103 protein-coding genes (2 of these 103 only partly in view) are annotated in these 115343 nt (G+C 47.7%); 44 read left to right on the top strand and 59 right to left on the bottom strand.

Features of this window, described 5'->3' with window-relative positions:
• Positions 1–475, bottom strand: partial view of a hypothetical protein gene (locus GJR95_RS07355; protein WP_162385258.1) — the 5' portion only. 365 nt of this gene lie to the left of the window's left edge; 475 of the gene's 840 nt are visible here — the first part of the coding sequence; the start codon lies at positions 473–475; its stop codon lies off the left edge, out of view.
• Positions 476–728: 253 nt separating this feature from the next.
• Between GJR95_RS07355 and GJR95_RS07350 the strand changes: the two genes are divergently transcribed.
• From GJR95_RS07350 to GJR95_RS07335, 4 genes are all read left to right on the top strand, one after another.
• Positions 729–1583: a sugar phosphate isomerase/epimerase family protein gene (locus tag GJR95_RS07350; RefSeq protein ID WP_162385257.1), complete on the top strand. Its 855-nt coding sequence runs from the start codon at positions 729–731 to the stop codon at positions 1581–1583.
• Positions 1584–1697: 114 nt separating this feature from the next.
• Positions 1698–2318, top strand: coding sequence for a phosphoribosylanthranilate isomerase (trpF, locus tag GJR95_RS07345; RefSeq protein WP_162385256.1), 621 nt, complete (start codon positions 1698–1700; stop codon positions 2316–2318).
• Positions 2319–2529: 211 nt separating this feature from the next.
• Positions 2530–2994 carry a PspC domain-containing protein gene (locus GJR95_RS07340; RefSeq protein WP_162385255.1) on the top strand — a complete coding sequence of 155 codons (465 nt, stop codon included), beginning with the start codon at positions 2530–2532 and terminating at the stop codon, positions 2992–2994.
• A gap of 73 nt (positions 2995–3067) precedes the next feature.
• Positions 3068–4093 (top strand): LiaI-LiaF-like domain-containing protein, encoded by a 1026-nt coding sequence (locus GJR95_RS07335; RefSeq protein ID WP_162385254.1) that lies wholly within the window; start codon positions 3068–3070, stop codon positions 4091–4093.
• Positions 4094–4144: 51 nt separating this feature from the next.
• Here the strand turns inward: GJR95_RS07335 and GJR95_RS07330 are convergent, their stop codons facing one another.
• The 8 genes from GJR95_RS07330 to GJR95_RS07295 form a co-directional block, all read right to left on the bottom strand.
• A complete protein-coding gene (locus GJR95_RS07330; protein ID WP_162385253.1) occupies positions 4145–4597 on the bottom strand; it encodes a Spy/CpxP family protein refolding chaperone in 453 nt (150 codons plus the stop codon).
• A gap of 9 nt (positions 4598–4606) precedes the next feature.
• The gene (locus GJR95_RS07325) at positions 4607–5071 is read right to left on the bottom strand and encodes a hypothetical protein (protein ID WP_162385252.1); all 465 of its coding nucleotides are present in this window, start codon (positions 5069–5071) and stop codon (positions 4607–4609) included.
• Positions 5072–5140: 69 nt separating this feature from the next.
• A complete protein-coding gene (locus GJR95_RS07320) occupies positions 5141–5713 on the bottom strand; it encodes an RNA polymerase sigma factor (RefSeq protein WP_162385251.1) in 573 nt (190 codons plus the stop codon).
• A gap of 102 nt (positions 5714–5815) precedes the next feature.
• Positions 5816–6769, bottom strand: a complete 954-nt coding sequence (locus GJR95_RS07315) for a transketolase family protein (RefSeq protein WP_162385250.1) — start codon at positions 6767–6769, stop codon at positions 5816–5818.
• Between the two features lie 32 nt (positions 6770–6801).
• On the bottom strand, positions 6802–7659 hold the full coding sequence (locus GJR95_RS07310) for a transketolase (protein WP_162385249.1): 858 nt from the start codon (positions 7657–7659) through the stop codon (positions 6802–6804).
• A 74-nt stretch (positions 7660–7733) separates the two neighbouring features.
• On the bottom strand, positions 7734–8183 hold the full coding sequence (bcp, locus tag GJR95_RS07305) for a thioredoxin-dependent thiol peroxidase (RefSeq protein WP_162385248.1): 450 nt from the start codon (positions 8181–8183) through the stop codon (positions 7734–7736).
• Between the two features lie 93 nt (positions 8184–8276).
• On the bottom strand, positions 8277–10190 hold the full coding sequence (locus GJR95_RS07300; protein WP_232541269.1) for a M23 family metallopeptidase: 1914 nt from the start codon (positions 10188–10190) through the stop codon (positions 8277–8279).
• Between the two features lie 260 nt (positions 10191–10450).
• Positions 10451–11062: a fumarylacetoacetate hydrolase family protein gene (locus GJR95_RS07295; RefSeq protein WP_162385247.1), complete on the bottom strand. Its 612-nt coding sequence runs from the start codon at positions 11060–11062 to the stop codon at positions 10451–10453.
• A gap of 200 nt (positions 11063–11262) precedes the next feature.
• Here GJR95_RS07295 and GJR95_RS07290 point away from each other — a divergent pair, with 200 nt between their 5' ends.
• A complete protein-coding gene (locus GJR95_RS07290) occupies positions 11263–12099 on the top strand; it encodes a M48 family metallopeptidase (protein ID WP_162385246.1) in 837 nt (278 codons plus the stop codon).
• 84 nt (positions 12100–12183) lie between these two features.
• Here GJR95_RS07290 and sucC read toward each other — a convergent pair whose 3' ends face one another.
• Positions 12184–13401: an ADP-forming succinate--CoA ligase subunit beta gene (gene sucC / locus GJR95_RS07285; RefSeq protein WP_162385245.1), complete on the bottom strand. Its 1218-nt coding sequence runs from the start codon at positions 13399–13401 to the stop codon at positions 12184–12186.
• 140 nt (positions 13402–13541) lie between these two features.
• Between sucC and GJR95_RS07280 the strand changes: the two genes are divergently transcribed.
• Complete coding sequence (locus tag GJR95_RS07280; protein WP_162385244.1) at positions 13542–14204, top strand: ABC transporter ATP-binding protein; 663 nt, start codon at positions 13542–13544, stop codon at positions 14202–14204.
• 707 nt (positions 14205–14911) lie between these two features.
• Here the strand turns inward: GJR95_RS07280 and groL are convergent.
• Positions 14912–16552, bottom strand: coding sequence for a chaperonin GroEL (groL, locus tag GJR95_RS07275; RefSeq protein ID WP_162385243.1), 1641 nt, complete (start codon positions 16550–16552; stop codon positions 14912–14914).
• Between the two features lie 91 nt (positions 16553–16643).
• A complete protein-coding gene (locus GJR95_RS07270; RefSeq protein ID WP_012925587.1) occupies positions 16644–16940 on the bottom strand; it encodes a co-chaperone GroES in 297 nt (98 codons plus the stop codon).
• A gap of 248 nt (positions 16941–17188) precedes the next feature.
• Here GJR95_RS07270 and GJR95_RS07265 point away from each other — a divergent pair, with 248 nt between their 5' ends.
• Positions 17189–17896 (top strand): hypothetical protein, encoded by a 708-nt coding sequence (locus GJR95_RS07265; protein WP_162385242.1) that lies wholly within the window; start codon positions 17189–17191, stop codon positions 17894–17896.
• A 99-nt stretch (positions 17897–17995) separates the two neighbouring features.
• Here GJR95_RS07265 and secG read toward each other — a convergent pair whose 3' ends face one another.
• The 6 genes from secG to tamL all read right to left on the bottom strand — a co-directional run bounded on the left by secG (position 17996) and on the right by tamL (position 25695).
• Entirely contained in the window at positions 17996–18388 is a 393-nt protein-coding gene (secG, locus tag GJR95_RS07260; RefSeq protein ID WP_162385241.1) for a preprotein translocase subunit SecG, read from the bottom strand.
• Between the two features lie 70 nt (positions 18389–18458).
• Positions 18459–19292, bottom strand: coding sequence for a hypothetical protein (locus GJR95_RS07255; protein ID WP_162385240.1), 834 nt, complete (start codon positions 19290–19292; stop codon positions 18459–18461).
• A gap of 145 nt (positions 19293–19437) precedes the next feature.
• Complete coding sequence (gene lptE, locus GJR95_RS07250; RefSeq protein ID WP_232541112.1) at positions 19438–19986, bottom strand: LPS assembly lipoprotein LptE; 549 nt, start codon at positions 19984–19986, stop codon at positions 19438–19440.
• Between the two features lie 7 nt (positions 19987–19993).
• Complete coding sequence (locus GJR95_RS07245) at positions 19994–21352, bottom strand: sigma-54 interaction domain-containing protein (RefSeq protein ID WP_162385238.1); 1359 nt, start codon at positions 21350–21352, stop codon at positions 19994–19996.
• Positions 21353–21406: 54 nt separating this feature from the next.
• Entirely contained in the window at positions 21407–22873 is a 1467-nt protein-coding gene (gene miaB, locus GJR95_RS07240; protein ID WP_162385237.1) for a tRNA (N6-isopentenyl adenosine(37)-C2)-methylthiotransferase MiaB, read from the bottom strand.
• Positions 22874–23040: 167 nt separating this feature from the next.
• On the bottom strand, positions 23041–25695 hold the full coding sequence (gene tamL, locus GJR95_RS07235; RefSeq protein WP_162385236.1) for a translocation and assembly module lipoprotein TamL: 2655 nt from the start codon (positions 25693–25695) through the stop codon (positions 23041–23043).
• Here tamL and GJR95_RS07230 point away from each other — a divergent pair.
• On the top strand, positions 25694–26452 hold the full coding sequence (locus GJR95_RS07230; RefSeq protein ID WP_162385235.1) for a TrmH family RNA methyltransferase: 759 nt from the start codon (positions 25694–25696) through the stop codon (positions 26450–26452). The genes tamL and GJR95_RS07230 overlap by 2 nt on opposite strands.
• A gap of 114 nt (positions 26453–26566) precedes the next feature.
• A complete protein-coding gene (locus tag GJR95_RS07225) occupies positions 26567–28408 on the top strand; it encodes a cytochrome-c peroxidase (RefSeq protein WP_232541111.1) in 1842 nt (613 codons plus the stop codon).
• Between the two features lie 10 nt (positions 28409–28418).
• Here the strand turns inward: GJR95_RS07225 and GJR95_RS07220 are convergent, their stop codons facing one another.
• The 3 genes from GJR95_RS07220 to GJR95_RS07210 all read right to left on the bottom strand — a co-directional run bounded on the left by GJR95_RS07220 (position 28419) and on the right by GJR95_RS07210 (position 33954).
• Positions 28419–31388: a purple acid phosphatase family protein gene (locus tag GJR95_RS07220; RefSeq protein WP_162385233.1), complete on the bottom strand. Its 2970-nt coding sequence runs from the start codon at positions 31386–31388 to the stop codon at positions 28419–28421.
• 243 nt (positions 31389–31631) lie between these two features.
• Complete coding sequence (locus tag GJR95_RS07215; RefSeq protein ID WP_162385232.1) at positions 31632–32423, bottom strand: queuosine precursor transporter; 792 nt, start codon at positions 32421–32423, stop codon at positions 31632–31634.
• 121 nt (positions 32424–32544) lie between these two features.
• A complete protein-coding gene (locus GJR95_RS07210; protein WP_162385231.1) occupies positions 32545–33954 on the bottom strand; it encodes a hypothetical protein in 1410 nt (469 codons plus the stop codon).
• A gap of 265 nt (positions 33955–34219) precedes the next feature.
• Between GJR95_RS07210 and rbfA the strand changes: the two genes are divergently transcribed.
• Both rbfA and GJR95_RS07200 read left to right on the top strand, forming a co-directional pair.
• Positions 34220–34603 carry a 30S ribosome-binding factor RbfA gene (gene rbfA / locus GJR95_RS07205; protein WP_162385230.1) on the top strand — a complete coding sequence of 128 codons (384 nt, stop codon included), beginning with the start codon at positions 34220–34222 and terminating at the stop codon, positions 34601–34603.
• Positions 34604–34686: 83 nt separating this feature from the next.
• Entirely contained in the window at positions 34687–35895 is a 1209-nt protein-coding gene (locus GJR95_RS07200) for an ABC transporter permease (RefSeq protein ID WP_162385229.1), read from the top strand.
• A gap of 52 nt (positions 35896–35947) precedes the next feature.
• On the opposite strand, the gene GJR95_RS07195 is transcribed toward GJR95_RS07200, so the two are convergent.
• The 6 genes from GJR95_RS07195 to GJR95_RS07170 form a co-directional block, all read right to left on the bottom strand.
• Positions 35948–37057: a mevalonate kinase family protein gene (locus GJR95_RS07195; protein WP_232541110.1), complete on the bottom strand. Its 1110-nt coding sequence runs from the start codon at positions 37055–37057 to the stop codon at positions 35948–35950.
• Positions 37054–37281, bottom strand: coding sequence for a type II toxin-antitoxin system MqsA family antitoxin (locus GJR95_RS07190; protein WP_232541109.1), 228 nt, complete (start codon positions 37279–37281; stop codon positions 37054–37056). The genes GJR95_RS07195 and GJR95_RS07190 overlap by 4 nt, the downstream gene beginning before the upstream one ends.
• Positions 37278–37547, bottom strand: coding sequence for a DUF4258 domain-containing protein (locus GJR95_RS07185; protein ID WP_162391612.1), 270 nt, complete (start codon positions 37545–37547; stop codon positions 37278–37280). The genes GJR95_RS07190 and GJR95_RS07185 overlap by 4 nt, the downstream gene beginning before the upstream one ends.
• 47 nt (positions 37548–37594) lie before the next feature.
• The gene (locus GJR95_RS07180; RefSeq protein ID WP_162385228.1) at positions 37595–38821 is read right to left on the bottom strand and encodes a sugar MFS transporter; all 1227 of its coding nucleotides are present in this window, start codon (positions 38819–38821) and stop codon (positions 37595–37597) included.
• A gap of 99 nt (positions 38822–38920) precedes the next feature.
• Positions 38921–40300, bottom strand: coding sequence for a Gfo/Idh/MocA family protein (locus GJR95_RS07175; protein ID WP_162385227.1), 1380 nt, complete (start codon positions 40298–40300; stop codon positions 38921–38923).
• A gap of 152 nt (positions 40301–40452) precedes the next feature.
• Entirely contained in the window at positions 40453–41559 is a 1107-nt protein-coding gene (locus tag GJR95_RS07170; RefSeq protein WP_162385226.1) for an MBL fold metallo-hydrolase, read from the bottom strand.
• Positions 41560–41823: 264 nt separating this feature from the next.
• On the opposite strand from GJR95_RS07170, the gene GJR95_RS07165 reads away from it, so the two are divergent.
• The 4 genes from GJR95_RS07165 (at position 41824) to GJR95_RS07150 (ending at position 45799) form a co-directional block, all read left to right on the top strand.
• Positions 41824–42255, top strand: coding sequence for a 6-pyruvoyl trahydropterin synthase family protein (locus GJR95_RS07165; protein WP_162385225.1), 432 nt, complete (start codon positions 41824–41826; stop codon positions 42253–42255).
• A complete protein-coding gene (gene folE, locus GJR95_RS07160; RefSeq protein WP_162385224.1) occupies positions 42218–43000 on the top strand; it encodes a GTP cyclohydrolase I FolE in 783 nt (260 codons plus the stop codon). Before GJR95_RS07165 ends, folE begins: the two co-directional genes overlap by 38 nt.
• A 119-nt stretch (positions 43001–43119) precedes the next feature.
• Positions 43120–44403: an McrC family protein gene (locus GJR95_RS07155; protein ID WP_162385223.1), complete on the top strand. Its 1284-nt coding sequence runs from the start codon at positions 43120–43122 to the stop codon at positions 44401–44403.
• A gap of 52 nt (positions 44404–44455) precedes the next feature.
• Positions 44456–45799, top strand: coding sequence for a GntT/GntP/DsdX family permease (locus tag GJR95_RS07150; protein ID WP_162385222.1), 1344 nt, complete (start codon positions 44456–44458; stop codon positions 45797–45799).
• An 89-nt stretch (positions 45800–45888) separates the two neighbouring features.
• Here GJR95_RS07150 and GJR95_RS07145 read toward each other — a convergent pair whose 3' ends face one another.
• From GJR95_RS07145 to GJR95_RS07100, 10 genes are all read right to left on the bottom strand, one after another.
• Positions 45889–46239 carry a ribosomal maturation YjgA family protein gene (locus GJR95_RS07145; RefSeq protein WP_232541108.1) on the bottom strand — a complete coding sequence of 117 codons (351 nt, stop codon included), beginning with the start codon at positions 46237–46239 and terminating at the stop codon, positions 45889–45891.
• Between the two features lie 320 nt (positions 46240–46559).
• A complete protein-coding gene (locus tag GJR95_RS07140) occupies positions 46560–47135 on the bottom strand; it encodes a dihydrofolate reductase family protein (RefSeq protein WP_162385221.1) in 576 nt (191 codons plus the stop codon).
• A gap of 587 nt (positions 47136–47722) precedes the next feature.
• Positions 47723–48322 carry a DUF1835 domain-containing protein gene (locus tag GJR95_RS07135; protein ID WP_162385220.1) on the bottom strand — a complete coding sequence of 200 codons (600 nt, stop codon included), beginning with the start codon at positions 48320–48322 and terminating at the stop codon, positions 47723–47725.
• A gap of 133 nt (positions 48323–48455) precedes the next feature.
• Positions 48456–48632: a hypothetical protein gene (locus GJR95_RS07130; RefSeq protein ID WP_162385219.1), complete on the bottom strand. Its 177-nt coding sequence runs from the start codon at positions 48630–48632 to the stop codon at positions 48456–48458.
• Between the two features lie 75 nt (positions 48633–48707).
• On the bottom strand, positions 48708–49421 hold the full coding sequence (locus GJR95_RS07125; protein WP_162385218.1) for a glycosyltransferase family 2 protein: 714 nt from the start codon (positions 49419–49421) through the stop codon (positions 48708–48710).
• Complete coding sequence (locus GJR95_RS07120) at positions 49418–51148, bottom strand: LIC_10190 family membrane protein (RefSeq protein WP_162385217.1); 1731 nt, start codon at positions 51146–51148, stop codon at positions 49418–49420. Before GJR95_RS07120 ends, GJR95_RS07125 begins: the two co-directional genes overlap by 4 nt.
• 435 nt (positions 51149–51583) lie before the next feature.
• Positions 51584–53590, bottom strand: a complete 2007-nt coding sequence (locus GJR95_RS07115; RefSeq protein ID WP_232541107.1) for an SUMF1/EgtB/PvdO family nonheme iron enzyme — start codon at positions 53588–53590, stop codon at positions 51584–51586.
• Between the two features lie 162 nt (positions 53591–53752).
• On the bottom strand, positions 53753–55825 hold the full coding sequence (gene ppk1 / locus GJR95_RS07110) for a polyphosphate kinase 1 (RefSeq protein WP_162385216.1): 2073 nt from the start codon (positions 55823–55825) through the stop codon (positions 53753–53755).
• A 50-nt stretch (positions 55826–55875) separates the two neighbouring features.
• Positions 55876–57195 carry an adenylate/guanylate cyclase domain-containing protein gene (locus tag GJR95_RS07105; RefSeq protein ID WP_162385215.1) on the bottom strand — a complete coding sequence of 440 codons (1320 nt, stop codon included), beginning with the start codon at positions 57193–57195 and terminating at the stop codon, positions 55876–55878.
• Between the two features lie 42 nt (positions 57196–57237).
• Positions 57238–58248, bottom strand: coding sequence for a lipid A deacylase LpxR family protein (locus GJR95_RS07100; protein WP_162385214.1), 1011 nt, complete (start codon positions 58246–58248; stop codon positions 57238–57240).
• Between the two features lie 274 nt (positions 58249–58522).
• Between GJR95_RS07100 and GJR95_RS07095 the strand changes: the two genes are divergently transcribed.
• Positions 58523–60121: a Na+/H+ antiporter gene (locus GJR95_RS07095; protein ID WP_162385213.1), complete on the top strand. Its 1599-nt coding sequence runs from the start codon at positions 58523–58525 to the stop codon at positions 60119–60121.
• A 183-nt stretch (positions 60122–60304) separates the two neighbouring features.
• On the opposite strand, the gene GJR95_RS07090 is transcribed toward GJR95_RS07095, so the two are convergent.
• Positions 60305–63256, bottom strand: coding sequence for a glycosyltransferase family 117 protein (locus tag GJR95_RS07090; RefSeq protein WP_162385212.1), 2952 nt, complete (start codon positions 63254–63256; stop codon positions 60305–60307).
• 157 nt (positions 63257–63413) lie between these two features.
• On the opposite strand from GJR95_RS07090, the gene GJR95_RS07085 reads away from it, so the two are divergent.
• A complete protein-coding gene (locus tag GJR95_RS07085; protein ID WP_162385211.1) occupies positions 63414–64064 on the top strand; it encodes a Uma2 family endonuclease in 651 nt (216 codons plus the stop codon).
• On the opposite strand, the gene GJR95_RS07080 is transcribed toward GJR95_RS07085, so the two are convergent.
• From GJR95_RS07080 to GJR95_RS07065, 4 genes are all read right to left on the bottom strand, one after another.
• Complete coding sequence (locus GJR95_RS07080; protein ID WP_162385210.1) at positions 64058–64936, bottom strand: bifunctional 5,10-methylenetetrahydrofolate dehydrogenase/5,10-methenyltetrahydrofolate cyclohydrolase; 879 nt, start codon at positions 64934–64936, stop codon at positions 64058–64060. The two genes, GJR95_RS07085 and GJR95_RS07080, sit on opposite strands and share 7 nt — an antisense overlap.
• A 129-nt stretch (positions 64937–65065) precedes the next feature.
• Positions 65066–66193, bottom strand: a complete 1128-nt coding sequence (locus tag GJR95_RS07075) for an AAA family ATPase (protein WP_162385209.1) — start codon at positions 66191–66193, stop codon at positions 65066–65068.
• Positions 66194–66195: 2 nt separating this feature from the next.
• The gene (locus GJR95_RS07070) at positions 66196–66906 is read right to left on the bottom strand and encodes an RNA ligase family protein (RefSeq protein ID WP_162385208.1); all 711 of its coding nucleotides are present in this window, start codon (positions 66904–66906) and stop codon (positions 66196–66198) included.
• A 163-nt stretch (positions 66907–67069) separates the two neighbouring features.
• Positions 67070–67570 (bottom strand): DUF4385 domain-containing protein, encoded by a 501-nt coding sequence (locus GJR95_RS07065; RefSeq protein WP_162385207.1) that lies wholly within the window; start codon positions 67568–67570, stop codon positions 67070–67072.
• Positions 67571–67668: 98 nt separating this feature from the next.
• Here GJR95_RS07065 and GJR95_RS07060 point away from each other — a divergent pair, with 98 nt between their 5' ends.
• Entirely contained in the window at positions 67669–68298 is a 630-nt protein-coding gene (locus tag GJR95_RS07060) for a Uma2 family endonuclease (RefSeq protein ID WP_162385206.1), read from the top strand.
• 143 nt (positions 68299–68441) lie between these two features.
• On the opposite strand, the gene GJR95_RS07055 is transcribed toward GJR95_RS07060, so the two are convergent.
• On the bottom strand, positions 68442–69077 hold the full coding sequence (locus GJR95_RS07055) for a pyridoxamine 5'-phosphate oxidase family protein (protein WP_162385205.1): 636 nt from the start codon (positions 69075–69077) through the stop codon (positions 68442–68444).
• Between the two features lie 112 nt (positions 69078–69189).
• Between GJR95_RS07055 and GJR95_RS07050 the strand changes: the two genes are divergently transcribed.
• The 4 genes from GJR95_RS07050 (at position 69190) to GJR95_RS07035 (ending at position 73963) form a co-directional block, all read left to right on the top strand.
• Positions 69190–69681 carry an RNA polymerase sigma factor gene (locus GJR95_RS07050; RefSeq protein WP_162385204.1) on the top strand — a complete coding sequence of 164 codons (492 nt, stop codon included), beginning with the start codon at positions 69190–69192 and terminating at the stop codon, positions 69679–69681.
• 12 nt (positions 69682–69693) lie between these two features.
• On the top strand, positions 69694–70305 hold the full coding sequence (locus GJR95_RS07045; RefSeq protein ID WP_162385203.1) for a hypothetical protein: 612 nt from the start codon (positions 69694–69696) through the stop codon (positions 70303–70305).
• Between the two features lie 99 nt (positions 70306–70404).
• Entirely contained in the window at positions 70405–71148 is a 744-nt protein-coding gene (locus tag GJR95_RS07040) for an SOS response-associated peptidase (RefSeq protein ID WP_162385202.1), read from the top strand.
• A 148-nt stretch (positions 71149–71296) separates the two neighbouring features.
• On the top strand, positions 71297–73963 hold the full coding sequence (locus tag GJR95_RS07035) for a TonB-dependent receptor domain-containing protein (protein ID WP_162385201.1): 2667 nt from the start codon (positions 71297–71299) through the stop codon (positions 73961–73963).
• A 67-nt stretch (positions 73964–74030) separates the two neighbouring features.
• Here GJR95_RS07035 and GJR95_RS07030 read toward each other — a convergent pair whose 3' ends face one another.
• Entirely contained in the window at positions 74031–74951 is a 921-nt protein-coding gene (locus GJR95_RS07030) for an ROK family protein (protein ID WP_162385200.1), read from the bottom strand.
• 258 nt (positions 74952–75209) lie between these two features.
• Between GJR95_RS07030 and GJR95_RS07025 the strand changes: the two genes are divergently transcribed.
• From GJR95_RS07025 to GJR95_RS07010, 4 genes are all read left to right on the top strand, one after another.
• The gene (locus tag GJR95_RS07025) at positions 75210–75677 is read left to right on the top strand and encodes a redoxin domain-containing protein (protein WP_162385199.1); all 468 of its coding nucleotides are present in this window, start codon (positions 75210–75212) and stop codon (positions 75675–75677) included.
• Positions 75678–75759: 82 nt separating this feature from the next.
• Positions 75760–76530 (top strand): class I SAM-dependent methyltransferase, encoded by a 771-nt coding sequence (locus GJR95_RS07020; RefSeq protein ID WP_162385198.1) that lies wholly within the window; start codon positions 75760–75762, stop codon positions 76528–76530.
• Positions 76531–76755: 225 nt separating this feature from the next.
• The gene (locus GJR95_RS07015) at positions 76756–77349 is read left to right on the top strand and encodes a TetR/AcrR family transcriptional regulator (protein WP_162385197.1); all 594 of its coding nucleotides are present in this window, start codon (positions 76756–76758) and stop codon (positions 77347–77349) included.
• 27 nt (positions 77350–77376) lie between these two features.
• Positions 77377–78237 carry an SDR family oxidoreductase gene (locus GJR95_RS07010; protein ID WP_162385196.1) on the top strand — a complete coding sequence of 287 codons (861 nt, stop codon included), beginning with the start codon at positions 77377–77379 and terminating at the stop codon, positions 78235–78237.
• A gap of 131 nt (positions 78238–78368) precedes the next feature.
• Here GJR95_RS07010 and GJR95_RS07005 read toward each other — a convergent pair whose 3' ends face one another.
• From GJR95_RS07005 to GJR95_RS06990, 4 genes are all read right to left on the bottom strand, one after another.
• Positions 78369–80801: a TonB-dependent receptor gene (locus GJR95_RS07005; RefSeq protein ID WP_162385195.1), complete on the bottom strand. Its 2433-nt coding sequence runs from the start codon at positions 80799–80801 to the stop codon at positions 78369–78371.
• A gap of 209 nt (positions 80802–81010) precedes the next feature.
• Positions 81011–81880: a YitT family protein gene (locus GJR95_RS07000; RefSeq protein WP_162385194.1), complete on the bottom strand. Its 870-nt coding sequence runs from the start codon at positions 81878–81880 to the stop codon at positions 81011–81013.
• Between the two features lie 107 nt (positions 81881–81987).
• Entirely contained in the window at positions 81988–82896 is a 909-nt protein-coding gene (gene cysK / locus GJR95_RS06995; RefSeq protein ID WP_162385193.1) for a cysteine synthase A, read from the bottom strand.
• Positions 82897–83021: 125 nt separating this feature from the next.
• A complete protein-coding gene (locus GJR95_RS06990) occupies positions 83022–83867 on the bottom strand; it encodes a serine O-acetyltransferase (RefSeq protein WP_162385192.1) in 846 nt (281 codons plus the stop codon).
• Between the two features lie 242 nt (positions 83868–84109).
• On the opposite strand from GJR95_RS06990, the gene GJR95_RS06985 reads away from it, so the two are divergent.
• A complete protein-coding gene (locus GJR95_RS06985) occupies positions 84110–85375 on the top strand; it encodes a PQQ-dependent sugar dehydrogenase (RefSeq protein WP_174260193.1) in 1266 nt (421 codons plus the stop codon).
• Positions 85376–85576: 201 nt separating this feature from the next.
• Positions 85577–86566 carry a helix-hairpin-helix domain-containing protein gene (locus GJR95_RS06980; protein WP_162385190.1) on the top strand — a complete coding sequence of 330 codons (990 nt, stop codon included), beginning with the start codon at positions 85577–85579 and terminating at the stop codon, positions 86564–86566.
• 58 nt (positions 86567–86624) lie between these two features.
• On the opposite strand, the gene GJR95_RS06975 is transcribed toward GJR95_RS06980, so the two are convergent.
• The gene (locus GJR95_RS06975; protein WP_162385189.1) at positions 86625–87425 is read right to left on the bottom strand and encodes an LOG family protein; all 801 of its coding nucleotides are present in this window, start codon (positions 87423–87425) and stop codon (positions 86625–86627) included.
• Positions 87426–87691: 266 nt separating this feature from the next.
• On the opposite strand from GJR95_RS06975, the gene rpiB reads away from it, so the two are divergent.
• Positions 87692–88126: a ribose 5-phosphate isomerase B gene (gene rpiB / locus GJR95_RS06970; protein WP_162385188.1), complete on the top strand. Its 435-nt coding sequence runs from the start codon at positions 87692–87694 to the stop codon at positions 88124–88126.
• 119 nt (positions 88127–88245) lie between these two features.
• Here the strand turns inward: rpiB and GJR95_RS06965 are convergent, their stop codons facing one another.
• From GJR95_RS06965 to GJR95_RS06950, 4 genes are all read right to left on the bottom strand, one after another.
• Positions 88246–89460, bottom strand: coding sequence for a pyridoxal phosphate-dependent aminotransferase (locus GJR95_RS06965; protein ID WP_162385187.1), 1215 nt, complete (start codon positions 89458–89460; stop codon positions 88246–88248).
• A gap of 91 nt (positions 89461–89551) precedes the next feature.
• Positions 89552–90040 carry a lipocalin family protein gene (locus tag GJR95_RS06960; RefSeq protein WP_162385186.1) on the bottom strand — a complete coding sequence of 163 codons (489 nt, stop codon included), beginning with the start codon at positions 90038–90040 and terminating at the stop codon, positions 89552–89554.
• 138 nt (positions 90041–90178) lie between these two features.
• Complete coding sequence (locus tag GJR95_RS06955; RefSeq protein ID WP_232541106.1) at positions 90179–91183, bottom strand: MBL fold metallo-hydrolase; 1005 nt, start codon at positions 91181–91183, stop codon at positions 90179–90181.
• Between the two features lie 39 nt (positions 91184–91222).
• The gene (locus GJR95_RS06950) at positions 91223–91711 is read right to left on the bottom strand and encodes a methylated-DNA--[protein]-cysteine S-methyltransferase (RefSeq protein WP_162385184.1); all 489 of its coding nucleotides are present in this window, start codon (positions 91709–91711) and stop codon (positions 91223–91225) included.
• A 71-nt stretch (positions 91712–91782) separates the two neighbouring features.
• Here GJR95_RS06950 and GJR95_RS06945 point away from each other — a divergent pair, with 71 nt between their 5' ends.
• Complete coding sequence (locus tag GJR95_RS06945; protein WP_174260192.1) at positions 91783–93279, top strand: glycine--tRNA ligase; 1497 nt, start codon at positions 91783–91785, stop codon at positions 93277–93279.
• A gap of 131 nt (positions 93280–93410) precedes the next feature.
• Here GJR95_RS06945 and GJR95_RS06940 read toward each other — a convergent pair whose 3' ends face one another.
• Positions 93411–93809 carry a LytR/AlgR family response regulator transcription factor gene (locus tag GJR95_RS06940; RefSeq protein ID WP_162385183.1) on the bottom strand — a complete coding sequence of 133 codons (399 nt, stop codon included), beginning with the start codon at positions 93807–93809 and terminating at the stop codon, positions 93411–93413.
• A gap of 230 nt (positions 93810–94039) precedes the next feature.
• Positions 94040–98047, bottom strand: coding sequence for a hybrid sensor histidine kinase/response regulator transcription factor (locus tag GJR95_RS06935; protein WP_162385182.1), 4008 nt, complete (start codon positions 98045–98047; stop codon positions 94040–94042).
• Between the two features lie 141 nt (positions 98048–98188).
• On the opposite strand from GJR95_RS06935, the gene GJR95_RS06930 reads away from it, so the two are divergent.
• From GJR95_RS06930 to GJR95_RS06895, 8 genes are all read left to right on the top strand, one after another.
• Positions 98189–98626, top strand: a complete 438-nt coding sequence (locus GJR95_RS06930; RefSeq protein ID WP_162385181.1) for an SRPBCC family protein — start codon at positions 98189–98191, stop codon at positions 98624–98626.
• Between the two features lie 205 nt (positions 98627–98831).
• The gene (locus tag GJR95_RS06925) at positions 98832–100076 is read left to right on the top strand and encodes a dicarboxylate/amino acid:cation symporter (protein ID WP_162385180.1); all 1245 of its coding nucleotides are present in this window, start codon (positions 98832–98834) and stop codon (positions 100074–100076) included.
• A 100-nt stretch (positions 100077–100176) separates the two neighbouring features.
• Positions 100177–100596: an RDD family protein gene (locus GJR95_RS06920; RefSeq protein ID WP_162385179.1), complete on the top strand. Its 420-nt coding sequence runs from the start codon at positions 100177–100179 to the stop codon at positions 100594–100596.
• A gap of 127 nt (positions 100597–100723) precedes the next feature.
• On the top strand, positions 100724–101161 hold the full coding sequence (locus tag GJR95_RS06915; protein ID WP_162385178.1) for a chromate transporter: 438 nt from the start codon (positions 100724–100726) through the stop codon (positions 101159–101161).
• Positions 101162–101331: 170 nt separating this feature from the next.
• Complete coding sequence (locus GJR95_RS06910; protein ID WP_162385177.1) at positions 101332–102243, top strand: ABC transporter ATP-binding protein; 912 nt, start codon at positions 101332–101334, stop codon at positions 102241–102243.
• Between the two features lie 83 nt (positions 102244–102326).
• Positions 102327–103643: an ABC transporter permease gene (locus GJR95_RS06905; RefSeq protein WP_162385176.1), complete on the top strand. Its 1317-nt coding sequence runs from the start codon at positions 102327–102329 to the stop codon at positions 103641–103643.
• Positions 103644–103741: 98 nt separating this feature from the next.
• Complete coding sequence (locus tag GJR95_RS06900) at positions 103742–104377, top strand: ABC transporter ATP-binding protein (RefSeq protein ID WP_162385175.1); 636 nt, start codon at positions 103742–103744, stop codon at positions 104375–104377.
• A 6-nt stretch (positions 104378–104383) separates the two neighbouring features.
• Positions 104384–105454, top strand: coding sequence for a hypothetical protein (locus GJR95_RS06895; protein WP_162385174.1), 1071 nt, complete (start codon positions 104384–104386; stop codon positions 105452–105454).
• Positions 105455–105494: 40 nt separating this feature from the next.
• On the opposite strand, the gene GJR95_RS06890 is transcribed toward GJR95_RS06895, so the two are convergent.
• On the bottom strand, positions 105495–106937 hold the full coding sequence (locus tag GJR95_RS06890) for a purple acid phosphatase family protein (protein WP_162385173.1): 1443 nt from the start codon (positions 106935–106937) through the stop codon (positions 105495–105497).
• Positions 106938–107075: 138 nt separating this feature from the next.
• Positions 107076–107987 carry a class A beta-lactamase gene (gene bla / locus GJR95_RS06885; RefSeq protein ID WP_162385172.1) on the bottom strand — a complete coding sequence of 304 codons (912 nt, stop codon included), beginning with the start codon at positions 107985–107987 and terminating at the stop codon, positions 107076–107078.
• A 324-nt stretch (positions 107988–108311) separates the two neighbouring features.
• Between bla and GJR95_RS06880 the strand changes: the two genes are divergently transcribed.
• On the top strand, positions 108312–109121 hold the full coding sequence (locus tag GJR95_RS06880) for a hypothetical protein (protein WP_162385171.1): 810 nt from the start codon (positions 108312–108314) through the stop codon (positions 109119–109121).
• A 190-nt stretch (positions 109122–109311) separates the two neighbouring features.
• Here GJR95_RS06880 and menB read toward each other — a convergent pair whose 3' ends face one another.
• Positions 109312–110136, bottom strand: coding sequence for a 1,4-dihydroxy-2-naphthoyl-CoA synthase (gene menB, locus GJR95_RS06875; protein ID WP_162385170.1), 825 nt, complete (start codon positions 110134–110136; stop codon positions 109312–109314).
• Positions 110137–110216: 80 nt separating this feature from the next.
• The gene (locus GJR95_RS06870; RefSeq protein ID WP_162385169.1) at positions 110217–110675 is read right to left on the bottom strand and encodes a DUF2452 domain-containing protein; all 459 of its coding nucleotides are present in this window, start codon (positions 110673–110675) and stop codon (positions 110217–110219) included.
• 113 nt (positions 110676–110788) lie between these two features.
• Here GJR95_RS06870 and GJR95_RS06865 point away from each other — a divergent pair, with 113 nt between their 5' ends.
• The 5 genes from GJR95_RS06865 to GJR95_RS06845 all read left to right on the top strand — a co-directional run.
• A complete protein-coding gene (locus GJR95_RS06865; RefSeq protein ID WP_162385168.1) occupies positions 110789–111238 on the top strand; it encodes a QcrA and Rieske domain-containing protein in 450 nt (149 codons plus the stop codon).
• A gap of 66 nt (positions 111239–111304) precedes the next feature.
• Positions 111305–112399: an AMP-binding protein gene (locus GJR95_RS06860; RefSeq protein ID WP_162385167.1), complete on the top strand. Its 1095-nt coding sequence runs from the start codon at positions 111305–111307 to the stop codon at positions 112397–112399.
• A 33-nt stretch (positions 112400–112432) separates the two neighbouring features.
• Positions 112433–113173, top strand: a complete 741-nt coding sequence (locus GJR95_RS06855) for a hypothetical protein (protein ID WP_162385166.1) — start codon at positions 112433–112435, stop codon at positions 113171–113173.
• 292 nt (positions 113174–113465) lie between these two features.
• The gene (locus GJR95_RS06850; RefSeq protein ID WP_162385165.1) at positions 113466–113861 is read left to right on the top strand and encodes a BlaI/MecI/CopY family transcriptional regulator; all 396 of its coding nucleotides are present in this window, start codon (positions 113466–113468) and stop codon (positions 113859–113861) included.
• 11 nt (positions 113862–113872) lie between these two features.
• A protein-coding gene (locus tag GJR95_RS06845) for a M56 family metallopeptidase (RefSeq protein WP_162385164.1) crosses the window boundary here: on the top strand, positions 113873–115343 show its 5' portion. The gene runs 638 nt beyond the window's last position; only the first 1471 of its 2109 coding nucleotides appear in the window; it begins with the start codon at positions 113873–113875; its stop codon lies beyond the right edge, outside the window.

Below are 115343 nucleotides of genomic sequence, written 5' to 3'. Positions count from 1 at the left end.
GAATGCCTTCGGCCGAATACTGTCTCAACGTATCGACATCGATGTAGGAGTAACGTTTTTTAGTCCGGCTCAGCACCCTACGCTGCGAGTCGTCGAGTCGGTATTGGAACCGAATGCCGGTACTGCCTTCCAGTTCCTGAAATTGCCCGTTTTGATAAGTGTATTCACTTTTTAGTGTTCCGCTGGTGTAAGGGCCACCAACGTTGGCCGAATACTGGGTTCGGTCGTAGTTGGTTAGCCTCCCCTGCGAATCGTAGCCAAAGCTCATGCTATCTTTCGACGCAATTGCCTTGACCACCCCATCAATTAGCACGGTATCCAGCATGGGTTCCTGATCCAGAAAGCGGTAATAGAGGATAACAAGATGGTTCACCCGCTGTCCAGATGAAGGAGCTGGCGTGAGTTCTAATGGCGCATCTTTACAGCCAATAATGAGAATACACAATACCGCGAGAGCAAGCGTTATCCTTTTCATAAAGACTGAATTATGATGATGTTGAGTATAAACCAGCGAGTAAGCCTATTTGTGCAAACTGGCCCGCTCTAAAGTAGAGAATTCAGTTGATTTTTCCGCAGCTTAACTGCTGAACCGCAGCTAGTAACTGATCGCCCGAATGCCGAATGCTGACTGGTTTCCAAAGGTATAGTCTTCATCGTTACTGATTTAAGCTAGTTAATGGGTAAAGCAAATTGCTCCTTTCCTTTTGAGTAAAAACATTATCTGCTTTATGAAACATTGGACAAAGTACCTCCTGGGCGGGGCAATCGCAGCGTTAAGTATCGTTTCGGCAATAGCCCAGAAAAACCCCGAAGATAAGGCAGGGTGGAAACTGGGAGCTCAGGCATATTCATTTCGGTTATTCCCCTTTGCAGAAGCCCTGCGGAAAATTGATAGTTGTGGCCTCAAATATGTCGAAGCATTTCCGGGTCAGCCGATTGGTGGAGGCATGGAAGGGAAAATGGACTTTAAAATGGATGCTGCAACCCGGCAGGCCGTTAAGAAATTAATAAAGGATAAAGGGCTGACAGTAGTGGCTTATGGTGTGATCAACCCTAAGACAGATGAAGAATGGAGTGCGTTGTTTGAGTTTGCGAAGGATATGGGTATTCTGAATATCAATTCTGAGCCTACTCCTGAGCAAATGCCTTTAGTACGCAAACTGGCTGAGCAGTATAAAATCAACGTAGCCTTACATAACCATCCCAAACCGTCGCGCTACTGGCATCCTGATACGGTTCTTGCCGCTATCGGTGGGAGCAAATACATCGGCTCCTGCTCCGATATTGGTCACTGGGTTCGTTCAGGACTCGACCCGATTGAGTGTCTGAAAAAACTGAATGGCCATGTAATTGGTATGCATTTTAAAGATGTGAAGAAAGATACACCCGATGGTAAATACCACGATGTGGTCTGGAGTACGGGCGATTGCAAAGTAGAAGCCGTCATTGCTGAATTGAAACGCCAGCACTTTAAGGGCCCGATTTCGGCTGAATATGAATACCACTGGGAAAATAACGGCCCTGAGATAGCGGAAAGCGTTAAAAATTTCCGGGAGATTTATAACCGGGTGAAGGTGCAGTAGAGGCAAGGGGTGGGGAGCCAGAGCGGGGAGACGAGCAAATGCATAACTCCGTTCACTGCCCCTTGCTCCCTGCCGACTCCGTCCTTAACTTCGTAGCCTGTAATTGACTGTATCATGGCTCTCACAACTCTTGTTAAAATCTCCAACGTTACGAATCTTAGTGATGCCCGGTATTGTGCTGGTATGGGTGTTGACATGCTTGGCTTTTCAATGGACGCTGAATCAGCAGATTATGTTGACCCTAAAAAGTTTGAAGAAATAAAATCGTGGGTTGCCGGAGTACAGATTGTAGGCGAAACAACGTCGACTGATCCGGAAGTTATTGAGCATCTACTTGAGACCTATCAGCCTGATCTGCTTCAGGTTGATGAGTCAGCTTTACTACCGTACCTGGGTTCATTAGGAAAACCACTCATTCTACGGGTCGATTTGTCGCAGTTGACCCTCGATCATCTTGATAGCTTCCTGCAGACAGGTGCAACCGGGGCCGAATACGTGCTGCTCGAAAGCAATGGGCCACTTCACCTTGATGACGATCTGAAACGGGCACTCCAACGGCTGGCAGGACGATACCCCGTATTATTGGGCACCGGTGTTTCTGCCGTCAATGTACATGATCTATTGGCACAGCTTCCTGTTCGGGGAATTGCGCTTAGCGGTGGCGACGAAGAACATCCTGGCAATAAAGAATTTGGTGAATTGATGGATATTCTGGAAGCCATCGAGGAAGAGTAAGGGCGGTTTTCCGTCTTCAATGGGCAGAAAGGGGGATCAACTGCCCGTTGAAGACGGAAACCAATAATCTCCTGTCTGTCGCCTGCTACTATGTATTACCTACTATCATTGAAAACATACTTCCATCAAACCGCGCGTCCATTCTTCCTATTCTCTTTTCGCAGGTCCTGCTCCGTTACTAGGTTTACATCGGTTTTAGACACAAAAAGCCATGAACAAACGATTAGAACGTATTTCCGACCAGGCCCAAATAGGGGGAGTATGCGCTGGTATAGCCGATTATTTTGGCATAGATCGTGCCGTAGTCCGGCTCATTTTTGTGATAGGAATTTTTATCCCCCATTTTCCGGCTCTTATCATTTACTGTATCTTGTGGATCGCACTGCCAGAACGTAGGTTCGGTGGATCAACAGCTCAGACAACCGTTTATGCAAACCCCGTTTTTTCTATGAATCCCTACAATCCCAATCAACCCGCATCGCCCGACCGTAGCCTTATCGGCGGGGCAGTTCTGATTCTTCTCGGCGTTCTGTTTCTGCTGGATCGCTATCTCGATATTGACTTTGGCGATCTTTGGCCATTCGTTCTGATTGCGATTGGATTGTGGCTGATTTTCCGGGATCGTATCAAAACGCCATACGATCCTGATAAAAATAACACCAACAACCCTTTATAAAAGATGGCTGATCCCGGATGGATTTTGCAAACGACAACAATCCATCCGGGATCAGCCATAAATAAACTTTGTCATGCAACGAAGAAATGGATTATTCTGGGGCATTTTTCTGCTCACGTTTGGTGTGCTGTTCCTGGCTCGAAGAGTCGGATGGCTTGATGTCAACTGGCATTCATTGGTAAATCTGTGGCCGGTTCTTCTGATTCTGGCCGGTATTAACCTAATTCTGGAGCGTCGTGGCAATCCGGCGGCCTTTATCACAACGGTGATGCTGGCAGTAGCCGTCCCGACCACTTTATTCGGGTTCTTTACGCACGATCGGGATCACGACGGTTTTGGCATCCATTGGAATAATCATGATGATGATGACGACGATGATGATCATCATCGTAATGACAATGATAACGACGATAACGAGGACGACTATCACTCTGAACGGGATAATCGGGATGCGGGGAAAATTCAGACGAATACGTTCACCGAAGCGATGGATGCCGATACCCGTGAAGCTGTACTGAAACTAGCGGGCGGAGCCGGACGCTTTATAATCAGCGATCCAACGACTGAACTCATTAAAGCTGACACCAAGCAAAATATCGGTAGCTATTCGATGTCGGTGGACCGGGATGAAACAACACACATTCCGACCATTGAGTTAAAGCCGACGGACGAGAATCAACATATTGACCTTAAAGATGGTAAATTCGAGAATCGGGTAGACGTCCATCTGAACGATAAGCCGGTCTGGTCAATGGATATTGCACTGGGTGCCGGGCAGGGCGACCTTGATTTAAGTGCGTATACCGTGAAGGATTTAAAACTAGCGGTGGGGGCAGCTGACCTGGATCTTAAATTAGGGGCCAAAGCTGATGTGTCCGATGTGAAACTCGATGTGGGTGCGGCTTCGGTGACAGTGCATGTTCCGAAAGAGGTAGGATGCCGCATTAAAAAAGATGGCGCCCTGAATTTAGAACGCCTTGATGATTTTACCGATGTAGGTGGTGGCGAATTTGAGAGCCCTGGCTACAGTTCTACCAAAAAGAAAATGACGATTCGCTTCGATGGCGGTATCTCCAGCTTTAAGGTAGTTCGGTATTAGTAAACGAAAATGACAGGGGCGATCTGATCAGATCGCCCCTGTCATTTTCGTTTAATTCTGATTGTTCAACCGATTAAGCAGCATCTTATTAAAAGTCTGCTCTGTTTTATATAACTCGGTCAATTGGGCCGGACTGATTACCTTCAGAAACCGACTCATATATTCTTCATCAAGATCGGCGAGTTTTTGCTTGGTTGAGTTTATCTCGCGCAGGCCATTTACCAACTGATTATCGTTGAGGCTCGTACGGGAAGGCTCGTTACTCAACTGCCGAATCCGGCGGTTCAACTCCTGCTTTTTACCGTTGTATTCGTTATAAACCGCCCAGAACTGTGGTGCCTGATCTGTTGTCAGATTGAGCCGATTGGTAATCATGCCAATCTTTGCGGCCTCAATTTTCTGGCGTCCGTTAGGGTCGTTTTGCGCCATTGTGATGTGTGTTGTCATCACTAAAGCTACTATCCAACCAATCCATGCGTGTCTCATCGTGGTAAAATTAACCATTCTATAAAGTCAGGAGCCGAAGCCCAGTGATTCTGATACGTTTTGCTCGTCAATGTGCTGCTGAATATCGGCGGGTTTCACATTTAAATATTGAATGGCCGTTGTATCGCTGCCCAATGACGTATGAACTTGCTGACCGTCGGCTAACTCATACGGATCGATTCCCTGATCATCAAGATAAGCTGCAATCACGTCGTTACTTACACCCGTTAGTGCTTCTCTGCCAATAGACTCCTGCCGTTGGGGTAAGGTTTTCCAGATCAGCACGGCAATCAGACTGGCACCGGCCAGCGAAGTTACCGTACGTTGCCACGACCAGCTAATGCTAAACGCTGGTTTAGGTTTACGGGTCACGCGAGCCTGCACTCGTGATGGCAGCTGGTCGAAATAGCCATCCGGAGCACGAAACGGTTGTTGTCGAAGCGGGTGCTCGGGAGGAAGTTCGTCAATCCTGAAGTTGCTCATTTCGTTCATTGTCGTTCAGTGTACAAGTTACACAATTCGTTCTTTATATGCGATTTGACAAGTTACACTGATCGGGGTTTAATCAGACGTATCAGATTTATCCAGATAATCTTCGATTTTTTTTACGGCAAGGTGATAGGATGCTTTTAAGGCTCCAACTGACGTACCGGTAATCTCGGCAATTTCTTCGTACTTCATGTCATCGAAGTATTTCATGTTGAACACCAGCCGTTGTTTATCCGGTAATTTTAGCAGGGCCTTCTGCAACTTCAGTTGAATTTCTTCGCCACTTAACTCGTTGCCCGACGTGACGAAATCCGAATTGCTTTCCAGTTTTTCCATCAATTCGCCCTCGACGTCGCCAATAGGCAGGAAAAAACGTCGTCGCTTCTTGTTCAGAAAATTGAGGCATTCGTTGGTAGCAATGCGGTAAATCCAGGTATATAACTGACTGTCACCCCGAAACTGTTCCAGGCTATTCCAGACTTTAATAAATGTTTCCTGAACCAAATCATCAGCGTCGTCGTGGTCAATGACCATCTTACGGATATGCCAATAAATTTTCTGCTGATACTGACGTACCAGCAGATTAAAGGCATAATTCCGGCTCGACGGGTCGCGGTATTTGGCGAGGAGTTCTGCGTCAGTCATTCTTTTTAGGAGTTGGGAGTGAGAAGCGAGGAATGAGAATAGCCGACACGCTATTGTTTTTCGCGGAGCATTCTCACTCCTTGCTCCTCATTCCTAACTACTCTATTTTCTTCCCATTACTTTCTTCACCTGCTCAACAATTTTGTCGGCAGTGAGGCCATATTTTTGCATCAACTGGTCGGGTGTACCACTTTCACCGAAGGTATCGTGAACGCCAACGTACTCGAGCGGAGCCGGAAAATTTTGGGCCAGAACGTGCGCAACGCTATCGCCCAGGCCTCCGCTGATCATGTGCTCTTCTGCCGATACGGCACAACCCGTTTTCTTCACCGAAGCCAGAATCGCTTCTTCGTCTAACGGTTTAATTGTGTGAATATTGATAATATCGGCTTCAATTCCTTCTGCTGCCAGTATTTCGCCTGCTTTGATGGATTCCCAAACCAGGTGGCCGGTGCAGAAAATTGATACATCAGAGCCTTCATTGACGGTCCATGCCTTACCGATTTCGAATTTTTGATCGGCAGGCGTAAAGACCGGAATAACGGGCCGTCCGAAGCGCAGGTAAACCGGCCCAACATGGTCGGCGATGGCGATGGTAGCGGCTTTGGTCTGGTTATAATCGCAGGGGTTGATGACGGTCATGTTGGGTAACATCTTCATCATACCCAGATCTTCCAGAATCTGGTGGGTAGCACCGTCTTCGCCCAGCGTAACACCCGCGTGTGATGCGCAGATTTTAACGTTTTTGTTGGAATACGCAACCGACTGACGAATCTGATCGTAGACCCGACCCGTAGCGAAGTTAGCGAATGTGGTTGCGAAAGGAATATGACCGCCAATCGTCAGGCCAGCCGATACGCCAATCATATTGGCTTCGGCAATACCGCACTGAACAAACCGTTCGGGGTTGTCTTTAATGAATGCTTCGAGTTTCAGCGAGCCAGCCAGATCGGCGGTTAGCGCTACTACGTTGGGATGGGTTTTGCCAAGTTCAGCTATACCCGCGCCAAAGCCCGAGCGAGTGTCTTTTTTTTCGGTGTACTCGTATTTTTTCATGATTTTTTCAGGACAGCAATGGGCTTGTGTTTTTAATAATCCGAATAGCCTACAGAAAGGGGCAATTGATTCAGTGCCTGGGTAAGTTGCTCAGCATTTGGCGCCACACCGTGCCACTTGTAGCTGCCAACCATATAATCTACACCGAAGCCCATTTCTGTATGCATCAGAATCAGCGTTGGCACATCTGGGTCTTCCTGGGCTTTTTTCAGAGTCTTGATAACATCAGCCATGTCGTTACCCTGCATTTCGTCAACATGCCAGCCAAATGCTCTGTATTTAGCACCAAGGTCGCGGTTGTTGTTAACGTAATCAGTTTTACCGTCAATCTGAGCGTGGTTGAAGTCGATGACGGCAGTCAGATTACCTAATTTCTTATTGGGAGCAAACTGGGCCGCTTCCCAGACCTGGCCTTCCTGCTGCTCACCGTCGCCCATCAGCACATATACATGATTTGTATCGCCGTTGAGCTTTTTAGAATAAGCCGCGCCAGATGCTACCGACAAACCCTGCCCTAATGAACCCGAAGCAATGCGAATACCTGGCAGGTGCTCGGCAGTGGTGGGGTGCCCCTGTAAGCGACTGTTCAGCTTTCGGAACGTTGACAGTTCATCCAGAGAAAAATAACCGGCGCGCGCTAATACCGAGTAAAAAACCGGCGAAATATGTCCATTTGAGAGGAAGAATAGGTCTTCATCGCGGCCATCCATGTCGAAAATAGGTGTACCGTCGGCCTCCTTTTTCAACTTCATGATGTCAAAATAGAGCGCAACCAAAAAGTCAGTACAGCCCAGTGATCCACCGGGGTGACCAGAGTTAACGGCCGCAACCATGCGGACGATGTCGCGCCGAACGGCGGTTGCGATGTGTTCGAGTTGTTCGAGTTCCATGTAGTAATGGCGCGGACGCCCACGTCCGCATCAGGATTTATGGCAAAAGTACAGACGTGGGCATCTGCACCAGGTTATTTTAAAATTTGTTCGGCGTGGTTTTTCGTATCCACTTTGCCAATAATATCGGTAATAATACCATTTTCGTCAATCAGAAACGTAGTCCGGACAGTACCCATATAGGTGCGGCCATACATGGATTTTTCCTTCCATACGTCATACGCTTCAACAATGTGCTGGTCGGTATCGGCCACGAGCGTAAATGGCAGATCGTATTTGCTGGCAAATTTCTGGTGCGAGTTGACGTCATCTACACTGATGCCTAAAACTTCGTAGCCAGCCGCTTTCAGGCGATCATAATTGTCCCGGAGGCTACACGCCTGCGCAGTACAGCCAGGCGTATCGTCTTTGGGGTAAAAATAAATAACGACTTTTTTGCCCCGATAATCTGACAGTTTAATGGGCTGACCAGTTTGATCAGTGCTTGTAAAGTCGGGGGCCGGATCACCAATGTTCAGGCTCATTCAGATTTATGGTTTATGGTATAGGCTATTCGGGATTTGTTACTTGCTGATACTTCTGTTCAGTAGACCAAAATCCATCTATCGAAAATCGTTTTATCGCCGTCGTCGTCGTTTGGGCGTGGCTTTTCGTTTGGGTCGGGGCACTTCAATGGTTGTACTGTCTGAACCGATGTTGCCAGAGCGATCCTTTACTTGTATAAGCACTTCATCACCGGCCTCAAACGGTTCGTCCGGATTAAGCCTGTCCGACCACAACAATGCCCGTTTATAGTCGTACTGCATCAACACCCATTCACCATTAATCAATGCCCGGAAATCAGCAATACCTGACAGATCATCCCGAATCCGGGCTGTGATTCCAGTTGGCGTGGCTGACAAAATTTCGACCGCTGGCGGATTGGAATCGGTCATCAGCTGAAACCGACCCAGCGAACGAGTTTTGAATTCGATCCGGCCTTTATTCCACGTTCCGCCCAGAAAACTTTCGCGACCTCCACTCGTCCAATAAGCTTTCGTACGCATCGTGTCGACTGCAATCGGATAATTCGGGGTATATTGAATAGTCAGATAATCGTTGAGCGGAATAGTCGGCTGGTTGATTTCCAGACCACCTCCTGGCATTGGTCGCATCGCCAGATGCAATGTGTCAAATAGCGTTTTAGCCCCAAATTCCAGCCGGGTATTGCCATCGACGATAACTTCTTTGCGTCCGGGTATAATGCGTTTTTTGAAATTTGTTCGCACTACGCCCCGGCCAAATTGTATGGAGTCTGGCAATGACTGGCGCAAATCTATAAGATAAACTGCTTGGTTGTTGCGCACATAACTAACTGGCTGCTCAGTTACCGTACGCCCACTGTGTAATTTGGCTAACGGCGGATTGCCTGCGGCTATGTTCCTGACTGTTATTTTCAGTACATTCTCGTCGGTTGTAATGGTTGCAGCAGACTCACCATTTGCCTGATCAGGTGTATAGGTAGCGGGCGAAACTGTCAACGAGTCTGTTCGGGGTGGGTTTGTTGTTGGTAATTCCGGTAGAATCGTGAATGTTAATTGGGCTGCATGATCGAAAGCATCATAAAGCGTTAACGTTACCTCATGGGGTTGTCCGTCCAATAAGGGCAAGCGGCCCCGATAAGCTGCATTGCTTTGTAACTTATACAAATTCAGAATGTTGCCATCAGCAATGTAGCCCCGATGGTATCGCTGGCCACTCATTTGTTCCACTTCGTAGTTCTCGTGGATATTCATGAACCGCGTGTATTCATTCGGGAAGCTGTTCATGTTGTAGGCAAATACCTCACGCCCATCGAGCCGGATTTCGAGGCAACTGATTCCGTTCCGATAAGGCGACCCATTGGATTTGTCGTACCCCAGTACTTCTAGCCCAAGCAACCCCGATGCTGTGATGGGCTGCGAAAGCGTGTAAGTGCCATCAGCACGACGAACGGGCGCAAAGCTAATGCGCTGGTATTCGCCGTTAATGCGCGAAGTGGCAGTCATTGTTTTCAACGCGATCCGCTCGAAATAAGGAGGTACATCGTCCTTAAGTTCCGGGAAACCGTAGAGCAGTGGATTGATGAGATTATCCCTGGCGTCACGTACTTCGAAGTGTAGATGAGGCCCGCCAGACCCACCAGTATTACCTGATGCCGCAATAATATCTCCTTGCTTGACCGGAAATTGTCCCGGTTCGGGCCGCAAATCGATCTCGAACGTTTTCTTTTCGTACTGCTGTTCGCGGAGGTAAGTGCCAAGGGTATCCTTGAGGGCTTTGAGATGGCCATAAACCGTTGTCAGGCCATTCGGATGTTTGATGAACACCACATTGCCATAGCCGCCTGTAAAGACGGCAATGCGCGCTATGTAGCCATCGGCGGCAGCATGAACGTCTAACCCTTCGCGACCACCCGTTCGAATATCCAGCCCGGCATGGAAGTGATTCGCCCGCAAATCGCCTAAACCACCCGACAGCGAATTAGCGGCTCCCGGCATAATCGGAAACATAAAATAACCTGCCGGTGCAACGGGTGGCTCACCCAGGCGATTGGCAGGGGCAGTCGCCTGCTGTGGCGTCTTTGATGAGTCCGGACCGGTCTGACCAAAGGCCATTCCAGCCGTAATCAGCGCTGCCAGAAAACTATAAGTTTGTACTCGTTTCAAATCAAAAATATCGAAGACTTTTGCCTTTCTTTCGCTCCACCGAAACCGGATTGCCGTCGTTGTGAAAGACGCCGGTTCGGGTGTTGCTGATGGCAAAAAGTCGCTTATTTTACATCAACCTCCAGCATTTTCCGATCTTCGATGTAGGCCGTTAGTCGATCACCAATCTGTACCGGGCCAACGCCTTTGGGCGTTCCTGTGAAAATAACATCACCTTGCTGCAGTAAAAAATACTGCGATACGAACGAGATCAGGTAATCGATCTTGAAGAGCATCAGGCTCGTGTTGCCCAACTGCCGGGTTTCTCCGTTTATGTCCAGTCTGAAGTTCAGATTTTGTAAATCCGGGAAATTGGTCTTCGGAACGAACGGAGAAATAGGAGCAGAGCCATTGAATCCTTTGGCTAATTCCCAGGGTAGTCCTTTTGCCTTTAATCGGCTCTGTACGTCTCGGGCTGTGAAGTCAATACCAATACCGATTTCGTCGTAATACTTGTGCGCGAACTTCTCTTCGATATTTTTGCCAACCCGATTGATTTTTACCAGAATCTCAACCTCGTAATGAACGTCCTGCGAGAAGCTGGGATAAAAGAACGGTTCATTTTTGAGGGGAATAGCCGTTTCAGGTTTCAAAAAGATGACCGGATCGTCGGGCTGTTCGTTGTTTAATTCTTTAATATGTTCGGCGTAGTTGCGGCCAACGGCAATAATTTTCATAGTAGAACACGGATATCAGCCCGAGTTTGTGTGGATATGACACAAAAGTGCCTATCCGGGTTTTATTAAACTATTCTGAAAGCTACAAATCTAAGGACTAAACAGGGGTAGACCGCACCCATCGGTAAATATTTGAACAAATCTGATCCGTTCCGGGTCATATAACGTCAGAAGACCATTCAGAACAAAAACGCAAAAAGATGAAAAAAGTCATAATAATGATGTTCGCACTAGCTTTCGCTTTTACGGCTTGCGAGAAAGTGCCTTTAACCGGACGAAAGCAACTCATATTGGTGCCAAACAATGACATGCTTACCATGAGCTTTACACAATATAAACAGTTTCTGGATACAAGTAAGGTGGTTAGCAGTAGTGGCGATGCAGCAATGGTAAGCCGGGTCGGTGATCGGATTCGGGGAGCTGTAGAAAAGTACATGAACGAAAATGGCTACGCCAAACGGCTGGAGGGGTTCAAATGGGAATACCATCTGGTGCAAAGCAATCAGGTCAATGCCTGGTGTATGCCCGGCGGAAAGATCGTTGTGTATTCCGGTATTTTGCCCTATACGCAGAACGAAGCTGGATTAGCCACTGTACTTGGTCATGAAGTATCGCACGCCATTGCCGAGCATGGTAACGAGCGGATGAGCGAGGGCCTCGTTGCAAACGGGTTGTTGCAGGCTGGTCAGGCCGCAACGGGTATTGCAACATCGGCCCGAAGTGCTCAGACCCAGGCAATATTTCAACAGGCTTTCGGCGTGGTAGGACCGCTTGCTTATCAGTATGGAGTAGGATTACCCCACAGTCGCAAACAGGAATCGGAGGCCGATCATCTTGGCCTGATTTTTATGGCAATGGCTGGTTATGATCCTGCCGAAGCGATTACATTCTGGCAACGGATGGCTAAAGCGAGTGGGGGAAAAGCGCCCGCCGAGTTTATGTCAGATCACCCATCCGATCAACGCCGGATTGCTGATCTGCAAAAACTACTTCCTGATGCCCAAAAATATTATAATGGGTCCCGGCGGAATAGCTAATGTGTTAACGAAATAGAAAAAGCCGGGACCTCGTCCCGGCTTTTTCTATTGTTCTAAATTCGACAGAGCCTGTTGTCGAAGCTATTAAAGTGCTTCAACGACCTGCCGAACTTTTTCAGCCGCTTCTTTCAGTAATACGGCCGATTGTACTTTAAGCCCTGATTCGTCAATGATCTTGGCTCCTTCTTCTGCGTTGGTTCCCTGGAGCCGCACGATAATTGGTACCGGAATATCACCGATAGCTTTGTAGGCTTCAACGACACCCGTTGCCACGCGGTCGCAACGAACAATACCACCAAAGATGTTGATCAGAATAGCTTTAACATTCGGGTCTTTCAGAATAATCCGGAAACCTGCTTCAACCGTTTTGGCATTCGCTCCACCCCCAACATCAAGGAAGTTGGCAGGCTCGCCACCCGAAAGTTTAATGATATCCATCGTGGCCATAGCCAGACCAGCGCCATTGACCATACAACCTACATTACCGTCGAGTTTAACGTAGTTGAGGTCGCTGGCAGACGCTTCTACTTCCAGCGGATCTTCTTCGGCCAGATCACGCATCGATTTCAGGTCGGGATGCCGATAGAGCGCATTGTCGTCCAGATTTACTTTCGCGTCAACGGCCAGAATCTTGTTATCCGACGTTTTAAGAACCGGATTGATCTCGAACATGGAGGCATCCGTATCAACGTACGCTTTGTAGAGCGCCGTCACGAATTTCACCATTTCTTTGAAGGCTTCACCTTCCAGCCCTAATCCGAATGCAACTTTACGAGCCTGGAAGGGCTGCAAGCCTACAGATGGGTCGATCCACTCTTTTACGATTTTTTCGGGTGTTTTTTCCGCAACTTCTTCAATGTCCATGCCACCTTCGGTGCTGGCCATAATGACATTGCAGGCTTTCGTACGGTCGAGCAGGATGCTGATATACATCTCTTTCGGTTCCGTTGCGCCGGGATAGAAAACGTCCTGAGCTACGAGTACTTTGTTGACTTTTTTGCCTTCTGGACCAGTCTGGTGCGTTACAAGCACATTACCGATGAGGTTTTTGGCAATGTCGCGAACTTCGTCAGCCGATTTAGCCAGGGCTACACCACGCTGTTCAGTACCGACAATTTTGCCCTTGCCGCGGCCACCAGCGTGAATCTGCGATTTTACGACAACGAATTTTGAGCCGGACTGCGCCATAATCTGTTTGGCGGCTTCAACGGCCTTCTCGGGCGACTCAGCCACGATGCCTTCCTGAATCCGGACACCGTACTTTTTCAGAATTTCTTTACCCTGATACTCGTGTATATTCATGGCAACTGCAACAAGGAGAATTGGAAATCGTATTTTTGTGCGGCAAGTTAGCAGGAAATGAAGAATGAAGAATGATGAGCGATGAATAATTACTCCTGATTCTTCATTCTTCGTTCTTCACTCTTCATTTTTTACTCTGAATGCAGTCTCTTCTTAAGACCTCTAATATCCGTCGGAACTATGGCAATCTGCCGGTTCTGAAAGGAATCGACGTAAGCATTGAACCAGGCGAAATCGTATCGATTGTGGGTGCATCCGGTGCTGGTAAAACAACATTGCTCCAGATTCTTGGCACCCTGGATCGACCGGATGCCGGTGAGCTACATATCGCTGGGCAAAACGTATTTTCATTAAGCGATCGGCAATTAGCTCAGTTCCGGAATGAGCGAATTGGGTTTGTATTTCAGTTCAATAACCTGTTGCCTGAGTTTACAGCACTTGAAAATGTATGCTTACCGGGCTTTATTTCTGGAAAAGAGGAGGGGGCTGTTCGACAGCGGGCTACTGAATTATTAGAGAAGCTTGGCTTGCGCGACCGGGCAACTCATTTTCCTTCGCAGATGTCGGGAGGTGAACAACAGCGGGTCGCTGTGGCGCGGGCGCTGATTAATCAACCGGCCATTGTATTCGCTGACGAACCTAGCGGAAATCTCGATTCACGTAATGCTGAAGACCTGCACCAGCTTTTCTTTCAGCTTCGTGATGATTTCGGGCAGACGTTTGTCATTGTCACTCATAATGAACACCTGGCAGACCTTGCCGACCGAAAACTGGTAATTCGGGATGGGGTCGTGTTTGTCTAATTCTCATTGTGTCATTTCGACTGATCTAATTACGTTAACGACAATAGGCCTTTGGCCTAGACAAGTAACGATGGTGTTTTTGTTGTTAATGTCGCTAAATGATAAATAATTATTTATTAATGATGCTGACCCTGGCTTCCAAACTAGCTCATTTGCTGTTCCGTAGGTTATCCGTTAAGCTTAGGCCAAACTGTTCGAAACGGGCATTATAGATGGAATAGAAACGTACTGAACTACTGATAAACCAATCCTGACTTACCTTATAAAGCGCCAAATTAAGCCAGTAATGACGGTGTATTGAAAGCTGTTTTGCTGAAAAATTAGTATAAATAACGAAGTATTTATACTTAAAAAAAGACCGACTAATTAAGTTAAGTTATTGATTATTAGGGAAATAGGATTTGGTTGAAAAATTATTTTATAAAAAAGAATGAATCTTTTTTATTTTTGTTTTATAATTGTGTCGAAAAGAAAAGTTTTTCATAACGTTGAGTAAATCAGAAAGCCAAGAGAGTGTCTCGCTTGGCTTTTTTGTTTATATACCAGTAACATACCTATAGATTAGATTTGGGGATACATAAACCGATTAGATTTCAGGTTTTTATCGGATCAGACTCCCATTAGAAAACTAGATAGATTGACAAAAAAGAAGCGACTCTGATCAATCGATCAGAGTCGCTTCTTTTTACTAAGGGAATCAAGCGATATTACATCATGCCGCCCATGCCGCCACCGCCGTGCATACCTGCACCGCCACCGGCAGGAGCTTCTTCTGGCTCGTCAGCAATAACGCATTCCGTTGTCAGCAACAGACCTGCAATTGACGCTGCGTTTTCCAGAGCAAGACGGGTTACTTTTTTCGGATCGATGATTCCCGCTGCGAACAGATCTTCGAACGTATCGTTCTTCGCGTTGTAACCGAAGCCACCCTGGCCATCTTTCACTTTGTTTACGATCACTGAACCTTCGCCACCGGCATTGGCAACAATCGTACGTAAAGGTGATTCGAGGGCTACCCGGATGATATTGATACCCGTTTTTTCGTCTTCGTTGATTGGTTTGATAGCGTCAAGTGACGAGATCGCACGGATCAGGGCAATACCGCCACCCGTTACGATACCTTCTTCAACGGCTGCACGGGTTGCATGCAACGCATCGTCAACGCGATCTTTCTTTTCTTTCATTTCTACTTCGGTAGCAGCACCGATGTAGAGGATAGCCACACCACCCGACAGTTTGGCCAGACGCTCCTGCAATTTCTCGCGGTCGTAATCTGATGTCGTGTTTTCAATTTGGGCTTTGATTTGATTCACACGACCGGCGATATCTTCTTTCTGACCGACACCGTTCACGATGGTCGTGTTGTCTTTGTCAATAAGAATTTTTTCAGCCTGACCTAAGTAATCGATCGTTGCGTTTTCGAGTTTGAAACCGCGTTCTTCGCTGATAACCTGGCCACCCGTCAGGATAGCAATGTCTTCCAGCATAGCCTTACGGCGATCGCCAAAGCCTGGAGCTTTCACGGCGGCAACTTTCAAGGCACCCCGGATTTTGTTGACAACCAGTGTAGCCAGCGCTTCACCATCAACATCTTCAGCGATGATCAGCAACGGCCGGCCGGTTTGAGCAACTTGCTCCAGAACTGGCAGCAGTTCTTTCATCGACGATACTTTCTTCTCAGAGATCAGGATGAACGGACGATCCAGTTCAGCTTCCATTTTCTCCGTATTCGTCACGAAGTAAGGGGACAGGTAACCACGGTCGAACTGCATACCTTCTACGGTTTTTACTTCCGTTTCTGTTCCGCGAGCTTCTTCTACCGTAATAACGCCTTCTTTACCGACTTTTTTCATGGCCTCAGCGATCATTTTACCGATCTCTTCGTCATGGTTAGCCGAAATGGTAGCTACTTGTTCGATTTTACCGAAATCGTCACCAACTGTCTGCGCCTGTTCGGTCAGATTAGCAACAACGGCTAATACCGCCTTTTCGATGCCACGCTTCAGGTCCATTGGGTTAGCACCCGCTGCTACGTTCTTGGCACCGATCGAGTAGATCGCTTGGGCTAAAACAGTGGCAGTTGTTGTACCGTCACCTGCTGAATCAGCAGTTTTCGAAGCTACTTCTTTCACCAGCTGAGCACCCATGTTTTCCATGGCATCTTTCAGCTCAATTTCTTTGGCAACCGTTACACCATCTTTGGTGATAACAGGCGAGCCGAATTTTTTATCCAGAATAACGTTCCGGCCTTTAGGACCGAGGGTAACTTTAACCGCGTCGGCCAGGGTATCAACACCCTTTTTAATACGTTCACGGGCTTCGGTATCGAAGAAAATTTTCTTAGCCATTTTTTTGAAAATGTAGAATGTAAAATGAAAAATGGACAATGTGCAATGCAGAAGCGTTCACTTCATTGTGCATTGTACATTATTCATTGATTTACAGGATTGCGAAAATGTCCGATTCGCGCATGATGAGGTACTCTTTGCCATCAACGGTGATTTCTGTACCAGCATATTTGCCATACAGTACCGTATCGCCCACCTGAACCGTTAGGGGTTCATCTTTCTTGCCCGCACCAACGGCTACGACTGTTCCGCGCTGGGGTTTTTCCTTTGCCGTATCAGGAATAATGATCCCGAACGAGGTTTTTTCTTCGGCCGGAGCTGCTTCTACCAGCACCCGGTCAGCCAGCGGTTTCACGTTCACTTTAACGCTTTCCGTTTCTGCTACCATGATAATGAGTTGATTAAGGTTATTAACTAGTTGTGCAATGCATTACACGTCGTTCACCGACTGCCAATTTTTGTGCCAACCCGATAGACTGTCAAATTTTCAGGCTTAAGACTGACAGACTGCCATTTACTGGTTTCTTTACAATTCCTTCTCATAAAACACGATTCAGGCAAACAGAATTTGGTTTTTTGCTACCTATTCGCTATTTTGAGCAACCAATAAGCTGACTAAAGTGCGTTAGTAAGTCTATGAAAAAATTACAGTCTGACTGGTTTACGCAAAATTGGCTTGATGCCGAGTACCAGAAATATGTCTTGATGGCATACTTACAAGCTGTCCGGCAAAACTTCACTGAAAACAAACTTTACCCCGATTTACCCGATTTACGGAATCATTACGAGGCTGGTGTTCGCTTTTCGAGGGGCAAAGGTACGTTAAATGCTGCGTTTCCCAAGCGTGCAGAAAGAGTTACTGGCCCACCACCCCGAATCGAGTATAAATCTGAGGTAACGGACGACGAATTTATGGCTGAATTAGATACAATTATGAATTTTGCTCTGCCACGATTTCAGTCTATGCTGACAGAAGGGCAGCAGCGATGGGCAGATATCGCCAGTTCAGTAACGCTTGCTCCGGTTGGCCTGTTACCATTGCGACCCGAAGAAGGCTATTTGCTGATTCAGGCAAAGAGCCAGGCCGAAACACAGGTCTATTACTTTTGCCTGACACTGTATTCGGAACAGGAGCCTGGTGGGCGATTAGTTCGGTTGCAGTTTGTAGAGGCTGTCCGTAAAAGTTTTGTGAATACCGTTGAGAATATTAAACTTGACCTGATTCGTCGGCATCGACATATGCCTAATCCGGCAACGTTCATGTTAGAAAGTCAGGATGCTTATCCCGTTGAAGAGACCCTCTTACCCATTGCGCAACAACTACTTGTAAAAGCAGTAGCTTAAGAATACAGGCTGTTTCGGCGCAGAGTAATCGATATCAGGCATCAAAAAAAGGCTCCGGTTCGAACCGGAGCCTTTTTTTGATGCCTGATGGACTTTAGCCTATTTCTGGGGTGTCAGGGCTGAGGTTGATGCGCCTGGGGTTGCCGCTCCCGGAACAGCCTGGCTTGGGGCTGCACCAGCCGCAGGTGTTGGCGCAGCCGCACCCGGTAGGGTTTGCGTTTGTGCGCGATCTACGTTAATACTATTAACACCAGAAACCTGATTGCGGTCGATCAGGATGTAAGAAACCAGCGATAAGACCATTACGCCGATGCCAAGACCCCAGGTAATTTGTTCCAGCAGGTCGGTTGTTTTCTTGACACCCATAAGTTGATTGGACCCTAGTCCGCCAAATTCGCCGGCTAGTCCACCGCCCTTAGAGTTTTGAATGAGCACAATCAAAATCAACAAGACGGTGAGAATGCACGTGATGACAATAGTTACCGTTACCATGAATTTTAGTTATCACCGGTACGCCGGTGCGTTTATCAGTAAAGAGTTATTTCAGTAAAGCTGAGTGGTTTCAAGATTCGCTCGATTCGCTGGCCGCACTCGATAATTCACTGATTTTTGCCGCAAAGTACGCTTTTTTCTCTGGATTTTTCACCATCAGCTTCTCGTAGACTTCGCGAGCCTTTTCAATCTTACCCTGTTTGGTCAGAATTTTAGCTAAACTCTCGGTCACCAGATTACCACCAACGGCTTTATTTCGCTTGGTCAGGTCTTCCTGCTCGGTTGGCTCACCAAGTTTCGTACGTACGGGCGAAATGCGGGGTTCTTTCTTGATAAAGTCCTCGATAAGGTCAAACTGACGCTTACGTTCAATATCAGCCGGAGAGAGAGTCGGCTCTGGTGGTGTCGTTTCTGCAATCTGGGCAAGTTCATTTTGCAGATTCGTTTCGGCCAGCGTTGGGTCTTCAGGTGTTGGTATGGTTTCCTTATGCTCTAACCGCGTTGGTTCGGGCAGTCGTATCAACGGCAATTTTGGAAAGCCATTGCTTAAACCAGCCTTCGATTTGAACAGGGCATAACTCTCGTGCTGATAGTCATCAGGAATGGGAACATGCTTGGCTGATAACTCATTAAGTTTCGTTAAGAGGTTTTCAGACCATTGAAACTCATTATCAATCAACTTACGCAATGCGTTTCGGCTGAGGGCATGAGCAGCTGCCTGTCTAATGAACGGAACTGTCTGCCCTTTGAGGTGGACAGAAGCGGCCTTGGCCGTCAGTGTATGCAAGGCCTGGCAGTAAGGGTAAGCTTGCAGGCTTTCCTGCAATTGTACAAAGTCAGTTGAACTTAGATCATCCGGATGGGTGACCCAGTACGAAAATGTTTCTTTATCGAGCGCCAGCATGGGTTGGGGTGTCGCAATTCTGTTGGCCGAAGGTACTGATGAATGGTGAATTATAAACCAGGAATTGTAAATTATGAATGAGTAAAATTTTACGGCTTTTATTCTTCATAACTCCTCATTTATAATTTTTGATGCCCATCAATGCTTACCAGTCGGCAGCCGTCTTATTGAAAATATCTAATACGATCTGATCCAGAATTTTGGGCACAAGGCGGCTTTCATTCTGGCTAAGTGTTTGGTTCTGAGGAAAATCCTGGTAAAATGAAAAAGACTGCTCGAAATTTTTACTCTCATCTTTATTATTATAAAAACGAGCTAGTACGGTGATTTGCAGTCGGTTAACGCCTGCCTGGTCCTGCGCTGTTGGGGCAACGGCCAGTAGGTCATACCCGGTGATATTGCCCTCAAGTACCATGTCTCCGTTATTGGGGACAACCTTCAGACTGGTGTATCGTTGATAATATTCTTTCAGTTTTTCATTGAATGTCAGCGGCAGGTTGGCTGGTCCGCCCGCCGTTGCAAGCACGAAATTATTGACCGTTACACTCTTAATGTCTGGCGACAAAGTCGTACCCGTAAAGGAATATACCCCGCAAGACTCAATAATCAAGGAACAGGCAAGAATCAATAAGGCGGCAGGTAGTGAGTCACTTTGCCGCCATCCATTATTGAGCATCCATTTAACATGATTCATGAAAAGCCTATTCTTCATCAATTTCATACTGCTTAATTTTCCGGTATAACGTCCGTTCGGAGATACCAAGTGCCTGAGCTGCGTATTTACGCTTATTGTTATTTCTCCGTAAAGCCTTGAGAATCATTTCTTTCTCCTGGCGTTCAAGTGAAAGCGAATCATCTTCTTCGGTTTCGTGGGTTACATCCTCCACCGTTACGTCGTTGATGTCCTGATCGACATCATCGAAAATCTGTACGGGCGGATGACTACCATATGTTTCGGAAGGTGGCGGAGTTTCGGAGCGCCCTGAACCATTAATGGCTGGGAGAAAGCGGGTTACATTGGTATCGCCCTGCGGATAATGATCACTGTCAGGTTGAATCGAATCGAAGAGATCTTTATGATTGTTCAGGATCTGTCGGCCATCCTGTTCGTTACCTAACACATCGCGAACCAGTTTTTTGAGGTCGTTCACATCCCGACGCATATCGAATAGAACCTTGTAAAGCAGCTCGCGCTCCGAAAAATTTTCGCCATTGGCACTCCCGTGCGATTGGGAAAATAGGGCCAGCGTTCGGTTAGTAGGCTGTTGTTGGGGCAGGTATTTGGCCAGCGTGTCGGCTTCAATGGGCTTGTTCTGCTCCGATTCGAGAATAGACACCTGCTCGGCAATGTTCTTTAACTGGCGAATATTACCCGGAAATGGATAACTCATCAGTAATTGTCTGGCCGTTTCCGTCAATTGAAGCGGTTTGATCCGGTAACGCTCGGCAAAATCAGTTGTGAACTTACGAAACAGGAGTTCGATATCGGTGCCGCGCTCGCGTAGGGGCGGAACGTAAATTGGAACCGTATTGAGCCGGTAGTACAGATCTTCCCGAAATTTACCTTTGTCGACGGCGTCCATCAGATTCACGTTTGTTGCCGCTACAACGCGCACATCGGTTTTCTGGGTTTTAGAGGAACCTACCCGGATAAATTCCCCATTTTCCAGCACCCGTAGCAAACGTGCCTGGGTGCCAAGTGGCATTTCGCCAATCTCATCCAGAAAAATAGTCCCACCATTCGTTGTCTCAAAATAGCCCTTGCGCGAATCGACAGCCCCGGTAAATGAGCCTTTTTCGTGACCAAACAACTCCGAATCAATCGTACCTTCTGGAATAGCCCCGCAGTTGATGGCAATAAATTGGCCATGTTTTCGGGCACTCAGGCTATGGATAATTTTAGAAAACGATTCCTTGCCACTACCACTTTCGCCGGTAATGAGTACAGTGAGGTCAGTAGCGGAAACCTGCATAGCTACGTTGATGGCGTAGTTAAGAGCAGGCGCATTACCGATTATACCGAAGCGTTGTTTAACGCTCTGAATTTCTTGATTGTTCATAAAAAAAGTTTTCAGTTTTCAGTGGGCTTCCTCATCGGGGCAGGCACTGAAAACTTACACTACTTCACCCCGTAGCGTAGCCGATGTGCATTCGGTTACCAGCACATTGACATACTGGCCTTTCTGAAAGTCTCCTTTTGGAAAAACGACCATTTTGTTCTGGTCATTACGGCCGCAAAGGAAATCGTCGGAGCGTTTGGATGTTCCCTCGATTAAAACCCGCTGTACCTGCCCGATATGGCGCTGATTGCGTTCCGCAGAATGTTCCAGTTGCCGGGCTATGATTTCATTCAGTCGCCGTTTTTTTATGTCTTCCGGAATGTCATCGGCGTATTTTTTAGCAGCCAGGGTACCCGGCCGTTCCGAATAGGCGAACATGTAGGCGTAATCGTAATGAACATAGTCCATCAAGGACAGGGATTCCTGATGTTCTTCTTCCGTTTCAGTACAGAAGCCCGAAATCATATCGGTCGAGATGCCGCAATCTTCACCCAGAATCTCGCGGATACGGTCAATTTTTCCAATGTACCAGGGGCGGTCATAGGTACGGTTCATCAGCTTCAGTACCCGGCTGTTACCACTCTGGGCTGGCAGGTGAATGTATTTGCAGATGTTGTCGAACTTCGCCATGGTGTGTAGCACGTCATCCGTAATGTCTTTGGGATGCGACGTTGAAAAACGCACACGCAGGTCCGGATGAATGCGAGCCACCCTTTCGAGGAGGTTGGCAAAGGTAACAACCGGCTCAGGGTTAGGAACAGAATTCGCAACGTCGGGCTGTCCCTGCTCAGTGCTTTCTGTTCCCTGCCATTTGTAGCTATCCACATTTTGGCCCAGCAAGGTCACTTCACGGTACCCTTTGTCGAAAAGGTCCTGCGCTTCACGAACGATGCTATAGGGGTCGCGGCTGCGTTCGCGACCGCGTGTGAACGGTACGACGCAGAAACTGCACATGTTGTCGCAGCCCCGCATGATGGAAACGAACGCAGTAACGCCATTGGAGTTTAGTCGAATGGGTGCAATATCGGCGTAGGTTTCTTCGCGGGAAAGAAAAACGTTAACTGCTTTCTGGCCCGATTCAGCTTCCTCAACCAGTTTCGGAATATCGCGGTAGGCATCGGGCCCAGCCACAATATCAACGACTTTCTCTTCTTCCAAGAGTTTGGTTTTCAGGCGTTCAGCCATGCAGCCAAGCATACCAACCAGCAGTTCGGGTTTCTGACGCTTGAGCCCCGTTAGGTGTTTGAGCCGATTCCGGACTTTTTGTTCGGCATTTTCCCGAATAGCACAGGTATTCAGAAAAATAACATCGGCATCTTCGGCGGAAGAAGTTGTAGCAAAACCTGCATTCCGCATAACAGCCGCCACAATCTCGCTATCGGCGAAGTTCATCTGGCAGCCGTAGCTTTCGATATACAGGCGTTTTTTGCCTACCGCCAATTCTTCTTCTGAAGTACGGGGCAGGTCAATTGCTTCCTTATCGGCAGGTTGTAATATCGTTAATTCAGGAATGAGCGTCATAATCGTCAATGAATCAAGGTATTGATAAGCCAGTCCTTACCAGAACAGGCTACTGGATTCGATCAGGCTTATCAACTGGAACACAAAATTACGAAGAATGGCACAAAGATGCTGTCATTTTGGCAGGATTCGGGCGTTAAATTCTCTTAAACCGGTATAGATGGTCATTAGAAGGGATAACCAATCCCAAAATTGATGACCAGCGGATTGGGGCCACTGGAGAGTTGTTTGAGCGAGAACTTAGGCAGGATGAACCGTTCGTCTACAAATTTCCCTTCACTTTCCTTGAAATACTGCCTGGCCGGGTCCCAGACTTTGATACCACCGTCTAAACGAATGACAAAAAACGAAAAATCAAACCGGATTCCGACGCCGGTTCCGACGGCAATTTGGGGAAAAAATGTATCGAGCCTGAAGTTTTCACCATTTCGTTTGGGAATATCGCGGAGCGTCCAGACATTACCCGCATCGATAAAAAAAGCGCCGTTTATATCGGCCAGCAAATGGAATAAACGACCACGCAATTCAACGGAACCTTCAATAATCATATCACCGGGCTTCTCAAACGTATACAGAAACTGCTCCGGATAATCTGGATTCAGGCCGGGTGCGTTTGGATTCGTCGAGGAGCGTTGTGGCCACTCCGAGCCAGGCCCCAACCGACGCGGAAGCCAGGCTCGTATGCTGTTGCTACCCCCCGCAAAAAACAATTTTTCATAGGGCGCCGTACGGTTCGACCCATAGCCATAGACCAGACCCGTATTGATCCGAAAGGCCAGGCTCGTGTGGATATTTAATGGGATGTAACGCCGGTAGTCGACATTGAACCGCAGGTATTTGTAATACTGGAGACCAGTCGAATCCGTTGTATTGAAAAACTTGCGCAGTTGGGTATCCGGAAAGAAGTTCAACGTAGTTCCTCCCGATTCAACTACCGCACGAAAGAAGCTAGCTCGTCGATTCTGGCCAGTCGTATTGGTATTATAGGTATAACCAAAACTGATGCCTGATGCAAACGATCGACGGAAACCGAGATAGATCGTACTACCCTGTTCAATCAATGAATCAAGTTGTTTTTGAAACGTAGTACTGATCTCTGAGTCAGTTCCGTTCCCCGCATTGATCAGGTTTATGTCTGCAATGTAAAAGTTAAATTGTGTTGTGGGTGAACTCTGCCAGTTGTAAGCAGTAGTAGCCCTCAGGGTAGAACGGCGGTAATCGGGTCGAATCGTGTTGGAGAAGCCTAAACTGATCTGTGTACGAGGGTTATACGGGGTAAATCTAAACCGTAATCGGCTAGGAAATAGGATCTGCGGAAACGTAAACGAACTGGACACCCCTAGTTCCTGAGCGGAGTAGACGCTTTTTGCTTTCGTTTCCGTGGCAAAACCCGTCTGGGCTTCAAATCCGTACCGAAGGCTGGTTTCAAAGGTTTCCAGGCCACCAAACAGATTGCGTACCCGAAACGTCAGGTTGCCGAACCCACCCGGATAGCTTTGACCCTGATAAAGAACGGTGAACCCACTTTCGGCTGTGGCTTCGTATTTGTCTAAGGGCGTGGCGGTTATGAGCGTTCGCAACCGTCGATTGGTGGTATCGATGAAGTTAAGATTGACGAATTTGAATTGATTGAGTAAAAACAGGGAACGCTGCGTCTCGCGGTAATTCGTCTGACTATAAAGGGCACCAGGACGAGTACGTATTTTACTGTCCAGAAGCCGGGAGGAGATATTTCGGCCTCCTAACAAATAAGTAATACCATTTCGCCTGACCGTATCCAGCCCGGTAGGAATGATGGCGGGCTGGAGTTCATCGGGACTGATCCGAACTTCAACATCGCCGATTCGGTAGATTGGGTGCTCGGATCGACCCGGTGGATTCAGAATCTGTAGGTACACATCAATAGGGCGGTGTAACGTATCGGCATCAGGAAGTCGCTCAACACCACGACGAGTGGTATCCAGATCGGTTACGGGAATATACTGCCGCGAGAAGGTGTAATACCCCTGATCGCGTAACAAGGATTCAATGCGGATTTTCTCGCCCGATATATTGTCGAGATCAAATCGCTCCCCTGCTTTAAGTTTCGATACGATGAGCGAATTGCGAATAAGAGAGTCGACGCGCGCATCGGCAATTTCGTACTTGATATTCCGTAGATAAAACCCGGCATTTTCGGTAATCTGGTAGTTTACCCGGATCTGGCGTCGGCGAAGGGTGTCGAGCTTATACGCTGTTCGGGCGTGGAAGAATCCCTTGTCCGACAGGTATTTCTGCATCTTTGCCGAATTCGTTTGCGCGTCGCCTTGGGTAAAGTAGGAAGGAGGTTCACCAAGATTACGCATGAGCCAGTTCCCCTCTTCGGCTTCCTGACGTAACTTTTTGGCCTGCTTACTAAATCGCCGGTTCAGTTTCTTCAACGCCTTGGGCTGATTGGCCAGTTGCTGACTTTGCTGTTCAAATTCGTTAGTTTTGGCCTCCAGCTCACGTAATACGGCATCGCGGTTATATTTGCGGAGACCAAGCTGATAAAACCAGAGTGGCGGTGTGATCGGTAAACCAAGTATCCGGCGATTGGGCTTTTGGGGAATCAGACTTTCGAGCTGTTCACTGGTGATTGTGCGATTGCCCTTCACCGTTTGAGCCGTAAGTATGTATTTATCGCCCTGTAATCGTTTGGAACTCAAACAACCAGACAAACTTAGAATTAATGTACAATGAATAATGAGTAGTGAATAATGAGTCAGGCGACGTTGGTGCCTTCTATTATTCAGTACCCATTCCGGAACGCCGGATCGTACATTATTCTTTATAAAAATCATGCTTTCCAGGAATCAGATCAAATATATTCAGTCACTGCATCAGAAAAAGTACCGTCAGCAGCATGGTGCCTTTTTGGTTGAAGGTGCCAAGAGTGTACAGGAAGTTTTTCAATCCGATTTTCAGATCGAAATGCTTGTGGCAACTGAAGCATTCTACAAAGAAAACACTCGGCTAACAGACCGCCAACGAACTCCTGTCGAAATCGCGTCTGTGGCCGACCTGGAGCGGATTGGTACGCTGGAGAGTAACAACGCGGCTCTGGCTGTTGTCAGAACGAAAGAAAACCTGCCGCTATTGGCTGGTCCTGACGAAATAGCCCTGATTTTAGATGATATCCGCGATCCTGGCAATCTGGGGACCATTCTCCGCATTGCAGACTGGTACGGTGTCCGGAAGATTTTGTGCTCCGAAACTACTGCCGATGTCTATAATCCCAAAGTAATTTCGGCTAGCAAAGGCTCATTTACGCGCGTAAACTGGTGGTATGGTGATGTCGCTCAGTTTTTAAGCCAGTTGGGCGATGGGGTTGCTGTTTATGGTGCTTTTCTAAACGGGGAAGATGTGCATACACTGCCCTTCGGAACGTCGGGCTATCTGGTTATGGGCAATGAATCGAATGGAATTGGACCGGCTGTAGAACCGTTTGTGATAAAACGTGTAACGATCCCAAGTTATGGAGGAGCAGAGTCGCTGAATGTTGGCATTGCTACAGCCGTGTTGCTGGATAACTGGCGCCGTACAGGTAATTTAACGTAATACAGCCTGATACTAGCAATTGTCCTAAAAAAAATGTATAATACCATTATAAAATGGTATTATTATGAAATGGGGCGCTAAATGGTTCGGCTGTTAAGTCTTCTTGTCTGTTTGATGTTCGCTACGGCAGTGTCGCCCAGGCCAGCTACTCCGGCTGATCAACCGGTTTTTCGCCAGTTTGTGGCCGATAAAAACCGGCTTCAACAGAATTTACAGCAGCTAATAGATCTAGTCGCAACAGATGCTCCAGCTGATTCGATCAGGGCCGCTTTTCGGCGAAGTCGCGAAGGATATAAGCGGGTTGAATGGCTGCTGGAATACTACCAGCCGTATATGGCGACACGCGTAAATGGTCCACCGGTGGTGGAGGTAGAAGAAGATGAACCGGGGCAACATACAACTCCGCCCACGGGTCTGCAAGTGATAGAGACCTATTTGTTTCCAGTTTCAGATCGTGCGCAAAAAACCACGCTGCTACGTGAGTTGACCGTGCTCCTTTCCTATGCAGTTCGATTGGAGCAAAGCATACCCGCCGACCGACTAACGGATGGTGATATTCTGGATGCCATGCGGCAGCAACTATTTCGGATAGTGGCCTTGGGTATTACGGGTTATGATGCGCCCGAATCCAGGAGCGGTCTAGCCGAAGCGGCCGTGTCGCTTAGTGCTCTTCACGACGCGTTCATACCCTATTCCAGACGGTTACCTGAAGCCACCGCTTCGGCATTGGAGCAACGATGGATAGCAGCGATTCGGTTGCTTCGTTCAGCAACCAGTTTTGATGAGTTTGATCGGGTGTCGTTTATTCGTGAACAAGTTTATCCACTTTGTCGGGCGTTAGGTGAGGCAAGGCAATCGCTTTCGATTCCAGTATCGGCCAGCGGTCGTTTCCTGTCACCTCTGATTGCGACGCTATCAGATTCGGGTGCATTTCGTCCCGATTACCTGACTACCTATAGTGAGTTTATTAGTTCACCCCGGAAAATTGCCTTAGGAAAAATCTTGTTTTTCGATCCCCTTCTGTCCGGGAACAATGCCCGAAGTTGTGCGTCATGTCATCGTCCTGAACGGGCATTTACCGATGGGCTGACAAAAAGCCGGGCTTTTGGCAGCCGGAAGCGGGTCGATCGTAACGCACCTACATTGCTTAATGCGGGTTTGCAAAAGGCTCAGTTTTATGATTCCAGAGCCCTTTATCTGGAAGATCAGGTCCATGATGTATTAAAAAATACGCACGAGATGCGCACTTCGCCCGAGGAGGTCATCCAAAAACTCTCGGCGAGTAAACAATATAGAACGTGGTTTAGCGACGCCTTTGGCGATGGTCTGACGGCCCGGAATGTTCGTAATTCACTGGCCTGTTATGTTCGTAGTCTGACGAGCCTTAACGCTCGCCCTGATCGTTATCTGAAAGGAGAAAACGTCCTGTTGTCGGCTGATGAGCAACTAGGTTTCAACTTATTTTTAGGGAAAGCGCGCTGTGCCACCTGTCATTTCTTCCCGATTTATAATGGATTCGTGCCACCCCATTACGAAAAAGTGGAAAGTGAGCTGATTGGTGTACCCCGTAGGCGAAAAATCCGAAAGGCAAAACTTGATCGCGATCCCGGGAAATTTAATGCGTACCAGAAAGAGCTGCAACGGTTTGCCTTTAAGACACCAACCGTACGCAATGTTGCGCTTACGGCCCCTTATATGCACAATGGCTCATATCGGACGCTGGCTCAGGTTGTTGATTTTTACAATCGGGGGGGAGGTAGGGGTATCGGCATCCAACTGGATGGCCAGACATTGCCCGGCACTCCGCTTGATCTGAATTTACAGGAGCAAAACGCATTGGTCACTTTTCTGAACGCTCTGACTGATACTACGGGATATACCCACCGCCCACGACAATTACCGGTGGTTGAAGGCCACCAGGCCTGGAACAGGCGCAAACCCGGTGGCCGATATTGACTACAGTACCCTAGGGTGTTGCCAGCCGAAGTTGAGCATTAGCACCGTATTGCAGTTTGATGCCAAGGTCAAGACCAATTCGAAGCGCATACCCGACAAAGCTGGCCGGAATGAGCACCAGGTGCTTTATTTGCAACACATCGGTACTGACTGGAACCCTATTCGCTGACCATACCGTTGGGTCATTCCAGTTGCCGGTTTTTAATGTAAACATTGACCCAGACCCACTGACCTGAATTTTAAATACGTCCTGCAGGCAGTTTTTACTATCCCGGACAACATAGGTTGCGCTGGTAGTGGGTGTAATCACTACCGAACGGGTCGATGCTGTGAAACCACCGTTGTTCGGATTGCTCCATTGATAATCACTGATGAACGATGCCGACAGTGTGGTAGACTGCCCATTGGTGATGGTCAGCGATTGGGTCAGGTCTACATCCTTCATGATTGTAAACTGGTCCGTAATCGTATAGGAGGAAGGTGATTTGTTCTCCAGGAATTTAGCATCCAGTCGATTGTCTTCTACTTCCATGAAAAACGAGCCGCCAATCAGCTTTTGCGTAGAAACCATCACCGGGTGGTTACCGAGTGAAGCATTATGTTCCAGTGCTCCTGCCGATCCTGATACGACATAAACCGTTCCCTGTTTTTTCTTCTCCGATGTGTTTTTATAAAGGCAGGAATTCGCCGACCCATCGTAACGCCCGGAGCTATTGTCTTCTGGATATCGGTAAGCAGATGGATTATTTGTGAAATCGCTCATGGGGCCGGTCTGATCATGAATCGGATACGATCGCTCATAGACATGACTATGCCCAAGCATGACCAGATCAACACCGAAGCGTTCGAGTATAGGATTAATTCGTTGCCGAACGGCAATGAGGTCCGATTCGGTTTCGGAATTGTGCGACCCCTGCGAATATGGGGGAAAATGCAGATAGACGATCTTCCATTTTTTGGTCGTGGCAGCCAGGTCCTGCTTTAACCAGATTGACTGAGGGTGATTGATCGTGTCTGAATAAAACCGGATGTCCATCCCATTTACATTTCGGGTTCCGTAGCCATCCAGCATCACAAAATGAATTGGGCCATAATCGAACGAATACCATTCTTCGGTACCGGAGGCTACGCCACCGGCCTCGGCATTGGTTGGCAAATTGAAAATCGAGAAATAAGGTATGTTATGATTGGCTGCCAGCGTTGTGTTGTTATTGTAATCATGGTTGCCGGTAATAGCATAAATCATTGAATTCTTTAATAGCGTAGTTACCTGATACGGTTCAAAAAAATTAGTCTGATATTGTGAATCGTCACCATCGTAGGAGTTATCGCCGGTGAGCATCAACAGGTCGGTGGGTGTTGAACCCCGAAACGACAGAAAACCATCCCGGACCTTCGTCTGGTTATTGTCGACTATATTATTCCCGCAATCGCCGAAGGTAGCAATACGGATTTTTCGTTTGGTTGTGCCGGGCGGAGCTGTCAGAAAATAGCTGTCGGCCGCACCCGGCACGACAAGCGTAGTGGTGCCGACGCTATAGAAATATTGAGTATCGGGCGTTAGACCCGTAAGCCTGATTTCATGTTCCGTCGAACTTGCCGTCTCGCTGGCAACCCCTGTTAGGCTTGTTGTCGATAGTCCATAGGTAACCTGCCCGATGATTGGTACATCGGTGCGCCACCGGATGGTTGCTGCTGTTTGAGTACCAAGCTGGAGGTAGGGACCGCGCGTAACCACGGGAGCACCCTGCACGCGCATTTCGAGGTTGAAAGTTATATCGGAACTGGTGAGCCCAATCTGATGAACCTCGACCGCAATGATGTTATCGCCATTCTGGAGTAGGGTAGTGCTAACGGGTTGCCAGGCAGACCAGACTTTCTCATTGGCTGCATCGATCGACGAAGATGCCGGAGTCGTAAAGGAAGCCGGACCGGAAGGCATGTTATTGTTGTTGCCGTTGACATCGCGTGGGAGTTCGGTGCCGTTAATGAAAATCACAATGCCGTCATCGCGCATAAATCGCAGCTCATAACCCGGATTGGCCGCCACGTTAGGAATGTTGACTTTTTTGCGAAAATAGGTGGTAATGAATTTATTGGTCGGGCTGGTTCCGAAACTGACGTAATTCGTATACGAGTTCGCATTAAACGGATTACTGCTGGCCGGATCGAACGTAGACGTGTTCGGATCGTCGCTTTCGCCATAACCCATACGCCCCCGGCTTACTGTACCTATGTTCGTTTGCTGCCAGTACGAATCATCGAACCCCAGTGCCCGCCAGGTGCTTCCCCGATCGATGCCATTATCGACGTATTTCCAGTTGCTGGTTGTTGTCGACGTGATCGGTAATGCCGTGGCCGCCAGCGTATTGGTGTTTGTTTCGGCAATAAGTTCGAGATCGAACGAAATATCGGAACTGGTGAGCCCAATCTGATGAATTTCGGCGGCTATCACATTATTGCCGGATTGGAGGGTTCCGTTAGGCAGGTAAAATTCATAAAAGGTATTGGGCGGATCTTCAACGTTAAGCGTCGACGAAGTTGTATTCGTGATCGTACCCGAAGGCATTCCATCCCGGCGAACTTCGACGCCATTCACATAAATAATAATACCATCATCGCGTTCGTAGCGAATTTTATAGCGGAAACGCGTTAGTACGGCGAAGTCATTGACGGTCTTTCGAAAATAGGTGGTGATGAATTTATTCGTAGAACTAGGGCCAAAACTGACTACTGTTGATTCGTCGCCGTCGCCATAGCCGAGTTCAGAAGCACCCGCTGACCAGGACGTAGGACTTGAGTCATCGTAGCCAAGGTCTTTCCAGGTGTAGGTTATTGGTCCGACAGTTTGGCTTGGTGGGGTTGACCCTTTGTCGGAATAGCGCCAGGTAGCTCCGGAAGCTACCAGTGTTGTGGAGGTTTGGGCCATTGCCGACTGCCAGACCAACACGAATAATCCCCAAACTATAGCAGTTTTCATTAGTTAGTAGTGACTATAAAGTTAACTAGCTAAAGTCTATGTTACTATTGATCTGGCTCCAATAATCAACAAGTGCATGGCTATCTAGCATGGTATGAATGTACTATAAACTTTACAATACTAACTATAATAATATTACTTTTTTTATAAAAAATAGGAATAAATAATCATATATAGCAAAAATACTCAGTCAATTTTGAGATGATTGAGTATTTTTGCTATATATGAGGCTTGAATGATTGATTACATAAACGAACTCATCGCTGACTCATTTGCCAGTTCTTCGGCGTGTTCTTTCCCGAGGTAACGATCAATAAAATAGTGAGCTACATACAGCAATGGGGTAAGCACGATGGCTGATGTGGCTTTGTACATGTAATTAATTATGCCCACCGCCAACACCTGCGTTAAAGACCAGTTGCCGAAGACATAGAAAGCGATTCCCAACACGACAAACGAATCTACTAATTGCGAAACGAGGGTTGAACCAGTCGCCCGGAGCCAGATTTTTTGGCTACCCGTGATCTTGCGTAGGGAGTGAAACACATAGACATCCAGAATCTGGCCTACCAGAAAAGCAGTCAGTGAGCCGATAATAATACCCAGCCCCTGGCGGAAAATCATCTGGAATGCATTATCGATATTGATGGAATTACCCGCTGCATCTTTGGCATTAACATCGAGCCAGAACTGCGCCGGAGGTAGGTTCGTGACGGCATAAATAATTAGAAAGCTATAGCCTACGAAACCAGCCGTTAGAAAAGAAATGCGTCGGACACCGGATTTGCCAAAATATTCATTGATAATATCAGACGTAATAAACACAAATGGCCAGATAACCGCACCAGCCGTAAGGTTGAAGTCCAGAATAAAATCCCCGAATAAATGAATCTGCGCCGGTTTGGTGCCAAGCAGCGTTTCAACCGAGAAAATTTTGACACCGATTATTTCGGCAACCAGCGCGTTGGTCAGGAAAATTGCGCTCAGAAAAATATACAGGTTGGTGCGTTTATTTGTAAAAGAGAGGGAAGGCATGTGATTTCCTGGTTTACGGTTTTACTATTCGATTTGTAGTTTATGAACAGGTCGGGCAATACTGGTCTGGCTAAGAATGCCATCGGCCCTGAACGCTGAAACATAATCTACACTTTTTTACTCATTTTCGCTTGTACACGCCTGTTGTTGCCGTTTTTTCATACCACGCAGCCAGGGCTGGAGCCCGTTGAAATAATTTGTCAACTACATTTTCCCGATCAATAATATAATCGGGCGGATCTTTCCGGAAGTGATCAAATACGTTGATAACGGCTTCGTAATTATCCAGATTTTTAAGATCGTATTTCGCTAAATCCCAATTAAGATAAGGCGTGGCCGGACGATTTAGCCGGTAGGCGCTTAAATCTTCACCAATAATCAGAATGTGCCGATCCCGGATGTTGTCAGGAAGGGGAGACGATTGCACCTGCAAGCTACTTAATCGGCCCAGATCCGAACCCGGAATCAGCCCCAGAAGTCCCTGATAAAATAGCAGCAGAATCAGTCCGAAGGCAATTGAAAAGCCTAGTTCAGCCAGCCATCCTTTTCGGAAATTTTCAAAATAATACAAGGTGAAATAGGCCATTGGCGGCACGAAGCTCAGAAAAGACATGGGAGCCAGAAAAGGAACCAGCGCAATCGTAAGCACGGCAGTAACAAACCAGATCATCATAATCTGCTGAACCCGCTGCTGAAAGTTTACGTATCGACTCGAACTTCTGAATAAACTTAAAAAGCCCAACACACCCAGACCCAGCGGTATCAATAAGGACGCAACAAGTGATTGAAAATCAGACAGTGAATATTGCCGTACCCGAAAGACAGAGGCCAGTAGATTGCGGTTAAAATCGTCCAGACTGTTGTTCAGGTAATAAAACAGGACGGTGGCGGCAATTGGAAACAGAAAACCGAAAAGTGACAGGGAGTGTTGGCGAAAGCTTGTTCCGGTATAAAAAAGAAGCGATAACGTTGCCCAGATGATAAATAAAGCAGAGGGCAGATAAAACAAGGCCGCGATACCAATGTAGAAACCAACTTCAAATACCTCATCGGTAGCGCCCCGGCGTTCCATCTGTTTGATGAGCGTTCCGAAGGCCAGCAATAAAAAACTCGTAGACATCAGCACCGGCGAGAGTGTCAGGCAGTCGAAGGACAGATGCAGAAACAGCATGTATATCAAGCCTGGCCAGAACGATCGATCGGGATACACATCGCGGTTGTTGGTCAGGTAATTAAAATAAACGATCTGAAAGACGGAAACGACAGTAGCTGCAATATGAAGCACCAGCGTCGAACGGCCGAACAGTGTGTGTAAACCCCAGTAAACCACAGCCGATAGTGGGCTGATGCTGTCCCAGATATCGCGATAGAGCAGATGACCCTCACTCATCTGCTCTCCCACCAGCATCCAGTTCAGTTCTGGAATCAACATTGGAAACGGATGCAGTAAGAGCGGCAGACGAATCAACAGCAGCAACCCAAGCAGGCTTGCGTATTGATAGGGGTAATAAGAGCGGAAAAAACGTAACAAAACAGTTGTCTATTCAGAATGTTGGTAGGTTAGATAAGTAGACGAGCCCGTCAATCATTTTAACTTTTTGGCACATCTACTGGCTAACTGCTACTGCGAATTTACGGTCAATTTCGGCAGAACCGAAAAAGGTGCAGATATTTGCAGATGGGTAATTAATTAGGGGTGCCAGATCGTTAGTCAATAAACAGGCATCGGGGCCTCTGGCGAGCGGAATAACCAGTCAATCAACTTTCCAATCAACTTGTTACCCAGGTAAGATATTATGGAATCGAAACGACAACAAAAAGTAGCCCGGCAGTTGCAGAAAGATTTAAGTGAAATTTTTCAGCGCGAAGTGCCGCATTTATTCAACGGGGCGTTTATTACGGTCACCAGCGTGCGCGTGTCGCCCGATCTGAGCGTAGCCCGTGTATACCTGAGCTTTCTGGCTACCAAGAATAAAGAAATGCTTCTGGAAAATATTCAGGAGAAAGGAAAAGTACTCCGGCAGCACCTCGGCGACCGGGTTCGGCACCAACTCCGGATCGTTCCTGAGCTCCATTTCTTTCTGGACGACACGGCCGAATATGCCGACAAAATGGACAAACTCTTCGCTGGTCTCGAAATTCCTCCCGCACCTGAGGAGGACGAAGACGATGCCGAATAGGCGAATCGTGAATGCGTGCATGAGCGAGTAACACAGTCAGAAGTACTCGCTCATACACGCATTCAGTCATTCATAATTAGTATATGAACCTCCCGACCTGGATTGCCCGACGGTATTTTTTCTCCCGGAAGAAACGCAGTTTTATTAGCTGGCTATCGATTCTGTCTATGCTTGGCGTAGGTGTTGGAACGATGGCATTGGTAGTTGTCTTGTCAGTCTTCAACGGGATGGATGAACTGAACAGGCAGATTTTTAAAACCTTTGAGGCTGATATGACCGTTTTGCCTAAGCAGGGTAAACGGTTCATGGCATCACCCGAACTGCTCACGCGCCTGCACCAGACTGCTGGTGTAAACCTCTTAACAGCTGTAGTGCAGGATAATGCGCTGGCCCGCTATGCGAATGGCGAAACAGTTGTGCGGCTTAAAGGCGTTGATGATAGTTACTTACAACGAAAGCAACTCGACTCGGCCCTGCTCGAAGGTAAATTGCGGCTACGCGATCGGGGTGTAAACTATGCCATTGTTGCCGATGGAGTCCGGAATGACCTGAGCATTTCGGTGGTCGATATCCTTACCCCACTGGAGATTTTGTATCCGCAAAGTGATCAATCGTTCAGTGTACTTAATCCCAATGCGTTCAATCGGGAATCATTGACAGTTTCAGGCGTGTTTTTTATCGAGTCCAAGTACGATAACTTCGTGCTTGTTCCGGCAACTGTAGCACGGACGTTATTTGGCTATAATCCTAATGAAGCCACCAGCCTTGAAATTCAACTGAAGCCCGGTACGGATGAGAACGCAGCAAAACAGGCGTTGCAGGATGTTGTCGGTGATAAGCTGATCGTACAGAGCCGTGATGACCTGAATATTGATCTCTACCGAACGATTCGCATCGAAAAACTGCTGGTCGCTATCACACTGTCATTTATCATTCTGGTCGCGTCGATCAACATATTCTTTACGTTGTCTATGCTGGTCATCGAAAAGAAAGAAGACATCCGGATTTTGTATGCACTGGGTGCGACGACGGGTCTGGTGCGTCGGATTTTCCTGACCGAAGGGGCCATCATCGCCTTAACTGGTGCTTTCACCGGATTGGTAATCGGCGTTTTTATCTGTCTGGCGCAGGAACAATATGGCTTCATTGGCATGGGAACAGTAAGTTCGATAATCGATGCCTATCCGGTTCGTCTTGACAGTAGTGACATCATTATGACCGCCGTTCTGGTGATTGTGGTAACTTTCCTGACGTCGTGGTTCCCGGCTCAACGGGCCGCTAATGTGAAGTAAGCAGGCCGCTATTGGGCATGATCAATAAAACCATAGCTCTGAACGATAGCAGTTACTTGCTAATCATTGTCCCCCTATCTACTGTAATCACATACGCTTTACCGCCTTCTCGTTCAATAGCTTCTGCAACCAGTTCCGGGTTTTCGGGTGCGTAGGCAAACATACAGCCACCACCACCCGAGCCATTGATTTTACCCCCTAACGCTCCGGCCGTGAGAGCCGCATCGATCATCCGGTTAATTTTCGGAGTGCTGATGCGCTGGGCGTCGCGTAAGTTGTTCTGGTGCTCGGTTAACAGCTTTCCAAAACGGACGTGATCAATCTGGTCCGTCGTTCCCGAGGGTGTATCCAGAACAGCAAGAGCTTCACGGAGAATATCGCGGTTAGCCAGATTGCCTTTTAGGAGAATGTACTCGTCTTTGCTCAGAATATCCTTGAACTCCGTTGCTTCGGTTAGCGGAGAATGGTGCAGTGAGAAAGTTGGGTTAACGGTGTTAAGTCTTGAAATAATGTCAAGCATGCCAAACTTGACCCGTTTCAGAATGCCAATTGTGTCTTTAGGCTCCTGAGAGTCGCCAAGAACGAACGTGCCGAGTTTTGGATGGAATTTACGAAGCGAAATCGTTGGCGTTGATTCCAGATAAATGACATCGCCAACAGCGGTTGAATAGTGATCCATCATGCCCCCCGGTTCGCCAAATTCCAGAACCTCAGCCACATAAGCTAACTCCGCTACCTGTTCCTGAGCTAACTGACGCGGTTCATCGGCAAGTTGAGTCAGCACATTTAGCCAGGTAACCAGCAAGGCCGATGAACTCGATGTACCCGAATTGATTGGGATATTCCCATGAACGTCACCTTCGATACCCGCTGAAAACTGAAAGCCTTCGCGAAGCAACACATTTACGGCCGACCGGAAATAATCGCGAATGTCTGGGTAAGGCAGTTGAAGGCCGTCGAACGGAATATTGACATCCTTCTTTATATCGGGTAGATTGAGCCGGAAACCGCGCGAACTAACGCGTTGCGCCCGAACCTGAATACGACGCGAAATGGCAGCGGCAATGACTGGTAGTCCCAGGTAATCCTGGTGTTCGCCGAAAAGGCAGATACGACCGGGCGTTGAAGCAGTTATAGCAGAGGTAGTAAACGACGGAATCAAAGCGATAATACTTCTAGCTGGTGCTTTTTCTGACGAGCTTCTTCAACAATAGTTTCCAGTTGCTGGGCTGTTTTATTGTCGATCCATTCTTCTACACATTGATTGCAAACAGTGGCCGGAACATGACGAACAACTACTAATCCATCTCCCAGATCGACGCTAAATGTAGTATGACCAGCTTCCTTCTCACCCCCGCACATTGGGCACTTTTCTGATAATATCATTGTCTTTTTGTCTTAAAATCGGGTTCGAAATGACTCTGAGACGGCTCGTAAACGGTAATTATATAGGCTGTATCATCTACTTCACTATAAGACGCAACCACATGCAAAGGTCGTTCCTTTATCCAGCCTAACACCAGTAGGCTGGATAAAGGTCGATCATCGTCATAATCACGTATTACTTCACCTGTGATTAGAACCTGTAACGCATCTTTCTGCAAAATTTGGCGCTCAGCTAACCGCTGCAAGGTATGTTTTCGCCAATCAATCTGCCCCTAGTTAACTGCCTGCCTGAGTTATACCAGATCTACAGGCATTACCAGCTTGTCTTCTTATACCCTATCGTGGCATAATATAAAATAAAGCCAAAAAGTGGTAATAGCAATGCATAGGCCATTTTAGGGCTGATCGTATCGGTTAGGTAACCATGGAGCAGGGGTAGGAGAGCGCCCCCCGAAATACCCATGATGAGCAGAGCAGACCCAATTTTAGTGAATCGTCCTAGTCGGTTAAGCGCCAGTGGCCACATCGCTGGCCAGATGGGAGCCAGCCCAAAACCCAGCAGAGCCACACACAAAACAGAGGTAAACCCACTTGTCAGTAAGGTCGCCGTAGTCAGTACGAGACCGTAGATGGCTCCAAATCGTAGTGATGTTTGCTGTGAGATATACTTGGGAATCAGGACGATACCCAGCACGTAACCGGCCAGCAAACCATAGAGAGTATAGGTGGTAAAATACTTCGCTTCATCGTTCGTAAAACCGATCGCTTTGCCGTAATTAATGATGGTGTCTCCGGCAATGACTTCAGCCCCAACATAGCAGAAGAGGGCGGCAACGCCCAGAACGAGGTTAGGAAACTGCGAGACGCTCGTATGAGAGGTTGCGTCTGCCGGAGCATCGTCCTGTTCTTCTGAAACTTCGGGGAGGTTCGAAAACCGGATCAGTCCGGCCAGAACGACCAATACACCGGTCAGAATAAGATAAGGGGTTACGACTTTTTCCAGGGATGCCGCTCCCGAAACAGCATTACCACCCGCCAGCAATAGTCCGCCAAAAATAAACTGGCTTATGATCCCTGCCAGTTTATTGGCAATGCCCAGAAAGCTGATCCGCTGGGCAGCACTTTCACGTGGGCCAAGAATGGTTGCGTATGGGTTAGAGGCTGTTTGTAATACGGTCAGCCCTATGCCGATCAGGAACAAACCAACCAGAAACAGCGGATAGGAAACCGATTTCGCTGCCGGAACAAAAATCAGTGTTCCAACGGCCATAACCAGTAGACCCAGCGACATGCCATTCTTAAACCCCGTTTTCTTCAATACAGCCGACGACGGAATGGCCATGAGCGTATAGGAGATGAAAAATGAGAAAGCAACCAGATTAGAGCCGACCGTGCTCAGATTAAAAGCCTGCTTAAAGAAGGCTATCAGTACACTATTGACCCAGGTAACAAAGCCAAAAATGAAAAATAAAGCACCGACAATCAGCAACGGAATTGTGTAATTCGGACGGACCTGCGAAGGAGGAGCGGTAGGTGTCATAGGTAACAGTCGATAAGAAAATGGTAAGGGGGTGGGTTTATATATTTTAAATTTTTTTACAAATTAAGAATAGAATTTGTTTCTTCGCTCATTTGCTACCTAAAATTCGTCGTTAAGTCCAAATATGGGCTTGTTTGTCTTCCATTTACCACGCGTAAAATCCGGTATCTGGATGGGTTTGCTTCCGCCCGCAATGCTCTCCTCCGACAAGGGGCTAATGGCACTCCAAACGGCAGCATCATAGACGTCGATGGGTGGTGGTATTTTGGTTTTGACGGATTCGATGAAAGCGCGCATAACGAAAAAGTCGATGCCGCCATGACCGGCGTTCTCCGCCGTTTGGGCGTGACGCTTCCAGAGTGGATGGTCATACTTCTCCTGGTAAGCAGCAAAGGGCTCCCAGGTATGGGCTTTGGGACTAACATGGTCGCCTGTTGCCCCTTCCAGGTAAATCATGTCGTTATCGTCCATCCAGATTCCCTGCGTTCCCTGAGCCCGGAACCCAAGCGAGTAGGGGCGAGGGGAGTTCGTATCATGAATGATCACGATATTCTCGCCATTTGCGCACTCAATAACAGTCGTTACAACATCGCCGAGTTTGAAGTTAACCTTTGCATTAGGGTGGTTGGCTCCCCCTTTATCAACGACGTATTTGTGTAGTCCACGGCTTTTGGTGGCTGTACTGGTCAGGTGGAGAAAGCGATTCCCGCGATTGATGTTGAGCCAATGAGCAACCGGCCCCAGGCCATGCGTTGGATACACATCGCCATTGCGGTCTACAGAATGCTGGGTTCGCCAGTGGGCTTCTGAATAGCCTTTGGCCCCAAACTCGGCCCCAACGCCACCAATCGATTTACCATCGTTGAATTTGATGTTACGCAGGTCGTGCTGATAGCCGCAATGGGCATAGGTCATTTCGCCAAACAACCCCTGACGTACCATATTTAAAATAGCTAATACGTCGCGCCGGTAGCAGACGTTTTCCATAATCATGCAGGGCATACCCGTCTTTTCGGACGTATCCACCAAATCCCACGATTCTTTTAGCTTAACCGTTGCTGATACTTCAACGCCGGCATACTTGCCCGCTTTCATGGTGGCTACTGCCATCGGTACATGCCACTCCCAGGGCGTAGCAATGATAACACCGTCGAGGTCATTGCGTTTGAGCATCTGCAAAAACGCTTCATCCCCTTTCGTGTATGCTTCGGGTAAGGGTTTTCCTTTCTTCTTAAAGATGTCATTTGTTCGGGCAATGCTGTCGGCGTCGATGTCGCAGATTGCCGGAATTACCACATCGTCGCGGTAAAGAGCCTGTTCAACGTGGCTTCGACCACGCGCTCCAACGCCGATAAAACCCAACCTTACTTTGGCGTCTACAGGTTTTGCACCGGTTAGAATAGACGGGAAAACAGAAGCAGTTGCTCCGGTCAGAGCAGCCGTGCGAATAAACTGGCGTCGAGTGGGCGTGAAGTCCATGCAAAAAAAGCAATTGTTTAGGACTGGAAAGATAAGGATTCTTGCTTAACTCAGCATACCAGATCTTTCGTTCAATGCCGTCGCGCCGGGCCACGGTTACCATTTACGCCCGAAGTAACCGTGACACGGCACTGAATTAAAGGACTACACACTTAAAAATTCCACCAAACAGCCCTCGGATAGGATGCATTTAGCACAACTGGTTCGCCGATGCGGGGCGTCGTGACGTCCATTCCCTGTTCGTCGGTTTTTTTGAGAAGTCGTTTTATCGGTTCATTCCAGGCATGAAGTGCCAGCGAGAATTTAGCCCAGTGTACCGGTAAAATGGTTTTAGCGCGTAAATCCTGGGCGGCTGTTGCCACTTCTTCGGGAAACATGTGAATATGCGGCCAGTCTTTGCCATATTGACCACATTCCAATATGGCCAGATCGAATGGGCCATATTTATCGCCAATTTCTTTAAAGTGCTTTCCGTAGCCCGAATCGCCACCAAGAAACAGGTTATTTCCGTTCAGGTTGAGCACGAAAGCAGTCCAAAGGGTTTTTCCACGTGTAAAGCTTCGACCCGAAAAGTGCCGGGCTGGTACTGCCGTTAAGGCAATACTGTCAGAAACCTGCTGTTTATCCCACCAATCGAACTCAACAATCCGGTCGGTCGGAACGCCCCATCGTTCGAGGTGAGCCCCTACACCAAGAGCGGTATAGAATTTTTTGACTTTGGGAATTAGTTGCGTTATGGTTTTATAATCCAGGTGGTCGTAGTGGTCGTGAGACAGGATAAGCAAATCGATGTCGGGCATGTCGTCAACACTGTACACATCAGAACCTGGGAATGATTTTCCAAAAAAAGATACGGGCGAAGCATTGCCACTAAAGACCGGATCGACCAGAACCGTAATTCCTTTCGATTTGATCAGATACGACGAATGACCGAACCAAACGATTGACAGTTTATCATCTGCAAGCGCTTTCAGGTCGGTTTTGACAGAGGGTAATGGATAGGCTGGTATATTGTCTGGATCTTTGTGTAGAAAATCCTGCATCATCCCCCAATAAGACGCATCTTCGGGCATGACGGGTGTTACTTCCAGATTCTGAAAAGAGCCGTTCTGATAGTTTTTTGAGTGTAAGATCCGTTCCAGCCGATCCGTTGCCGGATTGCTGCCAAAAACGCTTTGCTGCATAAATAAATAAGTTGAGCCGACAGCAACGGCTACTAGAAGCGCAAGTGTTATCATGGTGGTTCGTAATCGTTTCATGGTGCTTGAACGGTGCCAATCTGTGTCAGGTTCCGTAAAATGACGAGTGGAACAATACCTGGTTGGCAGGTGTTATCAAGACATATCAGCGTATTTCTGTTTAATCTTTTGTTAGAAACATTGAACAAAACAGAAAAACACGCTGTTATCAATTTGTATTAGCACACTGAGGAGCGTATTGGCTACACGTTCCGCCGTCTGCCTGTGTTGTACACAAACTTTGTAACGACAGGTTGATCGAATCCTGGTTTCGATTCTCTTTTTATGGACACAAAATGGGCTAATGCCCCACGAGTTGCCGTGTTTCGCAAGGAACATTTCAACGCGGCTCATCGTCTCAACAACCCAAACTGGTCGGATGAGAAAAACACCCGCGTTTACGGCAAGTGTAATAATCCCAATTACCATGGGCATAACTATGACCTTATCGTACAGGTTACCGGGCCAATCGATCCTGAGACGGGCTATGTCATTGACATGAAACAACTCGGTGATCTGATTAAAGAATACATTACAGATCGCTTCGACCACAAAAACCTGAACCTCGATACCGAAGAGTTTGCAGACCTGAATCCTTCGGCCGAAAACATTGCCATCGTTATTTATACCATTTTACGTAATCAGCTAAGCGAGGGCTTAGACCTTAAAATCAGACTGTATGAAACTGAACGGAACTTCGTCGAGTACCCCGCTTAATGGTTCAAATGGTAACCATAACAACGGTGTACGTACAAACGGCCATAGCCTGAACGGACACCATTCGGCAACGGCGGACCGCGACGAGTTGGTCGATGAACTGGGCGATGCGCATAGTGCTTCTTCGATTGATACACCAATGCGTCCCGATGCTTTTGATTTGGACGATGATCTCAAAATTGATCTGATCGAAGAACATTTTCGGGAGATAATGAACATTCTTGGCCTTGATCTGACCGACGACAGCCTGAAAGGGTCGCCCCGGCGGGTGGCAAAGATGTACGTGAAAGAAATTTTCCGGGGGCTCAATCCCGCCAACAAGCCTACGCCAACCCTTTTCGATAATAAATTTCGGTACAATGAAATGCTGGTGGAGAAGGACATAATCGTTCAGACCTATTGCGAGCATCACTTTGTTCCGATTATTGGCAAAGCACATGTGGCTTATATTTCCAGCGGTAAAGTGATTGGCTTGTCGAAGCTGAACCGGATTGTGGAGTACTTCAGCAAACGGCCTCAAGTGCAGGAGCGTTTGACGGTGCAAATTGCCGATGAACTGAAAAAAGTGCTCGAAACCGAAGATGTTGCGGTTATGATCGATGCGAAGCACCTGTGCGTATCGACGCGGGGAGTGCACGATGTAAACTCATCAACCATTACAGCGGCCTACGGCGGCAAGTTTGAAGAAGAAGCTACCAGGCAGGAATTTCTGCGTTACGTTGCTCAGCCAAGTGTAACGATCTAATTCATAAAGGAATATTGATTAAAGGGCACGGGGATTTTTCTCTGTGCCCTTTGGTATTCTTGGGGGTAATGTATTTACGGATTCAATCCGTAATTTGTTGTGCTAAAAGTACGCTTGTTATGCCCTCAGTGATTACAGTTGTTGAAAATGGTCTCATCGGCAGGAGCATCGACGTTAGGGAACGATCGGGTCTGTCGGCGGATGTAATCGTGCCCGATCCGGTTTTTGAGGCTCTTCGGCAACTGGCTTTTGATGCAGATGGCGTTGACGGTTTATTGACCTTTTCTGTCCAAAAAGGCTATGAATACATTCGGGTTCGAAATTATGTTGGTTTATTAACCCTGCCTGATGGTACCCAATTAGAGATTCTACCAAAAATCGGGAACGGTTCAACCAACCGATCGATGTTATTGACTATGCTGAGGCATCTCGAGCATGGGCCATTCCGTACGCTTACATCGGCATACACCAATGCCACAAACCTGCCCTTGTGGGAAGTATTTGTTACGGCCTTTCTAGATGCTCTGGCAGCTTTGGTCAGGCAGGGTATCCAGCGGTCCTATGTGTCGGTGGAAAGCAACGAACGATTCTGGAAAGGCAAGTTTCAGGCTACCCGGCAGCAACGCGAAAATGCGCAACATGCCGAGCGATTAGCCGTTGTGTACGACGTTCTGACGGCCAATGTTCCTCCCAACCGACTCCTAAAAACGACACTACTGTATCTGCGGCAGCGAAACCACAGTCCCGGTGTTCAGCAACGCATCCGGCAACTCGATTGGGCTATGGATGAAATTCCGGTTTGTGAATCGATCCCGGATGATCTTAAAACGGTCAGGCGAACCACCCGGATATTTGCCCGCTATGAACTGGTTTTACGTTGGGCCGAAGCCTTGCTGGGGAGGCAAGCCTATGGTGTTAAGGTTGGACAGACAGCCGATCTTTCCCTGTTATTCCCAATGGAGCGCGTATTTGAGGATTATGTTTCACACGGTATTCGCCGATACTGGCCGATCGCTGATGCGGTGACCGTTCAGGAGTCGTCGGCGCATCTGGTCGATGAGCACATCGGGGTGCCAAAATTTAAACTTCGGCCCGATATTCTGATTCGGCATAATGACCAGATATTTGTGCTGGATATGAAATGGAAGGAACTGACCAGTCGCGATCAGGCCCGGAACTATGGAATCGAGCAATCGGATCTTTATCAACTCTATGCTTACGGCAAAAAGTACGGAGCCAACGACCTGTTTTTGATTTATCCGGCAAATGAAACCTTTCAGCAACCGCTACCCGTGTTTGACTACGATGCTGATACTCGATTGCATGTTGTGCCATTTACTATACTGAACTCCCTGGCGAATGAAGTAGAAAAATTGGCCAACTACGCTTTGTCGTTTCGATGATGTGCTTTCTTTGCGTGTAGAAACGCGTCCCCTAACCTGACCGTAACGCCTTATGCCCCTTCTTCTGACCTTAATTGGTATTCTGACCCTTGTTCTATTAGTCGCTTTTGTCCGTTTAGATACGTTTATATCCTTCGTACTTGTCTCACTCGGTATCGGGCTGGCATCGGGTATGAGCGTACAGGATGTTGGAAAATCTATACAGACCGGTATTGGCGGAACCCTCGGCGATCTGGTGTTGATCATAGGGTTTGGGGCAATGCTTGGCCGACTTGTCGCCGAAAGCGGAGCCGCCCGGCGCATTACCGATGTATTGATCAAACTATTCGGCATTAAAAATATTCGATGGGGACTGGCTCTGGCGGGTTTCGTTGTCGGTATTCCGCTGTTCTACAATGCGGGCTTCATCATTGTTGTACCCTTGATTTTTACCATAGCCGCATCCTCGCGATTACCATTACTATCGGTTGCCGTGCCCATGTTATCGGCCTTATCGGTTGCACACGGTTATCTGCCTCCTCACCCGTCGCCTTCGGCCGTTGCGGCTCAGCTCAATGCCAATATTGGCCAGACACTTCTATACGGACTCATTGTCGCGATTCCTGCCATTGTTATTGCCGGACCAATTTTCGGCAAAACGCTGGTCAATATGAAGATCACGCCCGATAAAGATCTGTTCGATATCAATGAGGTGCCGGGAGCAAAGGCCGGTACAAAACCATCTTCTGAAAATCTGCCGAGTACGGGTATCAGCTTTTTCGTTGCGCTATTGCCGGTGTTGTTATTAACCACATTTGGACCGCTAAAAGGTGCGTTACCGGATACATCGCCCTTAAAAACGATTGTTACGTTACTGGCTGAACCCTATATCGGAATGTTATTATCGGTACTAACCGCCATGTATACACTCGGTATCCGGCGCGGACAATCGATGAAGGCGATTACCAAAGACATGGAAGAAGCCGTTAAGGCTATTGCGCCGATTTTGCTGGTTATTGCCGGAGCGGGCGCGTTGAAGCAGATTTTTACGGATAGCGGCACCAGCAAATACATTGGTAGTTTGCTGGCCGATGCAACAATTCCGCCACTGGTTTTGGCATGGGGTATTGCCGCTTTTATTCGGGTATGTGTCGGTTCGGCAACGGTGGCCGGCCTGACAACATCAGGCATTATTGCACCCTTAATTCAGAGTCAAACCATCAAGCCCGAATTAATGGTATTAGCCATTGGCTCTGGAAGTCTTATGTTTTCGCATATCAACGATGGCGGTTTCTGGTTGTTTAAGGAATACTTTAACCTGACCATTGGCCAAACGATTCGAACGTGGTCACTCATGGAGACGATCGTATCAGTTATAGGGCTGCTGGGCGTACTGGCCTTGAATCTGGTGGTGTGATTACGGTATGAGCTTCATAAACGATTTAGTCAGTACTGTGAGCTAGTATGCCAATGCTCTGGCAGATGCCTTTTTGTCTAGCGCATCGTTTAGCTTTCTGTTGGCTTATTAATTACTTTTTCAAGATAGAGGACAATTGCAATCCCAACAGTGTAGGCGATCAGGTCTATCCATTCAAACGAAGTTCCAATAACTGTACTGGCCATTTTTGAATTTTGAAGCCCAAGCCTGTTTACAATTTGAAAATACTGCATAACCTCAATTGCATACGAAAAAAGCAATACACCTAAAGCGGTAGGTAAAACAGGCGAAGGAAGGAATGATTTTACAAAGCAATAAATCAGTATCGAAACTAAGACATCACCAACATAGGGGCGAATAATTGGGTCATGAGCAAATTTGGCAATCAGAATTTCAAAACCGAACAGCAGAACAGCCAAAGTGAAATATATCTTATTGAATTTTAGAGAGATATGACTTGTTCTGACCACGATTGAAAACAGGTACGTTTGACAAAATTGTGAATTAATTTGTAAAGATGTTGATCCGGTGATGTGATGTCGGTTTCTTAAAACCGACAAGTCGAGGACGATTCACCGAAGGAAGCGACGGTTCGCCGTGGCGATTCTCAAAACTTCGTCGTTTATGCCGGATGCAGTTCCCAAAGCAGCAAGGGTCAGGTTGAAGAACCTGACCTCACTCCACTACTCGCTAACCGGTGTCAAAGCGGGTAAACATCTCATGAACTTAACAGCTTTAATCATCCGCCAGTAAGCTGGTAACTCAAAACGACAACCCCACATTCATAACCAGTTGCGTTTTGAAGCAATAGTTTTTGCCGCTCCCCGAGGAGGTCAAATATTCTCAGCCCTTTGTTAATCATGATTGGGTTTATAAAAAAATTAAACTCGTCGATAAGTCCTTCTTTTATAAGAGAGGAAACAAAGTCAGCACCTCCATAAACAATAATGTCTTTACCGGTTTTGCTCTTCATATTTTTTACGGCCGTGGCCAAATCACCATTTTCAATCGTTACATTTTTACCGGCAATGCTTTTCAACGTTTTGCTGAAAACCACTTTAGGCGTATCGACCATTTTTTGAGCAAAAGAAAATTCTGGACTGTCAGGCTGATTATTGACAACATTCTCCCAATAGTTCACAAAGCCATCCGTCATTTTTCTGCCGAGTAGAATAGTGTCTGAACTGTCAGTAAGGGAGTTGATCAATGCCAGAAGGTTTGAATCCTGATCGAAACTCATCCAGTCAAGTTCGCCATTTGGGCCAGCTACATATCCATCCACAGATAGTTGCATTTGTAGTTTCAGCTTTCTCATTGCTTTGATTTTTTACCAAACTTAGTTGTTTCTTCTACTCAAATTTATGAAGCCAGCCTGGCAATTGCATCTCTAAAGCGGTTGAATCAATGATTCATTTCCTGGCGCTTTATTGATATGTGAATAGATTCGTAATAGTCGAATCTTGTACTCAGCATGGCAAGCTTCAAACAAACTGAAATGAGGTACTTCGCCGACGCGGTGTCATCCTCCAACAACAAGGTTGGAAACAGGTCGCTATTGCCCACGCCCTAAGCTTGACTCAAGGCTGGGTCAGTCGAACATTGACTAAATATCGCCAGAAAGTCCCAGAGGCCTTAGCTTGGCAGAAACAGCCCTGCGCTAAGCCGCGGCTGACCGATGAACAGTTGATTCAACGGGTGGCTACAGTCCGGAGCTCAATCCGACCGAATTAGTTTGGAATCAACACAAATGAGGCTTAAAGAATCGCGTATTTCTCTCCCTGGAAGAATTAGCCAGTAGTGTTTTAGTTCAGGTGGGCCTGCTCCAGAAAAATCCGAAATCGATTCAAAGGTTCTTCCATAAGAAGGAGGTTGGCTTCTTTACCGATTAATTCACGCTTCAAGTTATCGGTAGAGCATTACTTTATCATAGAGACTTTTTAATTGAATGTCACCAAAACCATAAATGCTTTCTCTGTTCCAAAATTCTGTGAACACTTTATAAAAATCAGTAGAAATATTTTTTGTGATGTCTTCAATAACTTTTTCAGGTCTTCCTGTTGTGCCATCTTTTGGAAAGCGGTCTATATGTGCCTTTACTACTTCTTGTAAATACGGAAAAACAAAAGATTGATGCTTTGAGAGATTTGTCAACTCGTCAAGATTACCGTTTTTGTAAGCTTTCCACAACTGTTGCCCTAAATTTATGTCGGCTTCACTTAAAGGAATTCTATTGGCATAACAAACTTTAAGTTCATCTGAATTTGCTGGTCCAAAGCCATTCCAAAATTGTTTACTGGTTTTGTCTAAATAAGAAGTATAAACAGCAAAAACTTTTTTCTTTATAGGCAAACTATTGATAATTGAAATAACAAACCACATGTTTACCTGGCAAAATAAGTCATACTCAAACCAAAGATTAAACTCTGAATTATCAGGCGCATTTATTATTTTTTCAAATTCTTTTGCAACAGAATTATTGTATTCGGTTTCTGTTATTCTCATGTATTTGGCTCTTGATTGCCAAAAGTCATGAAGGTTGTCGCCTGATAATTCTCCGTCAATAAGACCTTCTCTAACAACAATAATATTCCCTTCAATTGTTGCGTCTGGAAAACTATAAGCAAGCAGGGCTTTCTTATAAAACAGCCTCCACTTGCATAAACTGAATTAGTGAAGAAAATTCATCGGCAAAATTGTCCAGTTGAGCTGCCATATTCTTCGGCTTCAATCGATGCAGTAGATTCATTGTCAATGCTTCCAGAGCCACTTTGGCTTTAAAGGCAGGCGAGTGCTGCTTGCGTTTTGCTTTCATTTTGAACCACTATTTACAGCTTGTTTTTCAACTTAGCTAGTGGTCCTAATTTGGGGGAGTACTATATTGTGCCCTTTACGCTACAAACAGATTGTATTTTAAAATAGCGTACATGGCCCTGAAACCATCTCGCCAGCCAATTTTTTTGCCATCGGCATACGTACGGCCATAGTAGGAAATACCAACTTCGTAGATGCGAATACCCGGAACACGGGCTAGTTTTGCCGTTATCTCGGGTTCGAAGCCGAATCGTTTTTCCCGAAGGTCGATTCGTTGAATCAATGCTGTTCGGAACACCTTATAGCAGGTTTCCATATCGGTCAGGTTCAGGTCCGTAAATATATTCGACACCAGCGTCAGAATTTTATTCCCCACAGAATGCCAGAAATACAGTACCCGGTGAGGGTGGTTGCCAATAAATCGGGTGCCATAAACAACATCGGCTTTCCCGTCTATCAGGGGCTGAAGCAATAATATATATTCGCTGGGGTCATACTCCAGATCGGCATCCTGAATGATGAGCCAGTCGCCGGTAGCCAGCTGAATGCCGGTGCGCAGAGCTGCTCCTTTCCCCTGATTCGTTGAGTGACAAACATAGTGCGTACATACATCCGGGTAACCCTGCTGGAATGCTCTGACAAGCAGGCCCGTATGATCCGTCGAACTGTCATCGACTACTATGATCTCTTTCTGGATGGACAGTGGGAGTGGTGATGCGGCCACCTTGTGCAGTAGTTCAGTAATGGTACGCTCTTCGTTATAGGCGGGAATAACAATGCTCAGGATCATTTTGCTGGTAGTTGGATAGAGTTATGTGCCAATGAGTCAATGGTTGGGTGAGTCAATCTAAATCCCTCCGCAATGGTTTTTCCCCTCAGTTGCAGATCATCAGAAAAAAATGGTGTGCAGGGTAGTTCAATGTCGAAACAGGCCTCGCATGGCGCGCGCGGAACAACTACCGCCAGGCCACTGCGGGTTCTGCGTAAGTCGTAGTAGGCGTTTTGTTCTCCGGAATTAAGGTGGCTTAACTTCGCGGGTATGAGTAGAAGAGCGACCAGCGAATCAGGCTTGTGATTCTCCCTATTAACCGCAGCGAAAACGAGTAAACCGATCAGCGTTAGTCCGACCAATCCCGTAGCAATACGTGTAGGTAACGGTTGCTGGATTAGGTTAAGAATGGGTAATAAAGCGGCTATCCAGATAAATGCATAACCAAACCGGAATTCGGGGGCTTTCAAAAACCAGAATAAAAATCCGGCCAGCGCTACTACATAAGCTGCTAATAACCCCCGTAGACGCTCGCGGCCATAAACCCATTGGGAAGCCATCAATACGGGCGACAATACGGCCATGATGAACGTAGGCCGGTTGGGCCAGTTGTACCAGAACCACCAGTGCGTCCACCACCACGATACCCATCGGGCAAACGGCCAGGTGAGTTTTTCTGGATCGAATTTGGTTTCGGGAAGGTGAAAGCGTGCCCAGAACGTAACAAAATCATGTTCAAACCGAACCGCGTTTTTGGCCACTTTCCAATCGACCGAAACTAGATCAAGTTCGGTAAATGGAAAGATTAGATAGCCAGACAGAATAACGTTTCTGACCAGCCACGGGCCAATAAGCAAACAAGCAAGTATCGTTACCCAGACTCCATGGTTCCATCTAATCCAGTGCCGGTGCTCATAGGCCACAAAAGGCAGGAGAAGCAGGATTGGCAGTGTAGCCAGTTTTACGGTCAGGCATGTGAATACTAATGCTACCAGCAGAAACGCTCGAAAGTGATTACTCCTTCTGTTTTCATTAAGCCATACTAAAAACACGAAAAGTGTCAACAACGTGGCCCATACGTCCGTGCCAGGTGCATTGACCTGGCGGATCAAAAAAAATAAGGCCAGACACACGATGCTTAGTTGAAGATTCCGCAAAACGGGACTCAGATTGAGCCGCTGAAGTTGCCTGATACTGTAATCCCCAAAGAGGAGAAGCAGGAAACCGTTGAGCGGAAACAGCGTTTGACCAGCCAGATCCGTAAAGCCGAAAGCGGCTCCAATCACAAAAAAGCTGGAATTGAAGGCCAGACGACTGAACAGATTGCCAAGCCCTGGAATAGCCGCATACCGCTCAACATACCGGATAGTGGGTAGGTGATAGGTACCACTGTCGGGATTAACAGGACGTCCGATGGCATAGACCAGTATGACTACGATGAGTAACCAGACTACAGGCTGTCGGACAAGTTTGTAAAAATTGGTAGTAGCCGCGCGTATCGGACGATTCGCCAATTGCCAGTTTATAAAAATAGCAAGCAGCGCTAGACCTGCAACAAACCAACAATTAGTCGGGAAGAAAATTGAGACGATCTGCAACACACTGATTACTCCCATCAAGCCCATCAGGACCGTTTCCGTTGGGGAAACCGTTCCTGGCCAATGGCGTTGCAGGGCAAGAACAATGCCCTCGCCCAGCACCGATAACAGTATGTAGAGTAGAGCCCATAGAAGTAAGAGTATTAGCATGTTACGTTGGATAGTGTAATGCGATAATTTAGTGGCAATCTAGCCGTGGCAATGCCCTGACTGGAGTATTGATTCCGGGTTTAAGAAGAGTTAGAACCAAACCTCAACTAGTTATTCTTTGCGCTTCTTTTTCGTAATGAATATAGCTGATGACCCGATTAGCCAACGCGTTGCTAATCAGTATGTAGGATGTTCTCCTTCGGGGATAAAATTATTGGACTTGCTGCTAAAACAACTTCTCGATTTGAGTCAGATCCTGTCAATTTAGGGACAAAAGGTACTGATACGCAGGACAATGGTGCGTTTTATACTCATGAGCACTGGTTTTTCGGAACCAGGGCATTGAATGAACGGCCATGTTCCGTACGAATCAGGACAGCGTCAGGAGACGGGTAATCCTTACTTATGAGAAAGGTCGTATGTGCTTCGGGTCGTTTAGGGATACACTGGCAACTGTTTCAGCCAGGCCAGATTGAATCGATAGTGCTGGCTGCTGCTGACCAGATGAATCAGGTTGTCGGGTGTTTGCGTAATCGCCAGGTAGCCCTTAGGTTCGGCATGGGTGGCATCCATGTCAAAAGCACCTGTCCAGGCTCCGCCATTCAGGAATCGGTAGTTTCCATCGGTTAAAAGCTTCTTCACCGGCCAGGTCTTACCCTCATCGTACGATAAGGCAGCATACATGCCGTACCCTTTCATTGTTTTGCCTGATTCACCCGTAAAAAGCAGTCCGTTTTTGCCTTCATTCGCTTCATCGGGGTGATGTGTAAAGGAAATCAGCAGCAATGGCCCTTCATTGAGCCGAAACAGAACCAACCGCTGACCACTCCAGACCGGCGGAAATTCAGAGGCTTGATACGTCCATGTTTTACCCATATCGTGCGATACACTCATCGGCATTCGGGGACCACTCGAATCGGGGCCGGGCAGATCGTCTTTGCGGCCAAGAGCCAATAGGCTACCGTCTTTCAGTTGAACGACACCCGCATGGATTCCCGCAATCAAGCCGCCCGTTGCTCCATTCTGAAAATCAGGCTTTTGTGTATCGGTATAGGGGTTGATCCAGGTTTGGCCACGGTCTTTACTAACATGAATAGCGGTTCCTCCAGTTGGCCCTGGGTCAGCATCACCCGCTTGGATAAGCCAGCCCTCCCGCGTCTGAAGTAGTCCGGCAATTACCTGATTTCGTTTTGTGTGTTCAGGATCGGCCAGTCTGGGAGCTGACCAGCTAGCCCCATTATCGTGACTTTCCCGGAAGGTGATGGCCAGATTTTTCCAGTCTCCGTCAGTTTCAACTCCGTTGAGGTGATAGATCGTACCTTTCCCGTCGTGTAGGAGAGATGTGCCGGTCATGTTGCGGTCAGGGACTTTGAAAAACTCAGATGGCTCATCCCAAACCTGTTTACCAGATCGTAACCGACTACCCAGAATGGTCATCTCCCGGCCTGATTCCTCGTTCGTAGAAAACCAGGCTGCCAGCATATCCCCATTGGGGCACCAGGTAATGGCCGGGCAGTGGTTATGGGAGAAAAAGGGAATACCGGCTGTGCAAACGGGTTTATTGACGTAGCGAATGGGCTCCATAAAAATGGGCTTTGTCGAGGAAACCGTTTTCCAGACGAACGGCTTCTGAGCCACTTGCTGCATAACCGCTGTTGCTGGCTCTGCCGGAAGGGGAGAGGTAGTAACAGCTTCGGCCTGCACAACCCGGAAGCCGACCAGCCAGCTTTTGTCATTAGGGAGCATACCCAGTCGGTTCGACGAACGCAGATAACGGACTGGCGTTCCATGACTACCTCCACGCGTTACCCGATACAGCCCATTGGCTCGCCCTACCGGATTGATTTGCTCTCCCGCCCGGTAGGGACCGTACCAGTCAGCGCACCATTCTTCAACGTTGCCGTGCATATCGTGCAAACCAAATGCATTGGCCGGACTTTGCCCTACCTGCAACGAAACGACCACCGGGTCGCGGTCCGTTTTCTGACTTTTTTGGTAAGCAGTCGCAAGTTTACTGCCGGTCGAAAAATCCGAGGTGGTTCCGGCGCGGCAGGTATATTCCCATTCCGCTTCGGTGGGAAGACGATAGGGTTTGCCCTCTTTTTGGGTGAGCCACTTGCAGAATGCCAGGGCGTCGTCATAAGTGACAAACACAACAGCTTCGTCGTCGGCTTTCGAAAAGCCCATTTTGCCTCTCAGGGTTTTATGAGCCGGGTCGAACGCTTCATACTGCGCATTCGTAACTTCAGTAATTGCCATCTGAAATGGCTTTGTAATACTGACTCGGTGCACCGGTTGTTCATCCGCATCTTCCCCATCGCGTTCAGAACCCATATGAAAGACGCCTGCCTGAATCGGAGCCATGCGCATTCCTATTGAATTAGTCGATTGACTGAAGGCTATTTGAGAAAGTAGTGTGAAAAAGAAAAATAGTCTGATCACTGTTCGTAAAGGTTTCGGTTTTAGGAAGGAAATTGGAATGAAAGAGAGCAACGCAACGAAAATTTACTCACAGATGAACAAAGTACAGGTGTTTACCGAAAAATAGTGAAGCAGTAGCGAGCAACGGAAACAAGAACTCTTCCAATTTACATTGGCCGAGCACTAAACTGGTGAGGCCCCTGCTTCGTTCGAGCGTAGATAATCTGGGATAGCTTCCTGAGCACGCAACGGCGTGGCGTTAGCAATTGCCACGGGTTGATTCACCATATCGGCATCTACACTCCTGAGCTTAAGCGTATCGCTTAGTTGCAGTTGCAGTAATGCCTTCAATTCCCTACGTAATGACGGATCATAGATGGGGAAACCAACTTCAATTCGACGATTGAGATTGCGATTCATCCAGTCGGCCGACGAAAGGTAGATTTCTTCTTCGCCCCCATTGGTAAACAGCAGCACCCGACCGTGTTCCAGGTATTTATCAACCAGTCTGAATACCTGGATCGTCTCACTCAATCCTGCTTTACCAGGAATCAGGCAACAGATACCGCGTACGAGCAAGTCGATACGAACACCCGCCTGGCTGGCCTGGTAAAGTTTATCGATCATTTTTTTCTCTTCCAGACCGTTCATTTTGAGGCAGATATAAGCTGGTCTGCCTGCGCGATGGTGCTCAATTTCGCGGTCGATCAACGATAACCAGTTCTCTTTCATGCCAAATTGGGCAACCAGCAGGTGCCGAAATGGTTTGGGCTGCTTGCGACTTTTAAGATACGTAAAGACTTGACGAAGTTCCCGTCCAATGCCACGATGGGCTGTAAAAAGGCCGTGATCAGTGTATACTGTTGCGGTATTTTCGTTGAAATTGCCGGTCGAAAGATAGCTATAGGTGTGTTTTTTTCCATCGGCACCCCGGCGTGTGATCAGGGCAATTTTGGCATGGACCTTGATTCCCGGCAGGCTATAAATAATGATAACCCCGGCTTCCTGCATCCGGCTTGCCCAGTTCAGGTTATTGGCTTCATCGAACCGTGCTTTTACCTCTACAAACACGGTCACTCGTTTGCCATTTCGAGCCGCACTGATGAGTGAATTCGCCAGAAGAGACGAGTTTGCCAGCCTGTATAAGGTTACCCGAATACTGATAACATTTGGATCGACGGCCGCTTCGTTGAAAAAACGCAGGACGTAATCAAATGTTTGATACGGATAATTCAGCAGCAAATCCTGCTGATGAATTTCATCGACAAGGGTTTCGGCCAGTTCGAGTTGTGCAACCTGCATCGGTTTTGCCGACGGATTTTTCAGGCGCGGGGCCAGTGGATTGGGAAATTTGAATAGATCATAGAGGTTATGGTAACGACCTCCCTCCACCAGTTCTGCCGTTTGCAGGCCGAAGGTAGTACGCAAAATGCCCAGCATGTCGGCGTCCATCGTGCTATCGTAAAGGAATCGAACGGGATGGCCAATTTTGCGCTGTTCGAGCTGGTGTCTGATTTTCTCGATCAGATCGCCCGAAAACTCATCATCGATCAAGGCATCTTCGTCGCGGTTGAGCTTTATGCTGTAGCACGATATGACATCGTATCCTTTAAATGCCAGGGATAAATTTTGCCGAATAATTTCATCGAGCGTAATGATAAACTGTTGACCATTCACGGGCGACAGCACCGTATAACGAGGCAGGTTATCGGACGGAATATTGACGTAGGCATAGGTGTAGCCCGCCTGGGGAGCCTGACGATCCTGCAACCGAACAGCAAAATACAATTGGCGGCTAGGCAGAAAAGGATGCGAAGGATTGGTCAGGTAAACGGGTTTGAGATAGGCCAGAACCTGACTCAGGAAGTAATGTCGAACTTCGCGCTGGTGTTCGTCCAATAAAGCCTGACCCTGATAAAGTATGATCCCGTTTGCCTCCAGTTCGGGTACTATCTGGTTCGAAAAAATTCGCCCACATTCCTGTTGCTGAGCCAGAGCGACCTGAGCAATCTGCTGCAATAATTCGTCCGGGTCACCGTCTACGACCGTTTCGACCTGGCGGGCTTTTAACAGTAATAAATTTTGCAGACCAGCTACTTTTACCCGAAAGAATTCATCGAGGTTCGATGAGAAAATAGCCAGAAAATTTATGCGCTCGTAAAGGGGGAGAGTGGGATCGGCCGCTTCACTTAGAACACGCTGATTGAACGAAAGCCAGCTAAGTTCACGTGGCTGATAGGGGAAGGTATGTTTCATGCCTGAAATTAGAGCGATAAATCGATTGTCAGGCGACCCTTGTGTTAACTTTATGCTAATTGCCAGAGCATAATATCTTTACTTATGCCTTTGAGGTGTTTAGCACCAACACAGAGCGCACTGTCGGGACAAGCGGGTAGATCATCTATAACTTCCTGACTAACCAGTAGTTGTGAGTTGCATTCTTTATTCAGTTGCTCAATGCGTGACGCCTGAATGACAACCGTACCCGTAATGTTGTATTGCTGGCGGTTTTCGGTCCCGATATTACCGACTACCGCATCCCCCGTTTGAATCCCGATTCCGACCGAGGTTTGTGGAATTATACCATTTTGGTTTGCTTCGACAATGGCATCGAGAATAGCCAGGCCAGCCTCTACCGCCCGTTCGGCAGGATTGTTAACGGCCAACGGTGCTCCAAATGTAGCCATACAGCCATCGCCCAGAAACTGATTCACAATGCCGCCGTTGTGTCGGATAACCGTTGCAACCACATCAAAAAATGCACTCTGGTAGGTAATAACCTCGTCGGGGGTGTGCGTATCGGCAAAATTGGTGAAGTTACGGATGTCTAAAAACAGGATAGCCACCTTCCGATGACTGGCCTCGAGCCCGCCCTTTTGGGCCAGAATAGCCTCAACCACTTCGGGCGATACCTGCTGGCCGAACAGTGTCCGGATCTGCTCCCCTGTTTCCATCCGCTCGATAGAAAGCTGGATCGTTTTACGAATCTGCCGGGCTACATAAGCTGCTCCGGCACCTGTCAATATCATAATGATGGTTTTCAGCGCATAAGGAAAGGTTTCTGTCAGGTAAAAGCTCAGTTCTGTCACTTGATCAGAACCGGGTTCCAGTAAGTAAAGGCTCAATCCATAGAATTCAAGGCCAGCCAGCCCGCCCGTCCAAAGCGATACAGTCGAGCTAAGACGGAGTGTTGAGAGGGTAATAAAGATAAAATAGAGATAGGCAATGGGCGATAGTAACATCAGAATCGGGTGATCTAATGACTTACTGACCAGGTATATCGCTGTAGTCAGAACCGTGATTTCGACCGTTGCATTCCCGAATTTAGCAAAGTAAGCCGCGGCCGGTCTTGGCCAAAGCCGTCGCATACCCAACGTTTGCCAGACCATGATCTCATAGATGAGCATACCACCCATATAGGTCGCCAGCTGTATCGAAATATGATGACCGGTAACTTCACCAATGGGTACATTCGCAAAGGGTATCGTAACACCGTAGAGCACAAAGCCAAAGGCAAACAAAATGGCCAGTACACTGGCGCGCTGTCGTTCACGCAGTACGCTTTCCTGCTCAAATTCCTGTTGGAAATAAGTGAGGGTAGGTGGGTGGTATCGATGCTTGAACATAAGCTTAACGGGTATATGGTTGTATCTTAAATTAATTGCGGGTCAAATTCCTACAAATAAAGTTATGTTCCCAACCTGTTGTGATGGAGCGCCTTTAAACTGGGGTGTAATCAGCTTTTCGCTGAATGAAATTCCCAATCGATTATGCATCAGTACGCCCCCATACTCAACTTGCATGAATGCATGATTCAGAAGGTTGCTATTTAGTACATAATCGGCCTGCCTGTGTGTGAAAATTCCACCCTGTAAAACCGAATCGTTCATCACAAAGCGAACTGTCGGTCGGACGAAAAAAAATAACTGGAATTTGCGGTAGGAGTTTATTCGCTGATTACTGGTTTGGCGTTCGTAGTTTGAAAAGTAATCGCTGAAAAGGCCAGCTCTGACGATAAGCCCAGCGTTGACGTTGTTGCTTAATGTACCAAGATTTGTGCTTAGTAAGCCCAGAACCTGCAAATTGGATGAAGGTTGCACCAACTGCTTCTCGTACTGGATCAGATAATTAATGACTACATCGGTCGGTAGTTGATGTTGCCAGCCCTGCGGTTTGTCAAAGCCCAGCTGTCGATGAATCCAAAGCTGAAGTTCTTCGCCTAAAGCAGCCTTTCCCAGTACACCCAGACCCAACTCGGTGGTCAGGCGTTGTTTGTTTTCTGGGTCAGAGGAGGTGAGGGCGTGGGTAGCGTACAGCGTGGCGGTGTACGGTCGATCGCCCTTTATGATTGTCTTTTTTTTGATATCGGTTGGTGTGTACATCAGATGGGTGAGTCCGATGCTATACATATTATTGACCTCACCTGCTAATGGAATCAAAAGGGCGCTCAAAAAACGGGGCTTCGACTGTTTTGTGTAAAAGACTTCGATTCGGGTGCCATTGGTATACTGTCGGTCACTAATCTCTCGTCGGGTGTTGAGACCATCATTGTCTTCACTAATCCGGATCAGTTGAAGGGTGTTTCGTTGGGCCAGTGCCGGATACGTTAAAAAGAAGCCTAATAGTAGCCAGGCCATGCGGTTTAAGGCATTGGCGGCCAGGGTAAGTCTAAATGCCACGTCAGGGGTATAGGTGTTCAACCAACCTGCGAAATTGCTTTATTTGATTTTACAAATCAACAGTTTTTTGACTGTTGGTTGTTCGCCAGCTTGAGTGAAGCCAGTAAGGACGCATTCTCGGTATGCAGGGATTGGTGTTTTTTGGATACACCGATTCGGGGTCAAAAAAGATAGGTTGATTGCATGAGCCAGTATTTGTCAACAGGCAATTTGGCCAATTCAATTTGATAGGAGTTCGGTTGTACTAATTTTGTCGTATAGCTTTTTGAACTATATGCACCAAACATTACTGCTTTGTCTGTCACTAATGCTGGCTGTTTCCCTGTTTGTGATGTTGGGTCAGCGGTTACGAATCTCCGCACCAATTTTTTTGGTAGTGAGTGGTTTAGTCGTCAGCCTCGTTCCTGGGATTCCACGCATTGTCATTGATCATGACCTGATTTTCCTGATTTTTTTGCCCCCTTTATTGTACGAAGCAGCCTGGTATACATCCTGGAAGGAGTTCTGGCGGTGGAGACGTATCATCGTTGTACTGGCTTTTGGGTTGGTAATCGTTACGGCTTCTGCGGTTGCCTATATGTCAAGTGCCTTCATTCCGGGCTTTACACTGGCGCTTGGATTTCTGTTGGGAGGCATTATTTCGCCACCCGATGCAGTAGCGGCTACTTCCGTTCTGAAAGGAGTTAAAGTTTCGAAACGATCCGTCAGTATTCTGGAAGGGGAGAGCCTGGTAAACGACGCATCGAGTTTAGTAGTCTTTCGCTTTGCATTGGTTGCCGTTCTGTCCGGGTCTTTTGCCTGGAAGAGTGCAGCTGTCGACTTCTTTTTTGTCACACTCATGGGCATACTGGTTGGGTTGGCTATTGCAGGCATTTTTTATGTCATTCATCGGTGGATGCCTACCTCAACGCGGGTAAGCATCCTGTTGACCTTTATGGCTCCTTATTTCATGTACCTAACTGCCGAAGAGTTTAAGGTTTCGGGTGTGATGGCTGTTGTGAGTGGAGGATTGTTTCTTTCGTACCATAGCCATCAAATTCTCAACCATAGCGCCCGCATTCAAGGGACTGGGATGTGGGCAACCGTGGTTTTTGCCTTAAATGGATTAGTGTTTATCCTGATCGGTCTTGAACTGCCCGTCATTATCGGTGGGCTGGGCGATTATTCGAAAATTGACGCTATTCTATATGCCTTCATGATTACAGCCGTAGTCATTGTTACCCGTATGGCTGTTGTCATGTTTTCGTCATTATTTACCTGGTTTATTGGACGATACATCACCGTTGCCGACCGAAATCCGGGATGGCGCGGGCCAATTATTGTTGGCTGGGCAGGTATGCGCGGTGTTGTATCGCTGGCGTCGGCATTATCGATTCCACTAACCCTGGACAATGGCGAGCCATTTCCGCATCGAAACCTGATCCTGTTCATTACGTTTGTCGTTATTCTGGTCACGCTGGTTTTTCAGGGATTAACGTTACCCTGGGTTATTCGGAAAATCAATTATAAAGACCCCGACAACCGCGCGCCGGAAGAAGAGCAGGAATCGTCCATCCGGCTAAAATTGCTGCAGGTTGCACTTGCTGAATTAGACGAGAAATATGGGCAAGAAATCGGTAGTAATGAACTGATCGGTAATTTGAAGGCTCGAATGAAAAATGATTTTCAGTCAACGACACATCATTTGAACTCATTAGAAAGCGATGGGGGAAAAATCGACGAATACAATCGGGCCATGAACGATATTGTTTCTGCTAAAAGAAGGGTGTTACACCAGCTTCGCAGACGAGAAGAGTTTGACGATGAGGTAATTCGGAAGGAAGAGGCACGTATCGACCTGGAGGAAGAAAAACTAAATCATCCAATTCATTAAGCACACTGTGCGTTCGGGATAGCGCGGTGACTGGATGCCTGAACAGCTGGTTTTACCGGGACTTTCACCGATTCGACGTAGGCGGTTCAGCAAACCAGTTCTGGCCTACTATCAACCATTTTGTATAAAAAAAAGACCCGATCGCACAGTGCAATCGGGTCTTTTTCTTGCAAATCCGACCTATCAACCGAACGAATTAATGTGTTTCTGGAAGATAGCTTCGTATTTATTGGCAGCTGCCGTTTGTTTGGCTTCTTTACAAGCCTCTACGATCGTTTGTAAGACATACAAGTCAGCATCAGGATTACCGAACCGATTGCCGGTTTTGTCGTATGTTAGATTCTGATCTGCGCGGGAAGCCATTGTATCCGCAATTTCGAGCGCCTTTTTCGAATCACCAACCGTGAACAGGAATCGTACGTAATTTGACGAAATCTGGTCATACGGAATGCTCTTGTCCGGAATCACCTTCAGCGAATAATCCAGCACTTCACGGGCTTTGTCTTTCTTGCCCTCGCGAATTAGCTGATCGGCCAGACGGAAGAAGGCAATGCGGGCTGAAATTACCGGCGGTCCTTTGTAGGTTTCATCGTAATAAACATCCGGATTGTCGAATTCACGCCAGAAGGTTTTCTTCAGCATGTTGTTGTACATGATGTCGGAATTGACATACCCGTCGGTGGCACCCGGTACGGCAACGGGCATAAGCCGATACGCATAACCTTCCAACTGCATGTAATTCTTCAGACTCAGGTAGTTATCACTGGCCAGCGTGCTCGAAAAATAGATGGGTCGTTTCCAGTTATTGGTTGCAATGATATCGAGCATGATCAGGTCAGGCTTGTAGAGATCCTTCTTGCCGATTGTCCACTGCAAGGTGTCTTTCACCATTGGCCGTAACATCGCCGGAACAAAATTCGACTGATCAAGAGCGGCCTTATCGATGGGCAGGAACAGCACCGACGAAGGAAGCACGCTGGTCATATCACCACTGGTTAGGGGCACCTGAATGGCCGGACTGTTGGTTTTGATCAGGTTGATATACTGTTTCAGATCGATCCCGTTTTTCACTCCCGGCACTTCATAGAATGGTACGATGTCATTTTTTCCCTTATTGAAGTTGTCGAACTCCAGGGAAATTGGCAGCGCATCCGATTCGTAGGTCTTCCGTTTCATCTGCTGAATATACCATTCAGTGCCAAGCAGGCTCAGGTTGCAGACACGAACGTCACGGCGGAAACCTTCTACCTCCTGCACGTACCAGAGCGGGAATGTATCGTTATCGCCACCCGTAAACAGAATCGCATTGGGGGCACAGGAGTTAAGCAGATTTTTGGCGAAATCGACCGACTGATAGCGGTGATTGCGATTGTGGTTATCCCAGCTTTTGGCTCCCATCATAATTGGCATGAGCAGCGCCAGGCCAACAACCAGACCATTACGGACTGTATCGGATTTGAGATAGGCTCGCAATCCTTCGGCAATGGCCATCACGCCCAGTCCAATCCAGATCGCGAAGAAGTAGAACGAACCCACGTAAATATAGTCACGTTCGCGCGGTTCCGATGGGGGCGAGTTCAGGAAGACCTGTAGTGCAATTCCCGTAAACAGAAACAGCAACCCAACGATCAGGAAGTCGCGACGACGGCGGAAATACTGGAACACAATACCGAAGAGACCGATCATGAACGGCAGCATGTAAAAATTATCGCGCGCTTTGTTGGTCTTCAGCAAATCGGGTGCGTTCTGATCCGATGACCAGGGGAGGAGGTATCCTGCACCTTCTTCATCGCTCTCCCGACCGGCAAAATTCCACATCAGATAGCGCCACCACATGTGCCCTAACTGATAGTCGAACATGTATTTCAGGTTATCGCCCATGGTTGGTTTTTGCCCTTCGGCTAAGCCAAGCATCTGACGATAGAGCTGGGGGTGATTTTGCTGGCTACTGTATACCCTTGGGAACAGCATTTCATCGCCGGGTGCATAGACGTACTCAGGCTGATGGTCGAAGATGACGTATTTATTGCCTTCTTTCTTCCACATAGGAGCGCCCTGTTTCTGATCGATTGGCCGGGCCGTAAAGACCGGCCCGTAAAGCAGCGAACGACTCCCGTATTGTTCACGGCGCAGGTACGACAGGAAATTTAAGGCGTCGCTGGGGTCATTTTCGTTAATCGGAGGATTGAAATCGGCCCGAACCAGCACCTGCATATAGGATGCGTAACCGATCAGCACGAACGCCAGCGCTAATAACGACGTATTGAGGACAGCCCGTTTCTGCTTTACTGACCAGATTATACCATAGGTCACCGCTCCAAGGAAAACAATGACGAAGAAAAACATGCCGGAGTTGAAGGGCAGACCGAATGAGTTGACAAACAACCGCTCAACGGCAAAGGCCATTCCGGGTAAACCCGGAATGATACCCGAGTTGATAATGCCCAGAATAATTAAACCAACCGTAAATGCAGCGGCACCACCCCAAAAGGTTGGTTTGGGGTATTTTTTGAAATAATAAATCAGGGCGAGCGCTGGCAGGGTGACCAGATTCAGCAAGTGAACCCCAATCGACAAACCTGTCAGATAAGCAATCAGGAGCAGCCAGCGGTTAGCCGCAGCTTCATCTTCAATGCGCTCCCATTTGAAAGCGGCCCATACAACGATAGCGGTAAAGAACGATGACATGCCGTATACCTCGGCTTCAACAGCCGAGAACCAGAATGTATCGGAGAAGGTGTATGCCAATGCACCAACGCCACTTGTACCAATTACCAGCAATGTGTCGGCGGTTGAGTACTCACTCTCTGGCTTGTCCAGGAGTTTTTGGGCGAGCATGGTAATGGTCCAGAACAGGAACGCAATCGTGAACGCGCTGGCCAGTACCGATGCCATGTTGATCCAGTAAGCGACATTGGTCAGGTTGCCTAGCGACAGCATTGAGAAAATGCGTCCCAGCAACAGAAAGAATGGCGCACCGGGTGGGTGAGGTACCTGGAGTTTAAACGAACACGCAATGAACTCGCCACAGTCCCAGAAACTGGCCGTACGTTCCACTGTACTCGCATACGTAAAGAGCGCGACAGCGAAAACGAGCCAGCCCGTGAGGGTGTTCAGGCGTTTGAAAGACTGCATATAGGTAAAGATTAACTGACTGCTTTTGTGTGTAGCCGCCAAAAATACGCAAAAAAGCGGGCCGATTCGGTTAGTGTAGGTTGTTAAAGTTTGTTAAGGAAACGGACTGATCGGTATTGTCGACCAGTTTTACTAGCTTTACATAAAACGAAAGGGTATGGAATCGGCCGTTAAAATTCAATTGAGTGATAAGCAGATAGCCAGACTCGAAGCCGGTGGTGTAATCGCTATTCAAGCTTCCTGGGACGATTTTATGGAGTTTCTGCAGGAAACACGCTATCGGGCTGACTATCACAATGGGCGAATTATTATTATGGGATTAGCTGCCTTTTTTCATGAAGTATTAATTATGACAGTTGGTGATATACTGCGCCATCTGTTAAAAGGTAAGGGATATTTTGTAGCTGGCAGTAATGTAGGCGTCTTAAAAGAAGCAGGCAAAGGGTATTATAATCCTGATATTACCATCGTGAAAGGAATGCCTGTATTCCATACGGATTCAACGGCCATTATTACCAATCCTTATTTTGTGGTTGATATACTTTCAGAATCAACAGCAGCCTATGATTTTAATCACAAACTGCGCAAATATCAAGGGATTGGCGGCCTGCAGGAAGTAATATTCATAGATCGTTTTGACGTATCCGTTACCGTCTTCCGTCGAACGGATACTGTAAATACCTGGACCGAAACGATCTATGAAAAAACCGGCGATGTGGTTCGCATCGCCGGCGATAATACCGTACTGCTTCAGGAGTTTTTCGCCGACCTACCCGGCGAGGCACTTGGCGAGCAGGCTATTCAATAGATCTCCCCCCGTGCTGCCTTGAGTGTGTTCTGCATCAGCGAACAGATCGTCATCAGGCCCACACCACCAGGAACAGGCGTAATAAAGCTTGTCTTTGGGGCAACTTCATCAAATTTAACATCGCCTTTAAGCGCAAACCCACTTTTCTTGGTGGCATCCGGTACGCGTTCCAGACCAACATCGATCACAACGGCACCCTCTTTAACCATATCGGCGGTTATAAACTCAGATTTGCCGAGAGCCGCCACCAAAATATCCGCCGACCGGCAAATTTCGGCAAGGTTCTGCGTGCGGCTGTGAGTAATTGTAACCGTGCAATTGCCGGGATACGTATTGCGCTGCATCAGAATCGACATTGGTAAACCCACAATCTGGCTACGACCCACCACAACGCAGTGTTTGCCTGCCGTTTTGATGTCATATCGCTTTATCATTTCCAGCACACCCTGTGGAGTTGCCGAAATGTAGGCGGGTAAACCTTTGGCCATGCGGCCGATGTTGATCGGATGGAAACCGTCTACATCTTTGGCCGGGTTGATGGTCTCCATCACACGGTCGGGATTAATATGGTCGGGTAGGGGAAGTTGAACGATCAGGCCGTCCATGTCAGAATTATCATTCACTTCACGTACTTTGGCCAGTAGTTCTTCTTCGGAAACCGACGGATCGAAGCGAATTAGCGTCGACTTCATGCCTACTTCTTCGCAGTTTTTCATTTTAGAAGCTACGTAGGTTTCTGAAGCCCCGTTGTTTCCTACCAGAATAGCGACCAGATGCGGAATTTTACCGCCCTGCTCGCGTATCTGTGCGACTTCAGCCGCGATTTCCTGCTTGATTTGTGCTGAAAGGAATTTACCGTCAAGGAGTTGCATAGATGTCTTAGTGTTCTTTGTGCCTTCGTTATTGGCATTGTGCCGGAGAAACCAACAGAACACAACGCTCGTAAAGAAGGCACAAAGCTACACAAAGTAATAGGTTCAATGCGGTAAAGATCCGGAAGATTACCGCATTCGTTCAGGTGTCAGATAGTCTACCTGATGGGCTTCCCAGATTGCCGGAACCTCTAACCGGTCAATCATCCTATGCAGAACAGGCTCTGGCACAGCGTATTCGCGGTTTCGGTTCTGCCGAATTAATTGTTGGTAGGGTGCTTCCAGGTAGACTAATCGAACGCGCGCTTTATAAGTCGTGAATAAGTCAATCAACTGGTTTCGGAGCTGGCGTGTCAGGTTCGTAGCATTCCAGACAAACGAGGTCTGGCTCCGCAGCATAGCTTTGGCATCCTCCCTGGCCAGCTGAACCACCCGACTGGTTCCCTGCTGGTCGGTTGGGCTGATTTTTAGCTTACGCCGGTAATTGTCCAGACTCACAACAGGCCAGTCGGCCAGATTACGGGCTATAAATGTATCTTTTCCAGACCCCGGCAAACCCGATAGTAAAACAACATCTGACCCCGATTCCGTAAACGGTTCATAGTCGGGGTGAGCCTCATCGTGACTAAAGTAGTGAAAACGAGCCGTGTTACTTACGAACTGGCACGGTTTCCCCCAGCATTTATTTTCCCGGCAAAATTCCTCGAATAGATCAATCCGGTACAATAGATCAGCCTGATCGGCACAAATCCGGCCCAGAACGTCGGCCCGTGCCAGCATCGTTAGCCACTGCGTATTGACTTCCAGGCTTACCTGTAACAATGTTTTCAGCGGATCGGGCTTTTCGAAAATCCATAAGGGCAGACCGTGGTACCGAACTAACTTACAAATCTGCTCGCGTTCCGGGAAAGGCAAGGCCAGTAAGCGTTCGCCGAGATAGAGCAGCTTACGAGTGGTTCGCTCACCGCGTCGGGCATGCCCTCTCGACGTGATACTACCATCTGGCTCCTCGACCGTTGTCGATCGTTTTTCGACATCGTGCAATAGAGCCGCTGCCCAGAGTAACTCCTGATCAATGGCAGCCAGTGCCTGGTAGTCTGGTTGTGCGATCAAGCTTGCCAGTACCATCTGAGTATGAATGGCCACATCGCCCTCGGCGTGATGGCGTGGGTCTTGCCTAACGCCTTCCATATCGCTGATCTCCGGAAAACGGGCTGCCAGGGCAGACCATTGTTTATCGGTTGTGAATGTCCACATAGCTATTGGCGGTTAGGCAGACCGTTCGACTGCTCGTTGATTAATTGGGCTCGTCGCCAGTTCCGGGTCCAATGTTCGTCGGTTTTGACGTGCCCTTGTCGGACGTACTTAAATACATTTCGGTTATGGGCCAACTCGGCAAAAGCCTCGATGTTACGACTGACTACACCCTCCATCGTGCATTCCAGGCCAGATTGGGCATCAACTGACCCAAATGTGCCCGGCTGGGATGCCCAGTAATTGACCGTAGCTTCAACCTGAACAGGATCGAATGGCCGTTTGCAATGTGTCAGTACGGGCACCGTTGGGAAGTCGAGCAATTGGGCATAAAACTGAGTTTCATCCCACGACAGCCATTGATCATTGTCCCGAATGGCGAAAACATAAAAATGCGACTCAAGTTTTGGGTAAGCAATGGAATGCACAGCGTACAGATTCTCGCCGAAGACTTCGAGATCGCCAAGGTCATGTTTCTGCATCGCCCAGCGCTCACGAAGATGGCGCGTCCATGGTGTTTGGGTCGGAGCCGCATGAGAGCGCGCAAACACACCATACCGGTTTAGACAGTTATTTTCTCCGTCTAGCTTCTCGGTATGAATGAGGGTTGAAATCTGGGAAAGATCCGTCTGGTACTGATGATTGATTCGGTCGTCGCTCGTAGTGCCGGGCGAAAACGGGTAATGATACGTACGACCGTATTTTCGGGAAATCATGCTAATCGCGTTTTGATAAGACAATAGAATCACAGGCACTTTACCGGGTGGTAAAGGCTATTCACAAAGTGAAACCTGTGCGCGATTACATGACATTGAACGGCTTAAAGGGTTCTGAAAAATTGAACGCTGCAAAGATAAAGCATGGAAGCTGAATAGTGTATCATCCGTATTTTTCCTGCCACGCCTTTTTTAGTTTCTGGTAATCCGGATCATCCCTTACTTCCAGATACTTGTTGTAAAAGATCCGGGCCGATTCGGCTTTGACCGGGTCTTCGTCGCGCGGGAGTTGTTCCCGACCGTGCGATCCGGATCGGCCCTTCTGGTCGTTCGGAACAGGTCCATCGTATTTCTGGCCCGTGCGATGATTGGCGTAGCGCCTGGCCCGCGTATAACCCATTTGCAGAAATTTGCGGGCCATATCCATGCCGATAAAATCGTCTTTTTGCTTGTAGTCCTGAAACAACAGGAAAATCTTCTCCGACGATTCGCGAGCAATGTCTGGTGTTTTAAAGCGCCAGAAGGGAAGGATTTCCGATTTATAAGGTTGCACCAGCAATACACCCATCTCCCCTTTCCCAACGCGATACAGTTCGGGCTGTTCGCGCAGGTTTAGCTGTCGATAGTCGAGATCATACCGAAAGGCGCGGTCGTTGGTTGGCATGGGTCGAGCAGTAGTTGTAAGGGGTAAAACTGGAAATGGAGCCAGATGATTAGGATAGCAGGTGATTTTTGTAACTTTACCCAAAACAGGAAGATAGTATGGAGGTAATTCAGAAAGTTCAGCTAACCGACGAGCAAGTTGAAAAACTGGCTGTTGGGGGTGTTGTATCGGTTCCGGCCTCGTGGGATGAGTTTATGGATTTCCTGCACGAGACATTCTACCGGGTCGAGTACCACAACGGCCAGATTATTATTATGGGATTAGCTGCTTTTATCCATGAATTACTGATTGGCCGAATTATTACACTTCTGACGAATCTGTACAGCGGTACGGACTATTATGTAGCCGGAAGTAATGTTGGTGTGTTAACCACAGAAGGTAAAGGCTATTACAATCCTGACATTACAGTGGTAAAGGGTACTCCGAAATTCCGGCAGGGGTCAAATGCCATTATTACCAATCCCTATTTACTGGTTGAGGTGCTTTCAGAATCGACAGCGGCTTATGATCTGTACCATAAACTGCCAAAATATGAGCAGATGGACAGTTTGCAGGAAGTCGTGATTGTAGACCGTTTTGACCAGTCGATCAGTACTTTTCGGCGGACTGACACGCTCAATGTCTGGACGCAAACGATTTATGACAAGCCTTCAGAGCAGGTACGTATCGATCAGTTTACGATTTTACAAGCCGATGTTTTTGCCAATCTTCCGACTGTTAAGGAGTAACTTGTTTACTTCCCCGCTTTAGAAGCCAGTAATCCCACCACTGTGATCAGTATCGGTAAACCGAATTTGCCGAGTGCCTTAACACTAGTCATACGTCTGTTGGCAATAGAGACAGGACAATTCCAATTGCTCACAAAAGGTCATTAAGGGGCGAGCCACACCATTTTAGATTCTGGCTCATACTGAAACTGGGCCCGTGTCTGACCTTTCCGGCTAAGGTGTAGATATTCCATCGACAATACCCGGCACTCGATCACGGCGAAGTTTTTACGCCCGGCCTCGCTCTCTGCATCAGTTGGTAAGGATTCGCCCAAGTGTTCAGGGAAACCAGGATAGGCGGCTGGCTGTACACTACCCGGTTTTTGTGCAGAAAGATAGGCTTTCCGGCTACCCGTCCAGAGCGTCTTCCATTGGTCATCTGCTACATAATCGTCGGTATGGAGCCGGGTTTCAACGATTAGGCGTAACTGTATTTGCTGTTTTTCGTCCCAGAACAGTAGTGTAGCCGTTGGAAAGGCTTCAAGTTGCATCACCTTTTCTGAACGGGCGTCGGTATGAAACCAGACGTATTTGCGGGCCGTATCGACTTGCCTCAATACCACCATACGAGCATCGGCTCTATGATCGGTGCAGGTGGCAACAATCATGGTTTTAAAGGCACTGTCCTCGCTTTCGGGGGCCGAAGCGAGCTGTTGCCAGCTTTCATGTTCAAGGCTGGCTAACGAAGGAGACGGTGCCTCAACGGCTTTAGAATTACTTGATTGCTCGGAAATGGACATAAAACAGTCTTATCACAGTCGTTGAGTTAACGGGCTGTAGACTTTTTTTGTTTGCGGTGTAAGTTTTTAATCAAGCCAGCGACTAACTGCTTAAAGACAAGCCCAAGCCGTGATGGAAAGCGATTTTATACAGACGGTCAATGCCCACGCCGGAATTATCCAGAACGTATGCCGACTCTATGGTAAGGATGAAGAGGACCGGAAGGATCTATATCAGGAGATCGTACTCCAACTCTGGCGGGCGTTTCCTTCCTTTCGTGGGGAGGCTAAAGCCTCTACCTGGATGTACCGGGTTGCACTCAATACGGCCATTTCGTTGTTTCGGCGGCAATCCCGCCAGATCGCACCCGTGCCTCTTGATCAGGAACTGTTAAATCTGGATCAACGTGTTGTTTCTCCGGATGGAGATCAGCAAATGCAACAGTTTTATCACGCCATTGACCAGTTGTCGCTTATCGAAAAAGCTATTGTGTTTCTGTATTTAGACGACAATTCGTATGAGGAAATCGCCAGAATTGCCGGTATTTCCCAATCGAATGTGGGCGTTAAACTGAATCGTATAAAAGGGAAATTGAAGAAAATTGTCGAGTTAACGAACGAATAAACAGATACGAAAATGGATTTGGATGAATTTAAAATCACCTGGAAAGCCTACGAACAGAAACTTGATTCGACGGAGCGGCTTGGCCAGCAACTTCTGCAAATCGTATTGCAAAATCGCTCGAAGAGTACAATCGATAAAATGATTCAGGATCTTCGGCTGGCCTTTGCGATTCTGATCGGGATCATTCTGTTTTTTACCGCCGTAATTGCCGGAAATGCCTTCGACTACACAGAGCCTGTTCACTATATTCCCGCCTGTTGTTACCTGGTTATTGCGGGAGTCGGTTTGTATTTTTCGTTTCAGCATCGGGCCAATCTCCGCAAGACCCGTCTGCTTACACACGATCTATACCAGGCATTGCTGGACCTGATCAAATTTCGTACGCACCATACGAAACTTATGAAGCGAGTATGGATGTTGGCAATGCTGTCTGGTTCGATGGTTATGCTGCCTGCCATTGCTCATAAATTTTCTGAAGACTGGATGAATACCCTGCTGATTATACTGCTGCCTATCGGATTGACGGCGCTATCGATTGGGCTGGCAACGCTGGCAGGGATGTTTACCGACCCTTATCTTGACGAGTTACGAGGGCAGCTTAAGGAACTTGACGAGTTACACTGACCGTTCGCTGAAATCCTGGTAAACGGCATAACCGGATGGGGTATTTACTGGTTAAGTTAGTATATCAACAGGAAGCCTGCGGGTGACCTTCTCAGACCAATGTGTTTTCATAAATCACTGGCCATCAAAGCCGCCGAACTCGAAGCCCGCTACGGGGCATCCCTGCCAGAGTCTGCTGAATTTCAGCCTATTTACCATGCCAATGCGTACCAGTTTCCAACCTGGCCAATTGTAACCAAACAAGATCCGAAGCACTTTCAGATGATTCATTGGGGCCTGATCCCGCGCTGGACGAAAAGTAGCGACGATGCCTCCGACATACGTACGAAAACCATCAATGCACGCTCCGAAACCATCTACGAAAAACCATCATTTCGGGGGGCGGCTCAGGCTGGCAAACGGTGCCTGATTCCGGTTACGGGCTTTTATGAATGGTATACGTCGGGGAGCAAGAAGTTTCCGTTTTACATCAGCACAAGTGATCAGAAAATAGCCTCGATTGCTGGTTTATGGGACGAATGGCCGGACCCCGAAACCGGTGAGCTGGTCCCGACCTATACCCTGCTGACCACGGAAGCTAATCCGTTACTGGCGGCTATCCATAATACCAAAAAACGGATGCCTTGTGTATTGACACCCGACGAGGAGAAAGCCTGGTTATACGAAGACCTGAATGAAGCTGAAGCCCTGGCATTGCTGGCGAAACAGTATCCGGCAAAAAAAATGCATAGCTATAGTATCAGCAAACGAATTACCTCCCGCACGGAGCCGAGTGATGTGCCTCAGGTAATGGCGCCGATGGAGTATCCTGAACTGAAAAATCACCCTGCATTATTTACTTAAGTAATCCATCCCGTTTGTATACATAGCAATCCGCTTATGTAGTATTTGGGACTAAACCACTTTTTTGGCCGTTTTTTTGCGACTCGAATTGTCTTTTTCCGGGAACCCTCCCGGACTCATCATTCTGTATATTTTGACTAACCTGACTATGAAAAAGAAATTACGTATTTTATTGCTGGGCACTGCTGTTATAGCCGCGACAAACGCGGTTCATGCGCAGTTTCCAGCGCTTCCGGGAGCAGGAGGACAGCGGCCTCCTGCGGCTATTCCCGGTACTTCCAGCGATGACTCGCCCCGTGGAAATGCCAAGCTAACGGGTGTGGTTGTGGATTCAACGACCAATAAACCGGTTGAATTTGCGAGCATTGCCCTAATCGATACCAAAACGAAAAAGCCAATCGATGGAACCGTTGCCGACGACAAAGGAAAGTTTACGTTGAACAAGTTGCCGGAAGGTGAATTTCAACTGCTGATTTCCTTTGTTGGTTATCGGAACAAAACGGTTTCGAGCGTGAAGCTCAATCGGAAAGGCGATGTTGATCTGGGGACGGTTAAACTTGGAGCCGATGTTCGTACCCTTAAAGAGGTCGAAGTGGTTGGACAGGCCTCTTTGGTTGAGGAAAAAGTAGACCGGCTCGTCTATAACGCCGATAAGGACATCACCGCCAAAGGTGGAGATGCGACGGACGTAATGCGCAAAGTTCCTCTGTTGTCAGTTGATTTAGATGGTAATGTAAGCCTGCGCGGTAGTAGCAACGTTCGGGTCCTTATCAATAACAAGCCGTCTACAATCGTGGCCAGCAGCGTAGCCGATGCCCTGAAGCAAATTCCGGCCGACATGATCAAAACCGTAGAGGTAATTACCTCTCCTTCGGCCAAGTACGATGCAGAAGGGTCAGCGGGAATCATTAACATCATTACCAAGAAAACGACACTACAGGGTTTTACACTTAACCTCGATACGGGTGTTGGTAACCGAGGTAGCAACCTGGGTCTGAACGGAAATTTACGGACGGGCAAAATGGGATTCAGTCTGAGCGGTTTCGGACGGGCGAACTACAACGTAATTGGGAAATTTGCCAACACCCAACGGACGTTCGGCAGCAACGGCACAACCATAACCGAACAAACGGCCGATACGCGCAATCATGGTATTTTCGGTCAGTATACGCTCGGATGGGATTACGACATTAGCAAAAACAGTTCGATCACGGCGAGTCTTCGTTATGGCGCCCGGAATAATTACCAGAATCAGGACAATTTTCTGACGCGTACCTCCTCGCCGAGCGATTATTTCCCTCGCGTTAGCGATCGTAATGTATTGACAAAAGATTTGTCGGGCACGGTAGATGCGAATATCGATTACACCCGTACTTACGCCAAACCACAGCAGGAACTGAGTGTTTCCGCGCAGTTTAGCCGCAATAACCGGAACAATGATTTTACGGCCGATATCCTGAACAATTCAGATTTTGCCACGATTGTTGCCCGTCAGCAGAACCTGAACAACAGTTACAATCAGGAAACAACAATTCAGGGTGATTACCAGACTCCGATTGGTAAAAACCAGTTGCTTGAGTTTGGTGGTAAGGGCATTTTCCGCCAGGTAGAAAGTGCGTTCAGTTATAACTACGGTGTAGGTTCGGGTGCACTTCTGCCAGACCCAACCCGGACTGCCAACACGCTCAATTATGACCAGAGCATTGGGGCTGGTTATGTGTCGTATACGCTGACTACCAAAAACAAGTACACGATTAAGGCTGGAACACGGTACGAACACACGACGATCAATGCCAATTACAGCCAGAATCAACCGGGCGAACAGGGAGCAGCCGCAGGGCAGGATCTGGGTATTCCGAGCTATAACAATCTGGTACCCAGTATTAACATATCGAAGTCGCTGAAAGGGGGTAAAACGGTCAAAATAGCGTACAACCGTCGATTGCAACGGCCAGGTATCCAATTCCTGAATCCGAACATCAATACGTCGAACCCAACGAATATCACACAGGGAAATCCACTGCTTTCGCCCGAATTGACCGATAATTTTGAGTTGAGCAGCAGCGCTTATATCAAAAGCGTTTACCTGAATGTGGCCTTGTTTGCCCGGCAAACGAATAACTCGATAACGAGTGTGCGGGATACGGTTACATCGAGCGTGGGGCAAGTAAACAATCCGGCATTATCGCAGGTAATTCGCACGACTTACCTCAACATTGGTAAAGAATCGGCCTACGGGGCTAATGTGTTTGGTAATGCAACGCTGTTCTCAAAATGGCAGATTGGTGGTGGAGTCGATGTATATTATGCCTACCTGACCAATAACAGCTCAACGTTTATTTATAACGCGACGAATTCGGGCTGGGTTGTAACGGGTCGCTTCTTCACGGGCCTGACCCTTAAAAATGGTTGGGGGCTACAGGGATTCGGATTTATCCGGGGTAAACAGGTTCAGTTGCAGGGCTCTCAGGGCGGGTTCGCTTTCTATAGCCTTGGCCTGAAAAAAGACCTGAAAGATAAACGGGGTAGCTTCGGTATTGCGGGCGAAAACTTCTTTAATCATCCATTTACCGTTCGTTCAGAATCATCGTCACCAATCTTCGCTCAGAATAGTCTGACGAGCCTGTATAACGCTGGTATTCGCGTGAACTTTAGCTATAAAATTGGTAAACTGAGCTTCGATCAGCCACAGCGTAAGAAAGGCCGTTCAGTCGAAAACGACGACATCAAATCCGGTGAAGGGGGTGATGGTGGCCAGCAGCCCCAACAGCAGCCCGCTCAGGGCGGTAATCGGGGCGGTGGACGACCACGATAAAAGACAGAGAGCGTGAGGCAGGGGGATAAGAAATTCCACTCGCTACCCCACGCTCTCTGCTTCTGGCTTACAGGAGTGCTGCTCCAAAAACGCCAGCACTATCCCCTAATTTGGGTTTTAGAAATCGTGTGTTCAATTCACCCGAGTTGAATACATATTTTTTTGCCCGTTCCACGCCTTCGGTGTATAGCAGGTCGACGTTGCCGACGCCCCCGCCCAGAACAATGGCATCGGGGTCCAGGATGTTGACAATAACGGAAACCGCCCGACCAAAATACTCCAGTAATCGGTTCACAGTCTGGCTGGCAAACAGATCATTCCCGTCCGTGTAACGCTCCATGATTTCTTTCATGGTACGTTCCTCTCCGCTGATTTGCTGGTAATATCGTTGGAGTGCCGGTCCCGAAATGACCTGTTCGTTACAGCCCCGCTTGCCGCAATAACAAGGATAGCCATTCTCCTCCAGTATGTTATGGCCCCATTCGCCACCGATGCCCTGTAGACCGTTCAGGACGAATGGTACACCGTCGCGCCCCTGAACTACCACCCCTCCGCCAACTCCTGTGCCCATAATGACGCCGAATACCGACTGGAAGTTGGGTACAACCTCCGGAACGATTCCCATTGTGGCTTCGGCCAGCGCAAAGCAATTGGCATCATTGGCCACCTCTACCGGAACACCGAGAATCCGGGTCAGATCCTGCTTCATCGGGCGGCCATTCAGTACGGTTGTGTTGCAGTTTTTCATTGTTTTCCGGGCCGGGTCGAAGGTGCCGGGTGTTCCGAAACCAATGCGCTCTGGTTTTAAGCCTGTTTCGGCTTTGAGCATATCGATGAGCCGAACAATCTGAGCCATGATATGATCATAGCCTTTGTGCGCTTCAGTGTCGATTCGTTTGCGAATAATGACGGCGTCGGGTGAGGGGGCGCTTAAAATAACACCTTCGATTTTGGTGCCGCCCAGGTCAATGCCCCAGTAGTTCTGCATTTAGAAAGTAAGATTTCTGATTTACGTACGAGCGTATATGTAAGCAATAGTGTTTGAGTAACCGTTTATACTCTTTTCTGACTGATCGGAGCGGAGTAAAAACGGCCTAAAATGAACTTCCATCCGAAGGTTCTGGAAGAAGCCCGAGTCATATAACACAAAATAGTGCTTGTTTTCCCTTCGCTTTTTCGGAATTTCGCCCCCCAAACGGATTTGACATCAAATCAACAATCATAAATTCAAAATCAAAAATCTATTATGCCAATCCCCGGCCAAAAAGCTCCAGATTTCACACTTTTCAACAGCGAAAGGAAAGAAGTTTCACTCTCAGGTTTTCAAGGTAAGAATGTAGTCGTACTCTTTTTCCCGATGGCGTTTACCAGCGTATGCACAGCTGAACTGTGCGAAATGCGCGATAACATTGCCACTTATTCAAATCTGGACGCCGAAATTTTAGCCATTTCGGTCGATTCACCATTCACACTGGCTAAGTTTAAAGAAGATCAGAAGTTTCCATTTAATCTGTTATCGGATTTTAACAAAGAAGTTTCCAAAGCATATAACACCTACTACGAAACGTTCGTCATGAATTTGAAGGGCGTTAGTAAGCGTTCTGCGTTTGTCGTCGACAAGGACGGGGTTATTCAATATGCCGAAGTTCTCGAAAGTGCGGGCGATATCCCTGATTTTCTGGCCGTTCGACAAACACTCTCCTTACTTAACTAATCAGATAAATGATGACACCTGAATGATCAAGAATGAACAAACATTGATCATTCTTGATCATTCAGGTGTCATTCGTTAAAAAATGGCCTGGTATCATACTTTTTTCCACGGATTACCACAGGAAGCCTGGAAAGCGGCTCAAACCGAAGAACAGACTCAACTGGATCTTGAATTGCTCGTTGAAACACTGGAGTTCGGTCCGGATGATCGAGTACTCGACATTTTTTGTGGCTATGGTCGCCATGCTTTGCCGTTGGCCCGGATGGGTGCCCGCGTCATGGGGGTAGACATATCGGAAGAATACATCAAGGAGATCAAATTGGCCGCTAAGCGTGAAAAATTGTCGCTGGAAGCAGTGCAAGCTGATTTTCTGGCTATGCCGGTTGCTGATCTGGCGCACAGTGGCCCATTTGATGCAGCCTATTGTTTAGGGAATAGTTTTAGCTTTTTCCCCCGGCCCGATATGCTGGCTTTCCTGACCCGAATAGCGGGTTTATTGAAACCCGGTGGCCGATTTCTCGCCCATTCAGAAATGATCGCTGAATCGGTCCTTCCCGATTATCAGGAACGGAACTGGCAACCTGTTGGCGAAGCAGAAGAACAGCCAATCCTGTTTCTGGTCGAGAATCAGTATGATCCGCTCGAAAGCCGTATCGATTCGCACCTTACTTATGTGCGTGGTGGCGAAGTGCAGACGCGAACCGCGCACCATTTTGTGTACACATTGGCGGAGCTGACTCGTCTCTTTCTTGAGGCCGGATTTACCGTTATTGCCTGTTACGGTACGGTTGAGGGCGATCCTTACGCGCTCGGTGATGCAGGTGTTTGGCTAGTGGCCGAACGAGGGCTATAGTTGACTATCAGCTTGTTGTAGCAATAGGTTATCATCGTAAAGAGACCGGTTTCAGTAAATTGCCGCCCAAATCCTATCTTTTTAAAGTTACCAAAGAGAATATTTGATTTTTTTTAGAAATTTTACATTAATCTTAGATTATGCGATCATAAATCCGTAGTTTTCAGCCAATTTACCACCGTTAACTAAGCCAACTTACCACCGTTAAATAAAGGCTGATCATCTATGGAAGTCATTGAACGTAAGCCACGGTCCCGCGAAAATACCCGCTCAGGGATATTAGGGACTGCCAAAGCCATCGCCCGCCGGGAAGGCTGGCAAGCTGTCTCGATTCGTAAAATCGCTGACGCAATTGAATATAGTGCTCCTATCGTTTATGAATACTTCGACAGCAAGGACGTGTTGCTGAATGAAATCAGAAACGAAGGGTTTCGATTCCTGCATCAGGAATATGAACGCATCTTAAAGCTATACCGTGATCCGGAAAAGCGACTTTATGAGATATCGCTCATTCAGTGGGACTTTGCCCGGCAACAGCCTGAAATTTATCAGGTAATGTATAATCTGAACGGAGCTTACTGCACGCTCCCCGTTTGTGAGTCGGATGCCATGCAGGATGTCAGCACTATCGTTAGCGAAATCATTTTTTCTTTCATCCCCAAAGCAAAAGAAAGTATTCAGCGACTCTACTTCGAATGGTGGTCTGTTTCGCACGGCATGATTATGTTAGCCATGTTGCTGAAAGACCAGCAGCCACTCGATAAGTCGGAGCAGGTCTATCGTGATGCCATGCGCCGGTTTGTACGCGGGCTTCGCTAAGAACTGGCATTCCAAGCCGGCTACACTATGCATGTTGCCATCATTGGTGGAACGGGGATGCTCGGCCAACCTGTTACCCGCGAATTAATTGACGCCGGTTTTTCAGTTCGACTCATTGCTCGTAATGTCGTTGCGACACAGCAGCGATTTCCTGGTGTCGATGTTGTTGCCGGTGATTTACGGAGTATCGATAGCCTTGCCAATGCACTACGTGGAATAGATACGGTTTATCTAAACCTATCCATCAAACAGCACGAGAAACAGGCCGATTTTCATACCGAAGCAGAGGGATTAGCTAATTTGATCGAAGCAGCTAAACACGTAGGTATTCGTCGAATAGCTTATCTGTCATCAATTATCATGCGCTACCAGGGCATGAACGGCTTTCGCTGGTGGGTATTTGGTGTAAAGCAGAAGGCAGTTCGGCTAATTAAAGACTCAGGTATTCCCTACAGTATTTTTTATCCATCCTGTTTCATGGATTCAATCAACGGTACGCAACGGGTTAATCGTTTCGTAGTGCTGGTGGGTCGGTCTGCTATGAAACCCTGGTACATAGCGGCCCATGACTACGGGAAACAGGTCGTTCGTGCCCTGCAAATTGTAGCCGCTGATCAGAATCAGGAGTACGATATTCAGGGGCCAGAAGCCATTACGCAACACGAAGCGGCTGAACGTTTTGTCAATGCCTATCGCAAAGAAAAGCTGGCTATTGTAACAACTCCACCTGTTCTGATGAAGGTTGGTCGGCTTTTTTCTGCGCAGGCTGATTATGGCTGGCATATTACCGGGGCTCTCAACAACTACCCAGAAACATTTAGCTCCGAACGAACCTGGGCCGACCTGGGCAAGCCGCAGACAACAATGGAACAGTTTGCGACACGGTAATTCGCCTGACGGATAAAACCATTTCTGGTAACGGATTGCTTCTATAAAAAACTTCCCGAAAGTTTAAAACTTCCGGGAAGCACGTTCAGGTAGTTGTTAGGTAATGTTCAAAGGCTGCGTAATCTATTGTCTTATGCACCACCGGCCCGGCGTTTTTCATCTTCAGCACCACCTGTCCGTCGGCGTGATGGAGTCAGTGTGTCATTTCCGAAACGATAGGTGAGTGAGGCCGTGGCCACCCGTGTATCCTGCCGCTGGTTAAATTGTTCCCTATAGTTTGCATACTCAGATGTAGCGTGAAATGGACTGGTATAGAAAATGTCTGTCATGTTCAGTTTCAGGGTTCCTTTCTTATTCCACATGCTTTTCTGAAGGCCAATATTTAGCTGCCCCAGCGGTTGAATATCCAGAAATCCGTATAATTGATGCGACTGATAATTCCCGGTCAGGTCGGCGGTCCAGCCGTGCCCGAGTGTAAAGGTGTTTGTACAGTTGATCGTGTAAGCTGGCAAACCTGCGTTCAGCGATGTCCCGGCCAGTTCACCGATAAACCGCTGATAATAAGCCACCAGGTTATTATCCATCGACCACCAGCTTGTCGGTTGAACCGGAATCGTCATGGTCAGGCCATAGTAGTCTGAGCGGGTCAGGTTCTGAAAGGTAGACACGGCCTGCCGATTGCCTTCAGGGGCGGGTTGAACAACGCTGATGATAGGTTGATCAGTCCGGCTATAGCTGATTGATGTGATAAATTTCTGCTTAAAGGTGTGCGTTAGCTCAACGTTGTAACTCAACTGCGGAAACAGCGATGGATTCCCGGAGAAGTAGGTCGTTGCATCGATGTAGGCGCGAAACGGGTTAAGCTGGTTATAGGTCGGGCGATCGATCCGACGGCTTAACGATACGCTTAGATCATGCGTTTTCGACAAAGACTGCTTGAGAAATACGCTGGGAAATAACTGAAAATAGTTTCGCTTAAAGTCGTTGTTGCCAATAACCTGAACGCCTTTGGCAATGGTCTGCTCCCCCCGCAAACCCGCCTGTACCGATAGCTTTTTGATTGTCTTATTGATCGTAATATAAGCTGCGGTGATGTTTTCGTTGTAGCGGAAATGATTGGTTTTCCCGGTATCGATTATAGCCTGCCCTTCAATCAGGTTTGTAAACAGCACATCGTTGTCCGAATTAACCCAACTGGTTTTAATGCCTCCCTCCAGCCGTGCCTGATTGGGCAGCGAGTGGACGTAGTCGGCTTTAAAAGACGTAATATTCAAACCGCCGTTCAGATCACCGGCTAATACAGTCGGAGCAATGACCGGCACGATATAAGTGGTAGCCAGATTTTGTAATCGGTGGGTTTCATAATGAGCAAAATCAATGTCAGCCGTCAATTCCCGTTTTCCTGTCGAGTCAAAGCTGTGTTTTAGGTTCAGGTTTGTGGCTACATTCGGCATGCGCAGCCCACGATTGTTTGCCGACTGATAACTGGATTGCAGTTGTCCCTCGGCCCCGAATGTTTTCGTAACATTCGGAATGCTGGCTTTGGCATCCATGTCCATCCCATTGACGACCACACCCAGCAGAGTTCGCTTCGACAGGGTATAATCCAGGCCAGCCCGATAGGTATTGGTGATGTAACGTGTCTTGCCCGCATTGTCCTGATCGCTGCTGCCAGTAAACAGATTATTCTGGTAAAAGTCCCGATGCAGCGTCAGTTGCGTGAAAACATTGCGAACATTATAATTATAGCTCCCGAAGATGTTTAATTTTTTGTGTCGGTGATTAAGCGTTAGGCCACTCGCCAGCTTACCATAGCGGCCATACCCATAGCTGGCAGTCACACTACCGTTGGTGCCCTGGCGACCATCTTTTTTCAGTTTGATCGCAATGATACCGGCGCTGCCAGCTGCGTCGTATTTGGCAGGTGGGTTGGTGATCAATTCAATCTTTTCGACAGAATTGGCCGGTAACGAGCGTAACATATCGGCTAGCTCGGCTCCAGTCATGGGCACGCGCTTGCCATCAATCAGAACCAGAACGCCCTGCTTCCCACGAAGCGCAAGGTTATCATTCTGATCGACCGTTACACCCGGAGAGCGGCTGAGAATTTCAAGCGAAGTAGCTCCCGCGCTGAGTGGACTGGCATCTACATTGACGACAATCCGGTCGTTTTCGCGTTCGAAGAGGGGCTTGCGAGCCTGAACGGTTACTTCTTTCAACTGGGTTGTACCACTGGGTTTCAGCTGAATGACAGGCAACGTTTCGTTAAACGAAGATATCGCAAAAGGACCAGTCTGTGAGCGGCTGAATCCAACCAGAGAGGCTGATACAAAATAACGACCTGCCGGAACAGCCGCGAACTGATAAGCACCGGAAGCGTTGCTGAACTCGGTCTTAACTACCGTCGAGTCAGTAGCCCGATGTAAGGCTACGGTTGCAAACTCAACTACGGCGCCTGCCGGATCGTGTACGCTACCGAGAACATTAGGACCATTCTGAGCAAGGGCAATATATCCGCCAAAAATAAGAAAGAATAAAAAGTACGTACGTAGAAAGAACTGCATACTGTATGTCGTTTAGGCTGTCCAGAGAACCGATTTCAAGGGAAAGAGTCAGAAATCAGTTCGTGGCGCGGGATTTCTCCACGAGCGGGCAAAAACGAGTATCAGCGGATAAAGCTACGGTAAGTTAACCTGGCCACAGGGGAAGATTGCTGGCCAGGTTAATCAGTATGGAAGGTAGAAAACGAAAGTCTACTGGAGAAAAGAAGCGGTCAATGCAACGGAAGGCTCTTCACTTTTCCACCAGCCACATCATCGACCGTGTGTTGAATGATAAACGCCCTGGGGTCGGTCGAGATGATCATACTGCGTAGCCTGTTCAATTCCAGTCGGGTGAGCACAACGTACAGGACAGACTCGATATCGTGGTGACTACCGTGTTTTCCGTAGCCTTCCTGACCTTTGAGCACAGTGACGCCCCAGCCCCGATCGATGATCTGATTCCGGATTTGCTCGTGATGCCTGGAAATAATCAAAACAGCCGTGTATTCTTCAATACCGTGGATAATGAAGTCTACTGTTTTTGAGGCCGCGAAATACGTGATCATGGAATAAAGTGCCGGACTGACACCCAGAAAAAAGGCCGCAGCGCTGAAAATGACCACGTTAAGCAATAAAATAACGTCACTCACTTTCAGAATAGGGCTGCTTCGGCTGATCAGGAGAGCAGCAATCTCTGTTCCATCCAGTACGGCACCCCCCCGCATAGCCAGTCCAATACCGGCCCCAATGAAGAAGCCCCCAAAAACTGAGGTTAATAATAAATCGGGGGTAACGTCGGGATAGGGAATAATAGCCAGGCTGAGCGATAGACCAGCAATACCCAGTGTGCTTTTGAACGCAAACTGCCGGCCAAACTGTCGGTAGCCTAAACCGATAAAGGGTAAATTGATAACTAAAAGCCAGATTGGAAGTGGAATGTTAAAGATAGACGACAGGAGCATTGAAATGCCTGTAACGCCCCCATCAATAAAATGGCTGGAAAGCAAAAAGCCTTTAATACCCATACCAGCACCCAGTACCCCAGCGGTAATGAAAATAGTATCTTTAATTATACGAAATGTAGCAGAGTGTTGATTCATAGAGTAACGCTGAAGGTGGTAAATAGTTAATGAATAACTCAATAACATACATAGAGTGAGCAGGCTGAATAGCAACTTCTTTCTGTTGCCAACAGATTGCTGCTTACTTAATACAACCCCTCGATTGACAAATATCGTTCACCCGTGTCGTAACAGAATGTCAAAATTCGACTTCCCGGAGTAATCTCAGGCAGTTTTTTATAAACGGCCGCCAGCGATGCCCCCGATGAAATACCAACGAAAATGGCTTCTTCCTTGGCTGCGCGCTGTGCCCAGGCGAATGCTTCATCACGGCTAACCTGAATGCTGCCGTCAATGGCATTGACATGCAGATTCTGGGGAATGAAACCTGCGCCAATACCCTGAATGGGGTGCGGACCCGGAGCACCACCACTTATGACGGGCGATGCTTCAGGTTCAACAGCATAGGCTTTCAGATTCGGGAATTTCTCTTTTAGCACTTCCGATACAGCCGTAAGGTGACCACCCGTGCCAACGCCTGTAATGAGTACGTCGAAACCTTCGGGGAAATCAGCCAGAATTTCCTGCGCGGTTGTGCGTTTATGAATGTCGATATTGGCGGGATTTTCAAATTGTTGAGGCATCCAGGCACTCGGTGTCGACTCAACTAGTTCATGGGCCCTGGCAATGGCTCCTTTCATACCCAGTTCGCGGGGAGTCAGATCAAATTCAGCGCCATAGGCGGCCATGATCTTTCGCCGTTCAATGCTCATCGATTCGGGCATGACCAGAATTAGTTTATACCCTTTTACGGCTGCAACCATCGCCAGACCTATGCCTGTGTTGCCTGATGTGGGTTCAACAATCGTGCTTCCCGTAGTCAATATGCCTTTGGCTTCGGCATCCTCAATCATAGCCAGTGCAATCCGGTCTTTTATGCTGGCACCAGGATTGGCCCGTTCGAGCTTCATCCACACTTCATAACCCGGAAAAAGTCGGTTCAGGCGAACATGGGGTGTTTGACCGATGGTCTCTAAAATTGTATTGGCTTTCATGGCTTTAGGTAATTAGGGTGAATGGGTAAATAGTCAATAAGGGTAAATGGGCGATTGAAGTAACCGTGTAATCACTGGCTCCAACTACCTATTTACCCTTATTACTTAATTACCCGATAACTAAATCAGATGACAAAATTGATCGGCTCGGCATCCTCAAGTGATTTAAGCCGAACGTCAGTCTGGTGTTGATTGTAAACCAAGGAATAAGGCTCTACACTGCTGGTCAGCCAAACGTTGCCGCCAATTACTGAATCGTGGCCGACAACAGTACGACCACCCAGAATGGTAGCGTTGGCATAGATAACAACGTTATTTTCAATAGTCGGGTGACGTTTTTTCTGAGCCATTGATTTGGCGACGTGTGTTGCACCCAGCGTTACACCCTGATAAACCTTAACATTGGTGCCAATGATGGTGGTTTCGCCAATAACGACCCCCGTACCGTGATCAATGAAAAATGACCGCCCAATTTGCGCACCCGGATGAATATCGATACCCGTGTGACCATGTGCATACTCGGTCAGCATTCGGGGAAGGAGCGGTACGTTCAGACGAAGTAGCTCATGAGCAATGCGATAGACCGAAATAGCGTAAAAACCCGGATAGACCGCAACAACTTCTTCAATTCCAATAGCAGCCGGATCATTGTCGACAATAGCGTGCGCATCCAGAAGCAGATTGTCATAAATGGCCGGTAATTGCTCAAAAAACAGATCGGTAATAACCGCCGGGCTATCTGGTAGCGTAGACGCTAACGGCTGAAGCAGGTGAATAAATTGCTGATGAATTTTTTGATAAGTTTCCTCAACGTGCTGAGAGGCCGACTGGCAATCCTGCGTTACCGGAAATAGAAGCCGCATGAGCTGGTCAATAAACCGTCCGGCATCTGGCCGGGAGGGAAGTTTATAGCGGTATTGAGTCCGCTGAGCCTGCAGGTGGTCAAGGAATGAAGAGTTAGCGACAATCATAATAGTCAATGCAAAAATCGATACAAGTCAGTTCGCTATAAAAGAGCTAAAAAAAGTAGAATAGTTGCCCCGTATTGAGGAAATGATACACGATCAGGAAAGCTCACAGGTCGCAATTTACGTTCAAAAACGAAGGTATTTTGTTACTATGACAACAAATAACGTACCGTAAAGTTCGGCTGGCCAGTTTGGCTCTGAATTTGATCTATTAGTAGTTCATCAACACGTTGACAAGAACTGCCATGTTTGGTAAGGCTATATACGCATTACTCATTTCGCTGGTTGCTACGGCCGGTTTTTCGTGGTTTATATGGTCGCTTTGTCAGACTGACAAAAAGGCGGATATAAATTCCAATATTAAAACTATAGCCAATGTAGAAGAAGCAGGTATTGCACAGGCAGTTTTCAAATCAGATAAATCCGTCTCTCCAGTTCGGGTGATTAATGCCTACCCCAAATTGACATTCGATTCCCCGGTAGAGTATACCTACGCGAATGATGGGACTAATCGGGTATTTGTGGTTGAGCAAACAGGTCGTATCAAAGTATTTGACAACAACGCAAATTCATCGGCCGCCCAGATCTATCTTGACATTCGTAAAAACGTAGCCTACGGCGGAGAAATGGGGCTGCTGGGGCTGGCCTTTCACCCCAAATTTAATGAGAACGGGTTCTTCTTTGTCAATTACACGAAAGACAATCCCCGAGAAACGGTAGTCAGTCGGTTTAAGGCATCATCAGTTGATGCCTCAACGATTGATCCGAAATCAGAAGTTATCCTTTTCAAATTCAGACAGCCTTATTCGAACCATAACGGCGGAAAAGTGCTGTTTGGTCCTGATGGCTATCTCTACGTATCGACGGGTGATGGCGGGAGCGGAGGTGATCCAAAGAACAATGGACAGGATCGGAGTAGCTGGCTTGGGAAAATACTACGAATCGATGTAAACAGCACCGAAAAAGGAAACTACGGCATTCCGGCCGACAACCCATTTGCTAATAATAAAGAGGGCTTTCGTGAAGAGATTTTTGCGTACGGTTTACGGAATCCCTGGCGGATAAGTTTCGATGAACAGGGGCAACTATGGGCGGGTGATGTTGGCCAGAATGAAATTGAAGAGATCGATATTGTTACAAAGGGCGGAAATTACGGCTGGCGAATCAAAGAAGGGCGAGCGGATTATAATTCGGACAATAATCCATCACCGAAAAACCTGATTGAGCCCATTTGGCAATATAGCCATAGTCAGGGGAATGTGTCGATAACCGGAGGAGTCGTTTACCGTGGCTCGCAAAACCCGTCATTACGCGGAAAATATATTTATGCCGATTATGCCAGCGGGCGTGTCTGGGCGCTTAAGCCAGATGGGAATAAGGCAGGGTCGAATCAGGAAATTGTTTCCAGAGCTGGTGCTATATCGGCCTTTGGTGAAGATCAGAAGCATGAATTATACATGTGTGATCTGGGCGACGGTAAAATTCTTAAACTGGTCGAGAATCAGCAATAGGCAATTACTCTTCCAATTTCTAAATTATACGTCCTAGTAATGAATGGGGTTGATTATAAACCTATACGCCGGGCCACCGGTGCGGTTTCAAAAACCTTATAGGTTTACCTTGGCCAAGCGTTAGTGCAGTAATTTTGTAGGTTGATTGTCTTGTTTTGGTTACGTAATTTGGTGCCCTGACTACCATTCGTACCCACCGTCATGTTCAATCGTTTACAAGTACTGATCCGGGATTATTTCGGATTTTCGCATAAAGAGAGCAGGGGATTTCTGGTCCTGATTTTTCTAACGTTGCTGTGCCTATTACTTCCTTTTCTTTATCGATTCGTTGCTACCCGCAAACCTGCCGACACATCAGCTGCCGATCAGCGCAAGCTCGATAGCCTGGTGGCGCTGATGAAAACGGAGGAAGCGAAACAACCGGCCTTTAGCGACAAGTCCGATAAAGACAAAACCACCGCCGAGCGGTTCAGTGAACCTAAGCTTTTCGCTTTTGATCCCAATACGATCAGTGTGGTGGGCTGGCAGCAGTTGGGCGTGCCCCGCTGGATGGCTGAGCGAATTAAAAAATACAGAAGCAAAGGTGGCCAGTTTCGTAAAAAAGAAGATTTGCTCCGGATTTATGACTTCCCTCCTGATCTATACGAGCAACTTGAACCTTATATAACGCTGGCCAATCATTCGCAGGAGAGTTTAGTTGCTGATAATCAGGCCGGACTCGAAAAGTCCTATTCAGCGGAGAAATTCAAGCCTGGTGACCGACCTGCTTTTGCCGAAAGACCTGCCAAACCAACACTACAACCATTTGATATCAATACAGCCGATACCACTCAACTGGTTGCACTCAAGGGAATTGGCTCTAAACTGGCTGGCCGAATCGTGAAATTTCGGGATGCCCTCGGTGGTTTTTTTACAACTGATCAGTTTCGTGACATTTATGGCCTCGATTCGGTCGCACTGGCAGAGTTGCAGAAATTTGGTAAGATTCAGTCGGCACCCCGAAAGATTCCGATCAATACGGCCAGCGCTGAAGAACTGGATCGGCATCCGTTTCTGTCGCGCAGGCAGGCCGAAATTATTGTACGGTATCGCGAACAACACGGCGCCTTCACTTCCGCAGAAGCGCTCAAACCCATTCGGGTACTGGACGAGAAAACAATTGAAAAAATGGTGCCCTATCTGGAATTTTGACGGATTGAATTTTGATTGAAATCGTCTTTCGATTAATCAGTCAAAATTCAATCACGAATCAAAAATTAGGCTTTAGCAGATATTTGCTGTAAAAATCGTCAATTGCCTTCACTGCCTCCGTAGGCGTATCGACAAGACTAACCAGTTTCATGTCTTCTGGGTTAATGTTGTGTTCCTGGCCCAGCATGACATCATTGATCCAGTCGAGCAAACCACTCCAGAATGACCGGCCAACCAAAACAATGGGGAAGCGTGCAATTTTCCGGGTCTGGATAAGTGTCATGGCCTCGAACAATTCGTCGAGTGTGCCCATGCCGCCGGGCATGACAACGAAGCCCTGAGCGTATTTGACGAACATCACCTTTCTGACAAAGAAGAAATCAAAATTGATGCTCTTATCTGGATCGATGTAGATATTGCTGTGTTGTTCGAACGGGAGTTTTATATTGAGACCAACCGACTTGCCGCCTTCCTCGAAAGCTCCTTTATTACCCGCTTCCATAATACCGGGGCCGCCCCCTGTGATGACACCATAGCCATGACGAACCAGCTTTGCCGCAATTTCTTCCGTCATTTTATAGTACGGATTATCGGGCTTGGTACGGGCCGACCCAAAAATAGATACACATGGGCCAATTTTAGCGAGTTTGTCGAATCCTTCAACAAATTCGGCCATCACTTTAAAAATTACCCATGAATCGGCTACTTTGATTTCGTTCCAGTTCCGATCCTGAAATGCTTCTTTAATGCGTTGTTCGTCGGGAGTAAGGAGTAACTCGTCGCGCTTTGGTAAATCCTGGGTAATGCGTTCGGTGCTCTGTGTCTCAGAACGATGAACATTTTCTTTTGTTTCTTCCATCAATGTATAAAAAAAGGCAGTGGGCGCGAAACGTACTCACTTGGTTAATAAATCTAGTTATCCGCCCTTTTTACGGATCAAAAAAACGAGTCGGCAGCCATTCCAATCGAATTTTTTATTCGGGCGGAGTCAAATAACGAATAATTTTGCCAAAACGTTTCGTTTGCATACGGATAAATAGGTTATCGGCCTTAATAAGTGATTAAATACTTGACGATTCACCTGTTTGACCCAATATCCTATTTGTCTACTTACCCTAATTTACTATGCCTGAACGCATTGCACTCGGCGCCGACCATGCCGGATTTACTTACAAGGAAGCTATTAAAACATGGCTCGAAGATCGGAATTATACCGTAACGGATTTCGGAACGTACTCTGGAGATTCGGCTGATTACGCTGATTTCGCACACCCTGTCGCATCGGCAGTCGAAACAGGTCAGGCCGAGTGTGGCATTCTGATTTGTGGAAGTGGCCAGGGTGTAGCCATGACAGCCAATAAGCACCAGAACATACGGGCTGCTCTGGTGTGGCAACCGGCCATTGCCGAGCTAACCCGCCAGCACAATGACGCTAATGTATTGTGTCTGCCCGAACGGTTTATTTCACTGGCTGATGCCCTTCAGTCCGTACAACTTTTTTTGAACACCGAATTTGAGGGTGGCCGTCACCAGCGACGGGTTGGTAAAATTGCCTGTTAGTTGGAGACACGAGAGCTGTCTTATTTGCAGACCCCATGCCATGGTTAGCCATGATGCCCTAAAATAACCATGGCATGGGGTCTGCAAATAAGACAGCTCTCAACATACATAAGCTATTTCTATTTCCGTCGACTTTCGAGAAACGCTTCAATTCGATCCAACGCTATGGTTAGTTCATCGACCGTAGGCAGACACACGATACGGAAGTGGTTCTTATCCAGGTAATTGAAGCCAGTTCCTGCTACAACCAGCACTTTTTGCTCGGTCAGTAAATCGTAGACGAACTCTTCATCATCGGCAATGTTGAACTGGCTCAGATCAAGTCTTGGGAAAATATACAAAGCGCCCCTGGGTTTCACGCACGACACGCCCGGAATGGCGGTCATGCGGTTGTAGGCCAGCATAATCTGTTTGTAGAGCCTCCCGGCTGGAATGACTAAATCTTTAATACTCTGGTAGCCGCCAAGAGCGGTTTGGATAGCATATTGGGTCGGAACGTTGGCGCAGAGCCGCATACTGGCCAATAAGGTCAGCCCTTCGATATACGATTTGGCGCGATGCCTTGCGCCACTCATAATCATCCATCCACCCCGGAAACCGGCTGCCCGGTAGTTTTTCGATAAGCCGCCCATCGTGATGCAGAGCGTATCGTTAACCATCTTGGCAATCGGGTAATGCAGGGTTCCATCGTAGAGAATCCGGTCGTAGATTTCGTCGGAGAATACGATAAGTTTATGTCGTTCGGCGATACGGGCGATGCCTTCCAATACGGATTTAGCGTAGACAGCACCCGTTGGATTGTTAGGATTTATGACAACGATGGCCCGCGTTCTGTCCGTGATTTTACTTTCCAGATCGGCCAGATCGGGGTTCCAGTCAGCTGCTTCATCACAAACATAATGGATGGGTTTACCGCCACAGAAGGCTACTGAAGCTGTCCAGAGTGGATAATCGGGCGTTGGGATCAATACTTCGTCACCTTCATTCAACAGTGCCTGCATCGATAGCATGATCAACTCACTGACACCATTGCCGATGTAAATGTCATTAATCGTAATGCCGGGCAAGCCAATATTCTGGGTATGGTGCATAACAGCCTTGCGGGCTGCAAACAGTCCACGCGAGTCAGAATAACCCTGCGCGTTACGAATATTTAGGATGATGTCGTGAACGATTTCGTCGGGCGCATCGAAGCCGAATGTCGCCGGATTGCCAATGTTCAGGCTAATGATTTTATATCCCTGACTTTCAAGCTCGAGCGATTTTTCATAAACCGGCCCTCGAATGTCGTACTTTAAATGTGTAAGCCGATCACTTTTTAATATTTCATCCATCCTGCAAAACTACAAGGCTCGTTGCCCAAAATCAACAAAACCTCAGGAAGTGCTTACTGGTGTTTTGTTGATTTTAGAAAAAAGTCTACGATCAATAGCGCTTTCGGTAAAAGAATTCCAGCGTATAGGTAACCGTCTCGTTTAGATGGGTATCTGGATTCTGGACGCTTCCCGAAGATTTATACGGACCCGTAGATAGTTCACCTGTATCCGATAAATACTTCAGGGCATATGAAGCTGGCGACTGTCCCGTCGACATAGTGGGGCGCAGCGTTAATACTGAATCTCGTAACGACCATTTTCCTTCTTCATTCCCTTTTGACGTACCGTTGGATGAAGAATAATCCTCCGAATAGGTCGAGTCAACCCGAAACGTGTAGGTATCTGTGCCAAGATTACTGTTAATTGTTCCGTTTAATGTGGAGTAAGATGCGGGCAGATTGGAAATAACATACCGGTTAATATCCCATTGACCGACAATTGGCCCTGAAGCGGTTGGCACCTCACTTTCTTTGGAGCAGGCACCAATAAAACCAATGGAGAATAATGCGAAAAGGATAAGTAAGGCTTGTTGTTTCACGAAGACTAGATTTTAGTCAGTTAAAGCGGTACTGAACGTTGGAAAATGTGACTGGCAAGTTTACACAAAATGGCATAATGTATTATAGAAGCCATCCTGTTATCTCGAAATTTACTGCGGAACATTACGGCTTGACTCCTATTTTTTAAACGTAATAGCCCGCCCTTCCTGAGGTACCAGAAATCGATTTTCCGGAATATTTTTCTCATGCAGCGCTTTGCGTAAATCTGTGACAGGTTCGAACAAACCATCGTCGCCCTGTTGAAAGGTGCCAAAATGTATGCCAATAGCCTGTTGGGCTTTCGTATCGATAAACGCCTGCACGGCACCGGCTGGTGACACGTGAACTGGAGCCATAAACCATTCGGGTCGATAGGAACCAATAGGCAGCAGAGCTAGCTTGATCGACCCCGTTGCACTGCGGGATGCCTGTTCGGCAATGTGGCTGAAATGAGGTCCGTAGCCACTGTCGCCACAGAAATAGATCGTGCCAAAGTCCATATGAAGCAGATAACCGCACCAGAGTGTTTCGTCGCGATCGCCCATGCCCCGATTGCTGAAATGTTGGGCCTGGGTGCAGGTTAAGAGCAGTTTTCTGTTTATACGCAGGGTGTGATTCCAGTCTACTTCGCGCGTTGTGCGACCGTCTACCGATTTGGGCAGATACGATACCCCAAGTGGTGTTATAAAAAGTGGATTGTGTGTTTTTACCAGTTTCCTTAGGGTCGGTAGGTCGAGATGGTCGTAATGATTATGGCTTAACAGCACAACATCAATGGGTGGTAAATCCTCAAAACGTAATCCTGGAGGCCGTTTCCGCTTGACACCCAGCCACGATGTAGGGCCAACCCGTTTCGACCAGACCGGGTCTGTCAGTATGTTAAGCCCACTCGTCTGAAGCAGGAACGTAGAGTGATTCACGAATGTAACGACCAGACTATCACCATCAATACGGGTAGCTGGACGAGGGCCTACAAAGGCATCAGGCTGATCTGGCCAAGGCCCTTTGTCACGATGCAGAAGCCATTTTAAGAGTCCGCCCGATGTGCGTTCGGGCATGCCAGGATTGAAAAATTTTTTACCGTCGAAATGGTCCGTAACGGGGCCTCTGTAACGGGGCGCACAGGCTGAAAGAGTCAGCATGAACAAGCAGGTAAGAATCCGGTTCGATTTGATCATTGATTAAAACAAAGACAATTGCCCTGAACCGCCCCGTTCATGCTCCTGTAGCCATTTTTTTCGCCAGAGTCCACCCGCGTAGCCTGTCAGCGATCCATTGGAACCGATGATACGATGACATGGAACAACAATCCAAAGCGGATTTTTACCGTTCGCAGCCGCTACTGCTCTGATTGCCTTCTCATCACCAATACGTCGGGTAAGCGCCAAATAGGAAAGTGTGGTGCCGAATGGAACATCAAGTAGTGCTTTCCAGACAGTTTGCTGAAAAGTCGTTCCAGCCGGGTTCATCAAAAAATCAAACGATTGGCGTGTTCCGGCGAAGTATTCGGTCAACTGTACGACTGCCTGTTCAACAGGCTGGGGTAAATTGGTCGGTGTCGATACCGCTTCATCGGGTGAAACGTCGACGCAGGATATGGCCGAAACGCCAGCTTCATCGCCAGTGACACGAACAAGGCCAAGCGGGGAATCAAAAATGGTTGTTGTCATCTACATCGAAAGTTAGCCAATTTCGGGGATTTTCAGCGTAAACCCTATCTTTGCGGTCTCAGTAACTGACTATGACAGAAGTGAAAGTTTCTCCGGCGACCTCATTACAGGATATTATCGCCCACGCCAAAGAATATGGCTTCGTATTTCCGTCCTCTGAAATCTACGATGGCTTACAGGCCGTTTATGACTACGGTCAGAACGGCGTCGAACTGAAAAATAACCTCAAAACGCTGTGGTGGAAGGCCATGACGCAACTCCACGATAACGTTGTCGGGATTGATGCGTCGATTTTCATGCACCCGCTCACCTGGAAAGCGTCGGGCCACGTTGATTCGTTCAATGACCCGATGATCGATAACCGCGATTCGAAAAAACGCTATCGGGCCGATCAGCTTATTGAACTCAAAGCAGAATCGTACGAAAACGCGGGCGATGTTGAGCGTGGCCAGGCCTTGCGCAACGAACTTGGCCGTTTGCAAAGCGCCGAAGATATGGATGGCCTTCGCAGCCTGATTATTACCGAAGGTATTAAAGATCCTGTTTCAGGTACTGACAACTGGACAGAAGTTCGTCAGTTCAATCTGATGTTCTCTACTCAGGTCGGGTCGCTGGCCGAAGACGCCAGTTTGATTTATCTCCGTCCCGAAACCGCGCAGGGTATTTTTGTGAATTTCCTGAATGTTCAGAAAACGGGCCGGATGAAAATTCCGTTCGGGATTGCGCAGATTGGGAAAGCTTTCCGGAATGAAATCGTAGCCCGCCAGTTTACCTTCCGAATGCGCGAATTTGAGCAAATGGAAATGCAGTTTTTCGTTCGCCCAGGCACCGAAATGGAATGGTATGAACGCTGGCGCGATGCACGAATGAAATTCCACCAGGCAGTTGGACTTCCCGCTGAAAAACTCAAATTCCACAACCACGAAAAACTGGCTCACTATGCCAATGCGGCTGTGGATATTGAATATCAGTTCCCATTCGGTTTCCGCGAAATGGAAGGTATTCACTCCCGTACTGATTTTGACCTGAAAGCTCACCAGGATCTGAGCCGTAAAAAGCAGCAGTACTTCGATAATGATGTCGACCCGGCCACTGGAAAGCCTTATGGAAACTACATTCCCTACGTTGTTGAAACTTCGGTTGGGGCCGATCGGTTATTCCTGGCCGTTTTCTGTAATGCGTTCACGAAAGAAACCGTCGGCGAGGGAGAGGATCAAAAAGAGCGTACGTATCTGAAACTACATCCCGCCCTGGCACCCGTGAAAGTGGCTGTGTTTCCACTTGTGCGTAAGGATGGTTTACCTGAAAAAGCGCAGGAAATCGTTAAGAGCTTACGTTCGGAGTTTCGGGTTGTTTATGAAGAACGCGATGCTATCGGTAAGCGCTATACGCGCCAGGATCTGATTGGTACGCCGTTCTGTATTGCTGTCGATTATCAATCGCTCGACGATAATACGGTTACGATCCGATATCGGGATACGACCGAACAAATCCGGGTGCCGATTAGCGAACTGAAAGCTCGTATTGGGCAGGAGGTTTCGATGGAGCGGGTTCTGGAGAAGATGTAATTCGTTAGAACTACAAACTGGACAGGATACTCAGTTTGCGAATAGAAAAGCGAAGGACTCAGCCAATATTGGTTGAGTCCTTCGCTTTTCTCGGTTAATGTGGGTGTAATAAGAAGCGAAAAACCGCTTAACTAATTCAAGTGTGGCATATTATTGACTAACTGACGCCGAACGCTACTCCAACGTCGACGTGATACGGGCAATACATCGCCCGTTGTCAGGTGAACCAGGCCGCCCGTGTCGGTGCGCTCCAACCGCTCAACATACCGACGATTAACCACACAGTTGCGGTGTAGTCGGATAAACCATTCGGTTGGTAATTTGGGCATGTAATATTTCAGCGTGCGTGGCATCAACATTCGTCGACCATCCATCCAGTTCAGCCAGCTGTAATTGGCAACCGCCTGCATATAGACCAGATCAGAAACGGGAAAAGATTGACGTCCTGTCTCACGTAGATACAATTTTAGCGGTGGCCATTCGACTGGAGAAGTACGTGCCGAAGATACGACAGATGATGCATAGGTCATGATTACTACGTGTTTTAACGGTGCTAGCCTTTGGCTTGAAAAGAAGATGATGCAATGTTAATAAGGAAGAATACCAATGTCTTGCTCATTCGTAACAAGCACTATGAAATTTGTAACATATAGGCTAACTGACTGGTTTTTATAGAGTAATAGTTACTGCCCGCTCAATAAAGAAAGGCCCGAATATGAATCCGGGCCTTTCTTTATTGAGCGGTAGCCGTAAAACAACTTTAGCTTTGTGGCGACTTCTGTCGATTCTGCTCGACGTATTCAGAAGGAGTAAGGCCATGCTGCTCTTTAAATACTTTTGAGAAGTAAGCAGGTGTATCGAAGCCAACTGCATAGGCCACGTCTGAAATGGAAACGTTCGTTAGTAGCATTTCACTAGCCCGGTTTAACCGAACTGCCCGGATCAGTTCATTAGGCGAAAGACCAGTCATAGCCTTCACTTTTCGGTTAAGGTGCATCCGACTCATGTTGACGGCTGCGGCCATTGGCTCTACCCCAAACGTTGAATCGCCAAGGCGGGCGTTGAGAACAGCATAGACTTTATTCATGAACTCATCTTCCGGAACAGAACTGACTGTGGGGACATGCCCTTCGCTCAATAGTCTCGTTCGGAAGTGCTGACTGAACCGACGTTGTTGTTCCAGGCGATTTTTAACGCGCCAGCGGAGTTCATCGATCTGGAATGGTTTCGCCAGGTAATCATCAGCTCCGGCTGCCAGCCCTTCTACCCGGCTTTCGATGGACGATTTAGCGGTCAGCAGCAGAATTGGGATATGGTTTGTAATTGGATTACTTTTTAATTGCCGACATAGCTCATAGCCATCCAGTTCGGGCATCAATACATCACTAATGACCAGATCGGGGCCGTCGGCAAGGGCTGCATCAATGCCCTGCTGACCGTTGCTGGCACGCTGAATATGCCAGTCAGCGCGGAGAATATCAGTCACAAATTCAGCGATTTCGTCATTATCTTCCACCAATAACAGATGGGGCAGATCGTCTGAGGAAGTGTTTGTGTCGTATAGCCCTGCAAGGCTCGGTTCCAGGACCAGATCTGGATTGTCGATGGCTATGTCGGCCAACGTTCCTGCGGAATGTGCTGGCAGACAGGGAATTTCGACCGTGAATGTTGACCCTTTCCCGGACTGGCTTTCTACCTGAATGGTGCCCTGCATTATATCGACCAGCTCTTTCACTAAAGCCAGGCCAATACCTGATCCAATCAGATCTGGCTTATCTGTCTGATTAACCTGATAAAAACGATTGAAAATGAGGGGTAGTTTATGGTCCGGAATGCCAATTCCAGTATCCTTGACGATTAATCTGAGCATACTTCCCGGTATTGGTGAGTCTACCGATGCCGGGAGGTTAGGCCCTCCAAAGGTGAAAAAATCAACGTCAATGGTGCCATTCCTGTCGGTAAATTTTAATGCATTGGCCAGAAGGTTATTAAGGATCTTTTCGACCTTGTCGGAGTCGAACCAGTATAGCCGTTGCGCTAACTGATAATGAACCCGCAGCCTGATGCCTTTTCGCTGTGCTTCCGGGTCAAATGCCGTAATGGTACGCTCCAGAAATTCGGCTAAGTCACCCTGGGTTGGTGTAACCGTCAGCGTACCCGTTTCGAGTTTAGCCAGATCGAGCAGTTCGTTAATGAGCCGTAATAACTGACTGGCGTTCCGATGAACCATGGCCAGACGGTTGTTATGCTGCGGATCGCTGACTTCCCGCAATAATTGTTCAAGTGGAGTCAGAATAAGCGTTAACGGCGTACGGAACTCATGCGTAATATTGGCAAAGAACCGGGATTTGATTTCGTCGATGTTTTTCAACTGCACTGATTCCTGCTCCCGCAATTCCATGCGGCTTTGCAAGCGAACCCGATTGATGCGAATTCGTACAAAAGCGACGATAGCCCCCAGCAATAATAAGGCGTACCCGGTATAAGCCCACCAGGTTGCCCAGGGCGCGGGCTTAATTACAATTCGGATCTGGTGCGTATTGGGGCTCCAGACTCCCGAAGTATTTGAGGCATTAACGATGAATGTGTACGTGGCAGGTGGCAGGTTTGTGTAAGTTGCAGTCGCCTGATTGCCATTATAAATCCAGTCGTTATCGAGCCCTATCAATTTGTATCGATACTGGTTTTTGCCGCTGTGGTTGAATTGCAAAGCCGCAAAATCGAACGATAAGAAGTTCTGCTGATGGTTAAGCGTAATTTCGCGCGTTTCGTTAATGTCTTGTGAAAGAGGTGATTCGGGGTCCGTTACACCAACTGGCTGGTTGTTTATACGCAATGAGGTCAGGGCAACAACGGGCTTGAAATGATCGTCGATGACACGACGTGGATAGAAGGCTGTATACCCATTACTACCCCCAAAAATGATCCGCCCGTCGGATAAAGAGATGTCATGGAAACGATTGAATTCGTCGCTGGGCAGCCCATCATCGGTCGTATAGTTTCGCACTTCGAAGGTACGCGTATCAAACCGGCAAAGCCCCCTGTTTGTGCTGAGCCAGAGATGGCCGTCAGCATCAGGACGAATGCCATAGACGACGTTATTAGGCAAGCCGTTTCGAACGGTAAAGCTGCGGATTTTGCCAGTATGTTTATCCAGACGGCACAGCCCATTGCCATACGTTCCGATCCACAGAAAATTATAGTGGACAGGGTCCTGGGCTAAACTAAGTAATGAATTAATGGGTAATGCATTAGGGTCGTTAGGGTTCTCCCGCCAGTGTATCAGTCGTTTATCGGCCAGATCGGCCCGAAGTAATCCATGATTTTGGGTCGCTAAATAGATGCGGCCACCATCTACCGTCATCGCCATTATTTCATACGGATGACCAACGGGCAATGGCAAAGGAAAAGCCGTAAATGATTGTTGGGCCTGATCATAACGGACCGCTGCCCGTGCATCAGAGCCCAGAAGTCCCCATAATTCGCCTTCTGGCCCCGTGGTTAATGTTGAGAGACGAAATAATCCGCCGGGTAACCAGCGCGGGGCAATGCCCGTTGGCGGAATGGCATCAAACTGATGTTGGGCTGCACTGTAGCGATATAAAGGAGCTTTTAAGCCGCCGATCCATAGATTTTTTTGCCGGTCTAATTGATACCTGAGCGAAATCGGGTCCTGCCGCCTGACTTCTGGTGGAATGGTTGTAATGGGTATGCCTAGCTGCTGGTTAATCCAATCGATTTGAAAATTAATGGCGTATGGCCATCCCTGAAAGGGTCGTTTGTTGAGATCGTACTTGACGACGCCTTTCCCATTTGTGCCTATCCAGAGTACATTGGATTGATCGACCAGCATGGACTGGGGATGGCTATGGACCAGTTGAGGGTCGGTAGGGAGTGGTAAAAGGCCCGTCTGGTCGGTGTACTGGAAAAGATTGACGTAATCATTCCCTCGAGAGTCGCCGGTAAGTAAGGGTGGCTCAAGCGGTTGATCGACGATCGGAGTTATTCGGTGGATAATGCCGCCGTTTGGGTTGAACACGGCAATTTGACCCGGGAAACTCAGGATTAGCTCGCCATTGGTGCGTTCGCGAAGCCCACGAACATCATTACGGGGTAATCCGTTTACCGTATGGAAGACCGTAAATTGTTGTGCAGTTGGGTCATATCGGTACAGGCCGTCGGAGGTAGCTACCCAAAGATAACCATGACGATCAACGAGTAAGGCATCAATTCGATGCTGAACAGTATCGTTTTTTATTGACCAGTTTCGGTGGCTAATAACACCTGTAGGGCTCAGCCGAAAGAAGCCATTGGTTTGGGTCGCCACCCAGACATTGCCGCGACGGTCGGGGTAAATAGACGTGAGCAGGTTCCGGTTTACGATTTTACGAAAAGCAGGTGAGTCTGAAACCCGTTGGGTTTGTTCAGTGACAGGGTTAAAATGATCGACGTTATTATTTTCAGTACGTGTCCAAAGCGTTCCCTGTACATCTTCCCGAATTTCAAAAATACTGCTGAAAGACGGCGATTGCGCATTATGCGGGTCGTGATGATACGTTTTAAACCGGACTCCATCATATCGGCACAGACCATCGCGGGTGGCCAGCCAGATAAAGCCACGGTGATCTTGGAGCATCGATTTAATGACACCCTGAGGCAGGCCACTCTGTGTGGTAAGGTAATCGGTACCAGGTACTTCAGCCCATCCTGAATGGTCTGCAACAACAAGAAACAGTAAAGTAAACAGCCACTGTGCACGCCGATGCATATACCCCAGGGTTATTCCTGATAAATAAACGAGTATAGACACAAACTTAGCGTAAGTAGCTATGCTTATTTGGTTTAGGAGTAGTGTTTTAAAAAAGTAAACTTTTGATCCCATTCGGTTTTTCCTTACCGGATTCAGCGTATGCATCTCTTGCTCAAAACCCGTGTTAACCAGCCCCTGACCAAAGTTTGGCAGGGATTTAACAGTTCATTATTTGATCGACTTAGTCCGCCATTTCCGCCTGTTGAAGTTATGCGGTTTGATGGTTGTCTAAAAGGAGACGTCGTTCATTTGCGGCTTAATTTCCTGCTCTTCCGTCAGGACTGGATTAGCCTGATTGTTGACCAGCAAACAACGGATAACGAAATCTATTTTGTTGATCAGGGGACTCGCCTTCCTTTTTTTCTGGCTTACTGGCAGCACCATCACCGGCTTTTACGCAACTCGGATGGAGGTACTATTATCATTGATGATATCGTTTTTCGGACACCATTCCGTCTTACGGATCTTTTGATTTATCCGCTACTATGGCTTCTGTTTGCGTATAGGAAACCTATCTATAAACGAACATTTAAGTAAGCAGTTAGTTGTCAATTGGCTCGCTAGTTAAAGTGCATATTACAGCATGAAATTGGCTTTTGCAAAAAAAAAGTTTACTAGCCGGTAGTTTCGGGGCTGAAAGAGGCTATAAGGTGGACGTTAAGGGCGTTACTTTACGGCCACACGCTTTCACGAGTGCCCGGTTTCTGCTACTTTTGTCAATACGGCTACTTGACCTGTTTGCATGAAACTCCCCAATCTAACTACTCGTATTTTTCTGGGCATGGTGCTCGGCATCCTGATCGGTTATTTTTTCCCAGATACCGATTCCGGATTTTCGGGAACTGATCTGAACATCCTGTCAAAGATTTTTCTCCGGCTCATCAAAATGATTATTGGGCCGCTGGTGTTCGCTACGCTGGTGGTTGGGATTGCTAAACTTGGCGATTTTGGTACAGTAGGCCGAATTGGTCTCAAAACATTAGCCTATTTCTATTTTGCTACGATTCTATCGCTGGTAGTTGGGTTACTGGTTGTAAATATCATGAAGCCGGGCGAAGTCATGAGTTTACCCTTGCCCGTTAAAGGAACCGACACGGGGGTTGAGGTCAAGAAACTGACGTTCGATAATTTTATCGAGCACATCGTTCCGACAAGTTTTATTGACGCGATGGCCACCAATGAAATTCTCCAGATCGTTGTATTTAGTATTTTCTTTGGGATTGCGGTTGGGTCAGTAGGGGCGCAGGGGAAAGTTATTATTAAAGCCCTCGATGCGCTGTCGCATATTATGTTCAAGGTCACCAGTTATGTGATGGCGTTTGCGCCGTTTGGCGTATTAGGTGCTATTGCGGCAGTGGTTGCCAAGCAGGGCCTGGGCATCCTGACGGGTTATGTCTATCTGATTTTATGCTTTTTCGGTGGTCTTGCGTTCTTCGTTTTTGTCGTATTGGCTGTAATTTGCCTGGTAGTCCGAATTCCCTACATCGCACTGCTGAAGGAAGTTCGTTCGGCTATCATTCTATCATTCAGTACCGCCAGTTCAGAAGCCTCCTTTCCGCAAACCATTGAGGCCCTGCGTCGATTTGGCTGCTCTGAGCGGATCATCTCGTTCGTATTACCATTGGGCTATTCGTTCAACCTCGATGGGTCGATGCTGTACATGACGTTTGCTACAGCCTTCATTGCACAGGCTTATCACGTACCCCTTAGCCTGGAACAGCAAATTACCATGATGCTAACGCTCATGATTACCTCTAAAGGTATTGCCGGAGTACCAAGGGCATCTCTGGTGGTCATTGCCGGTACGATGTCGTTGTTCAATCTTCCCATCGAAGGGCTGGCCCTACTGCTGGGAATCGATCAGGTACTTGATATGGGACGTAGTGCAACCAGCGTAGCTGGAAATGCCGTAGCAACCTGTGTTATCTCAAAATGGGAGGGCGAGTTCAGGACGCAGCCTGTTGAGTCAGAAGAGATTACCGCTTAATAAACAGTTTGCACTTTATACAATATTGCATTGGTGTTATACCACCTTTTTGTAGGTTGGAGGTGATAATTAGTTAGTTCACTCTAAACCTAAAACAACTGTGCAATCTGCTTACACCCCCGTCACAACTTACGTTAAAGCTACTCCGCTACAACGTTTCATTGCTGCATTTATTGACGGTATAATCGGGAATATACCTGTCTGGCTGTTTTTTACGGTATCCTATAATCTAGCCATGATCGGGTATGTTATTGCCATTGGCTACCTACTCACAAAAGACGCGTTACCTGCTACAGCGGGATTTTTAGGAGGCCAGAGTATTGGCAAAAAACTAATGGGCATTAAGGTGATCAAAGAAGATACGGGCGCCAGTCTGCTTGGTGATTATGGCACGGCCATCACCCGGCAGGTATCGCTGTTGATTCCATTTTTTAATCTGGTAGACGCACTGATGGTATTTGGTGATGAAGGCAAACGGTTTGGCGATAAATGGGCTAAAACAATTGTAGTAAAGGCTTAAGGTCAAGCATGATTTATAGTACGTCGGTCAGCTTCTTCAGCTGGCCGACGTAACAAAAAAGAATAAACGATATACGTTTAACTGTTTGATGCGATTTGTTTGTTATTAACCCTTATCTCAATTACTTATGGCTCAATCTGCCATACTGGAGGCCGAACTAGCTCCCTATTTTACAACGAAGGCACCTTTTCAATTTCCGATCAATTTTCGGGAAGGATTTGTAAAGTACTGGCCTATTGTCACCCTGGTGTTATTGGTTTTAGCATTACCCGCCATCCTTGCTTTTCTGGGTTTAGGTACCTTTTTAGTGCCAGCCTCCTACGCAGGTGGGTTTGGTGCTGGCCTGGGTTATACGATTTCCATGATATTTTCGCTGGCAGGTTTAGTACTTGGCATACTGGCTTTGCCGGGTCTGTTCAATCGGAAACGGTCGGGATGGGTATTCAGCTACTATGTTCAATTAATCGGTATCGTGAGCAGCGTGGTCGTATTTAATCTGGTGGGACTGCTCTTTGGCCTGTTATTCCTGATGCTGCTGTTTCAGGTTCGCGATTACTACAATTGATACTGTCGCACACTTTTAATTGACTTATTGGGTCATGGCTTTTCAGTCGTGACCTTTTTTTTTGACCGCCCGTATACCAGAGAGACAGTTCATCCGTAAATTGATTGCCCCATCATAATCTATATCCGTAGTTTAGCTCATAGAAAGTGCCAACGATTAACCTGAACTGAATGAATATTCTCGAAACCCATCACATTGTTAAGCAATATGCCGAACATCGGGCTTTAGACGACGTTAGTCTGACCGTTCCACAGGGATGTATTTTTGGACTGCTTGGCCCAAATGGTGCAGGCAAAACATCACTTATCCGCATTATCAATCAAATTACAGCCCCCGATTCCGGCGAAGTTATTTTGGGAGGAGAACGGCTGAAGCCTGATCATATTCGGCGGATTGGTTATTTGCCTGAAGAACGCGGCCTCTATAAAAAAATGAAGGTCGGCGAACAGCTGCTTTACCTGGCTCAGCTCAAAGGGCTCAGCGAGAAGGAAGCGATGGAGAAACTGAAGATCTGGTTCATCAAATTTGATATCAAAACCTGGTGGAACAAACAAATTCAGGACCTCTCAAAAGGGATGCAGCAAAAGGTTCAGTTTGTGGCAACGGTTATGCACGAACCCGACCTGATCATTCTCGATGAGCCATTTTCAGGGTTCGATCCCATCAATGCCAATCTGATAAAAGACGAAATTCTGGAGTTACGGGATAAGGGCAAAACGATTATTTTCTCCACCCACCGCATGGAGTCTGTTGAAGAACTCTGCGATAATATTGCCTTAATCAACCGGTCGCATAAGGTGCTGGATGGGTCAAAGCGAGCGATTAAGGAGCAATTTAAAACCCATACCTACCACGTCGAATACCAGGGAACGCTGGGCGATCTGCCTCCGGCTTTTGACGTTCTGAACACCTGGCCCGTCGAAGGTGACTTTCTTCGTGCTGACATTCGGATTCCTCCCGATGCGGCCGTGAACGAGCTTATACGTCACCTGCTCGACCGTATAGCGGTTCGATCATTCGGTGAGAATATTCCCAGTATGAACGATATTTTTATTCAGGCTGTAGGCGAAACCAATGATTGAAAGAACGAATCCGTGAAAGGGCGAATAGCATACCGAATGCTGTTCTCTCACTCGTTCATCAGCCACTCTTTAACTCATTTAAAATGAATATCATTTACTTGATTATCAAACGCGAATACCTGACACGGGTTCGTAAGCGGTCGTTTCTGGTGATGACGATTCTGGGACCACTGCTGATTTTTGGCTTTTATGCCATTATTGGCTGGGCAGCAGTCAGTTCGATCAACCAAAAGAAAATTGTCGTTGTCGATGAGAGCGGACGGTTTGCCGGGAAGTTCAAAAATGACGACGAGACGGTTTATTCGTACCCCAAGCAATCGCTGGGGGCCGCTAAAAAAGTCTTTGTCAAGCAGGGTTATGATGCGCTGGTTTTCATCCCCAAAGATGTGATCGATGAGCCCAAAACAGTACAGATTTTTGCGGAGAAAAGCGTAAGTATGGCTTTGCAGAGCAACATTGAACGGGCAATTTCCAAAGAGATAGAGACCATCAAACTGAGTCAGGCTGGCATTACCCAGAAAGTGATTCAGGATGCCAAAGTAAACGTAGATGCGCAGACCATCAGTTTGAGCGATGGTGGAGAACGGAGCAGCAATGCAATCGCCATGACGATTATTGGCTATTTCTGCGCCTTTATGATCTATATATCGGTGTTTATTTATGGAACGCAGGTGATGCGCGGTGTTATGGAAGAGAAAACCAGCCGCATTGTCGAAGTGATCATCTCGTCGGTGAAGCCGTTCCAGCTAATGCTCGGGAAAATACTGGGCGTCGCCCTGGTAGGGTTAACTCAGTTTATGCTCTGGATTCTGTTAACCGTTGGCCTCTTTACGGTAGGAGGAGCCTTGGTGGGCGACAAAGCCGATCGGGGGCGACAGGCCATGCAATCGTCGGGAGCGATGGCCCCCACTGCTACGGCCGTTGATACCGGGAAGGGAAGTGTCGTAACCAGTGTACTTCATGCGGTTGAAACCCTCAATATCCCCCTGATCGTTGGTTGCTTTTTGTTCTATTTCCTCGGTGGATATCTGCTGTATAGTGCCTTGTTTGGGGCAGTCGGAGCCGCCGTCGATAACGAGACCGAAACGCAGCAGTTTATGTTTCCCATTACCCTTCCGATTATAGGGGCCATAGCTGTAGCCCAGTTTGTGATTCGCGACCCCGATGGTGCGCTGGCTTTCTGGACATCGATTATTCCGTTTACCTCGCCCGTTGTCATGATGGTTCGGATTCCGTTTGGAGTGCCCGCCTGGGAGTTAATTCTCTCCATGATTTTATTAGTCCTGGGTTTTATGGGTACAACCTGGCTGGCTGCCCGCATTTACCGGGTCGGCATCCTGATGTATGGTAAAAAAGTGACCTATAAAGAGTTATCGAAGTGGGTGTTTTATAAAGCATAAGACCGGTTTACGGTTTATGGTCCTGAAACGAATGCCAAAGCTTCGTTTCAGGACCATAAACCGTAAACGATAGATCGAGCACCATAAACTGTCTTTCTTTGCTTTCCGTTTCTAACCTCACCAAAGCCTATAACGGGCACACTGTTCTGACTGTCCCCGAATTAGATCTGTCACCCGGTATTCATTATTTTCGGGGCGGAAATGGTTCGGGCAAAACCACGTTCTTTCGGACTGTAGCCGGATTATTGCCTTTTTTTGGAACGATTACGCTCAATAGCCAATACGAAATCAGCCGTGATCCGGTGGCTTATCGGATGCGGGTGAATTATGCCGAAGCCGAACCACTCTATCCTGATTTTCTGACGGCCCGTGATCTGGCAGGATTTGTCGCACAGGCCAAGCAGTCGCCCGCCGGGCAAGTGGAAATGCTGGCCGAAATGCTGGGTGTAAACAAATTCTGGAAGCAGACAACGGGCACTTTTTCGAGCGGAATGCTTAAAAAGCTGTCGTTACTGTTGGCCTTGCTGGGCAAGCCTGCCCTCGTTTTACTGGACGAACCACTGACGACTCTCGACGTGGCTACAGCGGCTACTTTATTTGAGTTTATCCGGCAACTCACGACCAGTCAAAACGTTTCGTTCCTGCTCACGTCTCATCAGGACGTTAGCCTGACGGGGTTATCGATCACGAATGTCTGGCAAGTGGGCGATGGTGTTATTGTTCCGGCTACCTGATCGACAATGCTGACTACCCTGAACCGAATTTTTGTCGCCCAGTTCTACACCAAAAACGCCGGTACTTTTCTGGTGATTCTGCTGATTGCATTTGGGTTTTTAAGCAGTGTTGAACACAAAGCGCTGATCACTGCGGCTCTGGGTTCTCCGTTTTTTCTGGCGCTGATTTTTGTATTATGGGGATTGTATCTGCTAAAAACGATAGCCTTTACCCGTGAGCAGCTAACGGCCCCTGAACACCTTTTCCTGCAAACATTCTGGCTTCTGCCCACGCCCCAACGAGGTGTCATGTGGCTAATCATTCAAACCAGTTTGTTATTTCCTGTAATTGGGTATGCGGGCTGGATGCTGCAAATTGCCGTTTCTTACCAGCGATGGGATTCATTCAGCGCCATTGTTCTGTTTATTTTGGGATTGATTCTGGCCGGGTCGTTGGCGGCTGATTATCGGTTACGCCATCCGGCCCCCAGTGCTATTCGTTTGCCTCGACTGGCGCTGAAATTGCGGTATGAATTCTTTTTCCCAGCCTATTGGCTGAAACACGAACCCTTGTCTCTTTTACTGACGAAAGCCTTTTCTGGTCTGTTGCTGGCCGGTGTTTGTCGGCTTTATCCCACCGACGACTATGATCAGCGTTTACTGCTTATTGGGTTGTTGCTGGCCGTACTGGCCCATTCGCAGGTGGGAGGGCAGGTGAGTGCCTTTGAGCGTCGCTATTTGCTGATACTGAATAATTTGCCGCTGTCGTGGATTCAGCGGTTCGGGCGATATGTGCTCACCTATGGTCTGATCTGGTTACCCGAATTATTGATCCTGGTACGCAATTGCCCGGCTGAGGTCCGGCTCGATTATGTCGTGTGGCTCTGGCTGACCGGGTGGGGTTGGTTACTGTTGTTGCACAGTCTCGCCTATGGTCATGCTATTTTGCCCGAGCGCTGGCTGTCCGGCATATTTGCCGGATTTATTGGCGGCTTACTGATCATTATGTTTGGCTTACCTGTAGGCGCCTGGTTGGCCCTCGGATGGGCAGGTGCTGCTGGAAGCTGGTATCGGTCGTTTACCAGGCCAGTTGGGTAAGGCAGACGGGAAATGCAGTCCCCGTCTGCTTTACTTTGGGCTATTTAGGCCGTGAACGGCTTGCTTCTTTACTGATGGTGAACTGATCCTGAATCGAACCATCACCAGCAATCATTTTTGCGACCAGTTTATCGCCGTCGACTTCGATGTACATCGACCCGCCTGTCCCATCATACGAAACATCCATGGCATTATGCGGCCACTGGGCAGTACCCGTTTTTATGTGACCTCCACCCGCACCACCGTCTCCGTTCACCACATATATGGTCCCTTCGTTGGCAGTAGCTTTACGGTTTTTAACAAAAAAGGACTTCTTCTCAGCTGCATTCGAACCGGAGCTCAGATCCGTTTTTGCGCTGGCTGTAATATGCTGACTTGCATCAAAGGTAAGTTCGTCGCCGTAATGCCCTTTGAGTAGTCCTGAACGTTCATAGACGTGGCTATGGCCGCACATCACCAGATCAACATTAAACTGCTCCAGGACGGGTAGTAAATTCATCCGAACGTCCCGAAGCTGTTTCTCTGTGTCTGAGTCATGTGTGCCTTTGGTATAAGGCGGGTGATGCCAATAGGCAATGACCCAGGTAATGTTGGCATTGTTTTGGGCGGCTGTCAAGTCCCGTTTGAGCCACGCAAGTTGTGGGCTCCCTTCGCCAAATCGCACATTCGACGCTTTGAACGTACTATCGTCGTAACGATCAGAGTCCAGACTAACGAAGTGGATGTTACCGTAATTAAAAGAGTAATAGGACTCCGAGCCAGAAGGAACTCCTCCTGCTTCGGCGTTGGTGGGATGCGAAACAACCTGATAATAAGGGATGTCGAGGCTTACCCGCAAGTTGTTATTACCGGCGTAATCATGGTTGCCGGGCGTTGCAAAAATAGGCGTTTGCTTCATGAACCGATCGTTGCTATATCCCGTATCGGAACTGAATACATTCGCCTGATATTCAGAATCCTGCCCCCGGTTATAGGCATTGTCGCCAAGCCAGAGCCAAAGGTCGATGTAGGGATCGCCAATACTTTGCACATAATTTTTAAAGGCATTTTTTACGTTGTATTGCCGCGCCGAGCGATTACCAAAATCGCCCAATGACCAGATCCGCGTTTTCTTGGCTGTTCCTTCGGTCGGGAACGTATAAAAATAGTTCTGATCGCTGCCTTGTAATGAAGCCGTTGCGGTGCCAACCGAATAAAAATATTTCGTATTTGGTGTTAGGCCAGTCAGCGTGACTTCATGATCCGTGCGACTTTCGGTTTCACTGGTCGTTTTGGTAAGCTTTCCGGCCGAAGAACCAAAACGGACAACACCGACCGATGCCGGATTGGTGCGCCAACGGAATGTTATGCTGGTTGGCGTTGCTTTTTGCAGGTATGGACCCCGCACTAAAGTACCATCGGACTGCGCGTAGGCTGTCGTGATAAGCCCGCAAACCAACGTACAGAGCCGGATCAATTGAGTTATTCGTAACGACTGTATCATAGAGAATCTAAAGAGAGAACGTTCCATGACAAAGCTACCAGGATGGCCTGGAAATTCTGTTACCACTATGTAAACAAATAAGGATGGGCCATTCTCAAAAGCCTGTTTAGGATGAAGAGTCGAGACATTTGCCCGTTACTATTTCCAGAAATCCCAGGTTGCCAGAGCAATTTGAGCTATCACGGCCTCCCGCGTTTTCTCGTCCGCTTTTGAATCCGAAACAAATACGGCAAGGGCGATGTGTTGACCTGTCGGGAGTGTAATCAGACCTATATCGTTGGTCGCTGCGGTTACGCCGTCTACTGTCCAGGAAGTTCCGGTTTTATGGGCTACAACAGTCTCGGCCGGTAATTGGCCTTTCAGCCTATGTAGGCCGGTTTCTGTTTCAGTCATCAGGCGTAACAATAAAGCCCGGCTGGATTTGGACAGCCCGCGCCCTTGCTGAAAAAGACGCAACAACCCTACCACCTCCGTTGGTTTTGCCCAGTTGCGATATTGCACCGCGTTGTCTCCACCGATTTCTTTCTCCGTGTTTGCGATAATGATGTCTTTAATGCCCAGGCTTTTGAAATAAGCCATGATCGACTTTGGTCCACCGGCCAGACGCATGAGAACGTCACTGGCAGAACCGTCGCTTTCTGAAACCGAGTAGCGTAACAACTCGGATACGCTTACATCGGTGCCCTTCGGAAACTGGTCACGCATTGGGCTATGCTGCCTTTGGGAGACATACTCGGTCGTCTCAACACGTACTTTCTGGTCAAGTGTTAACTTCCCCTGATCAACCAGACGCAACACGGCCATGCCTATGGGCATTTTATAAACGCTTTGCATCGGAAACCGCTGATCACCCAAAAGGGCTACCGATTCGCCAGTTTCAAGCAGCATTGCCGCAACACCTACACGCCCCTGAGCGGTACCAGCGATTTGCTCGATCTGGTTGCGAAGACTGGCCGCTGATCTTCGATTGGATGACTGAGTTACCTTTTGTTGAGCGAATAGTGGAGCAGAAAAGAGTAGAACAATTGGAAACAGAAAATGCCGGATCATGAGGAATGGTTGGTTTCCCGCGAAATTAGCTGTTCCCAATGTACCGTGTATGTGGCCTCAGTAGATTTTTAGCGTTACTAAGTGAAGCAGTTATAGTGGTAAGCATAGAACTGTCGCATGGCGCTACGGGAAACGTTCCTATACTGGTCAGACATTGGAAGGAATTTATGTATTTATGCGCCTTTGAATAATTTATATTGATTAATAAATTGCTGATTATGAATTGTTTGACTGCTTGTTTGGTGTCGTTTTTGGTTACAGGTTTTGATACATGATAATCCGTCGATTATTTTTCAGGATTCTTCCGATAAAATCTTCCACAGAATGAAACCAGTTACTACTTTCTCATTGCTCTTTCCACTGGCTTTGCTGTCGGCCTGCACGACTCCTCAGGGCGATATCAGCCCACAGACTACTTCGCCAACCTCAATACAGACCCCTGCATCAGCGAAAATGGGTCGGGTCATACAAATCACGGAGTATTTGATAAGTACAGATGGCGAAAAAACAGTGACGCTAAATGGGAAAAAGCTATTGCTTAACTGGAGGATAAAGAATGATTACAACTACGATACCAATGATCGCCTGATTCGGCAACGAACGAGTGCCCGTAATAACCCGAGTTGGTGGGAGGAGCTTTCGTACCAGTATACACCTGACCTTATCCAGCGATACCAGAACTCTGAAAGCAAAGACTTATTGAATACATTGTTGTTGAACACAAAAGGATACCTGAAAGGTAATCTGGGTCCCGACGAATACGTGTATGATGCTGAGGGGTATCTGATAAGCTATACGGGTAATAATCAGCGGGATGCATACATCATAAAAAACGGTAATGTTGTTGCGAAGGAAACTGTCTATAGTTCCGGGCTGATTCAGAAGAATACCTATGAGTATGATCCAGGCAAACCCGGAATTCCTTCGCCACTGACATTCAGGGGGCAGCAAAGCCAGAATTTGCTCCTGAAACAAACGATGGTGTCAACCTCGCCTAACTCGTCTTCGCCGGAGACTACGGTATTCACCCATCAGTACGATTTTGATCAGCAAGGCCGTGCTGTGCGGGAGTTTGTCGTTTCGGATATAGATTCCAACTGGCCGACAAGTATTCGGGAATTTGTCTATCAATAAAGTTGGCTAACCCCACATTTGAACTGTTTCTAAGGGGTCATATTTGATTTGCAGCGGATATAACAGATCATTCTAGAGCTGAAACGAACGAAGCCCGCGAACAGGAGCCACACTGAGCTCCTGTTCGCGGGCTTCGTTGAAATAATAAGTAAGACCCCATCCCGGTTAACAGAATCGTATTCGATCCTGATTACGGAAACTTCGGAAACTTGCTGAAATCAGGTTTCCGTTTTTCGAGGAAGGCTTCTTTCCCTTCTTTGGCTTCCTCCGACAAATAATATAAAAGCGTTGCGTCGCCAGCCAATTGCTGAATACCAGCCTGCCCGTCGAGTTCAGCGTTAAACGATGCTTTGAGCATTCTGAGGGCAATTGGACTTTTCTCCAGGATTTTCCGGCACCAGGCAATCGTTGTTTCTTCCAGTTGATCGAGCGGCACCACTTTGTTTACCAGCCCCATGTCCAGTGCTTCCTGCGCATCGTATTGATCACATAAAAACCAGATTTCGCGGGCTTTTTTCTGACCAACAACACGAGCCAGATAAGAAGCACCAAACCCGCCGTCGAAACTCCCCACTTTAGGGCCGGTTTGGCCGAAACGGGCGTTGTCGGCAGCAATACTCAGGTCGCAGATAACGTGCAGCACATGACCACCACCGATGGCATACCCAGCAACCATAGCAACAACAGGCTTCGGAATCCGACGAATCTGCATTTGTAAATCCAGCACGTTCAAACGAGGAACCTGATCTTCGCCCACATAGCCCCCATGACCACGTATGGATTGATCACCACCGCTACAGAACGCTTCGCCACCTTCGCCGGTCAGGATCACTACACCAACTCGTTCGTCCTGGCGGGCCAGTTCCATGGCTTCCGACATCTCTTTGACGGTCAGTGGGGTAAACGCATTCCGTTTGTGCGGGCGGTTGATGCTGATTTTGGCGATGCCTTCGTAATAGCTGAATAGAATTTCCTGATATTCTTTAATCGGTTCCCAGGGGTAGTTACTTTGCATAAATAAAAGAGTGAAAGAGCAAAAGAGTGAAAGAGCGAAAAAGCGGCCCTTTCAATTCGCTCTTTCGCCCTTTTGCTCTTTTACTCTTCGAAAGAGACTTCATGATACTGCACATCCCACGTATGATCCGCCATCATGCGGACAGTGGCCAGGCAGCGTTCGAACGGAAACTTGCGTCCCCATTCGGTTGGACCAACCATTGATAGCAGGTCAGTTCCGTTTTTCCGTTGATAGAAGTGATAGGTATGCCCAACAACCGGCTCGAAGCTCATTTGAGCTGCGTAAATCCGTTCCGATATTTCAACGCGATGCCGAATGGCGGTTGCCTGCTCAGCCAGCAGTTGCATCTGCTTGTAAAGCTGACTTAGCTGCATGTCAGTTTGTTCGCGCATGGCCGCAACAGCCCGGCCGGTAATCCTACCTTTATCTTCGGGGCGGATTACGGCTCCGCCCGCCGTGTGTGCATACTCCAGAAGTCCGGGTGCTTCGGCAACTTTATCTGGAGAGATCGGATTGACAATTACTTTTGCTTCTTCCATACTGTTTGGGTAACCGCCCGGCGAGCGTCTTTGTTCGCTGTCGTTGAATGACAAAAAAAAACCATATTTACATCGCGTAAGCGATAGTATCCGCAAAATTACAACGAACCAACATGCAAAACACCTTACCCACAATGGACCGGCATGAGTTTTTTCGATTAGTCGGTACCAGCGTTGGTGTGATCCTGCTAACGCGTTGCAGCGCGGGCTGCTCGAAGGGCGATGCGGGTGAACCGGCGGCTGATCCTGACCAACTGGTTGATCTGATCCTGAATCTGAATGATAAGGTCAATGAAAATCTGAAAGTAAAAGGGGGGTATGTCGTTATTAAAAATGTAATCGTAGCCCAGACAAAAGACGGCAAATTCCTCGCTGTATCGTCAAAATGCACCCATCAGGGAACAGAGTTAGTTTACAAATCGGCTGAAAATCAGTTTTATTGCCCGCTTCACCTGTCGCGGTTTGATACCACGGGTAAAGTGGTGATAGGGCCAGCTACGCTACCCTTAAAGCAGTACCAGGTTGCCGATCTGGCCAATGGAAACCTGCGCATTCATACCTGATCAGAAATTGGATAACTAAGTACAGACTATGTCGGCGTGCAAAGCCTTGTGTCTCGACAATTGATAATGATAGTGAATCCTTTACTTCCTGATTCCTGGCCAACGCCCGATTCGGCCTACGAAGCCGAAACGCTGGAATTTTGCCAGGCGTGGTTAAGTGGTCAAACGAGTTTTATCCTGCATACATCCGGGTCTACGGGAACGCCTAAGCCAATTACGCTCACGAGGGCACAGATGCGAGCCAGTGCACACCTGACAGGCCAGACGCTTGGCCTGCAAATGGGCGATAAAGCCTTGGTTTGCCTCAACATTCGCTATGTGGCCGGGGTGATGATGCTTGTTCGGGGACTGGAGTTGGGTATGACAATGACGGTAGTCGAGCCATCGGGCAACCCGTTGGCAGCTTTTGAATCTGATCAAACTCATTTTGATTTCACGGCACTTGTACCGTTACAACTGCAAACTATCCTTGAGACTATACCGCAGAAATTGCCGATTCTGAACGAGATGAAGGCTATTCTGGTGGGAGGAGCGGCTACCAGCCCTATTCTTGAACGGGCATTGCAGGCAATCGATGCCCCTATTTTTGCGACCTATGGTATGACTGAAACTGTGTCGCATGTTGCGTTGCGTCGGCTGAACGGCCCAATGAAAAGTGATTTTTTTACCGCGCTGGATGGAGTCGTGCTGGGAACCGACGAGCGAGAATGCCTGCACATTACAGCGGCTGCCACCAAGTTCGAGCGAATTCAAACGAACGACGTTGTCGAATTGCTCCGTGAAGTAGAACCCAACCAATTCAGGCTGTTGGGCCGGGCAGATACCATCATTAATACGGGTGGCGTAAAAGTTCAGCCAGAGCAGGTCGAGCGAGTGGTGCAGGATACGCTGGCGTTGTTTGGTCAATCCAGTATCGGGCAGCTGGAAGCGATACCCCGGTTGTTTGTCGCTGGTCTGACCGACGACCGGCTTGGTCAGCGGATCGCTGTTATTTTTGAACAGAAATTACTGAGCAGCGACCAATTCGGGGCCGTTCAGGAAGCTGTTCGACGTCAGTTGGGTCCTTATGCAGTACCAAAAGCGCAGATCACCGTCAGCCAGTTTGCTGAAACACCTACTGGTAAAGTTGACCGAAACGCCACAATCGCCCGAATCCCTTAACTTTGGGGTCAGTTGTCCGGCACACAAAAAAGCATGTCCTTCACTAGTATTCAAATTCGCTACCAAACGGCCCGGTCGTTGCCCGCGCCCTACGCTTATTTTTACACGTTGACCGTTCGTGCGGCAGCGGATAAGTCGTTGCAGATTGACCTGTCAATTACCTATCCCGATCGCGACGATATTGACGATGACGAACTGATTGCCGAGGGGTATACGCGCGATGATGACTTTGGCTGGTCGGGCCGTCTGCCGAAAGCCTGGTGGCAAACGATGACGGATCTGGTCAACAAAACTCAACTAGTGCCCTCGAACGAAGACGCCCTCGGCGAAGACGATGATTACTGGGATATTACGCTTGAATCAGATAATGCTGGTGTTAGGCAGGGGAGACCTAAAAATGCCGATAGCTGGCAATACCTGGTGCAGGAGCTAATTCAGGCGTCGTATGAAGCAATCGGCCGCGAACGCCCGTTTGAACTTACCTACCTGGATTTTGCGAATCAGCAGGGCGAGCTGGAAGTTCGACTGACGGCTTCCTTTGCCGATCGTACGGTGAAAGTTGTACAAAGCCAGAATCGAAACGAATCGACAAAAACACAATCCTGGTCGGCCTTACAGCACATTATGGCTGAGGTATACAATCACGATTATGAAGATGATGAGGCTCAGCTTAAACGCCCTAGGCGCGACGGCCAGTGGCTCAATTTGGGAGGAGAGGAGTGGTATGATGTCAGTGAATTACCCGCGTTAATGAAGCTGTTTAGAAATCTGTGAGGTTATTCGGTAAAGGGTTTGTTATCTGATTTATAGCTGTTTAGTGCGTTAAGCCTCAGCTTTTCAGGTAATCGAAAGCGTCTAAAGCGGTAGGATACTATGCCCCGCTTTGGACGCTTTTTTTATTGGTCGCCCTATTCATGCGGTTATGACTTTCGCCGATAAGCGTGCCACGGTTATCAACTCGCCATTAGTAACCGTGGCACGCTTCTCGGCGAAAGTCGTAATTGCAATTAGTTGAAAAAAATAAGGTAAATATTTTTTCGTACGAAATATTTCCTACCTTTGCTTCATGAAAGAAACAAACGGAGATATTCCTGCTGAGCCAACCAAATCTGAACTCGAAATCCTTCAGGTTCTCTGGCAATCTGGGCCTTCTACTGTTCGGTTTGTGAATGATAAATTGAACGAGGAGAAACGGGCCGTACAGTATACCTCAACGTTGAAACTGATGCAGATCATGGCCGAAAAGGGCATACTGAAACGGGATGAAAGTAGTATGAAACATGTCTACAGCCCGGTTGACGAAGAGAAAAAAACGAAAGATTATTTACTGAAACGGTATGTCGATTCGATGTATAACGGGTCGGCTTCCAATCTGGTAATGCAGTTGTTGGGTAATCAAAAAACATCACCCGAAGAGCTACAGGCTATTAAGGATTTTCTGAAAAATCTGGATCAACGCTAACACATTCTTACATGCAGCCTCTACACACCTCACTCTCCGGGTGGCAACACCTAACCCAGGCTCTATGCCGTACACTAGTTCATTCGTTGTGGCAGGGGCTGCTGTTGGCTGCTGTAACGGCAATTGTGGTCGTATTGACCAGAAAATCCAGTTCTACTTTACGTTATCAGCTTTTTGCCTTTCTATTTTGCCTGTTTGTTATCGGTAGCGGTTTTACGTTCTATCTGCAATTCAGTCAGCTGGAAACCAGTCATTCAGCTTTAACGAATTTATCAAAACCAGCAAACACCAGCCGCTTTTCGTCCTACATGCCTGTTGATTTTCAGGAAATTGGTAGCGGAGCAACTGTTAGTTGGCTGATGGATTCAGTGGCTGCAAACGCTGCGTTGATTGTAACAATCTGGTTTATCATCTTCAGCGCCCGATTTGTGCAGGCCATGGCCAGTCTGGGGCATATTCAGCGAATCAGGCATCATAAAACGCACAAACCAACAGAACACTGGGCGGATAAACTCCGTGGACTGGCTCAAAAAGTAGGTGTGAAAAAGGCTGTTTTGTTACTGGAGTCAGAGTTGGTTAACGTACCGACCGTGGTTGGGTTACTAAAACCTGTCATCTTGCTGCCCATTGGGTTACTGGCTCAATTGCCGGTTCATGAGCTTGAAGCCATTCTGCTGCATGAATTAGCCCACATCAAACGAAAAGACTATCTGGTCAATCTAATGCAGAGTTTTGCCGAAAGTGTTTTCTTTTTCAATCCGGCGGTATGGTGGGTGTCGGCGCTGATTCGGGAAGAGCGCGAACACTGCTGCGACGATATGGCGATCGCCATTAGTGGCAATAAAACCTCGTTCATCAACGCATTGGTCGCTTTTCAGGAGTACAATCTGATTCGGCAATCGTTTGCGATGATGCTTTCCCGGAAACGTAATCACCTGCTGGAACGGATCAAACGAATAGTTTACAACAATAACCAACCACTAAATGCCATGGAAAAGATTTTTGTGACGTCGAGTATCGCCATTGCCGTTTTTGTAACGGTTGCTTTCGTCCCCTCGTCCTACCACCAGAAAATCAGGGAGAATTATGCCACAATCTTACCCGGTAGTCGACTGGTTAAACCGTCGTATAGTTCTGTGCAACCAGATACCTTGCCTAAAACGACGAGTATCGAGCATACTGAAATAGACAAGGCCGGAACGGGCACCTATAACATAACCAAAGACGGAAAGAAGTATCAGTTCATTGAGAAAAACGGCCTTATTTCCTCTTTGCAAATCAATGGCAAACAGATTCCAGATGATCAGGTAGCTACCTATAAAGCTGAAATCGATACGATTATCAAGGATTTAAAGGAAGCCCGGCGAATGGCCGAAATTGATCGTAAACAAGCCGAAAAAGCAAGAGGCCAGGCCGAGCTGGCCAGAAAACAGGCCGAGAAAGCAAAGGTCTATGCTGAAAGAGAGCATTTGTCAGCAATCG

Source organism: Spirosoma endbachense, assembly GCF_010233585.1.
Lineage (GTDB): Bacteria > Bacteroidota > Bacteroidia > Cytophagales > Spirosomataceae > Spirosoma > Spirosoma endbachense.
The sequence above is the reverse complement of the archived record's forward strand: the minus strand, read 5'-3'. Positions and strand labels throughout refer to the sequence as shown.

Coding starts and splice junctions, on each gene's coding strand:
- GJR95_RS07350 (WP_162385257.1), top strand. CDS start 729: ATGAAACATTGGACAAAGTACCTCCTGGGCGGGGCAATCGCAGCGTTA.
- trpF (WP_162385256.1), top strand. CDS start 1,698: ATGGCTCTCACAACTCTTGTTAAAATCTCCAACGTTACGAATCTTAGT.
- GJR95_RS07340 (WP_162385255.1), top strand. CDS start 2,530: ATGAACAAACGATTAGAACGTATTTCCGACCAGGCCCAAATAGGGGGA.
- GJR95_RS07335 (WP_162385254.1), top strand. CDS start 3,068: ATGCAACGAAGAAATGGATTATTCTGGGGCATTTTTCTGCTCACGTTT.
- GJR95_RS07330 (WP_162385253.1), bottom strand. CDS start 4,597: ATGGTTAATTTTACCACGATGAGACACGCATGGATTGGTTGGATAGTA.
- GJR95_RS07325 (WP_162385252.1), bottom strand. CDS start 5,071: ATGAACGAAATGAGCAACTTCAGGATTGACGAACTTCCTCCCGAGCAC.
- GJR95_RS07320 (WP_162385251.1), bottom strand. CDS start 5,713: ATGACTGACGCAGAACTCCTCGCCAAATACCGCGACCCGTCGAGCCGG.
- GJR95_RS07315 (WP_162385250.1), bottom strand. CDS start 6,769: ATGAAAAAATACGAGTACACCGAAAAAAAAGACACTCGCTCGGGCTTT.
- GJR95_RS07310 (WP_162385249.1), bottom strand. CDS start 7,659: ATGGAACTCGAACAACTCGAACACATCGCAACCGCCGTTCGGCGCGAC.
- bcp (WP_162385248.1), bottom strand. CDS start 8,183: ATGAGCCTGAACATTGGTGATCCGGCCCCCGACTTTACAAGCACTGAT.
- GJR95_RS07300 (WP_232541269.1), bottom strand. CDS start 10,190: ATGTTTCCGATTATGCCGGGAGCCGCTAATTCGCTGTCGGGTGGTTTA.
- GJR95_RS07295 (WP_162385247.1), bottom strand. CDS start 11,062: ATGAAAATTATTGCCGTTGGCCGCAACTACGCCGAACATATTAAAGAA.
- GJR95_RS07290 (WP_162385246.1), top strand. CDS start 11,263: ATGAAAAAAGTCATAATAATGATGTTCGCACTAGCTTTCGCTTTTACG.
- sucC (WP_162385245.1), bottom strand. CDS start 13,401: ATGAATATACACGAGTATCAGGGTAAAGAAATTCTGAAAAAGTACGGT.
- GJR95_RS07280 (WP_162385244.1), top strand. CDS start 13,542: ATGCAGTCTCTTCTTAAGACCTCTAATATCCGTCGGAACTATGGCAAT.
- groL (WP_162385243.1), bottom strand. CDS start 16,552: ATGGCTAAGAAAATTTTCTTCGATACCGAAGCCCGTGAACGTATTAAA.
- GJR95_RS07270 (WP_012925587.1), bottom strand. CDS start 16,940: ATGGTAGCAGAAACGGAAAGCGTTAAAGTGAACGTGAAACCGCTGGCT.
- GJR95_RS07265 (WP_162385242.1), top strand. CDS start 17,189: ATGAAAAAATTACAGTCTGACTGGTTTACGCAAAATTGGCTTGATGCC.
- secG (WP_162385241.1), bottom strand. CDS start 18,388: ATGGTAACGGTAACTATTGTCATCACGTGCATTCTCACCGTCTTGTTG.
- GJR95_RS07255 (WP_162385240.1), bottom strand. CDS start 19,292: ATGCTGGCGCTCGATAAAGAAACATTTTCGTACTGGGTCACCCATCCG.
- lptE (WP_232541112.1), bottom strand. CDS start 19,986: ATGAATCATGTTAAATGGATGCTCAATAATGGATGGCGGCAAAGTGAC.
- GJR95_RS07245 (WP_162385238.1), bottom strand. CDS start 21,352: ATGAACAATCAAGAAATTCAGAGCGTTAAACAACGCTTCGGTATAATC.
- miaB (WP_162385237.1), bottom strand. CDS start 22,873: ATGACGCTCATTCCTGAATTAACGATATTACAACCTGCCGATAAGGAA.
- GJR95_RS07230 (WP_162385235.1), top strand. CDS start 25,694: ATGCTTTCCAGGAATCAGATCAAATATATTCAGTCACTGCATCAGAAA.
- tamL (WP_162385236.1), bottom strand. CDS start 25,695: ATGATTTTTATAAAGAATAATGTACGATCCGGCGTTCCGGAATGGGTA.
- GJR95_RS07225 (WP_232541111.1), top strand. CDS start 26,567: ATGTTCGCTACGGCAGTGTCGCCCAGGCCAGCTACTCCGGCTGATCAA.
- GJR95_RS07220 (WP_162385233.1), bottom strand. CDS start 31,388: ATGAAAACTGCTATAGTTTGGGGATTATTCGTGTTGGTCTGGCAGTCG.
- GJR95_RS07215 (WP_162385232.1), bottom strand. CDS start 32,423: ATGCCTTCCCTCTCTTTTACAAATAAACGCACCAACCTGTATATTTTT.
- rbfA (WP_162385230.1), top strand. CDS start 34,220: ATGGAATCGAAACGACAACAAAAAGTAGCCCGGCAGTTGCAGAAAGAT.
- GJR95_RS07200 (WP_162385229.1), top strand. CDS start 34,687: ATGAACCTCCCGACCTGGATTGCCCGACGGTATTTTTTCTCCCGGAAG.
- GJR95_RS07190 (WP_232541109.1), bottom strand. CDS start 37,281: ATGATATTATCAGAAAAGTGCCCAATGTGCGGGGGTGAGAAGGAAGCT.
- GJR95_RS07180 (WP_162385228.1), bottom strand. CDS start 38,821: ATGACACCTACCGCTCCTCCTTCGCAGGTCCGTCCGAATTACACAATT.
- GJR95_RS07175 (WP_162385227.1), bottom strand. CDS start 40,300: ATGGACTTCACGCCCACTCGACGCCAGTTTATTCGCACGGCTGCTCTG.
- GJR95_RS07170 (WP_162385226.1), bottom strand. CDS start 41,559: ATGAAACGATTACGAACCACCATGATAACACTTGCGCTTCTAGTAGCC.
- GJR95_RS07165 (WP_162385225.1), top strand. CDS start 41,824: ATGGACACAAAATGGGCTAATGCCCCACGAGTTGCCGTGTTTCGCAAG.
- folE (WP_162385224.1), top strand. CDS start 42,218: ATGAAACTGAACGGAACTTCGTCGAGTACCCCGCTTAATGGTTCAAAT.
- GJR95_RS07155 (WP_162385223.1), top strand. CDS start 43,120: ATGCCCTCAGTGATTACAGTTGTTGAAAATGGTCTCATCGGCAGGAGC.
- GJR95_RS07150 (WP_162385222.1), top strand. CDS start 44,456: ATGCCCCTTCTTCTGACCTTAATTGGTATTCTGACCCTTGTTCTATTA.
- GJR95_RS07140 (WP_162385221.1), bottom strand. CDS start 47,135: ATGAGAAAGCTGAAACTACAAATGCAACTATCTGTGGATGGATATGTA.
- GJR95_RS07135 (WP_162385220.1), bottom strand. CDS start 48,322: ATGAGAATAACAGAAACCGAATACAATAATTCTGTTGCAAAAGAATTT.
- GJR95_RS07130 (WP_162385219.1), bottom strand. CDS start 48,632: ATGAAAGCAAAACGCAAGCAGCACTCGCCTGCCTTTAAAGCCAAAGTG.
- GJR95_RS07125 (WP_162385218.1), bottom strand. CDS start 49,421: ATGATCCTGAGCATTGTTATTCCCGCCTATAACGAAGAGCGTACCATT.
- GJR95_RS07120 (WP_162385217.1), bottom strand. CDS start 51,148: ATGCTAATACTCTTACTTCTATGGGCTCTACTCTACATACTGTTATCG.
- ppk1 (WP_162385216.1), bottom strand. CDS start 55,825: ATGAAACATACCTTCCCCTATCAGCCACGTGAACTTAGCTGGCTTTCG.
- GJR95_RS07105 (WP_162385215.1), bottom strand. CDS start 57,195: ATGTTCAAGCATCGATACCACCCACCTACCCTCACTTATTTCCAACAG.
- GJR95_RS07095 (WP_162385213.1), top strand. CDS start 58,523: ATGCACCAAACATTACTGCTTTGTCTGTCACTAATGCTGGCTGTTTCC.
- GJR95_RS07090 (WP_162385212.1), bottom strand. CDS start 63,256: ATGCAGTCTTTCAAACGCCTGAACACCCTCACGGGCTGGCTCGTTTTC.
- GJR95_RS07085 (WP_162385211.1), top strand. CDS start 63,414: ATGGAATCGGCCGTTAAAATTCAATTGAGTGATAAGCAGATAGCCAGA.
- GJR95_RS07080 (WP_162385210.1), bottom strand. CDS start 64,936: ATGCAACTCCTTGACGGTAAATTCCTTTCAGCACAAATCAAGCAGGAA.
- GJR95_RS07075 (WP_162385209.1), bottom strand. CDS start 66,193: ATGTGGACATTCACAACCGATAAACAATGGTCTGCCCTGGCAGCCCGT.
- GJR95_RS07070 (WP_162385208.1), bottom strand. CDS start 66,906: ATGATTTCCCGAAAATACGGTCGTACGTATCATTACCCGTTTTCGCCC.
- GJR95_RS07065 (WP_162385207.1), bottom strand. CDS start 67,570: ATGCCAACCAACGACCGCGCCTTTCGGTATGATCTCGACTATCGACAG.
- GJR95_RS07060 (WP_162385206.1), top strand. CDS start 67,669: ATGGAGGTAATTCAGAAAGTTCAGCTAACCGACGAGCAAGTTGAAAAA.
- GJR95_RS07055 (WP_162385205.1), bottom strand. CDS start 69,077: ATGTCCATTTCCGAGCAATCAAGTAATTCTAAAGCCGTTGAGGCACCG.
- GJR95_RS07050 (WP_162385204.1), top strand. CDS start 69,190: ATGGAAAGCGATTTTATACAGACGGTCAATGCCCACGCCGGAATTATC.
- GJR95_RS07045 (WP_162385203.1), top strand. CDS start 69,694: ATGGATTTGGATGAATTTAAAATCACCTGGAAAGCCTACGAACAGAAA.
- GJR95_RS07040 (WP_162385202.1), top strand. CDS start 70,405: ATGTGTTTTCATAAATCACTGGCCATCAAAGCCGCCGAACTCGAAGCC.
- GJR95_RS07035 (WP_162385201.1), top strand. CDS start 71,297: ATGAAAAAGAAATTACGTATTTTATTGCTGGGCACTGCTGTTATAGCC.
- GJR95_RS07030 (WP_162385200.1), bottom strand. CDS start 74,951: ATGCAGAACTACTGGGGCATTGACCTGGGCGGCACCAAAATCGAAGGT.
- GJR95_RS07025 (WP_162385199.1), top strand. CDS start 75,210: ATGCCAATCCCCGGCCAAAAAGCTCCAGATTTCACACTTTTCAACAGC.
- GJR95_RS07020 (WP_162385198.1), top strand. CDS start 75,760: ATGGCCTGGTATCATACTTTTTTCCACGGATTACCACAGGAAGCCTGG.
- GJR95_RS07015 (WP_162385197.1), top strand. CDS start 76,756: ATGGAAGTCATTGAACGTAAGCCACGGTCCCGCGAAAATACCCGCTCA.
- GJR95_RS07010 (WP_162385196.1), top strand. CDS start 77,377: ATGCATGTTGCCATCATTGGTGGAACGGGGATGCTCGGCCAACCTGTT.
- GJR95_RS07005 (WP_162385195.1), bottom strand. CDS start 80,801: ATGCAGTTCTTTCTACGTACGTACTTTTTATTCTTTCTTATTTTTGGC.
- GJR95_RS07000 (WP_162385194.1), bottom strand. CDS start 81,880: ATGAATCAACACTCTGCTACATTTCGTATAATTAAAGATACTATTTTC.
- cysK (WP_162385193.1), bottom strand. CDS start 82,896: ATGAAAGCCAATACAATTTTAGAGACCATCGGTCAAACACCCCATGTT.
- GJR95_RS06990 (WP_162385192.1), bottom strand. CDS start 83,867: ATGATTGTCGCTAACTCTTCATTCCTTGACCACCTGCAGGCTCAGCGG.
- GJR95_RS06985 (WP_174260193.1), top strand. CDS start 84,110: ATGTTTGGTAAGGCTATATACGCATTACTCATTTCGCTGGTTGCTACG.
- GJR95_RS06980 (WP_162385190.1), top strand. CDS start 85,577: ATGTTCAATCGTTTACAAGTACTGATCCGGGATTATTTCGGATTTTCG.
- GJR95_RS06975 (WP_162385189.1), bottom strand. CDS start 87,425: ATGGAAGAAACAAAAGAAAATGTTCATCGTTCTGAGACACAGAGCACC.
- rpiB (WP_162385188.1), top strand. CDS start 87,692: ATGCCTGAACGCATTGCACTCGGCGCCGACCATGCCGGATTTACTTAC.
- GJR95_RS06965 (WP_162385187.1), bottom strand. CDS start 89,460: ATGGATGAAATATTAAAAAGTGATCGGCTTACACATTTAAAGTACGAC.
- GJR95_RS06955 (WP_232541106.1), bottom strand. CDS start 91,183: ATGCTGACTCTTTCAGCCTGTGCGCCCCGTTACAGAGGCCCCGTTACG.
- GJR95_RS06950 (WP_162385184.1), bottom strand. CDS start 91,711: ATGACAACAACCATTTTTGATTCCCCGCTTGGCCTTGTTCGTGTCACT.
- GJR95_RS06945 (WP_174260192.1), top strand. CDS start 91,783: ATGACAGAAGTGAAAGTTTCTCCGGCGACCTCATTACAGGATATTATC.
- GJR95_RS06940 (WP_162385183.1), bottom strand. CDS start 93,809: ATGACCTATGCATCATCTGTCGTATCTTCGGCACGTACTTCTCCAGTC.
- GJR95_RS06935 (WP_162385182.1), bottom strand. CDS start 98,047: ATGCATCGGCGTGCACAGTGGCTGTTTACTTTACTGTTTCTTGTTGTT.
- GJR95_RS06930 (WP_162385181.1), top strand. CDS start 98,189: ATGCATCTCTTGCTCAAAACCCGTGTTAACCAGCCCCTGACCAAAGTT.
- GJR95_RS06925 (WP_162385180.1), top strand. CDS start 98,832: ATGAAACTCCCCAATCTAACTACTCGTATTTTTCTGGGCATGGTGCTC.
- GJR95_RS06915 (WP_162385178.1), top strand. CDS start 100,724: ATGGCTCAATCTGCCATACTGGAGGCCGAACTAGCTCCCTATTTTACA.
- GJR95_RS06910 (WP_162385177.1), top strand. CDS start 101,332: ATGAATATTCTCGAAACCCATCACATTGTTAAGCAATATGCCGAACAT.
- GJR95_RS06905 (WP_162385176.1), top strand. CDS start 102,327: ATGAATATCATTTACTTGATTATCAAACGCGAATACCTGACACGGGTT.
- GJR95_RS06895 (WP_162385174.1), top strand. CDS start 104,384: ATGCTGACTACCCTGAACCGAATTTTTGTCGCCCAGTTCTACACCAAA.
- GJR95_RS06890 (WP_162385173.1), bottom strand. CDS start 106,937: ATGATACAGTCGTTACGAATAACTCAATTGATCCGGCTCTGTACGTTG.
- bla (WP_162385172.1), bottom strand. CDS start 107,987: ATGATCCGGCATTTTCTGTTTCCAATTGTTCTACTCTTTTCTGCTCCA.
- GJR95_RS06880 (WP_162385171.1), top strand. CDS start 108,312: ATGAAACCAGTTACTACTTTCTCATTGCTCTTTCCACTGGCTTTGCTG.
- menB (WP_162385170.1), bottom strand. CDS start 110,136: ATGCAAAGTAACTACCCCTGGGAACCGATTAAAGAATATCAGGAAATT.
- GJR95_RS06870 (WP_162385169.1), bottom strand. CDS start 110,675: ATGGAAGAAGCAAAAGTAATTGTCAATCCGATCTCTCCAGATAAAGTT.
- GJR95_RS06865 (WP_162385168.1), top strand. CDS start 110,789: ATGCAAAACACCTTACCCACAATGGACCGGCATGAGTTTTTTCGATTA.
- GJR95_RS06860 (WP_162385167.1), top strand. CDS start 111,305: ATGATAGTGAATCCTTTACTTCCTGATTCCTGGCCAACGCCCGATTCG.
- GJR95_RS06855 (WP_162385166.1), top strand. CDS start 112,433: ATGTCCTTCACTAGTATTCAAATTCGCTACCAAACGGCCCGGTCGTTG.
- GJR95_RS06850 (WP_162385165.1), top strand. CDS start 113,466: ATGAAAGAAACAAACGGAGATATTCCTGCTGAGCCAACCAAATCTGAA.